81 protein-coding genes, 5 pseudogenes and 1 riboswitch are annotated in these 95,186 nt (G+C 31.9%); of the genes and pseudogenes, 43 read left to right on the top strand and 43 right to left on the bottom strand.

Features of this window, described 5'->3' with window-relative positions:
- The 5 genes from HMPREF3265_RS08485 to sbcC all read left to right on the top strand — a co-directional run.
- Nucleotides 1–416 (top strand): transketolase-like TK C-terminal-containing protein (locus tag HMPREF3265_RS08485; RefSeq protein ID WP_305367092.1); only part of this gene is annotated, 416 nt, incomplete at its 5' end.
- A gap of 220 nt (nt 417–636) precedes the next feature.
- Nucleotides 637–879 carry a YneF family protein gene (locus tag HMPREF3265_RS08480; protein ID WP_011275855.1) on the top strand — a complete coding sequence of 81 codons (243 nt, stop codon included), beginning with the start codon at nt 637–639 and terminating at the stop codon, nt 877–879.
- A 158-nt stretch (nt 880–1,037) separates the two neighbouring features.
- Nucleotides 1,038–1,505, top strand: a complete 468-nt coding sequence (locus HMPREF3265_RS08475) for a CcdC family protein (protein WP_070440147.1) — start codon at nt 1,038–1,040, stop codon at nt 1,503–1,505.
- Nucleotides 1,506–1,869: 364 nt separating this feature from the next.
- Nucleotides 1,870–2,994 (top strand): exonuclease subunit SbcD, encoded by a 1,125-nt coding sequence (gene sbcD / locus HMPREF3265_RS08470; protein WP_070440149.1) that lies wholly within the window; start codon nt 1,870–1,872, stop codon nt 2,992–2,994.
- Between the two features lie 4 nt (nt 2,995–2,998).
- Nucleotides 2,999–6,034 carry an exonuclease subunit SbcC gene (sbcC, locus tag HMPREF3265_RS08465; RefSeq protein WP_070861365.1) on the top strand — a complete coding sequence of 1,012 codons (3,036 nt, stop codon included), beginning with the start codon at nt 2,999–3,001 and terminating at the stop codon, nt 6,032–6,034.
- 55 nt (nt 6,035–6,089) lie between these two features.
- Here sbcC and mscL read toward each other — a convergent pair whose 3' ends face one another.
- Nucleotides 6,090–6,443, bottom strand: coding sequence for a large conductance mechanosensitive channel protein MscL (gene mscL / locus HMPREF3265_RS08460; protein ID WP_070440153.1), 354 nt, complete (start codon nt 6,441–6,443; stop codon nt 6,090–6,092).
- 189 nt (nt 6,444–6,632) lie between these two features.
- Between mscL and HMPREF3265_RS08455 the strand changes: the two genes are divergently transcribed.
- The 3 genes from HMPREF3265_RS08455 to menI all read left to right on the top strand — a co-directional run bounded on the left by HMPREF3265_RS08455 (nt 6,633) and on the right by menI (nt 11,836).
- On the top strand, nt 6,633–8,270 hold the full coding sequence (locus tag HMPREF3265_RS08455; RefSeq protein WP_070440155.1) for a BCCT family transporter: 1,638 nt from the start codon (nt 6,633–6,635) through the stop codon (nt 8,268–8,270).
- 295 nt (nt 8,271–8,565) lie between these two features.
- A complete protein-coding gene (gene acnA / locus HMPREF3265_RS08450) occupies nt 8,566–11,271 on the top strand; it encodes an aconitate hydratase AcnA (protein WP_070580627.1) in 2,706 nt (901 codons plus the stop codon).
- 94 nt (nt 11,272–11,365) lie between these two features.
- Nucleotides 11,366–11,836 (top strand): 1,4-dihydroxy-2-naphthoyl-CoA hydrolase MenI, encoded by a 471-nt coding sequence (gene menI / locus HMPREF3265_RS08445; RefSeq protein ID WP_070861362.1) that lies wholly within the window; start codon nt 11,366–11,368, stop codon nt 11,834–11,836.
- Between the two features lie 257 nt (nt 11,837–12,093).
- Here menI and HMPREF3265_RS08440 read toward each other — a convergent pair whose 3' ends face one another.
- Nucleotides 12,094–12,393: a HesB/YadR/YfhF family protein gene (locus HMPREF3265_RS08440; protein WP_011275847.1), complete on the bottom strand. Its 300-nt coding sequence runs from the start codon at nt 12,391–12,393 to the stop codon at nt 12,094–12,096.
- A gap of 169 nt (nt 12,394–12,562) precedes the next feature.
- Nucleotides 12,563–13,171 carry a glycerol-3-phosphate 1-O-acyltransferase PlsY gene (plsY, locus tag HMPREF3265_RS08435; protein WP_070861360.1) on the bottom strand — a complete coding sequence of 203 codons (609 nt, stop codon included), beginning with the start codon at nt 13,169–13,171 and terminating at the stop codon, nt 12,563–12,565.
- Between the two features lie 201 nt (nt 13,172–13,372).
- Between plsY and parE the strand changes: the two genes are divergently transcribed.
- From parE to mprF, 6 genes are all read left to right on the top strand, one after another.
- Nucleotides 13,373–15,373 (top strand): DNA topoisomerase IV subunit B, encoded by a 2,001-nt coding sequence (gene parE / locus HMPREF3265_RS08430; protein WP_037558066.1) that lies wholly within the window; start codon nt 13,373–13,375, stop codon nt 15,371–15,373.
- Entirely contained in the window at nt 15,370–17,769 is a 2,400-nt protein-coding gene (gene parC / locus HMPREF3265_RS08425) for a DNA topoisomerase IV subunit A (protein WP_070485387.1), read from the top strand. Before parE ends, parC begins: the two co-directional genes overlap by 4 nt.
- 216 nt (nt 17,770–17,985) lie before the next feature.
- On the top strand, nt 17,986–19,443 hold the full coding sequence (locus tag HMPREF3265_RS08420) for a glutamine transporter AlsT (protein ID WP_037558069.1): 1,458 nt from the start codon (nt 17,986–17,988) through the stop codon (nt 19,441–19,443).
- 161 nt (nt 19,444–19,604) lie between these two features.
- Nucleotides 19,605–20,459 (top strand): glucose PTS transporter transcription antiterminator GlcT, encoded by an 855-nt coding sequence (gene glcT, locus HMPREF3265_RS08415; protein ID WP_070861358.1) that lies wholly within the window; start codon nt 19,605–19,607, stop codon nt 20,457–20,459.
- A 77-nt stretch (nt 20,460–20,536) separates the two neighbouring features.
- Nucleotides 20,537–21,766 (top strand): AI-2E family transporter, encoded by a 1,230-nt coding sequence (locus tag HMPREF3265_RS08410; RefSeq protein WP_070861356.1) that lies wholly within the window; start codon nt 20,537–20,539, stop codon nt 21,764–21,766.
- Nucleotides 21,767–22,007: 241 nt separating this feature from the next.
- A complete protein-coding gene (gene mprF / locus HMPREF3265_RS08405; RefSeq protein ID WP_070440055.1) occupies nt 22,008–24,530 on the top strand; it encodes a bifunctional lysylphosphatidylglycerol flippase/synthetase MprF in 2,523 nt (840 codons plus the stop codon).
- Nucleotides 24,531–24,602: 72 nt separating this feature from the next.
- Here mprF and msrA (HMPREF3265_RS08400) read toward each other — a convergent pair whose 3' ends face one another.
- Nucleotides 24,603–25,109, bottom strand: a complete 507-nt coding sequence (gene msrA / locus HMPREF3265_RS08400; RefSeq protein WP_070440053.1) for a peptide-methionine (S)-S-oxide reductase MsrA — start codon at nt 25,107–25,109, stop codon at nt 24,603–24,605.
- A 146-nt stretch (nt 25,110–25,255) separates the two neighbouring features.
- Here msrA (HMPREF3265_RS08400) and HMPREF3265_RS08395 point away from each other — a divergent pair, with 146 nt between their 5' ends.
- Nucleotides 25,256–26,233 carry an LCP family protein gene (locus HMPREF3265_RS08395; protein ID WP_070440051.1) on the top strand — a complete coding sequence of 326 codons (978 nt, stop codon included), beginning with the start codon at nt 25,256–25,258 and terminating at the stop codon, nt 26,231–26,233.
- 88 nt (nt 26,234–26,321) lie between these two features.
- On the opposite strand, the gene HMPREF3265_RS08390 is transcribed toward HMPREF3265_RS08395, so the two are convergent.
- Nucleotides 26,322–26,510, bottom strand: coding sequence for a 2-hydroxymuconate tautomerase (locus tag HMPREF3265_RS08390; protein WP_011275837.1), 189 nt, complete (start codon nt 26,508–26,510; stop codon nt 26,322–26,324).
- 153 nt (nt 26,511–26,663) lie between these two features.
- Here HMPREF3265_RS08390 and HMPREF3265_RS08385 point away from each other — a divergent pair, with 153 nt between their 5' ends.
- Nucleotides 26,664–27,926, top strand: a complete 1,263-nt coding sequence (locus HMPREF3265_RS08385) for a Y-family DNA polymerase (RefSeq protein WP_070440049.1) — start codon at nt 26,664–26,666, stop codon at nt 27,924–27,926.
- 73 nt (nt 27,927–27,999) lie between these two features.
- Here the strand turns inward: HMPREF3265_RS08385 and HMPREF3265_RS08380 are convergent.
- Nucleotides 28,000–29,090, bottom strand: a pseudogene (locus HMPREF3265_RS08380) (prephenate dehydrogenase).
- Nucleotides 29,091–29,242: 152 nt separating this feature from the next.
- Between HMPREF3265_RS08380 and HMPREF3265_RS08375 the strand changes: the two are divergent.
- From HMPREF3265_RS08375 to HMPREF3265_RS08320, 12 genes and pseudogenes are all read left to right on the top strand, one after another.
- Nucleotides 29,243–30,280 carry a M42 family metallopeptidase gene (locus HMPREF3265_RS08375; RefSeq protein WP_070861354.1) on the top strand — a complete coding sequence of 346 codons (1,038 nt, stop codon included), beginning with the start codon at nt 29,243–29,245 and terminating at the stop codon, nt 30,278–30,280.
- A gap of 504 nt (nt 30,281–30,784) precedes the next feature.
- A complete protein-coding gene (locus tag HMPREF3265_RS08370; protein ID WP_070581395.1) occupies nt 30,785–32,194 on the top strand; it encodes an anthranilate synthase component I in 1,410 nt (469 codons plus the stop codon).
- Entirely contained in the window at nt 32,191–32,790 is a 600-nt protein-coding gene (locus HMPREF3265_RS08365) for an anthranilate synthase component II (protein ID WP_070440043.1), read from the top strand. Before HMPREF3265_RS08370 ends, HMPREF3265_RS08365 begins: the two co-directional genes overlap by 4 nt.
- Nucleotides 32,765–33,781, top strand: a complete 1,017-nt coding sequence (gene trpD, locus HMPREF3265_RS08360; protein WP_070485392.1) for an anthranilate phosphoribosyltransferase — start codon at nt 32,765–32,767, stop codon at nt 33,779–33,781. Before HMPREF3265_RS08365 ends, trpD begins: the two co-directional genes overlap by 26 nt.
- Nucleotides 33,765–34,547: an indole-3-glycerol phosphate synthase TrpC gene (gene trpC, locus HMPREF3265_RS08355; RefSeq protein WP_070440039.1), complete on the top strand. Its 783-nt coding sequence runs from the start codon at nt 33,765–33,767 to the stop codon at nt 34,545–34,547. The genes trpD and trpC overlap by 17 nt, the downstream gene beginning before the upstream one ends.
- A complete protein-coding gene (locus HMPREF3265_RS08350; RefSeq protein WP_070440037.1) occupies nt 34,544–35,170 on the top strand; it encodes a phosphoribosylanthranilate isomerase in 627 nt (208 codons plus the stop codon). The genes trpC and HMPREF3265_RS08350 overlap by 4 nt, the downstream gene beginning before the upstream one ends.
- 1 nt (nt 35,171) lies before the next feature.
- The gene (trpB, locus tag HMPREF3265_RS08345) at nt 35,172–36,383 is read left to right on the top strand and encodes a tryptophan synthase subunit beta (RefSeq protein ID WP_070861352.1); all 1,212 of its coding nucleotides are present in this window, start codon (nt 35,172–35,174) and stop codon (nt 36,381–36,383) included.
- Nucleotides 36,376–37,107 carry a tryptophan synthase subunit alpha gene (trpA, locus tag HMPREF3265_RS08340; protein WP_070861350.1) on the top strand — a complete coding sequence of 244 codons (732 nt, stop codon included), beginning with the start codon at nt 36,376–36,378 and terminating at the stop codon, nt 37,105–37,107. The genes trpB and trpA overlap by 8 nt, the downstream gene beginning before the upstream one ends.
- Before the next feature lie 272 nt (nt 37,108–37,379).
- Nucleotides 37,380–38,633: an aminoacyltransferase gene (locus HMPREF3265_RS08335; RefSeq protein ID WP_070440031.1), complete on the top strand. Its 1,254-nt coding sequence runs from the start codon at nt 37,380–37,382 to the stop codon at nt 38,631–38,633.
- Nucleotides 38,634–38,660: 27 nt separating this feature from the next.
- The gene (locus HMPREF3265_RS08330) at nt 38,661–39,920 is read left to right on the top strand and encodes an aminoacyltransferase (protein WP_070440030.1); all 1,260 of its coding nucleotides are present in this window, start codon (nt 38,661–38,663) and stop codon (nt 39,918–39,920) included.
- 952 nt (nt 39,921–40,872) lie between these two features.
- The gene (locus HMPREF3265_RS08325) at nt 40,873–41,508 is read left to right on the top strand and encodes an HAD hydrolase family protein (RefSeq protein ID WP_341353477.1); all 636 of its coding nucleotides are present in this window, start codon (nt 40,873–40,875) and stop codon (nt 41,506–41,508) included.
- 88 nt (nt 41,509–41,596) lie between these two features.
- Nucleotides 41,597–42,616: pseudogene (locus HMPREF3265_RS08320) on the top strand (siderophore ABC transporter substrate-binding protein).
- Between the two features lie 89 nt (nt 42,617–42,705).
- On the opposite strand, the gene HMPREF3265_RS08315 reads toward HMPREF3265_RS08320, so the two are convergent.
- A complete protein-coding gene (locus HMPREF3265_RS08315) occupies nt 42,706–43,047 on the bottom strand; it encodes a hypothetical protein (protein WP_070581391.1) in 342 nt (113 codons plus the stop codon).
- A 170-nt stretch (nt 43,048–43,217) separates the two neighbouring features.
- Here HMPREF3265_RS08315 and pepF point away from each other — a divergent pair, with 170 nt between their 5' ends.
- Entirely contained in the window at nt 43,218–45,032 is a 1,815-nt protein-coding gene (pepF, locus tag HMPREF3265_RS08310; RefSeq protein ID WP_070861348.1) for an oligoendopeptidase F, read from the top strand.
- A gap of 106 nt (nt 45,033–45,138) precedes the next feature.
- Here the strand turns inward: pepF and phoU are convergent, their stop codons facing one another.
- The 6 genes from phoU to cvfB form a co-directional block, all read right to left on the bottom strand.
- Nucleotides 45,139–45,780 carry a phosphate signaling complex protein PhoU gene (gene phoU, locus HMPREF3265_RS08305; RefSeq protein WP_037551427.1) on the bottom strand — a complete coding sequence of 214 codons (642 nt, stop codon included), beginning with the start codon at nt 45,778–45,780 and terminating at the stop codon, nt 45,139–45,141.
- A 12-nt stretch (nt 45,781–45,792) separates the two neighbouring features.
- Complete coding sequence (gene pstB / locus HMPREF3265_RS08300; RefSeq protein ID WP_070581389.1) at nt 45,793–46,668, bottom strand: phosphate ABC transporter ATP-binding protein PstB; 876 nt, start codon at nt 46,666–46,668, stop codon at nt 45,793–45,795.
- Nucleotides 46,669–46,778: 110 nt separating this feature from the next.
- Nucleotides 46,779–47,699, bottom strand: a complete 921-nt coding sequence (gene pstA, locus HMPREF3265_RS08295) for a phosphate ABC transporter permease PstA (protein WP_070581388.1) — start codon at nt 47,697–47,699, stop codon at nt 46,779–46,781.
- A 1-nt stretch (nt 47,700) separates the two neighbouring features.
- Complete coding sequence (gene pstC / locus HMPREF3265_RS08290; RefSeq protein WP_011275815.1) at nt 47,701–48,627, bottom strand: phosphate ABC transporter permease subunit PstC; 927 nt, start codon at nt 48,625–48,627, stop codon at nt 47,701–47,703.
- Between the two features lie 185 nt (nt 48,628–48,812).
- Nucleotides 48,813–49,763, bottom strand: coding sequence for a PstS family phosphate ABC transporter substrate-binding protein (locus tag HMPREF3265_RS08285; protein ID WP_037551398.1), 951 nt, complete (start codon nt 49,761–49,763; stop codon nt 48,813–48,815).
- Between the two features lie 368 nt (nt 49,764–50,131).
- Entirely contained in the window at nt 50,132–51,031 is a 900-nt protein-coding gene (gene cvfB, locus HMPREF3265_RS08280; RefSeq protein ID WP_070440022.1) for an RNA-binding virulence regulatory protein CvfB, read from the bottom strand.
- A 153-nt stretch (nt 51,032–51,184) separates the two neighbouring features.
- Between cvfB and HMPREF3265_RS08275 the strand changes: the two genes are divergently transcribed.
- From HMPREF3265_RS08275 to lysA, 9 genes are all read left to right on the top strand, one after another.
- Nucleotides 51,185–52,789, top strand: a complete 1,605-nt coding sequence (locus HMPREF3265_RS08275) for an ABC-F family ATP-binding cassette domain-containing protein (RefSeq protein WP_011275812.1) — start codon at nt 51,185–51,187, stop codon at nt 52,787–52,789.
- Nucleotides 52,790–52,984: 195 nt separating this feature from the next.
- Nucleotides 52,985–53,161: riboswitch (Lysine riboswitch) on the top strand.
- Between the two features lie 81 nt (nt 53,162–53,242).
- Nucleotides 53,243–54,445 (top strand): aspartate kinase, encoded by a 1,203-nt coding sequence (locus tag HMPREF3265_RS08270; protein ID WP_070861345.1) that lies wholly within the window; start codon nt 53,243–53,245, stop codon nt 54,443–54,445.
- 65 nt (nt 54,446–54,510) lie between these two features.
- Nucleotides 54,511–55,500, top strand: a complete 990-nt coding sequence (locus tag HMPREF3265_RS08265; protein ID WP_011275809.1) for an aspartate-semialdehyde dehydrogenase — start codon at nt 54,511–54,513, stop codon at nt 55,498–55,500.
- A 1-nt stretch (nt 55,501) separates the two neighbouring features.
- Nucleotides 55,502–56,386 (top strand): 4-hydroxy-tetrahydrodipicolinate synthase, encoded by an 885-nt coding sequence (dapA, locus tag HMPREF3265_RS08260; protein WP_070861342.1) that lies wholly within the window; start codon nt 55,502–55,504, stop codon nt 56,384–56,386.
- Entirely contained in the window at nt 56,386–57,111 is a 726-nt protein-coding gene (gene dapB, locus HMPREF3265_RS08255; protein ID WP_070861340.1) for a 4-hydroxy-tetrahydrodipicolinate reductase, read from the top strand. Before dapA ends, dapB begins: the two co-directional genes overlap by 1 nt.
- A 39-nt stretch (nt 57,112–57,150) precedes the next feature.
- Entirely contained in the window at nt 57,151–57,870 is a 720-nt protein-coding gene (gene dapD, locus HMPREF3265_RS08250; RefSeq protein ID WP_070861338.1) for a 2,3,4,5-tetrahydropyridine-2,6-dicarboxylate N-acetyltransferase, read from the top strand.
- A gap of 318 nt (nt 57,871–58,188) precedes the next feature.
- Nucleotides 58,189–59,340, top strand: a complete 1,152-nt coding sequence (locus tag HMPREF3265_RS08245) for an amidohydrolase (protein WP_070440010.1) — start codon at nt 58,189–58,191, stop codon at nt 59,338–59,340.
- A gap of 6 nt (nt 59,341–59,346) precedes the next feature.
- Nucleotides 59,347–60,423: an alanine racemase gene (locus HMPREF3265_RS08240; RefSeq protein WP_070581383.1), complete on the top strand. Its 1,077-nt coding sequence runs from the start codon at nt 59,347–59,349 to the stop codon at nt 60,421–60,423.
- A 2-nt stretch (nt 60,424–60,425) separates the two neighbouring features.
- Entirely contained in the window at nt 60,426–61,691 is a 1,266-nt protein-coding gene (gene lysA, locus HMPREF3265_RS08235; RefSeq protein WP_070581382.1) for a diaminopimelate decarboxylase, read from the top strand.
- A 473-nt stretch (nt 61,692–62,164) separates the two neighbouring features.
- On the opposite strand, the pseudogene HMPREF3265_RS08225 reads toward lysA, so the two are convergent.
- From HMPREF3265_RS08225 to msaA, 3 genes and pseudogenes are all read right to left on the bottom strand, one after another.
- A pseudogene (locus tag HMPREF3265_RS08225) lies at nt 62,165–62,653 on the bottom strand (IS30 family transposase); the annotation flags it as partial.
- Nucleotides 62,654–62,903: 250 nt separating this feature from the next.
- Complete coding sequence (gene cspA, locus HMPREF3265_RS08220; RefSeq protein ID WP_002433901.1) at nt 62,904–63,104, bottom strand: cold shock protein CspA; 201 nt, start codon at nt 63,102–63,104, stop codon at nt 62,904–62,906.
- Nucleotides 63,105–63,308: 204 nt separating this feature from the next.
- Nucleotides 63,309–63,617, bottom strand: a complete 309-nt coding sequence (msaA, locus tag HMPREF3265_RS08215) for a regulatory protein MsaA (RefSeq protein ID WP_037551417.1) — start codon at nt 63,615–63,617, stop codon at nt 63,309–63,311.
- A 163-nt stretch (nt 63,618–63,780) separates the two neighbouring features.
- Between msaA and HMPREF3265_RS08210 the strand changes: the two genes are divergently transcribed.
- The 3 genes from HMPREF3265_RS08210 to HMPREF3265_RS08200 are packed head-to-tail and all read left to right on the top strand — an operon-like array spanning nt 63,781 to nt 65,894.
- Nucleotides 63,781–64,050 (top strand): acylphosphatase, encoded by a 270-nt coding sequence (locus HMPREF3265_RS08210; RefSeq protein WP_037551418.1) that lies wholly within the window; start codon nt 63,781–63,783, stop codon nt 64,048–64,050.
- A 21-nt stretch (nt 64,051–64,071) separates the two neighbouring features.
- Nucleotides 64,072–64,698 (top strand): 5-bromo-4-chloroindolyl phosphate hydrolysis family protein, encoded by a 627-nt coding sequence (locus HMPREF3265_RS08205; protein WP_037551419.1) that lies wholly within the window; start codon nt 64,072–64,074, stop codon nt 64,696–64,698.
- Nucleotides 64,699–64,724: 26 nt separating this feature from the next.
- Nucleotides 64,725–65,894: a toxic anion resistance protein gene (locus tag HMPREF3265_RS08200; protein ID WP_070861333.1), complete on the top strand. Its 1,170-nt coding sequence runs from the start codon at nt 64,725–64,727 to the stop codon at nt 65,892–65,894.
- Between the two features lie 76 nt (nt 65,895–65,970).
- Here the strand turns inward: HMPREF3265_RS08200 and brnQ are convergent, their stop codons facing one another.
- The 25 genes and pseudogenes from brnQ to HMPREF3265_RS12270 all read right to left on the bottom strand — a co-directional run bounded on the left by brnQ (nt 65,971) and on the right by HMPREF3265_RS12270 (nt 89,720).
- The gene (brnQ, locus tag HMPREF3265_RS08195; protein ID WP_037551423.1) at nt 65,971–67,314 is read right to left on the bottom strand and encodes a branched-chain amino acid-like transporter carrier protein BrnQ3; all 1,344 of its coding nucleotides are present in this window, start codon (nt 67,312–67,314) and stop codon (nt 65,971–65,973) included.
- 128 nt (nt 67,315–67,442) lie between these two features.
- Nucleotides 67,443–69,332, bottom strand: coding sequence for a vWA domain-containing protein (locus HMPREF3265_RS08190; protein WP_037551424.1), 1,890 nt, complete (start codon nt 69,330–69,332; stop codon nt 67,443–67,445).
- 12 nt (nt 69,333–69,344) lie between these two features.
- On the bottom strand, nt 69,345–70,136 hold the full coding sequence (locus HMPREF3265_RS08185) for an ATP-binding protein (protein WP_037551425.1): 792 nt from the start codon (nt 70,134–70,136) through the stop codon (nt 69,345–69,347).
- A 150-nt stretch (nt 70,137–70,286) separates the two neighbouring features.
- On the bottom strand, nt 70,287–70,490 hold the full coding sequence (locus HMPREF3265_RS08180; protein WP_029376685.1) for a DUF6501 family protein: 204 nt from the start codon (nt 70,488–70,490) through the stop codon (nt 70,287–70,289).
- A gap of 35 nt (nt 70,491–70,525) precedes the next feature.
- Nucleotides 70,526–71,332 (bottom strand): VOC family protein, encoded by an 807-nt coding sequence (locus HMPREF3265_RS08175; RefSeq protein ID WP_037551426.1) that lies wholly within the window; start codon nt 71,330–71,332, stop codon nt 70,526–70,528.
- A gap of 991 nt (nt 71,333–72,323) precedes the next feature.
- A complete protein-coding gene (sucB, locus tag HMPREF3265_RS08170; protein WP_037551432.1) occupies nt 72,324–73,595 on the bottom strand; it encodes a dihydrolipoyllysine-residue succinyltransferase in 1,272 nt (423 codons plus the stop codon).
- Between the two features lie 15 nt (nt 73,596–73,610).
- Nucleotides 73,611–76,415: a 2-oxoglutarate dehydrogenase E1 component gene (locus HMPREF3265_RS08165; protein WP_070861331.1), complete on the bottom strand. Its 2,805-nt coding sequence runs from the start codon at nt 76,413–76,415 to the stop codon at nt 73,611–73,613.
- A gap of 282 nt (nt 76,416–76,697) precedes the next feature.
- Nucleotides 76,698–78,059 (bottom strand): HAMP domain-containing sensor histidine kinase, encoded by a 1,362-nt coding sequence (locus tag HMPREF3265_RS08160; RefSeq protein ID WP_070861329.1) that lies wholly within the window; start codon nt 78,057–78,059, stop codon nt 76,698–76,700.
- Nucleotides 78,056–78,715, bottom strand: coding sequence for a response regulator transcription factor (locus HMPREF3265_RS08155; RefSeq protein ID WP_070861327.1), 660 nt, complete (start codon nt 78,713–78,715; stop codon nt 78,056–78,058). The genes HMPREF3265_RS08160 and HMPREF3265_RS08155 overlap by 4 nt, the downstream gene beginning before the upstream one ends.
- Nucleotides 78,716–78,906: 191 nt before the next feature.
- Nucleotides 78,907–79,013 (bottom strand): annotated as a pseudogene (locus HMPREF3265_RS12965) (hypothetical protein); the annotation flags it as partial.
- A 244-nt stretch (nt 79,014–79,257) separates the two neighbouring features.
- The gene (locus HMPREF3265_RS08150; protein WP_070581374.1) at nt 79,258–79,881 is read right to left on the bottom strand and encodes a phosphatase PAP2 family protein; all 624 of its coding nucleotides are present in this window, start codon (nt 79,879–79,881) and stop codon (nt 79,258–79,260) included.
- Nucleotides 79,882–79,899: 18 nt separating this feature from the next.
- Entirely contained in the window at nt 79,900–80,967 is a 1,068-nt protein-coding gene (locus HMPREF3265_RS08145) for an undecaprenyldiphospho-muramoylpentapeptide beta-N-acetylglucosaminyltransferase (RefSeq protein WP_070581373.1), read from the bottom strand.
- Nucleotides 80,968–80,985: 18 nt separating this feature from the next.
- Entirely contained in the window at nt 80,986–81,489 is a 504-nt protein-coding gene (locus HMPREF3265_RS08140) for a GNAT family N-acetyltransferase (RefSeq protein WP_011275782.1), read from the bottom strand.
- Nucleotides 81,490–81,507: 18 nt separating this feature from the next.
- The gene (locus HMPREF3265_RS08135; protein ID WP_070861325.1) at nt 81,508–82,980 is read right to left on the bottom strand and encodes a S41 family peptidase; all 1,473 of its coding nucleotides are present in this window, start codon (nt 82,978–82,980) and stop codon (nt 81,508–81,510) included.
- A 276-nt stretch (nt 82,981–83,256) separates the two neighbouring features.
- A complete protein-coding gene (locus HMPREF3265_RS08130; protein WP_070439979.1) occupies nt 83,257–83,478 on the bottom strand; it encodes a YozE family protein in 222 nt (73 codons plus the stop codon).
- Complete coding sequence (locus tag HMPREF3265_RS08125; RefSeq protein WP_053017653.1) at nt 83,478–83,978, bottom strand: PTS sugar transporter subunit IIA; 501 nt, start codon at nt 83,976–83,978, stop codon at nt 83,478–83,480. The genes HMPREF3265_RS08130 and HMPREF3265_RS08125 overlap by 1 nt, the downstream gene beginning before the upstream one ends.
- 12 nt (nt 83,979–83,990) lie before the next feature.
- A complete protein-coding gene (gene msrB / locus HMPREF3265_RS08120; protein WP_037551444.1) occupies nt 83,991–84,419 on the bottom strand; it encodes a peptide-methionine (R)-S-oxide reductase MsrB in 429 nt (142 codons plus the stop codon).
- Nucleotides 84,412–84,939, bottom strand: a complete 528-nt coding sequence (gene msrA / locus HMPREF3265_RS08115; RefSeq protein WP_011275777.1) for a peptide-methionine (S)-S-oxide reductase MsrA — start codon at nt 84,937–84,939, stop codon at nt 84,412–84,414. Before msrA (HMPREF3265_RS08115) ends, msrB begins: the two co-directional genes overlap by 8 nt.
- 113 nt (nt 84,940–85,052) lie before the next feature.
- Nucleotides 85,053–85,898 carry a DegV family protein gene (locus HMPREF3265_RS08110; RefSeq protein WP_070861323.1) on the bottom strand — a complete coding sequence of 282 codons (846 nt, stop codon included), beginning with the start codon at nt 85,896–85,898 and terminating at the stop codon, nt 85,053–85,055.
- Between the two features lie 26 nt (nt 85,899–85,924).
- Entirely contained in the window at nt 85,925–86,404 is a 480-nt protein-coding gene (locus tag HMPREF3265_RS08105; protein WP_070581371.1) for a dihydrofolate reductase, read from the bottom strand.
- A 56-nt stretch (nt 86,405–86,460) separates the two neighbouring features.
- Nucleotides 86,461–87,417, bottom strand: coding sequence for a thymidylate synthase (locus HMPREF3265_RS08100; RefSeq protein WP_070581370.1), 957 nt, complete (start codon nt 87,415–87,417; stop codon nt 86,461–86,463).
- A gap of 236 nt (nt 87,418–87,653) precedes the next feature.
- Nucleotides 87,654–88,088 (bottom strand): bacilliredoxin BrxA, encoded by a 435-nt coding sequence (brxA, locus tag HMPREF3265_RS08095; RefSeq protein WP_037551453.1) that lies wholly within the window; start codon nt 88,086–88,088, stop codon nt 87,654–87,656.
- Nucleotides 88,089–88,124: 36 nt separating this feature from the next.
- Nucleotides 88,125–89,237, bottom strand: a complete 1,113-nt coding sequence (locus HMPREF3265_RS08090) for a conserved virulence factor C family protein (protein ID WP_070581368.1) — start codon at nt 89,235–89,237, stop codon at nt 88,125–88,127.
- 24 nt (nt 89,238–89,261) lie between these two features.
- Entirely contained in the window at nt 89,262–89,513 is a 252-nt protein-coding gene (locus tag HMPREF3265_RS08085) for a NifU N-terminal domain-containing protein (protein ID WP_070439964.1), read from the bottom strand.
- 12 nt (nt 89,514–89,525) lie between these two features.
- On the bottom strand, nt 89,526–89,720 hold the full coding sequence (locus HMPREF3265_RS12270; RefSeq protein ID WP_075140546.1) for a zinc-finger domain-containing protein: 195 nt from the start codon (nt 89,718–89,720) through the stop codon (nt 89,526–89,528).
- A 205-nt stretch (nt 89,721–89,925) separates the two neighbouring features.
- Between HMPREF3265_RS12270 and HMPREF3265_RS08080 the strand changes: the two genes are divergently transcribed.
- On the top strand, nt 89,926–90,630 hold the full coding sequence (locus HMPREF3265_RS08080) for a queuosine precursor transporter (RefSeq protein WP_070861320.1): 705 nt from the start codon (nt 89,926–89,928) through the stop codon (nt 90,628–90,630).
- A 118-nt stretch (nt 90,631–90,748) separates the two neighbouring features.
- Nucleotides 90,749–91,150, top strand: a complete 402-nt coding sequence (locus HMPREF3265_RS08075; RefSeq protein WP_070861315.1) for a ribonuclease HI family protein — start codon at nt 90,749–90,751, stop codon at nt 91,148–91,150.
- 81 nt (nt 91,151–91,231) lie between these two features.
- On the opposite strand, the gene HMPREF3265_RS08070 is transcribed toward HMPREF3265_RS08075, so the two are convergent.
- Both HMPREF3265_RS08070 and HMPREF3265_RS12620 read right to left on the bottom strand, forming a co-directional pair.
- Nucleotides 91,232–94,357: a YSIRK-type signal peptide-containing protein gene (locus HMPREF3265_RS08070; RefSeq protein WP_070861309.1), complete on the bottom strand. Its 3,126-nt coding sequence runs from the start codon at nt 94,355–94,357 to the stop codon at nt 91,232–91,234.
- Nucleotides 94,358–94,757: 400 nt separating this feature from the next.
- Nucleotides 94,758–95,186, bottom strand: a pseudogene (locus tag HMPREF3265_RS12620) (hypothetical protein); the annotation flags it as partial.

Here is a 95,186-nt window from a genome sequence, read left to right as displayed (position 1 = left end):
TAGATGTAGATGAAGAGAAAGTTGAACAAGGTGTTCGTAAAGGTGCTTATGTGGTCTTCGAAACTGAAACTAAACCTGAGTATCTATTACTTGCTACTGGTTCAGAAGTTAGCTTAGCAATTGAAGCAGCTAAAGATTTAGATAAACAAGGTAAAGGTGTACGAGTAGTATCAATGCCTAACTGGTTTGCTTTTGAACAACAATCAGAAGAATATAAAGAGTCTGTAATTCCTAAAGAAATTACTAAACGTGTTGCAATTGAAATGGCATCTCCATTAGGTTGGCACAAATATGTAGGCACTGAAGGTAAAGTGATAGGTATTGACCAATTTGGTGCAAGTGCCCCTGGCGACTTAGTCGTAGAAAAATATGGTTTCACTAAAGAAAATGTATTAAATCAAATTCACACATTTTAATATTAGATAAGAAATTAGAGAACTGAGAAGGCTTTCATTGGAAAGTCTTCTTTAATTTGAATGAGCAATACAAAATAATTTTTAAGTTAACTAAAAATAAGTATTACATTCGTTTAAGTATTTGTTATGATAACAAATGGATGCAGAATTACTAACTAGCTCTTGAAAATAGAATAGTAATTTAGTAAAATTCAGTAGGATATAGAAAGTGGGTGAAACAATGGCAACATGGTTAGCAATTTTATTAATCATTGTAGCGCTTATCGGTGGACTAGTTGGTGGTTTCTTTTTAGCACGTAAATATATGATGGATTATTTGAAAAAAAACCCACCTATTAATGAAGAAATGTTACGAATGATGATGATGCAAATGGGTCAAAAACCATCGCAAAAGAAAATCAATCAAATGATGACAATGATGAATAAAAACATGGATCAAAACATGAAAAGTTCAAAAAAATAATTTTTAAATGGATTGTAGTACCTTTAAGGTTTACAATCCTTTATTTTTGTAGTAAAACAACTTTAGTATTATTAAAAAAGAAAAATATTTAATAATCTAAATAACTTACAATGAGTAATAAAGAGTAAGAGTTTATGAATATATAAGAAGGTGTAACGTTGGCGTATTTAATTTTTTCTATTGTATTTGCTTTATTTATGGGTATAGTAGTAATTTTTATTCGAATGAAAGCTCAAAACTTTCCTGTTAATGAAAAGAAAATTATATTACCACCATTTTTCATGGCTACAGGCGCATTGATGTATGTGATTCCGTACTTTAGATTGACTGGTACTGAAATTTTAGAGTCGATTATTCTAGGTGTCTTATTCTCATCTGTTCTTATATGGACAAGTCACTTTGAGGTACATGGTACTGAAATTTATATGAAGCGCTCAAAAGCATTTCCAATCATTTTAATTTCCTTATTAATTATACGCACTTTAATTAAAATATTTATCAGTAGTAAAATTGATCCTGGTGAAATTGGCGGCATGTTCTTCTTACTTGCGTTTAGCATGATTGTTCCTTGGAGATTAGCAATGTTATATAAATATAAAAAGTTGAAAAGGTCAACTGTCAAATAATTGAATAATGATTTAAAAAATGATGTATTTTAAATTACTTTGAAAATTTTAGTAGAGCCTGGGACATAAATTAATATCTCAGGCTATAATTACATATTGGAAGTAGTTGAATGAATTAAAAACATACTTGTAACAAGCTTTTTTAATTCGATTCAACCTTGCCGGGCTGAGCGGGGTCCCAACAAAGAGAATTTCCAAATAAGAAATTTTACAAGTAATGCAAGTTGGGGTTATTAATAGCTGCTCAATAACATAGGTGGGACAATGAATTTAAATTAATCATTTGTTCCATCTTTTTTAGTTTGAACAATAGTGTGATTCAAGATATAATATACACGAACAAATGTTCTAAAGGGAGGTCATTATGAAGGTTATTCACACTGCTGATTGGCATTTAGGTAAGATTTTAAATGGTAAGCAATTTTTAGAAGATCAACATTACATATTGAACAAATTTATTGATAATTTGAAGGAAGAGAAACCAGATGTTCTGGTTATTTCGGGTGATATATATGATACGTCTTATCCTAGTAAGGAGACCATTAGACTTTTTGAAGAAACGATTAAAACTATAAATGTAAATATGAAAATTCCTACAATTATAACCAATGGAAATCATGATGGTAGAGAAAGATTAAATTATGGGTCAACATGGTTTGAGTTTTCACAATTATATATTAGAACGCAACTAGAATTAATGTCTACACCTATAACTATTAATAATATTAACTTTTACACACTTCCTTTTGCCACTATTAGTGAAATTAAGGCTTACTTTAATGATGATGATATCAAGACATATGAGCAAGCAACTCAAAAGTGTATTAACCACATTTCGAAGATTATAGACCCTAATCAAATTAATATTTTAATTGGCCATTTAACCATAAAAGGTGGTAAAACATCAGAATCTGAAAGGCCACTTACAATTGGAACCGTTGAAAGTGTAGAAAGCGCTAACTTCCAAATTTTTGACAAAGTACTATTAGGACATCTTCATCATCCATTTAGTATTACAGATAATATTGTTGATTACAGTGGTTCGTTATTACAATACTCATTTTCTGAAGTGAACCAGGCCAAAGGATACAAAAAATTAATGATTAGTTCAAAAAATGACATAAATATTAAGTTTGTACAATTAAAACCTTTAAGAGAGTTAGAGCAAATTGAAGGTGACTACTCGTCTGTTATACAAGGTGACGTTCCTGTGAAAAATAAGGACAATTATTTTCACTTCAAACTTAAAAATATGTCTCATGTCACGGACCCTATCATCCACCTTAAACAGATATATCCAAATACACTTTCGCTTAGTAATATCACTTTTGAAAATCATAATAAATCAACGTACGCAGATTTTAAAACTACAGATGATCCTACAATAATTAAAAATTTCTACAAAACAATTACAGATGAAGATTTAACAAATTATCAAGAGAAGAAAATACATCAATTATTAAATCAAGTTATCAATAGGGAGGATTAAATAATTGAGACCAACTAAATTAATACTTAATAATTTTGGACCTTTCATACATGAAGTTATTGATTTTGAACAAATAAATAATGAACAGTTATTTTTAATTAGTGGAAAAACTGGTTCGGGAAAAACTATGTTATTTGATGGCATTGTTTATGCTCTATTTGGTAAGGCTTCTACAGAAGGTAGAAATGAGGGAGAATTACGAAGTCATTTTGCTGATGGTAAATCTCCGATGAGTGTAGAATATGAATTTAAAATTAAAGATAAAAAATTTAAAATATCTAGACAGGCTGGATTTATTAAAGAGGGGAATATTTCTTTAACACCTGGTAAACTTGATGTTTTTGAATTTGATGAAGAAAGTCAGCTTTACGAACTACGAGAGAGTAAAATCAGCTCTGGTAATGGTTTTATCAAAGATTTGTTAGGTATCAACGCTGAACAATTCAGACAATTATTCATATTACCTCAAGGAGAATTTAAGAAATTTTTAGTATCTAATAGTTCCGATAAGCAAAGTATTTTAAGAACATTATTCAATAGTATCCGTTTTGAAGAGATGCAAAATTTATTGTTAAATCAAGTTAAAGACGAGAAGAAGCAAATAGAATCACGTTATAGTCAGATTCAAATACTTTGGGAAGATATTGAAACATTTGAGAATGATGAATTAATTCAATTTAAATCTTTGAATAGTATGCAAACCAAAGACATTATTAATGCAATACCTCAGTTCGAACAAGTAGGTCAACACTTAAATGAAAAATATGAACAATTAAAATCTGAACATCATGATGCGCTTGAAGCTATTAAAAGAAAAATTGAAGAAAACAATAAATTAATAGAATCACTTAAAGAACTTGATCGAAATAAAAATAAGAAAGTTCAACTAGAAAAAAACAAAGTTAGTATTGAAAAATTAAAAGCTGAATTACGTAAAATTATGGAAATTAAACCTTTGAGTCAATTGTATAATCAAAGAAACGCAAAAGAACAAAAATATGAAAATACTAAGGTTAAGCTAAATTCTATTATTGAAGAGTTACATGAACTTAATGATAAATTAGAGAAATTTAAGAAAGAAAAAGAAATTTTAAATGAACAATCAGAAGATATTAACATTAAGTCTGTATATATTGATAAAACTAAACAGTTTTATACAAACATAAATAAGTATCGTGAAGCTTTTAACGAAATTAAACAAAATGAAACATACTTAAAAGAGAATAATCAAAAGCAAGAAGAAAATAAGAATTTAATTGATAAATTAAATAATGATATAGCTAAAATAAATGTAAATAACGAGAATGTTGACGAAATAACCCAGGAGATATTTCAATTAAAAAACACTTTTGATAAAAAAGTGACTTTGAGAGAAAACAAGAAAAAATACCAATCTTTATGTCAAAAATACAACAAAACAGAGAAAAGTATTAAAAAGACTAAAGAACAAATTTCAGATTTAAAACTTCAATTAGAAAATATAGACAAGTCAAATATTGATTTAAATGATAAACAAACATTTATTCAAGAAATTCAAAATGCACTTCATGTTGGAGATACATGTCCTATATGTGGTAATGAAATTGAGTCTTTCAATGAACATATTAATTTTGATGAAATTGCTAAGAATCAAAATTTAATAAAAGAAGTAAATAATCAGTTAAATAAAAAAATAAATGAGTTAACTAAACTTGAAACCAGTTCTGATTATATTAGTAATCAAATGAGTGAGTTAGAAATAAATGATGATGAAATTAGTGATATCGACGAAATAGAACAACAATTAAGAACTAAAAATAAGGAAAAAGAAAAACTACAAATTCAAATTAAGCAACGTGAAAAATTTAAAAGTGCACTAGATAAGCTTAAAGATATTAATCATAGCTTACAAATTAAGCATGAAAAACTTTTATCATTGAAGCATCAATTTGAAACACTAATAAAAGAATTTAAAAGCTACACTAATTATGATGAAACTAATAAATTTGAACAGTGCTTTAAGCAATATGAACAAATAGTAACTGATTATGTATCTAAGAACGAAGTATTAGAGAAAGAAATAAATCAAACAAAACAACAAATTGAAATCGAAACAAATAATCTAAACAATAATCAATTAGTTATTAAAGAACTTGAACAAGAAATTAGTGGTCATAGCGATGAAATTAATCAAGAAATGAAGCGAATTGGACTAAATTCATACAAAGATGTTGAAATTTTATTATCTAAGTTAGACAACAAAGAGCAAATTGAAATGAAAATTCAGCAATATGAGCATGATCATCAAAAACTTACTTTAGAGATTGAACGACTATCTCAACTTACAAAAGACAATAAACCTGAATCGGTTGAAAAATTGGAAGCTACAAAAACTGAAATTGAATCCAACTATAATAAGTACGTTGAAGCGAGTGCTACAATTCAATATCAAGTACAGAAAAATAAAGACAAATTTAATAGTATAATGGATTATATAAATTATTTAGAGAAAGAATTAAAAGAACAACAAGAAATCTTTGAATTATCAGAGGTACTATCAGGAAAAAATAATAAAAAATTGACGCTTGAAAACTATGTGCTTGTTTATTACTTAGAACGAATCATCCATCAAGCAAATATTCGTTTAGAACGTATGAGTGGGGAAAGATATCAGCTAAAAAGAAGAGAATCTATATCTCATGGTTATAGTGGTTTAGAAATTGAAGTGTTTGATTTTCATTCAAATAAATCTAGACATATTAGTTCATTATCAGGTGGTGAAACGTTCCAAGCATCTCTAGCTTTAGCACTAGGATTGAGTGAAGTGGTTCAACAAGAATCTGGTGGTATTACCCTTGAGTCGATGTTTATAGATGAAGGCTTTGGTACGTTAGATCAAGAAACATTAGAAACTGCTCTAGATACTTTGGTTAAATTAAAAACTTCAGGCAGGATGGTTGGTATCATATCTCACGTTAGTGAACTTAAACAACGCATTCCATTAATACTTGAGGTAACATCGAATCAATATCAAAGTCAAACTCGATTTAAGTGGAACTAAAAAAAGACCATATGGCAAAATTAATACAATATTGCCATACGGTCTTAAATTATGATTATTTAGCTCTTAACAAATCGCGGATTTCTGTTAATAAAACAGTATTTTCTTCGATTTCTTCTTCAGGCTCATCTTTCTTCACTAAAGTATTTGCGATTTTAACAAATATAAATAGTGCGATTGCTACAATTATAAAATCAATAATTGATTGGATAAATAGGCCATATTTAATTCCCCAGAATTCCCAATCTTTAGCAAAATCGACAGAACCGAAAATTTTACCAATTAATGGCATGATAATGTATGTAACTAATGATGTAACAATTTTATTGAATGCTGCACCCATAACTACAGCGATTGCTAAATCTAGCACGTTACCTTTAAGAGCAAACTCTTTAAATTCTTTAAACATAATTCAATACCCCTCACTTAAGAATAAAATATATTATACAACATATAAATATTTTAGTAAATGTTTAATTTAAAAGAAATTTGATATTGTATAAAGGCTTTGTTATCCTTTAATATATCGTCTTAAATTACTTCAATAGTTATTTCAAACTAATTTTTAAATTTAATATGGGAAAGGAGTAAGTAAATTATGAATTCTTCTTCTGAAGAAACAAAACAAAACAAGAAGTTTTCATCGGTTTTTATTTACAGTGCTATCGTAGTAGCCATTGTTGTATTAATCGGTGCATTTTTACCTGAGCAATTTGGTAAAATTACAGGCGACATCAGTAGTTGGATTACTGAAAAGCTTGGCTGGTATTACTTGATTTTGACTACTGTAATAGTGTTCTTTTGTATCTTTTTAATTTTTAGTCCAATCGGTAAACTTAAACTAGGTAAACCTAATGATAAACCTGAATTTAATACTGTTTCATGGTTTGCGATGTTATTTAGTGCCGGTATGGGAATAGGTTTAGTGTTCTACGGTGCAGCTGAACCTATGGCACATTTTGCCTCACCACCTAATGCTGATCCTAAAACTACTGAAGCATATACAGAAGCATTACGTTCTACATTTTTCCACTGGGGATTCCATGCTTGGGCTGTATATGGTGTAGTTGCATTAGCTTTAGCTTACGCTCAATTTAGAAAAAATGAACCAGGTTTAATTTCACGTACACTACGCCCTATTTTAGGTGACAAAGTGGAAGGACCTATAGGAACAATTATTGACGTTCTTTCAGTATTTGCGACTGTTGTAGGTGTAGCCGTTTCACTTGGTATGGGTGCGTTACAAATTAATGGTGGACTTCATTACTTATTTGGTGTTCCAAATAATGTATGGGTTCAATCTATTATAATTGGCGTAGTTACAATATTATTTATTGCTAGTGCATGGTCTGGTTTAAGTAAAGGCATTCAATATTTAAGTAACTTAAATATTGGTTTAGGTACTGTTTTAATGATTATTGCTTTAATTATTGGACCTACTGTACTTATTTTAAATATGTTTACTAGTTCAACTGGTAGCTTATTAAATACATTCTTATTCAACAGTTTTGACACTGCAGCTTTAAATGGTCAAAAACGTGAATGGATGTCTTCATGGACCCTTTATTATTGGGGTTGGTGGTTAAGTTGGAGTCCATTCGTAGGTGTATTTATTGCACGTGTGTCTAAAGGACGTTCAATTCGTGAATTTATCTCAGGTGTTTTACTAGTACCAGCAATCGTAAGTTTCTTATGGTTCAGTGTATTTGGTGTGTTAGGTATCGAAACAGGTAAAAAACACCCTGAATTATTTAAAATGACACCTGAAACTCAGTTGTTCGGTGTATTCCACCACGTTCCATTAGGAATGGCATTATCACTTATAGCATTAGTACTAATTGCTTCATTCTTTATCACATCTGCCGATTCAGCTACATTTGTGTTGGGTATGCAAACAACATTTGGTTCTCTTGAACCTTCTAGAGCTGTAAAAGTAACATGGGGTGTTTCTCAATCATTAATCGCATTCATCTTATTACTAGCAGGTGGCGGAAACGGTGCTGACGCATTAAATGCTATTCAAAGTGCGGCAATTATAAGTGCGTTCCCATTCTCCTTTGTAGTTATAATGATGATGATTAGTTTCTATAAAGATGCAAACCAAGAACGTAAATTCTTGGGATTAACACTTCAACCAAACAAACATAGACTTCAAGATTATGTTAAATATCAACAACAAGATTATGAATCTGATATTTTAGAAAAGCGTGAATCAAGAAGAAACGCTGAAAAATAATATGAAGTCATCATAATAACATTATTGCCCTTAAGTGCTTTTATAAGTACTTAAGGGTTTTTTATGAATTTTAAAGAGACCATATTATATATTAATGAAAATCATTCTCAATTAATAATATTTACTTATAGTGGTAAGTGCATATGATAAGAATAACTTATATATACTGATTATAAATGCGAAAGCTAAATCACGTGAAATGTAGGTATATACAGTTGTTTTGAAAAACATATAATTATACAATTTATTTAAAGGCATATAAATATGAATTTTAATATTCAAGGGGGATATATAAATGACTTCTAACATTAAGCAACAAGCTAAAAAGACATTTGAAGCAAATGGCCAGTCATATACGTACTATGATTTAAAAAGTTTAGAAGAACAAGGTTTAACAAAAATAAGTAAATTACCTTACTCAATTCGTGTTTTATTAGAATCAGTATTAAGACAAGAAGATGAATTTGTCATTACTGATGAACATATTAAAGCGTTGGGTAACTTTGGCAATGAAGGAAATGAAGGTGAAGTACCTTTCAAACCATCTCGTGTTATTCTGCAAGACTTCACAGGTGTTCCTGCAGTTGTTGATTTAGCATCATTACGTAAAGCAATGAACGATGTTGGTGGGGATATTAATAAAATCAACCCAGAAGTGCCAGTTGACTTAGTCATTGACCACTCTGTTCAAGTTGATAGCTATGCTAATCCAGATGCATTAGAAAGAAATATGAAATTAGAATTCGAACGTAATTATGAGCGTTATCAATTTTTAAATTGGGCGACTAAAGCATTTGATAACTATAATGCTGTTCCCCCTGCAACTGGTATTGTTCACCAAGTAAACTTAGAATATCTTGCAAATGTTGTACACGTTCGCGATGTTGATGGAGAACAGACGGCATTTCCTGACACACTTGTAGGAACTGACTCTCATACTACAATGATCAATGGTATTGGTGTACTAGGTTGGGGTGTTGGTGGTATTGAAGCTGAAGCGGGTATGCTAGGACAACCTTCTTACTTCCCAATCCCTGAAGTAATTGGTGTTCGATTAACTAATTCATTACCACAAGGTTCAACAGCTACTGATTTAGCATTACGTGTGACTCAAGAACTACGTAAAAAAGGTGTAGTTGGCAAATTTGTTGAATTCTTCGGTCCTGGTGTAACTGACTTACCATTAGCAGATCGTGCAACAATCGCTAACATGGCGCCCGAATATGGTGCAACTTGTGGTTTCTTCCCAGTTGATGAAGAATCTCTTAAATATATGAGATTAACTGGACGTAAAGAAGAGCATGTTGAATTAGTTAAAGCTTATTTAGAACAAAATAATATGTTCTTCACTGTAGATAAAGAAGACCCTGAATATACGGATGTCATCGACTTAGATTTATCTACTGTTGAAGCTTCATTATCAGGTCCAAAACGTCCACAAGATTTAATTTTCTTAAGTGATATGAAGAAAGAATTTGAAAAATCTGTTACAGCACCTGCTGGTAACCAAGGACATGGACTAGATAAAAGTGAATTTGATAAAAAAGCAAATATTAATTTTGCTGATGGTTCAACTGCAACAATGAAAACAGGTGATATTGCTATCGCAGCAATCACATCATGTACAAATACATCTAACCCATATGTTATGTTAGGTGCAGGATTAGTTGCTAAAAAAGCCGTTGAAAAAGGTCTTAAAGTTCCTGAATTTGTTAAAACTTCATTAGCACCAGGTTCAAAAGTTGTAACTGGATACTTAAGAGATTCAGGTCTTCAAGAATATTTAGATGACTTAGGATTTAACTTAGTTGGTTACGGCTGTACAACATGTATTGGTAACTCTGGTCCATTATTACCTGAAATCGAAAAAGCAGTGGCTGAAAAAGATTTACTAGTTACATCAGTATTATCTGGTAACCGTAACTTTGAAGGTCGTATCCATCCATTAGTTAAAGCAAACTATTTAGCCTCTCCTCAATTAGTAGTAGCTTATGCATTAGCTGGTACAGTTGATATTGATTTACAAAATGAGCCAATTGGAAAAGGTAAAGACGGTCAAAATGTTTACTTAAACGATATCTGGCCAACAATTCAAGAGGTTGCAGATACTGTAGATAGTGTTGTAACACCTGAACTATTCCTAGAAGAATATAAAAACGTGTATAATAACAATGAAATGTGGAATGAAATAGATGTAACAGATGCACCATTATATGACTTTGATCCTAATTCAACATATATCCAAAATCCATCATTCTTCCAAGGTTTATCAAAAGAGCCTGGTACAATTGAACCACTTAAAGATTTAAGAGTTATGGGTAAATTTGGCGATTCTGTTACGACTGACCATATTTCTCCAGCCGGTGCAATCGGTAAAGACACACCAGCTGGTAAATATTTATTAGATCATGATGTATCTATTAGAAACTTTAACTCTTACGGTTCTCGACGTGGTAACCATGAAGTAATGGTAAGAGGTACATTTGCTAATATTCGTATTAAAAACCAATTAGCGCCAGGTACTGAAGGTGGATTCACTACTTACTGGCCTACAGATGAAGTAATGCCTATATATGATGCAGCGATGAAATATAAAGAAGACGGTACTGGTTTAGCTGTTTTAGCAGGAAACGACTACGGTATGGGTTCTTCTCGTGACTGGGCTGCAAAAGGTACAAACTTATTAGGTGTGAAAACTGTTATCGCTCAAAGCTATGAACGTATTCACCGTTCTAACTTAGTTATGATGGGTGTTTTACCATTACAATTTAAAGATGGTGAATCAGCAGAATCATTAGGATTAGATGGAAAAGAAGCTATCTCTGTTGATATTGACGAAACAGTAAGTCCACGTGATACTGTGAAAGTACATGCTAAAAAAGAAAATGGTGAAGTCGTTGATTTTGAAGCAATTGTACGATTTGATTCACTAGTTGAATTAGATTACTATCGTCATGGTGGTATTTTACAAATGGTTCTAAGAAATAAATTAGCGCAATAATATATGAACTTTAAAGCCATGCTGACTTTATGTTGGCATGGCTTTTTTATGTTAATATGAAATATGAATGATTTTGGAAAAGAGGTACTTAAGAATGATATACAGTATGACTGAAATTGAAGCTAGATATCAAGAAACAGATAAAATGGGTGTGATTTATCATGGTAATTATGCAACATGGTTTGAGGTTGCACGAACAGATTATATCCGAAAGTTGGGTTTTAGTTATGCAGATATGGAAAAAGAGGGCGTCATTTCTCCAGTTGTAGACCTTCAAATAAAATATAGAAAATCAATTTTTTATCCTGAAAAAGTGACAATCAAAACATGGGTTGAGCAATATTCAAGACTTAAATCAGTTTATTGTTATGAAGTATATAATGAGAATGGAGAACTTGCCACAACTGGTTCAACTCAATTAATTTGTATGAAATCAAGTAATTTTCAACCAATTAGATTAGACCGTTACTTCCCAGAATGGCATAAGGTTTATAGTCATGTAGATAAATTAAATCAAGATGGAAAAGATTTTGAAGTGACACAATCAAGCGACCTTGAAATATAGATGATATACAAGACTTAGGGAGAGGAATGTATTCACTTAACCCCAGCTTGCTTTGCTTGAAGAATTTCAGAACGAAATTCTCTATGCGGGGGCCGACTATCATTTACCTTACCTTTAAAATTTTTATTGTAATTTCATGCGTTTAGATTTATCACTAATATGTATTAAAAAAACTGAGAAATGCTACATGGGAGCGTCTTCTCAGTTATTTTATCTTAATATATTTATGTTTAGTTAAATTCAACGGTTTTTATGACTTACTTCAATTTAGAATAGGCAATTTCATCATCATGATCTACTTTTTCAACGAGGACTTCATTGTCCTCAAAATACCATAGATCTTCTTCTGAAACGACTAATATCAAATCATTATAATTTTCTTCGTAACCAATTTCTACATCTTCTCTTGGTTCAACGCGAAAGGCAGGACTGAAACCTTGTTTAAGTTGAAATTCACCACCATAGCGAACGTAAAACTGTAAAACTTTGTTATTTTCAGGTAAGTCTAGTTCATCTTTAAACCATTCTACAGCTTGATCTGTTAGTTTAATTTTCATTACATTATCCTCCTACCTTATTTATCTATTACTTGGATTTTATTTTTTAAATGGAACTCTTAGAATTATAACATATTCATATTTTGAGATAATCCATAAGGTTTCAATGAAGATATAAAAAAGCATTAAGCGAATTGATACGCTTAATGCATTATTATCGGTATTAGATTTACATCCATTTTATTTTTGGTTCTTCGCCTTTAAAAATTCTTACAATATTGGTGCGATGTCTTACTATTAAAATTATGGAAACGAGTAAGCTCATCCCAAATAATATGTAATCTTGTATGATGAGAGAGCCAATAACGCAACAAATTGCTGCAATAATACTTGAGAGTGAAACATATTTAAATATATATAATACTCCAAAGAATATAATTGCCAATATAAGTAGTAAGATAGGATTTACGCCTAAGACAACACCAGCACTTGTAGCTACAGCTTTTCCACCCTTAAATCTAAGATATATTGGATATACATGGCCAAGTATTGCGAATAAACCTACAATTAACCCATGTGTGAAGAACGTGCTAAGCGGTCCATCTGTATGCACTGGAAACCAAATAGGAAAGAACACAGTAATAAATCCTTTAAATATATCTAAAAAGGTTACAATAAATCCTGCTGGTTTACCTAGAACTCGGAAACTATTAGTTGCGCCAGTATTACCACTGCCATATTGTCTAATATCTTTTTTGAAAAACAGCTTTCCTATAACATATCCATTAGGAATAGCACCGATGAGATAGCTTAATATGAGCATGACTACTATCATCATATAACTTTACACATCCTTTAATAACGTAGCTATATTTTACCATAATCTAATAGATAACAACGACCAATTTTAAAAATTTGTTCTTAACAGGAACTTTAAATAGATTAGTTTTAACTCACGCTTGCAATTTAGACCGATTTATATAAGAATAACTATTGTATAGTTTTTAAAACGAACGTACGTTTGTAGGAGGCGAACGCATTGGCAACAAAAAATTCAAATCATTACTCAGATGATTCTATTCAAGTATTAGAGGGATTGGAAGCTGTAAGAAAGCGTCCAGGTATGTATATAGGATCTACTGATAAACGAGGACTACATCATTTAGTGTATGAAGTAGTAGATAACTCCGTAGATGAAGTTTTAAACGGATATGGTAACGAAATAAATGTAACAATAAACCAAGATAATAGTATTTCTATTGAAGATAATGGTCGTGGTATGCCTTCAGGAATGCATGCATCAGGTAAACCTACTGTTGAAGTTATTTTCACTGTATTGCACGCCGGTGGTAAATTCGGCCAAGGCGGATATAAAACATCAGGTGGATTGCATGGGGTTGGTGCATCTGTAGTTAACGCATTAAGCGAATGGTTAGAAGTAGAAATACATAGAGACGGGAATATTTACAAGCAAAGCTTTAAAAATGGTGGAGTGCCAGCATCTGGATTAGTTAAATCAGGTAAAACAAAAAAAACGGGAACTAAAGTTACATTTAAACCAGATCCCGAAATATTTAAAGCTACAACTACATTTAATTTTGAAACCTTAAGTGAGAGGTTACAAGAATCTGCCTTCCTATTAAAGAATCTTAAAATAACATTGAAAGATTTACGTAGTGGCAAAGAACGTGAAGATGTTTATCATTATGAAGAGGGGATTAAAGAGTTTGTCAGTTATGTAAATGAAGGCAAAGAGGTTCTTCACGATGTAACTATGTTTACAGGTGCTTCAAATGGTATAGAAGTAGATGTCGCTTTTCAATATAATGATCAATATTCAGAGAGTATATTAAGCTTCGTAAATAACGTGCGTACCAAAGATGGCGGAACACATGAAGTAGGATTTAAAACTGCAATGACACGTGTGTTCAACGATTACGCAAGAAGAATCAATGAATTAAAAGAAAAAGACAAGAATTTAGACGGTAATGATATTCGTGAAGGTTTAACTGCAGTTATATCAGTTCGCATACCTGAAGAATTGTTACAATTTGAAGGGCAAACTAAATCTAAATTGGGTACTTCAGAAGCTCGTAGTGCTGTTGATTCAGTAGTTTCTGATAAATTGCCATATTATTTAGAAGAAAAAGGTCAACTTTCTAAATCTCTAGTGAAGAAAGCAATTAAAGCACAACAAGCTAGGGAAGCTGCGCGTAAAGCACGTGAAGATGCACGTTCAGGTAAGAAGAATAAACGTAAAGACACTTTATTATCAGGAAAGTTAACACCTGCTCAAAGTAAAAATACTGAGAAAAATGAATTATATTTAGTCGAAGGTGACTCAGCAGGTGGTTCAGCTAAACTTGGAAGAGATAGAAAATTCCAAGCGATTTTACCTTTAAGAGGTAAAGTTATTAATACTGAAAAAGCAAGACTTGAAGATATTTTTAAAAATGAAGAAATTAATACTATCATTCATACAATTGGTGCTGGTGTTGGAAACGACTTTAAAATAGAAGACAGTAATTATAATAGAATTATTATCATGACTGATGCCGACACAGATGGTGCACATATTCAAGTATTATTATTAACCTTCTTCTTTAAGTACATGAAACCGCTTGTACAAGCTGGAAGAGTATTTATCGCATTGCCGCCACTATATAAACTGGAAAAAGGAAAAGGTAAATCTAAGCAAGTTGAATACGCATGGACTGATGATGAACTTGAAAAACTTCAGAAGAAATTAGGAAAAGGATTTATGTTGCAACGTTATAAAGGTCTAGGTGAAATGAACCCTGAACAGTTATGGGAAACAACTATGAATCCTGAAACTAGAACATTAATTCGTGTTCAAATTGAAGATGAAATGCGTTCGTCTAAACGAGTTACAACTTTAATGGGTGATAAAGTTGCGCCACGTCGTGAATGGATTGAAAGTCACGTTGAATTTGGCATGCAAGAAGATCAAAGTATATTAGATAATACTGAAGTACAAGTACTAGAAACTGAAGAATATACTGAGGAGGAAACAAATTGAGTGAGATAATTCAAGATTTATCACTTGAAGATGTGATAGGTGATCGTTTTGGAAGATATAGTAAATATATTATTCAAGAACGTGCATTACCGGATGTTCGTGATGGCTTGAAGCCAGTACAACGAAGAATTCTTTTCGCAATGCATAGTAGTGGGAATACGTATGATAAGAATTTCCGTAAGAGTGCGAAGACAGTCGGAGACGTTATTGGTCAGTATCATCCTCATGGCGACTTATCAGTATATGATGCAATGGTGCGCTTAAGTCAAGATTGGAAATTACGTCATGTTTTAATTGAAATGCATGGTAATAACGGTAGTATCGATAATGATCCTCCTGCAGCAATGCGTTATACTGAAGCGAAGTTAAGCCAATTATCGGAAGAACTTGTCAGAGATATTAATAAGGAAACTGTTGCATTTGTTCCAAACTATGATGATACAGCTTTAGAACCAATGGTTTTACCAGCAAGGTTTCCTAATTTATTAGTTAATGGTTCAACAGGGATTTCTTCAGGTTATGCGACTGACATCCCACCGCATAATTTAGCAGAGGTAATTCAATCAACATTGAAATACATCGATAATCCTGATATTACTGTTACTCAACTAATGAAATATATAAAAGGTCCAGATTTCCCTACTGGCGGTATTATTCAAGGTGTGGATGGCATTAAGAAAGCTTATGAGACTGGTAAAGGTAAAATTGTTGTACGTTCTAAAGTGGATGAAGAAACCCTTCGTAATGGTCGTCAACAACTTATCGTTACTGAGATTCCTTACGAAGTGAATAAAAGTTCACTAGTCAAAAGAATCGATGAGTTAAGAGCAGATAAAAAAGTAGATGGTATTATCGAAGTCCGTGATGAAACTGATCGCACTGGATTACGAATAGCGATCGAACTGAAAAAGGATGTAAATGCAGAAGCTATAAAAAACTATTTATTCAAAAACTCTGATTTACAAATTACTTATAACTTTAATATGGTTGCAATTAGTGACGGTCGTCCAAAACTAATGGGTATTCGCCAAATTATTGATAGTTACTTAAATCATCAAATTGAAGTTGTGGCAAATCGTACGAAATATGATTTAGATCACGCCGAAAAACGCATGCATATTGTGGAAGGTTTAATGAAAGCACTATCAATATTGGATGAGGTTATCACGTTAATTCGTAACTCTAAAAATAAAAAAGATGCTAAAGACAATTTAGTTGCTGAATTTGAATTTACGGAAGCTCAAGCAGAGGCTATTGTCATGCTTCAACTTTATCGTTTAACTAATACAGATATCGTTGCATTGGAAAATGAACATAATGAGTTAGCTAAATTGATTAAAGAATATCGTCATATACTTGATAATCATGATGCATTGTTACAAGTAATTAAAAGTGAATTGACTGATATTAGAAAACGATTTAAATCTGAGCGTTTATCATCAATTGAAGCGGAAATCGCAGAAATTAAAATTGATAAAGAAGTTATGGTTCCAAGTGAAGATGTTGTTTTAAGTATTACACGTCAAGGATATATTAAACGGACATCTACACGTAGTTTCAATGCCAGTGGTGTCACTGAAATAGGGCTTAAAGATGGAGACAGTTTACTCAAATATCAAACAGTTAACACGCAAGATACGGTACTTGTTTTTACAAACAAAGGAAGGTATATATTCATTCCGGTTCATAAATTAGCAGATATCAGATGGAAAGAACTTGGACAGCATGTATCTCAAATTGTTCCCTTAGATGATTATGAAACTGTAGTTGATGTTTACAATGAACAAAGTTTTAAAGATGACGCATTTTATGTACTAGCGACTCGAAATGGAATGATTAAAAAAAGTAACGTTAGCTTATTTAAAACGACTCGTTACAATAAACCATTAGTTGCTATGAAAGTTAAAGATAATGATGAATTAATAAACGTCATTCGATTAAATGAAGATCAACTCATCAATGTATTAACACATAAAGGTATGTCATTAACGTATTCAAGTGAAGAACTATCTGATACGGGATTACGAGCAGCTGGGGTGAAATCTATCAACTTAAAAGATGAAGATTTTGTCGTTATGACGGATGTTGTAGATAATGACAGCTCAATTATAATGGCTACTCAAAGAGGTGCTGTAAAACGAATTAGCTATAAGATTTTACAACAAGCTAAAAGAGCACAAAGAGGTATTACATTACTTAAAGAGTTGAAGAAAAATCCACATCGTGTTGTTGCAGGTTATGTTGTTAAAGATGAAAGTATGTATACTTTATATTCTGAAAGTCACTCTGAAGAAGGACAAATCACTGATATTCATTTATCTGAACAATACACAAATGGGTCATTTGTTGTTGATGTTAAAGAGTTTGGAGACGTCTTAAATATGACAATCGACTAATGGATTATAAAAATTATATTTTCAATTTTAAAAGAAAATGATAAAATTGAACTTGTTATTTTAACCAATTTTAATCTCTCAAGAGATTTATATTGATATTGTATAACACTCAAACGTAATATGTACTAGTATTATTTTATTGGGTTTATTCAATACAGTATAAATCTCTTGTAGTATATCTTTGGATATTAATTTATTGTAGATGAGAGGGATTTAATGAGTGATTTTGATAATTTAATACCTGGATGGTTTAAAACAATTGTTCAGGTAGGTAATGATTTAATTTGGTCTCAATATTTAATTGGATTGCTATTAACTGTAGGGTTCTTCTTTACTATTAGTTCTAAATTCGTGCAATTACGTATGTTGCCGGAAATGTTTAGAGCTTTAACTGAAAAACCTGAAACATTGAATAGTGGTGAAAAAGGTATATCGCCATTCCAAGCATTTGCAATTAGTGCTGGTTCACGTGTAGGTACTGGTAATATTGCAGGTGTAGCTACGGCAATTGTACTAGGTGGTCCTGGTGCAGTATTTTGGATGTGGGTAATTGCTTTTATCGGTGCTGCAAGTGCATTTATGGAGGCAACTTTAGCTCAAATTTATAAAGTTCATGACAAAGAAGGTGGATTCCGAGGGGGTCCCGCATATTACATAACTAAAGGTTTGAACCAAAAATGGTTAGGTATCTTATTCTCAATATTAATTACAATAACATTTGCGTTTGTATTTAATACTGTTCAATCTAATACGATTGCTGAATCATTAAATACTCAGTACAACGTAAGTCCAGTTGTAACAGGAATTATTTTAGCTGTTATTACTGCAGCAATTATCTTTGGTGGTGTCCGCAGTATCGCGACATTATCTTCATTGATTGTTCCAACCATGGCTATTATTTATATCGGTATGGTTTTAGTTATCTTATTATTAAATATCGATCAAATTGTTCCGATGATTGGCACAATCATTAAGAGTGCATTTGGTTTCGAGCAAGTTACAGGAGGCGCTGTAGGTGCAGCGATACTTCAAGGTATTAAACGTGGTCTATTCTCTAACGAGGCTGGTATGGGTTCTGCGCCGAACGCAGCAGCAACAGCGTCAGTGCCACATCCAGTTAAACAAGGTTTAATTCAATCACTTGGTGTATTTTTCGATACAATGTTAGTTTGTACAGCCACAGCGATTATGATTCTTTTATATTCAGGATTAAAATTTGGAGAAAATGCACCTCAAGGTGTTCAAGTTACACAATCAGCATTAAATGAACATTTAGGTTCAGCTGGAGGTATCTTCTTAACAATCGCAATTACGCTATTTGCATTTTCTTCTGTTGTTGGTAACTATTATTATGGTCAATCAAACATAGAGTTCTTATCTAAAAACAAAGTAGTTATGTTTATTTTTAGATGCTTAGTTGTCTTATTAGTATTTGTTGGATCAGTAGTAAAAACTGAAACTGTATGGAGTACTGCCGATTTATTCATGGGATTAATGGCAATTGTTAACTTGATTTCTATAATTGGTCTTTCAAATATAGCGATAGCTGTAATGAAAGATTACCAAAAACAACGTAAAGCTGGTATGAAACCTGTGTTTAAACCAGAGAATCTTGAAATTAACTTATTTGGTATTGAAACTTGGGGTAGAGAAAATCAACTACCTAAAAAATAATCACTTAAGTGATTGATTAAAATAGAATTTATTCATACTCCTTTCAATGTGTTGAAACTTTCATTCAAAACTTTGAAAGGAGTTTTTACATTAAGTTAGAAATCTTTTCATTTTTAATAAATAGATTTATAATTTATATATTACAGAGAAAGGTGATTATGATGAGTGAGTATACCATTTCTAAAGCTTTAAATAATAACGTCATCATATGCACTTATAATAATCAAGAGGTCATTCTCGTTGGAAAAGGTATTGGCTTTAATAAAAAGGCTAGAATGACCTTAGATGAAAGTGCTTCAATAGAAAAGGTTTATAAATTAGAGCAAAAACAACAGCAAGAATATTACAAATCTTTAGTTGAAATTGCCGATGAAGATGTTCTACAAGCGATTATTGAAGCAGTCAATTTTATTACAAGTACAACTCATACTACAGATGATAAAAACCTTGTTGTTGCATTGACTGATCATATTATATTTGCATATAAAAGATTAAAACAAAATCAAATTATTAGTAATCCATTTGTTATCGAAACCAAACATTTATATAGTGGTGCGTATGCTATTGCAAGTCAAGTTATTGATAAATTGAATCAACGACTAGATGTTAAGTTCCCAGCTGATGAAATTGGATTTATTGCATTACACATTGCTTCAAACACAGAGGATTTAACGATACATGAGATGTCTTTGATTAATAAATTGATTAGTAAAAGTATACTTATTATTGAAAATGATTTAAATCATGAAATCGATAATCATACGGTTCAATATCAACGTTTTATAAGACATATTCAATTTTTAATTCGACGACTTAATAAAAAAGAATACATATATGCTCAAGATTTTTTTATAGATATGGTTAAAAATCATTATCCAAATGCATATAATACTGCTTTTAAAATCTCAAAAATGATTCAAAAGCACTTGAATATTCCTATCGATGATTCCGAAATTGTGTATCTTGCATTACATATTTATCATTTTGAAACTCAAATAAGTTCATCGCATAACTAAGGAACACTTAGTTATTTTTTGTGTTATGATGTAAAATAGCTTTAGTTTTAATAGTTAGTTAAGGTATGGTGAAAAACATGGCAATTGAAAATAAGCAAGTTGAAGAAAAAAGCGCAAAAAAATTTAGTTTTACAGAAACGCGTTTTATGAAATTCTTAGGCGGTAAAGATTTATTATTTGCTTTGCTTTCATTAGTGCTCATAGGTATTGTAATATTTATATTTGATAAAGTTTCTTATGTTTTTGAACCATTTATCATCATATTTAATACAATTGTAGCACCAATTATTATATCGCTTATTTTATTCTATCTTATTAATCCAGTGATTAATTTGATGGAGAGATATAATATTCCAAGATTACTAGGAATCATTATTGTATTTTTAGCTATTGTTGGTGGAGCGACATTAATTATTAATTTATTAATTCCGCTTATTGGAGATCAAATCACACGTTTAGCTAACAACTTCCCTAAATATGTAGATAAATTTAATAACGCAATAGATCAAGTCACACATTTTTCTTTCTTATCATCATTTTATACTCAAATACAAGATTGGTTAGACTCAGTTTCCAATAAGATACCTTCTATGGTTTCAAGTTATTTTGATGGATTTGGAACTAAAATTAGAAGTTTTGCAGAAGCTATTGTTAACGTAGGTGTAGTTCTTGTCACAACACCTTTTGTATTATTCTTCATGTTAAAAGATGGTCACAAATTTAAAGAGTATTCAACGAAGATTATGCCACCTAAATTTAGAAAAGATTACCATGATTTAATGGAAAAAATGAGTGTACAAGTTGGATCATATATCCAAGGTCAAATTATTGTTTCATTTTGTATTGGTATCTTACTCTTTATAGGCTATTCAATTATTGGTCTTGATTACGGTCTTGTACTTGCTTGTATAGCTGCTGTTACAAGTGTTGTACCTTATCTAGGACCAACGATTGCTATTTCACCAGCCATCATTATAGCGATTATTACATCGCCATTCATGTTATTGAAATTAATTGTAGTATGGACGCTTGTTCAATTTATTGAAGGACATTTCATTTCACCTAATGTTATGGGAAAAACATTGAAAATTCATCCTTTAACGATTATTTTCATCTTATTGAGTGCTGGTAATTTATTAGGTATTGTTGGTGTTATTTTAGGTATTCCTGGATATGCAATACTTAAAGTATTAGTCTCACACCTATTCTTATTATTTAAACGTCGTTATAACAAGTATTATGGTGATGATTCAGGAGAATATGAAATTAAAAAAGAAGAAACTAAAGAATATACTAAAGCTGAATAAGCTCTAAACGAGTATTAAGTGTAAAAGCCAGTTTATCTAGCTTTCTCAGTTTTAGTTACCTAAGCGGGAATGAGATAATGAATTCATTTTGGATTCTGTATCATTCCCGCCTTTTTTTAGAAAGTATTTAATCTTACACACATTACAATAATGTTAGTATGAGTTATACATATTCATATGTTCATTCAAATGAAGGTATGATATATTTTTAAATAATCGTAGGTGAAGGTAGAGGTATGACATGACTGAAGAACTTAAGAATAGATTATTATCATTACTCAAATTTGTTTTTGCTGCAGTTTTATTTATAGCAGTTGTTGCAACGCTATATCATGAATTAGCACACATTAATTTTAAACAAACACTTGAAGCATTTAGCAAAATTAATCGTTGGTATCTAGTTGGCTTATTCATTTGCGGTGGTTCAGCTATGATTTTACTAAGTTTGTATGATCTTATCTTAGTAAAAGGGTTAAAACTGGATATACCACTTATTAGGGTTTTTAAAATCAGCTATATCATTAATGCACTTAATGCCATTGTTGGCTTTGGTGGATTTATAGGGGCTGGATTTAGAGCATTTATTTATAAAAATTATACAACTGATAGAAAAAAATTAGTTCATGCTATTTCAATCATACTGATTTCTATGTTAACGGGTTTGAGTCTTTTATCAATCCTTGTCGTGTTACATATCTTTGATGCTTCTCATATAATAAATAAAGTAAGTTGGGTTCGATGGATTTTATATGTTGTTGCATTATTTTTACCTTTATTTATTTCCTATACCATGATTAATCCTATTGATCGTAACAATAAATATTTAGGTGTTTATTGCACACTAGTATCAAGTTTTGAGTGGCTGGCAGCTGCCACAGTACTCTATTTATCAACAGTTATTGTAGATATTAACATAGCATTCACTACTGTTATCGGTATATTCATCATTGCTGCTCTTTCTGGATTGGTTAGTTTCATACCAGGTGGCTTCGGTGCTTTCGATTTAGTTGTATTATTAGGTCTTAAGTCTTTAGGCGTTCCTGAAGAAAAAGTACTATTAGCGTTATTATTATATCGTTTCGCTTATTACTTTGTACCAGTTGTTATTGCACTTGTTTTATCTACATTTGAGTTTGGATCATCTGCGCGAAAATACTTCGAAGAATCTAAATATTTTGTACCTGCAAGAGATGTAACATCTTTTTTATTCTCTTATCAAAAAGATATTATTGCTAAGATTCCGTCATTTGCCTTAGCTATGTTAGTACTAATAACAAGTTTTGTTTTCTTTATTAATAACATTACAATTGTTTATGATGGTTTATACGATGATCATCATTTCGCATATTATATTATGTTATCTGTGCATACAAGTGCTTGCTTATTATTACTTATCAATGTTAGAGGTGTATTTAAACAAAGCCGACGTGCTATTTTGTTTGTAATGATTTCACTTGTTTTAATATTTAGTGCAACAGTATATACTTATGCATCTTTAATTCTTTTATCATGGATTTTATTAATATTTGTATTACTTGTTCTCGCTTATCGTCGTTCTAAAGTGATGAAACGACCATTCAGATTAAAACGTTTAATTTTTACAATTATTTTAAGTATGCTGGTATTGTATGTTAATCATTTTATAATTTCAGAAACTTTATATGCACTTGATATTTACCACATTGAAATGGATACTTCTTTATTGAAATATTATTTCTGGTTAACGGTTCTTGTCGTAGTCATACTTGTAGGTATCGTCGCATGGTTATTGGAGTCTAGATACACTAGACCACACCAATTAGAAGATTTATCGAGATGTAAATCAATTATTGAAACGTATGGTGGCAATTATTTAAGTCATTTAATCTATAGTGGAGATAAAGATGTCTTTATGCATGAAGCGCAACAAGCTTTTTTAATGTATCGCTACAAAGGTAACGCTCTTGTTGTGTTAGGAGATCCAATCGGTGATACGAAGGCGTTTCAGTCTTTACTTATTGATTTTTATAACTACGGTGAAAAGTTAGGCTATGATATTATATTCTATCAAGTTTCAGATCGCTTTATGCCGCTATATCATAATTTTGGTAATCAGTTTTTCAAACTTGGTGAAGAGGCAATTATAAATTTAACTCAATTTACGACATCAGGAAAGAAACGTCGTGGTTTCCGAGCAACACTTAATAAATTCGATGATTTAAATATTCAATTTGAAATTTTAGAGCCACCTTTTTCGAAAGATCTCATTTTTCAATTAAAACAAGTTAGTGATCAGTGGCTAGATGGACGTAATGAAATGCATTTTTCAGTAGGTCAATTTACAGAAGAGTATTTACAACAAGCACCTATTGGAATAATGAAGAATGAAGAAGGTAAAGTCATTGCGTTTTGCACTTTAATGCCTACTTATTATAATGAAGCTATTTCAGTAGATTTAATTCGTTGGTTACCTGATTTAGATTTACCTTTAATGGATGGCCTATATCTACATATGTTACTTTGGGGTAAAGATAAAGGCTATAAAGCATTTAACATGGGTATGGCAACTTTATCAAATGTAGGTCAATTAAATTACTCTTACCCTCGAGAGCGTGTAGCTGGGCGTGTATTTGAACACTTCAATGGTCTATATCGCTTTCAAGGACTACGTAAGTATAAAGAAAAATATAGTCCAAATTGGGAACCAAGATTTTTGGTTTATAGAAAAGATAGTTCACTATGGTATAGCATGTTAAAAGTAATGAGAGTTATTCGTCATAAATAATTGTTAAAAAAGGCATCCAACAAGTGAATGGGTGATAATCACCTTGAAGGGTGCCTTTGATTATTTAAAACTTTAATTGGATTTATAGTTTGCTCGGTCTTGTTGTTCTTGAGCATAACGCTCAGGGTTCTTTTTGTAAAAATCTTGATGATATTCTTCTGCTTTGTAAAAAGTTGAAGCGGGTAATATTTTAGTCACTATTGCTTTTTCTGAATGAATTGTTTGCTCGAGTTGGTGAACGTATTGCTCAGCAAGTCTTTTTTGATCCTTATTCGTGTAGAATATAGCTGTTCTATATTGTGAACCTCTATCTTGAAACTGGCCACCATCATCAATGGGATCAATAACCGAGAAAAATACTTCTAATAATTTGTTATAAGAAAACAATGCAACATCATATTCAATTTTTACAGTTTCATAATGTCCTGTGGTCCCACTTTTCACATCTTCATAAGTAGGGTTGTGAGTTGAACCACCCATATAGCCAGATGTTACTGTTTCTATACCATCGAATTGATCGAAAGGTTTGGTCATACACCAGAAACACCCACCAGCAAAATATGCTGTATTAATATTCATTTATGCCATCCTTTCATTGGACCTTAGTACCATTTATTTAAAAATTACTTGATTTTTCAAAGCAACTTCTATAATTTAATTATATATAATTATAGTACATAGATATATAATTTTGAAGATTTTTACTAGACGTAAGGTAGGTAAATATGACAGAAGAGAAGGATAAGACAGTATACAGGCGACAAGCAGACGCACAGACACCTTCTAAACGACGGAATAAGAAAAAACTACGTAAATTACCTTTTATCATTTTGATTATATCGATATTGCTAATCGCAGCTATTATCTATATTGTCCATGGTTATCGTAGTGGTGTTAATTACGCTGAGAAACATGCAAAAGATATCAAAGTACATAAGTTTAATGGACCAGTAAAAAATGACGGTAAGATTTCTGTACTCGTGTTAGGTGCTGACAAAGCTAGCGGTGGTAAGTCGCGTTCAGATTCCATCATGGTAGTTCAATATGATTATATCCATAAAAAAATGAAAATGATGTCAGTGATGCGTGATATTTATGCGGAAATACCTGGATATCAGAATTATAAAATTAATGCAGCCTATTCACTTGGTGGACCTGAACTTCTTAGAAAGACTTTAAATAAGAATTTAGGTATTAATCCTGAATATTATGCAGTCATTGATTTTACGGGTTTTGAAAAAATGATTGATGAATTAGAACCTAATGGCGTTCCTATGGACGTAGAAAAAGATATGTCTGAAAATATTGGAGTATCTCTTAAAAAAGGTCATCATCGTTTAAACGGTAAAGAATTACTTGGATATGCGAGATTTAGACATGACGAGGAAGGAGATTTTGGGCGAGTTAGACGTCAACAACAAGTTATGCAGACGTTGAAAAAAGAGTTAGTTACACCTAGTTCAGTAATAAAATTGCCTAAAGTAGCTGGTATATTAAGGGGTTATATTAATACAAGTATGCCAAATTCAGCTATCTTCCAAACAGGTATTAGTTACGGTTTAAGAGGAGATAAGAACGTAGAATCTCTTACGGTTCCAATTAATAATTCGTACCAGAATATTAATACAAATAACGATGGCAGTGCCTTAGAGATTGATAAGAAGAAAAATAAAAAAGCTGTCAAAGAATTTCTAAATAACTAAAACGTAAAAGAGCGCACTCGATTGGGTGCACTCTTTTTTTACGCCTTTAATAAATACCATAATATTATTATGTAAACTAATCAAAGTTTTATTCTGCGTCTGATTTTCTAACTCCTGCAACGCCATAGTGATTTTTTTGCATTTCTTCAATAATCACATGAATTGCCTCTCTATTAGCTCCAGTAGTTTTTTCAACTGCATTTGTTACTTCTGTTACTAAATTTTTTAATTGTTCATCTGAGCGTCCTTCTAACAATTTAACATTGATGATTGGCATCTTATTTCCTCCTTGAATTAGTAATTTCATCCATAGTATAGCATGTTTTAGGGCAGTACTCCAAAAGAAAATTGAGAACATTAGTTCTTATTTTTTATTGAAATAGAACAAGTGTTCGTATATAATAAAAATGACTAAGGGAGGTATCTTGGCATGTATGATTATAATTTATTGGAAGAAAGAGACATATTATGTATCGATCAAAAGAGTTTTTTTGCTAGTGTGTCATGTATCCAAAAGGGATTGGATCCTCTAGAAACAAAGTTAGCAGTAGTTGCAGACACTAAAAGACAAGGATCGGTTGTTTTAGCAGCCACACCTAAATTAAAAGAAATCGGTATCAAAACAGGGTCAAGACTATTCGAGATTCCGCATCGTAATGATATTTATATTATCAATCCTAGCATGAGAAAATATTTAGAAGTTTCAATAGCAATTTCTAAAATTGCGCTTAAATATGTACCGGGAGAAGATTTACATCAATATAGTATAGATGAATTCTTTTTAGATGTGACTGATAGCTATCATCGATTTAACTCTACTGTACAATCATTTGCAGAAAGATTACAAAAGGAAATAGAAGATAAAACAGGGATATATTGCACTATTGGTATAGGATCAAACATGTTATTAAGTAAGGTCGCAATGGATATTGAAGCAAAACATACATCCAATGGTATTACAGAATGGAGATATCATGATGTCCCACAAAAGATGTGGAAAATTACGCCGTTACGTGATTTTTGGGGCATTAACAAGAAAACAGAAGCAAAGCTCAATAAGAAAGGGATTGTAACTGTTGGAGATTTAGCTCAATATCCATACAGATTTCTTAAAAGAGATTTTGGTGTATTAGGGATAGATATGCATTTACATGCTAATGGTATTGATCAAAGTAAATTGAGAGAAAAATATAATGTTACTAATCCATCCATATGTAAAAGCCAAATACTGATGAGAGATTATCGGTTTGAGGAGTCGAAAATTGTAATGCAAGAATTAATTGAAGACGTTGCTAGTAGAATAAGAGAACGTAAACAACTGGCAAGAACAATTCACTTTTCATTTGGTTATACAGAAGGCGGTGGTGTTCATAAGCAATATACACTAACAGATGCGACAAACTTAGAAAGAGACATCTATAAAGTAGTCAATTATTATGCGAATCAATTGTGTGATAAGAATGCACTGTATCGAACATTGAGCGTATCATTGACTCAACTTATTAATGAGGAAGACCGCCAGCTTAACTTATTTATAGACGAATATGAAAGAAGAAGAGATGAAAAGCTAGCTAAAACCATTGATTACTTACAAAACAAATATGGTAAGGGAATCGTATCTAAAGCGATATCTTACACTGATGCTGGAACAAAGCATGGTCGCTTGGGCTTAATGGCAGGGCATAAAATGTAAAATATATCCTTCTATCAATGAAATGAGCATTTAAAAGAAATCGAGCGCATTTCATTGTATTAGGAGGACATTATTATAAAATGTATGTTTCAAAATCATTGAGCGCCTTAATACCTCGTTCACGATCTTCAGGAGTTTTAAAGCTAATTTGTAAAGCACCTAAAATATCTTCACGAATTTCAAGGATTTTTAAGTTACTTATAGAAATATTATGTAAACTAAAAATAGAAGTTACTTTGCTAATCATACCTGATTTATCTGGAATATCTACATAGAGATCATACGCAATACTTAGTGCACCTTGTTGTTTAACAGGAAGTTGATCCCTAAACTTTTTAGCACCTGAAAAGAAATTATGGACTTCGTTAGTATCATTTAAACGAATATGGGATGAAATTGAATCTAACTGTTGTTGCAACATTTCTAATAGGTGTAATATATTTTCTTGATTACTAAACGTAATATCTCTCCACATATCTGCGTTACTACTAGCTATACGTGTGACATCTCTAAAGCCACCAGCTGCTAATTGTGTTACTAGAGTATGGTTCTTTGAGTTTGTTTCACTCAAATGAACTAAGCTTGAAGCGATGATATGTGGAATATGACTCACAACTCCAGTAACATAATCATGCTCTTGTGCCGATGTTGTTATAAATTTTGCCGATGTAGTTGATAACAATGTTTGTAGTTTTTTAGCCGATTCAGCATTACATGCATCATCATAAACGAGAATGTAATAAGCATTTTCGAATAAATGCTTTTTTGAATTAAGAACACCAGATTTATGACTTCCAGCCATAGGATGGCCACCTACAAGATGAATGTTGTTGTTTAAGAGAAACTTTTCATAGCTTTGAATATTAGATTTAGTGCTACCAGTATCAGTTACAATTAAATGAGATTGTGTTTGATAATTAGGTAATTCTTTTAAGTATAATTCAGTTTGTTGTACGGGGGTAGCGTAAATGATGATATCTGCATTTTTACGCCTTCACTATAGTCTTCAATTTTTTTATCAATTATTCCTATTGATAATGCTTTTTCAAGTTGATCTTTATCAGCGTCGAATGCTGATATTGTTAGATTAGGTTGATAATATTTTAAATTACTTGCTAAACTGCCACCAATCAAACCGAGTCCTATAAATAAAATATTTTTCATGATGAATCACCTTATTTCAAAATTTTCAGAATATGTACATTGTAAGGTAGAGTGTGCAGATAAACAATAGTAAAATGAATGAATTAATAGTGATAGTTCTATAAATACGATAAAATGTTATCAATAATTATTTTAAAAAAGGGGAGATAATGATGACGCAAAAAGTATTGAAAACAATAAAAGAACTTACAGAAATTAATAGCCCATCTGGTAATGCTACGGAAGCAATTAATTATGTTAAGAACAAAGTTGAAGCGTTAGGTTATGATACTAAGACAACCAATAAAGGTGCCTTAATTATCGAAGTACAAGGTGAAAATGATGAACAACAAAGATGCATTACTGCCCATGTAGATACACTAGGCGCGATGGTCAAAGAAATTAAAGAAAATGGTCGATTATCTATTAGTTTAATAGGTGGATTTACATATAACGCGATTGAAGGAGAGTATTGTGAGATACAAACTGATTCAGGACAAGTATATACAGGAACGATTTGTTTGCATGAAACAAGTGTCCATGTTTACAGAAATAATCATGAAATACCTAGAGATGGCGAACATATGGAAATTCGTATCGATGAAAAAACAACGTCTGATCAAGAGACAAGAGATTTAGGGATTGAAGTGGGAGATTTTGTAAGTTTTGATTCCAGAACTGAAATTACATCATCAGGATTTATTAAATCAAGACACTTAGATGATAAAGCAAGTGTAGCAATGATACTAGAACTGCTTGAGAAACTTAAACAAGAAGAAACGCAATTACCACATACGACTCAGTTTTATATTTCTAATAACGAAGAAATAGGATATGGTGCAAATGCATCAATATCCGATAAGATAGTAGAGTTTATTGCATTTGATATGGGAGCGCTAGGCGATGGTCAAACCTCAGATGAATATACTGTATCGATTTGTGCTAAAGATGGATCAGGTCCTTATCATAAAGAATTAAAATCACATTTAATAAATTTATGTAAAATTAATGACATACCTTATAAAGTTGATATTTATCCTTATTATAGCTCTGATGCATCAGCAGCACTAAAAGCAGGTGCAGACATTCGTCATGGTTTATTTGGTGCTGGTATAGAATCATCTCACGCGCTTGAAAGAACTCATATTGAGTCTATTGATGCAACTCAAAATCTTTTATACGCATATTGTTTATCGCCAATAAATTTATAATTGATTGTTGACAAATAAAATAGAGTTTTGTATTATACTGAATTATAAGAAATATCAAACAATTCTATGAATGAAGTAGATAATATGATTTGTAGCAAATAGAAAGCCAATGGGTGATGTAAATTGGCACAACATATTAATCGAATTGGGTCTAGAATTTTAAATTTTAATAAAGTATGAGTGAGCAAAGTATTGTTAATTGAGGTGGCACCACGGTAACGCGTCCTTATAGAGTAAAGCGCGTATGCTGTGGTGTTTTTATGTACAATTAAATAGGCATAAATGAAGTAGTGGTGAGTAAGGTAGTGACAGAAAGTTGATGGTAGATGCAAATCAACACCCCTTATCATGAATTTGGGTTTATGTTGAAAGACAAATCAATAAGACTGAGTGAACGCTTAATATTTCGATTATTCGGAATATTTCGTTAATTAAGGTGGTACCGCGCGTCAGCGTCCTTTACATAAGGAGGCTGACGTTTTTTTTAGTGAAAGGGATGAGAAAATGGAATTTTATTATGAAGTATTAAAAGCTCACATAACACCTGAAGCTTTAGGACAGTTGAATGAACATAAAATTATATTTGAAAGCGCAAGTCAACAACAATTAAAAGGCAGATACTCTATCGTAGCATTCGATTATTATGGCACCGTCAAATTAAATGATAATGAATTAATTATTAAGACTTTGAAAGAAGATAAAGTTATAACTACTGAGCCATATAATTATTTAAAAACATTCATCAATCAATTTGATTGTGTCATAAATGATGAAAAATTAAAGCAACTACCATTTATTTCTGGCTTTATGGGAACATGTGGTTTTGATTTAGTGCGACATGAATTTCCAATTTTAAAACGAGTAGCTATTAAGAGTATGAAAACAATATCAGACGTGTCTTTCTACATGATAGAGGATGTATTTGTATTTGATCATTACAAGGATGAATTATACGTGATTGCTTCTAATCAATTTTCAAAAGCAAGTAATGCAGAATTAAAATTAAGAGTGAAGCATAGAATTCAAGCATTGTCTCAAATTAAAGTTTACCAAGAGAATAATAAAATGGTGCCTAAGAGATCAGAGATAAAAGTAAATATTTCTGATAAACAATTTATCGATATTGTTACTCAAATGAAACAACGGATTACTGAGGGAGATATGTTTCAAGTTGTGCCCTCTAGAATATATAGCTACCAACATCATTTCGGAAAAAATAAAAACCAATTGAGTTATCAGCTTTATCAAAATTTAAAACGTAAGAACCCTAGTCCATATATGTATTACATGAACATGGAAAATGAGATTATAGTTGGAAGTTCACCAGAAAGCTTTGTAGCAGTGCATAACGGCGAAGTAATAACTAATCCAATTGCAGGAACGATTAGACGTGGCACTACCTCAGAGGTAGATGAACGCAATGCACACCAATTAATTACAGATGAGAAAGAAATAAGTGAACATAGTATGCTTGTGGATTTAGGTAGAAATGATATTCATAGAGTAAGTATTACGGGGACATCTGAAATATCAAAACTAATGGTGATTGAAAGATATGAACATGTCATGCATATCGTTAGTGAAGTAAAAGGAAAAATTAGAAAAGATATATCTCCAATGACTACTATAGCAAGTCTTTTACCAACTGGGACAGTATCGGGAGCACCTAAACTAAGAGCTATTCAACGCATATATGAATCCTATCAATATAAAAGAGGCGTATATAGCGGTGGCGTTGGTTATATCAATTGTAATCAAAATTTAGATTTTGCATTGGCAATACGAACCATGTTGATTGATGACGACACTGTTAATGTCGAGGCAGGCTGTGGTGTTGTGTACGATTCTATACCTGAAAAGGAACTTGAAGAAACACGACTTAAAGCAAAAAGCTTATTGGAGGTAACACCATGATATTAATTATAGATAATTACGATTCGTTTACGTATAACTTGGTTGATATAGTTAGTCAAATTGATGAAGTGATTATTAAATATCCAGATGATAAAGATGTATTGAACTATTTAGAGAAAATTGATGGGGTAATCATTTCTCCAGGTCCTGGTCATCCTTTAGATGGCGATGAATTGGTAAAAATTATCGATAAATATCATACTTTACCAATTTTAGGTATTTGTTTAGGTGCTCAAGCATTAACGTGCTACTACGGTGGCAAAGTTATTCAAGGAGAGAAAGTCATGCATGGAAAGGTAGATACACTTGAAGTTAAAAACGAGTCAGAACTCTATTTGACGATACCGCACCAATTCAAAATTATGAGATATCATTCACTTGTAAGTGAGATAAAATCTTTTCCTAAGAATTTAATCATTACGGGAAGTACATCAGATTCAATACAATCCTTCGAGGACAAACAACATCTTCATTTCGGTATACAGTATCATCCAGAATCATTTGCTACTGAGTTTGGTTCACAAATTATTAAAAACTTCATTCGTATTGTAAAAGAAAGGGTGAATTTGAGTGGGATTACTAAAACAATTGGATAATGACATAACTTTAACGCAATCAGAGACAACACAATTCATAACCTATCTAACTAATCCTGAAATTGATGTGGAAGACAAGGTCGACTTATTAACGCGATTTACGAAAAAGGAAATTAAACAACAAGAATTAACCTATGTCGTCAATAGTTTAATTCAAACCATGTATCCTAATCAACCAACATATGAAGGAAGTATGTGTGTATGCGGTACAGGAGGGGATAAGTCAAACAGTTTCAATATTTCTACAACAGTGTCTTTTGTAGTAGCAAGCGCTGGTATTCCAGTCATTAAACACGGAAATAGAAGTATAACATCCCATTCAGGAAGTACTGATTTGTTAAATCAACTGGGAATAAAGACGACAAAAGTTTCAGAAGTCCCATTACAAATTGAAGAACAGGGATTGGCATTTATTAGTGCAATTGAGTCTTATCCAATAATGAAATATATCCAACCTGTTAGAAAAATGATTTCTATACCGACTATTTTTAATATAGTTGGGCCACTTATCAATCCATTTAAATTGACCTATCAAGTGTTAGGAGTGTACGACCCAAGTCGATTGTACATGATAGCACAAACATTGAAAGATTTAGGGCGACGGAGAGCAATAGTGTTACATGGAGCAAATGGTATGGATGAAGCTACGCTTTCAGGAGACAATGAAGTTTATGAATTAAATGAAAATGGAGACATAACGCATTATTTTGTAAATGCTAAAGATTATGGTTTAAAGATTGCAAGTAATCAAGATTTAGAAGGAGGCAGTCCAAGAGAAAACAAAATGATTACATTAGATATTATAAGTGGAGATGATAAAACTTGTAGAAGGGATGTTGTTTTGTTAAATGCTGCACTTGCGTTATATGTTTCTGAAAAAGTAGATACGATAGCATCTGGAATAAGTTTAGCTACGTTCTTAATTGATAGTGGTAGAGCGATGGAACAATTTATGAGAATGAGAGGTGATATCTGTGACGATATTAAGTGAAATAGTGGATTATAAAGAGCAATTATTAAAAGACGGCTATTATCATGATAAATTACAAAATTTGAAAGAGGTTAAACATAAAAATAAATCACGATTAACGGATGCTTTAATTAATAATGACAATTTAACATTAATTGCTGAAATCAAATCGAAGAGTCCATCTGTACAAGCTTTTCAACAAACGAATATAATTAAACAAGTAATTGATTATGAACGTTATGGAGCAAATGCGATCTCCGTATTAACAGACGAACGTTATTTCGGTGGTAGCTTTGAAAGATTACAGCAAATATCCGAAACAACACAATTACCTGTTTTATGTAAAGATTTCATCATTGATTCGCTTCAAATTGATGTTGCACAAAAAGCAGGTGCTTCAATTATTTTACTCATTGTAAATATACTTACCGATGAAAAGTTACGACAACTCTATCAATATGCAAGTTCTAAGGGACTAGAAGTGTTAGTAGAGGTACATGATGGTATTGAATTACAACGTGCCTATCAATTAAATCCACAAATCATTGGGGTAAACAATCGTGATTTAAAATCATTCAACACCGATGTTAAACATACTAATCAAATACTTAAGTGTAAGAAAGAGAACTATTTATATATATCTGAAAGTGGAATTCATTCACAACAAGAGGTTAAGCAAATAGTAAAAAGTGGGATCGATGGCTTATTAGTTGGTGGAGCCTTAATGAATTGTAATGAGTTAGAACATTTTATACCCTCACTCAAATTAAAAAAGGTGAAACAATGATTTTAAAATTTTGCGGTATAAAAACTAAAGTAGAAGCATTAAGCATTCGACCACTCAATATAAACATGGTGGGATTTATACACTATCCCAAAAGTAAACGACATTTGGATATTGAGCAAATAAATAAACTATCAAGATTGTTGCCAGACGAAATAGATAGATTAGTCGTATTAGTTAATCCAACATTGCAATTAATAAAGAAAATTATTAATGCTACTAATATTAATGCTATCCAACTCCATGGTGAAGAGACGATTGATTTTATCAAACAATGTCGTTTAAATTTTAAGAATATTAAGATAATTAAAGCTTTACCAGCTACTCAAAATATAATAAATGATATCGATCAATTCAAAGAGCATGTTGACTTATTTATTATAGATACGCCATCAGAGCAATATGGTGGGACTGGACAATCTTTTGATTGGACATTGCTTAAGGGCTTAGATCAATCTATACCGTTTTTAATTGCTGGAGGTATTGACGTTGATAAGATAAAACAAATTGAAATGATGAAGTTGAATCATTTAGGTTATGACATTTCAAGCGGCATTGAAACGGATGGTATAAAAGACAAAAATAAAATGTTAACTGTGATACAACAAGTGAAGGGAGAATTATAATATGTATAATATACAAACTGAAGCAGATGAATTAGGTTTTTTCGGAGAATATGGTGGGAAATATGTTCCAGAGACATTAATGCCAGCAATTATTGAATTAAAACAAGCGTATAAGAAGGCTAAACAAGATCAATCATTTCAAGATGAATTAACTTATTATTTGAAAGAATATGTAGGTAGAGAAACCCCATTGACTTATGCAAAATCATATAGTGAAGCGTTGGGTGGAGCTCAAATATATTTAAAACGTGAGGATTTGAATCATACCGGCGCACATAAAATTAATAATGCGATAGGGCAAGCTTTATTGGCAAAACGTATGGGCAAAAATAAACTAGTTGCTGAAACGGGCGCGGGTCAGCATGGTGTAGCAAGTGCCACAGTAGCTGCGTTATTTGATATGGAATTAATCGTATTTATGGGAAGAGAAGATATCAAACGTCAACAGCTTAATGTATTTCGTATGGAATTATTAGGAGCTAAAGTTGAAGCAGTGGATGAAGGTCAAGGAACACTTTCTAATGCGGTAAACAAGGCATTACAGTATTGGGTAAGTCATGTTGCAGATACACACTATTTACTAGGTTCGGCATTAGGACCTGATCCTTTTCCAACGATGGTCAGAGATTTTCAAAGTGTTATAGGTCAAGAAATTAAAGAACAATTACTTCAAAAAACTGGTCGATTACCAGATGCAGTTGTTGCATGTATAGGCGGAGGGTCTAATGCAATAGGGACTTTTTATCCTTTTATTAAAGATAAGGTCAAATTATATGGTGTAGAGGCTGCAGGACAAGGGATTGATACTGCTAAGCACGCACTTGCAATTGGAAAAGGACGTCCGGGCGTACTTCATGGTTCAAAAATGTATTTAATTCAAGATGAATATGGACAAGTAGAATTAGCACACTCTATATCTGCAGGTTTAGATTATCCAGGTATAGGTCCTGAACATTCATATTATCACGATATTGGACGTGTGCAATATAAACGTGCCACTGATACAGAAGCAATGGAGGTGCTCATCCGCTTCAGCAAAATGGAAGGAGTCATACCTGCCATTGAAAGTGCACATGCACTTAGTTATGTTGAAAAGATAGCACCTAAAATGAATAAAGATGAAATTTTAGTAGTTACTATTTCAGGTCGCGGTGACAAGGATATGGAAACAATTAGACACTATATGCAAACAAGAGGTGAATCACATGACTAAATTATTTATTCCATACATTATGGGGAATAAGTCATTTATTAAAAATATGAAAATCTTAGATGAGAATGGTGCTGATATAATAGAAATTGGTATACCATTCTCTGACCCAGTAGCTGATGGTCCCATAATAATGGAAGCAGGCAACCGAGCTATCAAGCAAGGCGTGACCATTAATTACATTTTTAATGAATTATCCAAAAATAAAGATGAAATTAATTGCAAATATGTACTAATGACTTATTTCAATATCATTGTTTCTTATGGAGAAGAAGCTTTCTTTAAAGAATGTGAAAAAGTAGGTGTTTACGGCGTAATTATTTCGGATTTGCCTAACGAATTAACTCAAAAATTAAAGCAAAAAATATCCAAATTTGATGTTAAAGTAATATCTCTCATATCAATGACTGCAAATGATGACCGTATAAAAGAAATCGTTAAGCATGCTGAAGGGTTTATATACACTGTAACTATGAATGCAACAACAGGCAAAAATGGAACGTTTCATCCTCAATTAAAAGATAAATTAAAACATCTAAAAGCACATACGGATATACCTGTAGTTGCAGGTTTTGGCATCAGAACTAAAGAACATATAAAGGATTTAGCTACTTTTGCTGACGGTGTAGTAATTGGTAGTGAAATTGTAAAACGCTTTTGTCAAGATAATAACGAGGATACGATTCACTATTTAAAACAAGTAAGAGAAACGCTAGATACGCTTTAGGTATAAGAAGTACCTTGGTGGATATGTAATTTATAAAGGAAGTTCACTAGAGATTAAGACGATGTTTGATGTCTTAATCTCTATTTATTTATTTTGCAAAATATTTCAAACTAATAAATGGTTTGTATTTTAGTTTTGTTAATATCTATTGTATACTTAATGAAACTGGATAAATAAATTTTTGGTTGAAGATAAAGATATTATTGAAAATTATAATTTAAATTTTGAACTAAAAAGTAGATAAAGATTCTTTGAAGTAGGAGCAATAAATAATGAAGTTTACAAATTTAACAGCTGCAGAGTTTGGCAATTATACAGATAAGATGCCATATAGTCATTTCACACAAATGACTGAAAACTATGAGATGAAAGTTGCAAATAAAACAGAAACTCACTTAGTTGGTATAAAAAACAATGAAAATGAGGTCATTGCAGCCTGCATGTTGACAGCAGTACCAGTCATGAAATTTTTCAAGTACTTTTATTCTAACCGAGGACCTGTAATTGATTATGATAATAGAGAGCTTGTTCACTTTTTCTTTAATGAGTTAACAAAGTATTTAAAACAGCATAATTGTCTTTATGTTCGAGTTGACCCTTATTTACCATACCAATACTTAAATCATGATGGTGAAATTACAGGTAATGCTGGTAATGATTGGTTCTTTGATAAGATGAAGCATCTCGGATTTAAACATGAAGGCTTTAATAAAGGTTTTGATCCGATTAAACAAATCCGATATCATTCTGTTTTAGATTTAAAAAATAAAACATCTAAAGATATATTAAATGGAATGGATAGTCTACGTAAACGTAATACTAAAAAAGTTCAAAAAAATGGTGTGAAAGTTAAGTTCTTATCAGAAGAAGAACTTCCAATCTTCCGTTCATTTATGGAAGATACAACCGAAACGAAAGAATTCCAAGATAGAGATGATAGTTTCTATTATAACCGTTATAGACATTTCAAAGATCGCGTGCTTGTACCGCTAGCTTATATTAAGTTTGATGAGTACATCGAAGAATTACAAAATGAACGTGAAACTTTAAATAAAGATGTTAATAAAGCTTTAAAAGATATTAAAAAACGACCAGACAATAAAAAGGCATTTAATAAAAAAGAAAATCTTGAAAAACAATTAGATGCCAATCAACAAAAATTAGACGAGGCTAAAAAATTACAAGCCAAACATGGTAATGAATTACCAATTTCAGCAGGTTTCTTCTTTATTAATCCATTTGAAGTTGTTTATTATGCAGGTGGAACTTCTAATAAATATAGACATTTTGCAGGCAGTTATGCTGTTCAATGGACAATGATTAACTATGCAATTGATCATGGTATTGATAGATACAATTTCTATGGTATTAGCGGTGATTTCAGTGAAGACGCTGAAGATGTTGGAGTCATTAAATTTAAAAAAGGTTTCAATGCAGACGTAATTGAGTATGTTGGAGACTTTGTGAAACCTATTAACAAACCTATGTATTCAGTGTATAAGACACTCAAAAAGATTAAAAAATAGATTTAATTAAGAGGGGAATAGACGAATATGAAATTTACAGAGTTAACAGTTAAAGAATTCGAAAACTTTGTACAAAACCCATCATTAGAAAGCCATTACTTCCAAATGAAAGAGAATATTCAAACACGTGAAAATGATGGCTTTGAAGTAGTGTTACTAGGTGTAAAAGATGAAAGCAATAAAGTACTAGCTGCTAGTCTTTTCTCTAAAATTCCGACCATGGGAAGCTATGTATATTACTCAAATCGAGGCCCAGTAATGGATTATTCTGATTTAGGCTTAGTTGATTTTTATTTACGTGAATTAGAAAAGTATTTACATCAACACCAATGCTTATACGTTAAAATTGATCCATATTGGATTTATCAAATTTATGATAAAGATATTAATCCACTTGAAGATAGAGAGAAAAATGATGCTGTAGTTAATTTATTTAAATCACATGGATATGAACACCATGGATTCACTACTAAATATGACACATCAAGTCAAGCAAGATGGATGGGTGTTAGCTTTCTAAAAGGTGAAACACCTGCATCATTAAGAAAACAATTTGATAGCCAACGTAAAAGAAATATTAATAAAGCGATAAACTACGGGGTGAAAGTAAGATTCCTTGGTAGAGATGAGTTTCATATATTCTTAGATTTATACCGTGAAACAGAAGCAAGAACAGGTTTCGTATCAAAAACAGACGAATATTTCTATAACTTCTTTGATACTTATGGAGATAAAGTGCTTGTTCCACTCGCATATATTGATTTAGATGAATACATAAAATCATTGCAAGACGCTTTAAATGATAAAGAAAACCGTCGTGATCAAATGATGGCAAAAGAAAATAAAAATGATAAACAACTTAGAAAAATTGCAGAATTAGATAAGCAAATTGAACACGATAAAAAAGAACTCTTACAAGCAAGCGAATTACGTCAGACAGATGGCCAAATCTTGAATTTGGCATCAGGAATTTTCTTTGCAAATTCATATGAAGTGAATTACTTCTCTGGAGGTTCATCTGAAAAATATAATAATTATATGGGACCATATATGATGCATTGGCATATGATGAACTATTGCTTCGAACATGGATATGATCGATATAATTTTTATGGTTTATCTGGTGATTTTACAGAGAACAGTGAAGATTATGGTGTTTATCGCTTTAAAAGAGGATTTAATGTTTACATTGAAGAGCTAATCGGGGACTTCTATAAACCTATAAACAAGGTTAAATATTGGTTGTTTAATACACTTAATACAATTCGCAAAAAAGTAAAAAAATAAATTGATGTTATTAAAGGCTGTGACATGGTGGATGTCACAGCCTTTTTTTATCGTAACTCGTGATAGAGACAAGTTACAATACAGTGTAGGTAAATTCTAAGTTGATTTTCATGTTGCCCCCTACAATTTAATATTACCACACGTCTGATTTTTAGCAATAATATTACAAAACAAATTTATTTTGCTAAATTTAAAATATTTACATTATTATTCTTTAGCAAATTTAGTTAAGACTAACAATTTATATAAATAGATACCAAGATTAATACGAAAAAGTTACGATTCATTCAAATGTAATAACTAAACCTAATATCTAAAATTGAGATTATTACATTTACTTAAGTCTATATAATAAGAGTTCTCGATGACTCGCTTTATGTAGATGATATTAATAACTGTTGTAGTACTTAATTAGTTAACAATTAGCTTTGACAAAGATTAAACACATTTATATAACCATGTGTATTTTTAAGTATTAAATTAATTAGCTTAGAATGAACAAATTATTTAAGCTAAATATTGTAAGATAACAATCAATCATACGTAACAATAATAAAACATGTTCAAAAATCGTCCTGACAGCGTATTAATTTAAAGGTTTTATGTAGATAATTATTTGTGCTCCATTTTAGTTTACATAATATATATTATAGGAAGTTATAAATAGTAACTCAGGGGACCTATCTTGCTACCTACTATGTCTGATTTTATATATACATTTACTATCTATTCAGCAACAATTCATTTAAATATCTGGTTATATATAGTTATTTATGCTTAACTCTAAATATACTAATATATAAAGGAAATATATCAATATCGTGTTGGATATTGATTGAACAATTTGCTTTGATGGTCGTCAAATTGACTGTAAAATTACCGACCAACTTTTTAGTTTACATAATATAGGACATAAAATTATTTTTGCTTCAGCTAGACCAATTCGTGATTTATTACTGTACTACCTAATAAATTTCATAAATTTGCACTTATTGGTGGTAATGGTTCCATTATCTCTATTAATGGTCGTATAAATACACTTGCAACTAATCAGTTTGAAACATTTAATGTGATAAAACATGTCATTAATCAATATAACTTGAATTACATTGTTGATGATGAATGGAATTATGCAGCACGTGTTGATGCTACAAATACAATTTATCAACGCCTAGATCCTCAACTATTAGCACAAAAATTAACTATTAATGAGATTACTTCACCTATTAAGACGATTTTATTGAACATAGATGAAAAAGACTTTGACGAAGTTGTAACATATATAGCTACCAATGCACCTAGTCTTTCACTAATTAATCATTCAAATGAACTTAATATTGATATTACAGCTAAATATATTAATAAATTTACTGCTATTGAGCATATACTCGGTAAATATCCTACGTATGTTGCATTCGGTAACGATCATAATGATATTGAAATGTTGCAACATGCTAAAGTTGGTTATTTTGTAAATAATGAATCAATGGATGCATCTATTTTAAAAAATAATAAAAATATCCGTTGTATTTATGCAAATACGGAAGCGCTATGTGTATCTTTAGATGAATTAAGCAAACATTACTAAAATAGCTTCATTTATAATGAAATATAAACAACTTCTTATCGAAAATGATTATCAATTGCAAATATAATAATTTCATAGGAGGTTAATTATGAAAAATTCATTTAAATTTATAGTTATACTTTTCACAATAGTTTTATTATTATCTGCGTACGGTAAGGATTCAACTTCTAAATCGTCGTCATCTTTAAAGGATACGATTACAGTTGAGAATACATATGAGTTTAAAGATAAGAATAATACACATACTAAAGGAAAAATGAAAACTGAGAAAGTTAAGGTACCAGTAAATCCAGATAGAGTGGCTGTAATAGATTATAGTGCATTAGAAATTATGAAACAGATGGGATTGGAAGATAGGATTGTGGCAATTGCGAAAGGTAAAGGTGCTACTTTCTTACCTTCTTCCCTTTCAGAATTTTAAAATGATAAGTATACTAATTTAGGTAACCCTGGACAACCTAATTATGATAATTTAGCTAAAGCTAAACCCGAAGTTATCTTCACATCATTTAGACAAGCACATACTAAAACGCTAGATGAAATAAAAAAAGCTGACCCTAACGCTAAAATATTATTTGTAAGTCTTGATAATGATCGTTATATTGATTCCATTAAAGAAAATACGACATTGTTTGAGAAAATATTCAAACAACAAAACAAAGCTAAAATACTTAATGAGAAACTAAGTAAAAAAGTTGCTGAAACTAAAAAAGTTATTAATGACGATACGGTCTTGTTTTTAAATGTGGATGATAAAGGTGTTAAAGCATTTGGACCTACTGGTCGTTTTGGAGTGTTCTTAAATAAAGATTTAGGATTAAAACATGCTGACACAGCCATGAAAGCCAATTCTGCTGGGAATTCTATTACTTATGAGTATTTAAACAAAGTAAACCCAGATAAACTATTTGTAATTGATCGTACTCAAAAAGGAAATGATAAGTCGTTACTTTCTGCATTAAATAACGACCTTATAAAAATTTTAAAAGCTATTAAGAACAAACAAGTATATCAATTTGAATCTAACGCATGGTATTTTTCTGAGGGTGGAATTGAAACTACCATTGAGCAATTAGACAAAATTGAAAAAGCTTTTAAAAATAATTAGTGAAATGTTTTTAATCCCCTTACTTTAGAAAAAAGCGTTTGAAACATTTTAATATGCAAGTATGCATATATGTTTCAAACGCTTTTTTATTATCTTCTACGACGACGGATTGTTTCGTCATCATCTTCATATTTACGAATTTCTTTTTCTAGTTGTTTCTTTTTACGTTCACGACGCCAATTTCTAGTGAAATACCATAATAAAAAGCTGATAATTAAACTGATAATGGCTAGAAAAGCAGCATATCCTAGTAATGGTTGAAATGAGATATCATAAAAATTAGGAATAAAAAATGCTAAGATAGCTAACGCAACAAATGTAATTACTGCGGATACAAACCATTTCTTAAGTACTAAAGCACAGAAGACAGTTAAAATTATCGTTGCAACTATTGTAATCCATAAATAGTTGGGCATATCAAAAATAGTCATGTATATCTCCTATCATAATAAAAATCTTTCTTTTAAATACTATACAATAATATGAAATTAAATTATACCCCTTTGCCTATAAGCATAACTCGGTCTTGAGGCTTAATAATGAGTTTGAAAATGATATTGTGTATAATGATTGTGAAATGATTTTTAAGGGAGTGGAATTTATGACGTCAGGTTTACCATTTAGAAAAGATGTTTCAGAACTAGAAAAATGGAATTTAAATGATTTGTTTGATAGTGATGAACAATTTTATGACGCTTTAGATAATGTACTAAATCAATCGAAGTCATTTAATCAACAATATAAAGGGAAAATTTCAGATGCTAAGATGATAAAAAAAGTATTATCAGAATTTGAAAATATTCTTATTCAACTTGATCGTCTTGGTAATTATGCGGAACTAAGACTAAGCGTTGATACTGCTAATACTGATGCACAAACATTAAGCGCAAAGTTATCGACAAATTATGGTAAGATTTCAAGTCAGTTATCCTTTGTAGAATCTGAAATATTAATGTTACCTGAAGAGATTATTAAAGAAGCAATAGAAGAATCTGATGTGCCTCACTACTTAGAGAAATTAATTGAAAGTAAGCCATATCAATTGTCACCTGAAGTGGAACAAGTAATGGCGAGTTTATCGCCTACTTTTCAAAGTGCATATGAATTATACGGCACAACGAAAATGCTTGATATTGCCTTCGAATCATTTGAACATAACAATGTGACATACCCTATGGATTACGCAACATTTGAGAATGAATACGAGGATAATGCTGATCCAGAATTTAGACAAAAAAGTTTTAAAAGCTTTAGTGATGCTCTGAAAAAATATCAACATACTACTGCTGCGACTTACAATCAACATGTGCAACAAGAAAAAATTGAGGCTGACTTAAGAGGATATGATTCTGTCATAGACTATTTATTACACGATCAAGAAGTTACACGAGAAATGTATGACAGACAAATCGACGTAATTATGAGTAATTTAGCACCTGTAATGCAAAAATACGCTAAATTATTACAACGTATACACGGTTTAGATAAAATGCGCTTTGAGGATTTAAAGGTTTCTGTTGATCCAAGCTATGAACCTGAAATATCAATCGAAGATTCTAAACAATATATTCATGGTGCTTTAAATGTACTGGGCGAAGATTATATACAAATGGTTGAGCAAGCATATAGTGATCGTTGGATAGATTTTGCACAAAATAAAGGAAAAGACACAGGTGCTTACTGTGCTAGCCCTTATTATACACATTCATATGTATTTATTTCATGGACTGGAAAGATGACTGAAACGTTTGTACTAGCACACGAATTGGGACATGCAGGTCATTTTACATTGGCACAACAACATCAAAATTTATTAGATTCTGAAGCTTCAATGTACTTTGTAGAAGCACCATCTACCATGAATGAAATGTTAATGGCAAATTATCTATTCAGTAACAGTGAAGATCCTAAATTTAAACGTTGGGTAATTGGATCTATTTTATCACGCACATATTATCATAATATGGTAACACACTTGTTAGAAGCTGCTTACCAACGTGAAGTATATCGCAAAGTTGATAATGGTGAGTCACTCACAGCACCTGTGCTTAATAAGATTATGAGAGACGTTTATGAACAATTCTTTGGTGATGCTGTTGAATTAACAGATGGAACTGAATTAACTTGGATGCGTCAACCCCACTACTATATGGGATTATACTCATACACTTACTCTGCTGGATTAACAATTGGTACGGTTGTTTCACAAAAAATTAAACAAGAAGGCCAACCAGCTGTAGATGCATGGCTTGAGACATTAAAAGCGGGTGGAAGTCTATCTCCTATTGAATTAGCAAAAATTGCAGGTGTTGATATCACTACAGATGCACCACTTAAAGCTACTATTAAATATATCTCTGATTTAGTTAATGAAGCTGAACAATTAACAAATGAAATTGACAACAAGGCTAATTAAATTATATATATTTTGATTAATAGTAAAACCCTGATAATAACTGATTTAATCAGTCTTATCAGGGTTTAATTGTTTGATTTTGGGTTATTTAGGATTTGATACTATATTATTTTTCATAATGTTCACCAGTATAGAAATAATAAACGCTCTCTGCAATATTTCTAACATGGTCTCCGACTCTTTCAAGATTTCGTGCAGCTAAATGTGCTTGGCCAGCAACAAAAGGGTCATTATCTATTAAATATGTTGTGTTAACTATATTTGCATAAAGATCATCAATATCTTTATCACGCTCAATAATTTCTTTGATTAACGTTATATCCTCTTGTTTCGTAGCTGTATTAAGATCTTGCAACATTAGCATTGCTAATTTCCCCATCGTTTTTAATCGAGTCAATACATAGTGATCTGTAATCTTTACTCGAAGACGAATATGCGCTATATGTGCTGCGTTATCTCCCATGCGTTCAAAGTCTGTGGAAATTTTTAAAGCTGCCATCATCATTCTTAAATCCGTAGCAATTGGCTGTTGCTTTGTAATTAACATAATAACTTTTTCATTAATATCATAATCTAAGTTATTGATTATTTTATCATTCTCAATGACTTGTCTTGCAAAATTTTTATCCTCTTCACTTAACGACACTAATGCATGTTCGAGATTAAAATAAACACGAAGACCAAGGTGACGAATATCCTTAATTAATTCACCTAATTGACCTTCGTATTTATGTCTAATAATGGTCATCATTATAGAATATTAACCAAAACGTCCTGAGATGTAGTCTTCTGTTTGTTTATCAGAAGGATTAGAGAAGATTTTATCAGTGTCGTCGTATTCGTTAACATAACCATTAAGGAAGAATGCTGTTTTATCAGATACACGTGCAGCTTGTTGCATGTTGTGTGTAACCATAATAATAGAGTAATTTTCTTTTAATTCTTGAACAAGTTCTTCAACTCTTAATGTAGAGATTGGGTCTAAAGCTGATGTAGGCTCGTCCATTAAAATAACATCTGGTTCAATAGCTAAACATCTAGCAATACAAACACGTTGTTGTTGCCCACCAGATAAACCGTAAGCGTTTGTGTGTAATCTATCTTTTAATTCATCCCAAATTGCCGCGCCACGTAATGATTTTTCTACGATTTCATCTAATAATTTTTTATCTTTAATACCGTGAGTTTTAGGACCATAAGTGATATTATCGTAAATTGATTTTGGGAATGGGTTTGGTTGTTGGAATACCATACCTACATTTGTTCTTAATTTTTCTTTAGAATAGTTTTCATCAAAAATATTTTGGTCACGGTATAGAATTTTACCAGCAGTTTTTACTGAAGGTACTAATTCTACCATACGATTTAATGTTTTAATATAAGTTGATTTACCACAACCAGATGGTCCAATAATAGCAGTTACATTATTTTCTAAAATATCTAAATTAATGTTTTGTAGCGCATGTGTATCTCCGTACCATAAATCTAAGTTTTGTGTTGAATAAACTACTTTTTTATTGCTATCTGATTCTTTATTGTGTTTAACTTCATTAGATGAAACTACTGTTGAAATTGATTCTTGAGATTGATCAGTATGTTTTGCTAACTCTTTATCTTTAATATTTGTATTTGCCATAATTAAAACTCCTTTATATCTGTAAGATTGAAACGATAGTTATGCTCTATTAAAAACATGATATTATCGATTCAACCTTCACTCCCTAAATTATGTTGTATTTGATTGGATTAATATTTTCTAGAGAACTTGTTACGTAAGAAAATGGCTATTGCGTTCATTAGTAATAAGATTACAAGTAATATAATAATTGCTGCTGATGCAACATTTTGGAATTCAGCTTGAGGCATTTTAGCCCAAGTGTAAATTTGAGTTGGTAATGCTGTGAACATAGACATAATGCTTGTTGGTGTTGCTAATAGAATAGTTGGTATACCAATTAAGATTAATGGTGCTGTTTCTCCTAATGCGCGTGATAGTGATAAGATGAAACCAGTCAAAATACCAGGTAAAGCAGCCGGTAATACGACACGACGAATAGTTTGCCATTTATTTGCACCTAAGCCATAAGAAGCTTCGCGAACAGAATTAGGAACTGCTCTGATTGCCTCCTGACTTGATACGATAATAATCGGTAGAATTAACAATGACATTGTTAAAGCGGCAGCAATAACGCTATTTCCTAATGCTAATGCTTGAATACCGCCACCACGAACGAATAATGTTAATCCAAGTAAACCGAATACGATAGAAGGTACACCAGCTAAGTTAGAAATACTAATTTTAACGAAACTAGTAAAGAAATTGTCTTTAGCGTATTCTTCTAAATAAATCGCTGTACCTACACCAAGAACGATAGAGATTGGAATAATACTTATCATTAACCAAATTGTCCCTGCTAACGCACCTTTAATACCTGCTTGTGAAGGTGTAGAAGAAGAGAAATTTGTAAAGAAATCTGGTGTAAGATAGCCAACACCTTTAACAAATGTTTGTATCAATAATGCTGCAAGTACTAATAAAGCTATTACAATACATGTAAAGAATAACCATTTATTTAATTTATTTGTTTTATCACGACTTGAGATATTTTTTTCTACTTTGTTTTGGTCAATTAGTGTTTTAGCTTTAGGATTTGTAGTAGCTGTCATATTAATACTCCTCTCTGAAGCGTTTCGAAATCCAATAAGAAATTAAGTTCATTATCAATGTGAAAATAAATAATGTGAAACCTACTGCATAAATACTGTAGTACATATCAGAACCGAATGTAGCATCTCCAGTTGCAACTTCAACAATATAACCAGTCATAGTTTGAATTGAATTCGTTAAGTTTAATGAAGCTGTTGGTGAACTACCTGCAGCTAATGAAACAATCATAGTTTCACCGATCGCTCTTGAAATACCTAATACGATTGAAGCTACAACACCTGAAGCTGCGGCTGGTAATACTACTTTAGTAGCAACTTCAAATTTTGTTGAACCTAAACCATAAGCACCCTCACGAATTTTGTTTGGAACAGATGCCATTGCATCTTCACTCATACTTGTAATTACTGGAACAATCATGATACCTACTACAATTCCTGGACTGACAGAGTTGAAACTATCAAGTGCTGGAATTATTGTTCTTAGTACAGGTGTTACAAAAGTTAAAGCAAAGAAGCCAAATACAATTGTTGGAATACCTGCTAAAATTTCAAGAATTGGTTTAATAATACGTCTTGCTTTGTCACTTGCGTATTCACTTAAGTAAATTGCAGCACCTAATCCAATTGGAACTGCGACGATAGTTGCAATTACTGTAATTTTCAACGTACCAATAACTAAAGCCCAAATACCATATTTAGGATCAGAACCAGTTGGGTTCCAGTCTTTAGTGAATAAAAATTCAACAATAGATACGCGTGTGAAGAATGTTATTGTCTCAGTTATCAAAGTGAAAAGAATACCAATTGTAGTTAAAATTGAGATTGCAGCTATAATTCCTAAAATAATAGGTACGATTTTATCACTGAAACCGCCCTTTTTAGCGTTATTTTTAGCTATCAAGTCTCTAACATTAGTTTCCGATGCCATATATAACCCTCTCTTTTTCTCCCAATAAATTTAAAAAAGCGCTAGAAATTATCAGGTAAACAATGAGTTCAAATTAACCTAAAACATTTTAACAATCACCCATATATTCGAGAACAAGGTAGCAGAGTTGCTACCTTGTAATACCCCTTGAATAATTCCCAGCCCTTTGATATTAATAATGATTATTATTTATCTGATTTTTTATCGTATTTTTTTAATTCTTTAAGTTCATCTTTGTAAGTTTTTTCTGGAGAAGCTACATAACCAGCATCTTCAGCAGATTTACCTTTGTCTTCTAATGTGAATTTGATGAATTCTTTCATAACATCATTATCTTTTAATGATTTTTCTTTAACATATAAGAATAATGGTCTACTTAAAGCATATGAACCGTCTTTGATTGTTTTCTTAGTTGGTTCAGTTGTTTTACCTTTATCGTCTTTGATTTTAACTTCTTTTAATTTATCTTTGTTTTGTTCGTAGAAGTTATAACCGAAGTAACCGATACCCTCTTTGTTTTTCTCTACTGATTGAACAATTACGTTAGTGTCTCCGTTTTTCTCTGCTTTGATATCTTCTTTATTCATTACTTCTTCTTCAAAGAAATCATAAGTACCGTGACTTGAGTTTGGAGAGAAAGCTTTGATTTTTTTGTCAGGCCAGCTAGAGTTTACATCTTTCCAAGTTTTAGCTTCGCCGTTGTAGATTTTTTTCAATTGATCTTTAGATAATTCTTTAACAAAGTCGTTGTCTTTGTTAACTGCAACAGTTACACCATCTTGTGCAATTTTTAATTCTTTATATTTAATGTCTTTGTCTTCTAATTTTTGTTTTTCTTCATCTTTAATAGGTCTAGAAGCTTGTGAGAAATCAGTTTCGCCAGCGATGAATTTTTCAAAACCAGCACCAGTACCTGCTTGACCAGATGAAATAGTAGCGTTTGGATGATCTTTAGCCCATTTTTCGTTTAATTTCTCAACGATAGGAGCTACTGTTGATGAACCTTCACCTTTTGCTTCACCTTTAAGGTCTTTGCCATCTCCAGAACCACTTCCACTGCTATCTCCACCGCCACATGCGCCTAATAATACTGAAGCGCCTAAAACAGTTGTACCAACTAATTGCCATTTTTTCATTAAAATATCCTCCTAATAGATAACCCAAAATGTTATATGTATTTCTTACAATGCTTATGATACATGCCTTTTATTAATATAAAATAGTTTAAATGTAAAGTTTTCGTTAAGATTGCAGGAAAAACAATATTTTTCATAAAAATTATCTATAAAAAGACGGGAGTGATACAGCATTCATAATGAAATGCTGTATCACTCCCGTAAAGGTGACTGAAAGCGTAAAATATATTGTTAGTGTTGTATTTTACTTTGAATAAGTAATATGACTTTAAATTAATTTTTAACTTAATATTATTTAATTTTTAACGTTATTATTTTGTACTAATAAAACAACTATTTTAATAGAAGGAAAATGTTTATATTTATGATTATTTATCTTCTACTCGACTCCAACCCTTTTTGGTTAAAGAGATCTTGCCTGTTTCAATATTAATAATTTTATGTTTGTATAAATGACCTATTGCGCGTTTAAAAGAGCCTTTACTCATATTGAACACCTCTTTAATTGCTTCTGGGCTTGATTTATCCCAAAAAGGTAATTCACCTTCATATTCTACTAATAAATCAAATATTACTTGACCATCATCATCAAGACGTTCATGAGCTAAAGGTAAAAATGAACCATTGAGTTCCCCTTTGTCATTATGACCAATAACACGTACTTCTACTTCTTCACCTAATCGGGGTTCTTCTTTACGCTCTGATTCATGCACAAAGATTTTATGGCCTTCCTTCGATAATAAGAAACTACCAATTCTTAATAGTCGATATGGTCTAGCTTTAATCAGTTCATTCTGTTTTTCATCATCATATACAGGTGTAAACATTTTTTCTACAATTGTTTCACTAGCAAGACGAGCAAACATTTGATTTTCTCTATCTATACGTAATGTTACTAATACATAATCTCCAGTTTGTGGCCATAGTGATTTTACTTTTGGTAAATCTTCCCATGGGATTAGCACTTCTCTTGGTAAACCTACATCTACACGTGCACCATCTCGGTCTGTTTTTAACACTTTTGCAAAATCATATTTATCTTTTGTAATGTCAGGCATGTTTTGAGTAGCAAATAATTCGCCTGAGCGATTTGGATATATGAAGAAACTATATTCTTCACCTGTTTCTAATTCATCTTCATCATTGATTTCTGATTGATTTAATTTTACTTGTTCACCATTAGGACCTTTTAAAAGGTATGTAGAACCTTCTAAGCCAATGACTTCTAAAAATTCAATTGAACCAACAATATCTTTATCTAATGCCATAATATTCTCCTTCGAGGGTTTGTATTCTTCATTATTATAACATGCATACTAAAAACTATCATTCACGTGTTTAGATTTGCATTAGGTCGAAACTATATAAAGAATATGATATAATTTTTCCGTTAGATAAACGATAAATAAAGGAGTAAAAGCATGCTACAAGTAACTGATGTAAGTTTACGTTTTGGCGATCGTAAACTATTTGAAGATGTAAATATTAAGTTTACTGAAGGAAATTGTTATGGGCTTATCGGGGCTAATGGTGCTGGTAAATCAACGTTTTTAAAAATTTTATCAGGAGAAATTGATTCTCAAACAGGACATGTTTCAATGGGTAAAGATGAACGTTTAGCTGTTTTGAAACAAGATCACTTCGCCTATGAAGAAGAACGAGTATTAGATGTTGTTATCAAAGGACACGAACGCTTATATGAAGTCATGAAAGAAAAAGATGAAATTTATATGAAACCTGATTTCAGTGATGAGGATGGTATACGTGCCGCTGAACTAGAAGGTGAATTCGCCGAAATGAATGGTTGGAACGCAGAGGCTGACGCTGCTTCTTTACTCTCAGGTTTAGGCATATCTGCTGATTTACATGATAAGCAAATGTCAGAATTGGAAAATAATCAAAAAGTGAAAGTCTTATTAGCTCAAAGTTTATTTGGTGAGCCTGATGTACTTTTACTCGATGAGCCTACCAATGGTTTAGATATTCCTGCCATTAGTTGGTTAGAGGATTTCTTAATTAACTTCGATAATACTGTCATCGTGGTATCTCATGACCGTCACTTTTTAAACAACGTATGTACACATATTGCTGATTTAGATTTCGGTAAGATTAAATTATATGTAGGTAACTATGATTTCTGGTATCAATCTAGTCAATTAGCTCAAAAAATGGCTCAAGAACAAAATAAGAAAAAAGAAGAAAAAATTAAAGAGTTACAAGACTTTATTGCACGTTTCTCAGCTAATGCCTCTAAATCTAAACAGGCAACAAGTCGTAAGAAACAATTAGAAAAAATTGAATTAGATGATATACAACCATCTTCAAGACGTTATCCATATGTTAAATTCACACCAGAACGTGAAATCGGTAATGATTTATTGACTGTTCAAGGACTTTCTAAAACAATTGATGGTGAAAAAGTACTTGATAACATTTCATTCACTATGAATCCTAATGATAAAGCAATTTTGATTGGAGATAGTGAAATTGCAAAAACTACATTATTGAAAATTTTAGCTGGTGAAATGGAGCCTGATGAAGGTACATTTAAATGGGGTGTAACGACTTCATTAAGTTACTTCCCTAAAGATAACTCAGAGTTCTTTGAAGGCGTAGACATGAATTTAGTAGATTGGTTACGTCAATATGCACCTGAAGATGAACAAACAGAAACTTTCTTACGTGGTTTCTTAGGACGAATGTTATTTAGTGGTGAAGAAGTTAAAAAGAAAGCTAGTGTACTTTCTGGTGGTGAAAAAGTTCGCTGTATGTTAAGTAAAATGATGCTATCAAGTGCCAATGTTTTACTATTAGACGAACCTACTAACCATCTTGACTTAGAAAGTATTACAGCAGTAAATGATGGATTAGCTTCTTTCAAAGGATCAATCATCTTTACATCTTATGACTTTGAATTTATCAATACTATTGCAAATCGTGTGATTGATCTAAATCAATCAGGTGGTTTATCTAAAGAAGTTCCTTATGAAGAATATTTACAAGAGATTGGCGTATTACAAAAATAATCTATAAATACATACGCACTTCCCTATTACTAAATTGGGGAGTGCGTATTTTACTATCTTATTACCCATTTCATAAACCTTTACTTACATATGGTAAAAGTACTTTCTGATTTTTCAGTCTATTTTAAAAAATCACAATTATCGGTTTACAGACACAATTGCCATATGTATAATATAAAACATAGCAATTGAATAAGAAATTGATGAGGCGCATCAATCATCAGTATATATTAGATAAACTGTCTGCAACAGCTAATATAGAAAGGGTGCGATGCCGAAATGAATCATAATCGCAGCTATGATTTGTTGGACTTTGTGGTTAAGAGCTGAAAGTTTGTCATTATTATTTAATAATGGAGTGCATCACTTGTATATAAATCACGAACAAGTTCGCACTTCCGAACTTGTTCTTTTTTATAGCGTGTGCCTCCCTATATTTTAGGAGGTAAAGTTTTGAAGCGAAGTGTTTTGAAGTTCGGTGGTTCATCCGTCGCTAATTTTATAAAGATAAAAAATATTGCAGAAATGCTTAAGAACCGTGTGGATGACGGTGAACAATTAATTGTAGTTGTTAGTGCTATGGGTAAAACAACAGATCAATTAATGGATAATGTATCAAATCTTACTGCTACACCTAAAGATGAGGAACTCGCCCTACTTTTAACGACCGGTGAACAACAGACGGTATCATATTTATCCATGGTGTTAAATGATATCGGTGTTAATGCTAGAGCAATGACTGGTTATCAAGCAGGTATTAAAACGATTGGCCATCATTTAAAAAGCAGAATTGCTGAAATCAATCCAGAAACATTTGATAAAGCATTCACCGACAAAGATGTGTTAGTCGTTGCTGGTTTCCAAGGTATTAATGACGCATTTGAACTTACAACGTTAGGACGTGGAGGATCAGATACAACGGCAGTTGCAATTGCTGCAAGTAATCAAATTCCATGTGAAATATATACTGACGTTGATGGCGTTTATGCCACTGACCCTCGAATATTAAGTAAGGCAAAACGTTTAGATTATGTTTCTTATGAAGAAATGATGGAAATGAGTGCATTAGGTGCAGGCGTTCTTGAAACTCGAAGCGTAGAACTTGCTAAGAACTATGATATCCCATTGTATCTCGGTAGAACTTTATCAAATGAGAAAGGAACATGGATTATGTCAAGAACAGACTTATTAGAGAAAAAAGCTGTAACAGGTGTAGCATTAGATAAGCATATGATGCACGTTACAATTAGTTATCCCCTACCTGATAATCGTCTTTTAACGCAATTGTTCACAGCATTAGAAGAAGGTTCAGTAAATGTGGATATGATATCCCAAATAGTTAACGTTGAAGGATTGCAGCTATCATTCTCTATTAAAGATAGTGATGTACAACAAATTTCAACTATTTTGAGTAACCTTTCTTCTTCATTTAACGCATTGGATTATAAAATTAATGAAGAATACGTTAAAATTTCGCTTATTGGTTCGGGTATGAGAGATATATCGGGCGTTGCATCAAAGGCTTTCATTACTTTAATTAATGCAAATATCCCATTCTATCAAACTACAACATCTGAAATTAGTATTTCTTATGTGATAGATGCTGATAATGGGGAAAAAGCGGTTGAAGTATTATACAATGCATTTGATATTTAAACATCAACATGCTACTTATAAATAATTTTTTTAAAATTCAAACAAATGATATTGGAGTGACTTTTATGACAAGATTAGCAGTAGTCGGAGCAACAGGTTTAGTTGGAACAAAAATGTTAGAAACAATTGATCGCAAAAACATCAAGTTCGATGAGTTAGTATTATTCTCATCAGCTAGATCAGCAGGAAAAGAAGTTCAATTTCAAGGCCAAACGTATGTTGTACAAGAATTAACAGAAGAAGCAGCAAGTGAAAAATTTGACTACGTTCTAATGAGTGCCGGTGGTGGCACAAGTGCACAATTCGCCCCAATCTTTGAAAAGGCAGGTGCAATTGTCATCGATAACTCTAGTCAATGGCGCATGACTGAAGATATTGACTTAATTGTACCTGAAGTAAATCAACCTGAATTTAAGCGCGGCATTATTGCCAACCCTAACTGTTCTACAATTCAATCAGTAGTACCATTAAAAGTATTACAAGATCAATTTGGTTTAAAACGTGTTGCATATACAACTTATCAAGCTGTTTCAGGTTCAGGTATTAAAGGTAAAAGAGATTTAGCTGAAGGTGCAAATGGTAAAGAACCAGAAGCGTATCCTCACCCTATTTATAATAATGTATTACCACATATTGATGTATTCTTAGAGGATGGATATACAAAAGAAGAACAAAAAATGATTGATGAAACACGCAAGATTTTACATGAGCCTGAATTAAAAGTAACTGCAACATGTGCACGTGTTCCAGTACAAGATAGTCATAGTGTTGAAATTGACGTTACTTTAGATAAGGAAGCAACTGTACAGGAAATTAAAGATTTATTTGATAAAGACGAACGTGTTGTATTAGTTGATAATCCTGAAAAAAATGAATATCCTCAGGCACTTAACTCTACTGGTAGAGATGAAGTATTTGTAGGCCGTATCCGTAGAGATGACTCATTAGATAATACATTCCACGTTTGGTGCACATCTGACAATTTATTGAAAGGTGCAGCATTGAATGCAGTACAAGTATTAGAGCAAGTAATCAATTTAAAAGGAGCTAGATAATATGCCACATTTATTCGAAGGTGTGGGAGTAGCACTTGCTACCCCATTCACAAATAATGAAGTTGATTATAATGCATTAGAGAGACATGTAGATTTCCTATTAAACAATGATGTAAAAGCAATTATTGTTAATGGAACTACAGCTGAGAGCCCTACTTTAACTGAAGAAGAAAAAGAACAAGTATTGGAGTCAGTTATAAAGCAAGTTAATCATCGTGTGACTATTATTGCAGGTACAGGTACGAATAATACTGCCAAATCAATTCAAGCATCTCAACGCGCTAAAGCACTTGGTGCAGATGCAATTATGTTAATTACCCCCTACTACAATAAAACAAATCAACGTGGCTTAGTTAAACACTTCGAAACGATTGCGAATGAAGTTGAATTGCCAGTTGTACTATATAATGTACCTTCTCGTACAAATATGACAATTGAACCAGAGACAGTTGAAACATTAAGTCATAACCAATATATTGTTGCAATCAAAGATGCCACAAATGACTTTGAATATTATGAAGACGTTAAAAGTCGTATCAATCAAGAAGAAGTCGCTTTATATAGTGGTAATGATGATAATGTTGTCGAATTTTATCAAAGAGGTGGCAATGGTGTTATCTCAGTTATTGCAAATGCAATTCCTAAAGAATTCCAAGCTTTATATGATGCTAAACAAAGTGGACAAGATATTTCAAACGATTTCGAACCAATTAGTAAATTATTAGATGCCCTTTCTGTAGATGTTAATCCTATTCCAATTAAAGCGTTAACAAGTCATTTAGGTTTTGGTAATTATGAATTGCGTTTACCACTTCTTCCGTTAGAAGATGCAGATGCCAAAGTCTTAATCAATGCATTTGAACAGTTTAAAGCAGGTGAACTTTAATGAAAATTTTACTTATTGGTTACGGTGCAATGAATCAAAGAGTAGCTCGCTTAGCAGAGGAAAAAGGTCATGAAATTATGGGTGTTATTGAACCTCAAAAAAATGAGACAACACCATATACACACTATGATCACATTGCTGATGCACAAAATGAAGCGGATGTAGCGATTGATTTTTCAAATCCTAATCTATTGTTACCACTTCTTGAAGAAGAGTTTCAATTACCTTTAGTTATAGCTACTACAGGTGAAAAGGAAAAATTAGTTGAAAAGTTAAATGAATTAAGCCATAACATGCCCATATTCTTTAGTGCAAATATGAGTTATGGTGTACATGCTTTAACTAAAATATTAGAAGCAGCTGTACCACTTCTTCAAGATTATGATATCGAGTTGACTGAAGCACATCATAATAAAAAAGTAGATGCTCCTAGTGGTACATTAGTAAAAATATATGATGTTATTAAAGACTTACGCCAAAATATCACACCAGTTTATGATCGACATGAACATACAGAACAACGCACTAAAGATGAAGTTGGCATTCACTCTATTCGTGGTGGGACTATTGTAGGTGAACATGATGTATTATTTGCAGGAACAGATGAAACCATTACAATCTCACATAAAGCACAGTCTAAAGATATTTTTGCAAATGGAGCAATCACTGCTGCTGAAAAATTAATAAACCAATCTAGCGGTTATTACACGTTTGACAACTTATAAGATATAAAATCTAGAAAATATTAAGGAGAGACTTAAATTATGGTACAACATTTATCAGCTGAGGAAATTATTCAATATATTAGTGACGCCAAAAAATCTACACCATTAAAAGTATATGTTAATGGTAATTTTGATGGTGTTACCTTCCCTGATTCTTTTAAAGTATTTGGTTCCGACAATTCTAAAGTAATCTTTTGTGAAGCCGATGATTGGAAACCATTCTATGAATCAAATCAAAATACAATTACTGAGTTAGAAATTGAAATGGATCGTCGTAATTCTGCAATTCCACTTAAAGACGTAACAAACACAAATGCGCGTATTGAACCAGGTGCATTTATACGTGAACAAGCTATTATTGAAGACGGTGCTGTCGTTATGATGGGCGCAACAATCAACATTGGTGCTGTAGTTGGTGAAGGAACTATGATTGATATGAATGCTACATTAGGCGGTCGTGCGACAACTGGTAAGAATGTGCATGTAGGTGCTGGCGCAGTTCTAGCTGGCGTAATTGAGCCTCCTAGTGCTTCACCAGTAGTCATAGATGATAATGTATTAATTGGTGCTAATGCAGTCATTTTAGAAGGTGTTCATGTTGGCGAAGGCGCGATTGTCGCTGCAGGTGCTATTGTTACTCAAGATGTTCCAGCTGGTGCAGTCGTAGCTGGTACCCCTGCTAAAGTGATTAAACAAACTTCGGAAGTAGAAGACTCTAAACGTGAAATTGTTTCAGCATTAAGAAAATTAAATGACTAATGATATGAGTATTTGATGAGTGGTAATGACAAAAGACTATTTTATAGCTGTATTGCATAATCACAATGGCCTTATTGAACTGAGAAGGCGCTTAACTGAGCTCTTCTCAGTTTTAGTTATTCTTATGAAGAGTGGATTTGGCATAATAAAGCGTATTTATTTAGAATTTTTACCAATAGACCCAAGCAGTGGACAAATAATCCATGCGACTCTATTTCAAAATTAAGACTATTTTAAATTAATATCACCTCATACATAAAAAGATGAAATAAGTTACAATATTAATAAGACAAATTAAGTTAATAAAGGAATGATATGATGAGTGAATTAGAGTTTGTAACTAAACATAGAAGACATTTACATCAACATCCAGAATTAAGTTTACATGAATTCGAGACGACAAAATACATTACACAGTTTTTAGACGAATTAGGAGTGTCATATGAGCGCCCTCTTGAAACTGGTGCAATAGCATACTTAAACGGTAATAGTGATCATACCATTGCATTTCGTGCGGATATCGATGCGTTACCAATTTTTGAAGAAAATGATGTCGATTATCGAAGTCAAACGGATAATGTAATGCATGCATGTGGTCACGACGGACATACAACGGCATTAATGTTATTTGTTAAACGCTGCAAAGAAATGTTCGATAAAGGAACGCTTCCACACAACGTTGTATTCATCTTCCAACCTGCCGAAGAAACTGGTGGCGGAGCGAATCGTCTAATTAAAGCAGGTGCGTTTAATAACTATCCAATAGAAGCTGTTTTTGGCATCCATGTTAATCCATTTGCCGATGAAGGACAAGTTGTTATCCGTGATGAAGAAATTACAGCAAGTGCAACTGAATATCGCTTCTTCTTAAAAGGATTATCAAGTCATGTTGCAGATAAAGAGCAAGGTCATTCCTGTGGTGAAGCCCTTCTACACGTTCTAAATCAAGTAGGACAAATACAACAGTATCATCTTAATGGCTTAAAACGAAATATTGTTCATATGGGTCATTTTGAAGCTGGAGAAGCTATTAACACTGTAGCTAGCCATGGATATTTAGAAGGAACGATTCGAACTTATGATCCAAATGATTTAAATGTAGTAAAAACACAAATGCATAAAATTGCTGAGAGTGTAAGCTTATTATTTAATGTGGATTGTGAAGTGAAATTTGAAGAAGGCTACCCACCTACTATGAACAGCCCTAAATTGCGTGCGAGTGTAGAACAAGCAATTAATGCTGCAAATCTAGAAGTTATAGATAAACCCCTACCATTTTTATTTGGTGAAGACTTTAGCTTCTATGGTCAACAGTTAGCCCCTGCCTACTTTGCATTCGTTGGTACGCGTAATGAAGACAAAGGTTATGTGACTGGACTTCATACGTCTCATCTTAATTTTGATGAGAAAGTATTAATCTATGTAGCAAATTATTATGAACAATTATTAATGCATTATGGAGAGGAGTAATTCACATTGACAGCAATATGGTCCGTCGATAAAGAAGCGTTTTTACAAAATGCTATTAAAGTTAAAAATGATAATTCAATTATGGCTGTGGTGAAGAACAACGCTTATCATTATGGTTTGGAGTTTGCTGTTACTACTTTTTTAAAAGCTAGAATTAATACATTCAGCACTACCTCTTTAAAAGAAGCCATTAAAGTACGAGAAATAGCACCTGATGCCACTATATTCTTAATGAACGCTGTTTATGATTTTGAAAAAGTAAGAAAATATCAAATACAAATGACTTTACCGTCATTAGCCTATTATTACAAATATAAGAATGATTTGAATGGTATCAAAGTGCACTTAGAATTTGAAAATTTACTTCATCGTTCAGGATTTAAAACATTAGAAGAAATTAGAGAAGTACTCAATGATCATTATATTAACTCAAATGAAGACAAAATGATTATTAGTGGATTGTGGACGCACTTTGGTTATGCAGATGAATTTGATGTGCCTGAGTATAGTATAGAACGTGAAGCATGGTTAAATATAGTCGATACCTTATTAGATGAGGGTTATCAATTTGATTTAATTCATGCGCAAAATAGTGCAAGTTACTATCGTGAAGGTCAGAAACTTTTACCCTATCATACACATGCGCGTGTAGGCATTGCATTGTATGGTTCTCGACCATATAGTGATTTAGATGAGTATAGTATTAAACAATCTCTTACTGTAAAAGGTAATGTGATACAAGTGCGTGAAGTGAATGATGGAGATAATTGTGGGTATAGTTTTGCATTTGAAGCTACAAGAGATCATACGCGATTAGCAGTTGTAGATGTAGGCTATGGAGATGGTATTCTTAAATCGAGAGCTAAACATGAAGCTTTAATTAAAGGTAAACGCTACCCTATTCGCGCATTAATGATGAGTCACATGTTTGTAGAAGTTGATGATGAAGTCCATGCACAAGATGAAGTGATATTATATAATAACGATATACGCATTGATGAATATACATTCAAAGGTGTAGGCGCTAACTCAGAACAACTTAGTGCGATGAATCATGATTCTCTCATAAAGGAGTATAGATAAAAATGGCATTAAAATATAATGAATATGGTGAATTAACTATGGCAGGTACAAGTTTAAAAACACTTGCTCAAAGTTTTGGTACCCCTACTATTGTTTATGACGAAGATGAAATTCGCAATCAAATGCGTAGATACCATAAAGCTTTTCAAAAAAGCGGTTTGAAATATAATATTTCATATGCTTCGAAAGCATTTACATGTATCCAAATGGTCAAATTAGTACAAGAAGAAGACTTACAATTAGATGTAGTTTCTGAAGGTGAATTATATACTGCATTAGAAGCAAAGTTTGACCCAAGTAAGATCCACTTTCATGGAAATAACAAAACTAAACGTGAAATACAATACGCTTTAGAAAGTGGCGTTGGTTATTTTGTTATCGATTCACTTGAGGAAATTGATTTAATCGACAGATATGCGAGCGACACTGTAAATGTAGTATTACGCGTAAATCCTGGTGTTGAAGCACATACGCATGAGTTTATTCAAACTGGCCAAGAAGATAGTAAATTCGGTTTATCAATTCGCCATGGCTTAGCGATTGAAGCGGTTAATAAAGTGAGCGACTCTAAACGTTTACATCTAAAAGGTATTCACTTCCATATTGGTTCTCAAATCGAAGGAACTGAAGCGATGATTGAAACTGCTAAGATTGTGCTTAACTGGCTTTCTGAAAATGATATCAAAGTTGAATTACTTAATCTAGGTGGAGGTTTCGGTATCAAATACGTTGAAGGAGACGTAAGCTTCCCTATTGAAGAAGGTATTGCAGAAATTACAGATGCAATCAAAGCTGAAACTGAACGTCTAAATTATGAAGTACCGGAAATTGGTATTGAACCAGGCCGTTCTATTGTTGGAGAAGCTGGAATTACTTTATACGAAGTAGGTACAATTAAAGAAATTCCTGAAGTAAACAAATATGTTTCAATTGATGGTGGCATGAGCGATCACATTAGAACTGCATTATATGGTGCCAAATATCAAGCATTATTAGTAAACCGTCATGAAGAAGCTGATGAAACAGTAACAATTGCTGGTAAATTATGTGAATCAGGTGACATCATTATTCGTGATGCGAAACTCCCTTCTTCTGTTCAACGTGGTGATTACCTAGCGATTCTTTCTACAGGAGCATATCATTACTCAATGGCTTCTAATTACAACCAAATGCAGAAACCACCTGTATTTTTCATAAAAGATGGTAAAGCACGTGAAGTTATTAAACGCCAATCATTACGTCAATTGATTATTAACGACACTAAATAAAAATTAACAATAAAAAAATAATTCTTAAGAATGTTAAAAGAGAAGTTTAAACTTAAAACCTACGTAGACTTTATAAATTTTGCTACGTAGGTTTTTAATATCTTAATAATTAATTTTATTATTAAGATATATGATTACTAATATTGTAATTTTTTAAAAATAAGTTTTGATACAAGATATATAACTACTATGTATAATAAAGTAATAACACTCATTATTAATAAATTTTTTGGAAAGCTAATATTACTATCTAATTTGATAAAATTAGATAGTAAAAGCTTAATTTTATCAATACTGTCTGTAACTTTTATGAGAATATATCTTGTAATTAAAGTAATAATAGTTACTCCAGTATTGAAATGTATAGATGCAATAAGTGAAAAAAATATTAAAATAGCATCGGTAAAAAATAAGACTATCAAATTTGTCATTAAATAATGATTATATTTAGTATCTTTTAATAATTTCGTTTGTCAAAATAAACTAGACAATTTCTCATCTTCGATGAAACTCATAAATACTTCCAATGGTGTTTTATAGCCCAGCGATTTTCTGGGACGATGATTTATATTTTGAGCAACACTAATGATAAGATCATCAGTGACTGAATTAAAGTCTAATTCTTTATCTAATCCATTGCGTCTAAGTATCCCGTTAGAATGTTCATTCAATCCACATTGCGACGGAGTGTCGGGGTCAGCAAAGAATATCGAGATATCGTATCGGTTACAGATTGTTTTCCAGTTGGAGAGCTCCTTACCACAATCGAAAGTAATCGATTTAAATATATGAGGAGGTAAAGCTGAAAACATAGAGTGAAGAGCATCTTCAATATCATCTGCCTTGCGGCTTTGAGGTCGTATAGTGATAATCATCTTAGTGATTCTTTCTACTAAGGTTATGACAGCACTCCCATGATTACGGCCAATGATAGTGTCACCTTCAAGATGACCAAATTCTTGCATAATCACTTCTCCTTTCTCCTACTTATCAGTATAATAATATATATAATAAAAAATGATATTGTATTTTGTACTATTGAATTAAAAACAAACTTTCTTTATAAAAAATGAGATTAATGAAACAAATTGATAGTTTCATTAATCTCATTTTTCGTAGAACTTTTTTCTTAAGCAATTTTAACTTAAAAATAAAAAAACACCCTACATCTTGGTAAGGTGTTACTAAAGTCAATATTTTACAATCTATTTATTATAGTTTAACAACGTTTGCAGCTTGAGGACCGCGATCGCCTTCAACTACTTCAAATTCAACTGATTGACCTTCTTCTAATGATTTGTAACCATCTTGGTTAATTGCTGAAAAGTGTACGAATACGTCGTTTTCACCTTCAACTTCGATAAAACCAAAACCTTTTTCAGCGTTAAACCATTTAACTGTACCTTGTTTCATAATTCTGAAACCTCCAAGACTAAATTCTTTCAATATGCATTATTCGCATATTACAAAAAATACATGTGACAATTATGTATTAATAACAAAACGCTATATATAACTCTTACAGATATTCTTTGCAATATGGAATAAAACCATTGCTTAATAATAATTATATGTTAGTTCTTACCAAATTGCAATACAATTATAGAAAATTATCTTTTAATTAATTTTTGGTAGATTATAATATACTTCTTTATTATTTAATACAATAAAACTATAAAATATTTGTAAATCTTCTTCACAATCTTCACAAAAGTTTAAATCGCAATTGTTATAAAACGCATGAATATTGTATTTTCCAACAACATAATTATCGTAATAATCTTTACTTTTTGAAATTATGTTAATGTAGTAGTTTAGCATTTCATCATATGAAGTAAATTGATATTGCTCTATAATTTTATCTGTCCAGTCACTAAATAACCACCATCCCTCATAGTCAGCTCTAATTTTGGCAACTGTCCACATATATATTTCCCCTTTCAATTAGCCTATAATAATTATTTTAACTATTTTATATCTGAATTAAAAATATAATGTCTCATACTTTTGTCCGATAGCCTATTTATTCCATAGTAATTATTAGTTTTTTAGTATAAAACTTCGTATAATAAGTATAAGGAGTGATACTATGAAGCAAAAGCATTTACAAGTGTTTGGGACGGTTCAAGGTGTAGGCTTTCGATATTATACACAAAGATTAGCGAATAAGTATCATATTCTAGGCACTGTCCAGAATGTAGATGATTATGTTGAAATATATGCAATAGGTAATGACGATGACATCCAACAGTTTATTAATGCTGTAACTGAGGGTGCATCACCTGCTTCACATGTTACACACTATGAGCTTGAAGATACTAATGTGAGTGAAGATTTTTCTGATTTTAAATCGATTTAAATATAAAAAGGAAGATGTAATTTGAGATATAATATTTCTCGACTTTTAGGCGTAATTGTAGGAATTCCAGTAGCTATGGTATCTTGGATGGTCAGCGTATTTAGCTTTGATCTTTCATTTATTATTGACGCTTTGGTTGGTATTGGGATGTTTTTTGTGTCCTACTTCCCTACTCAACGACTCACGTCTAGGAAGTATTTAACAGAAATTGGTCTTTCACGAAGAGACTATCATTACGTAAGCAACCATTTAAAGCAAACACAAGATAAGATACGAACAATATTAAAATCATTTGTTAATGTAAGATCTATTCAAGATTTCAGACAAATCAATGATATATATAGGATTTCAAAATCAATTCATTTTGCTGTTAAACAAAGGCCAGCAATGTTTTTTAAAGTAGAGAGTTTCTTTTATTCGCATATAGATAATGCGCTAAATTTAATAGAGTCATATACTCGATTAGCAAAAATGCCGAAAAAAACTATTGAAGAAAAACAAAAATTAGAACATACTCGTATAACTTTAGATGAAGTTAAACGTACGTTGATTGCTGATCTGAAGAGAATCAATGAAGATGATTACGAGCGTCTAGATGTTGAAATGGAAATTAACAAATTAGAACAAAAACGTCATAAAGATAACTAGAATAAAGAAATGGAGCGATTTTTTAAATGCCTCGAAATGATCAATTTAACAACTCACATCCATTAGATGATTATATAGTACAACAACAACTAAAAAACCTAGATAATAATAGCAATGTCAGTCTAGCGAATCAAAATACAGTTTTAGATGATTTTCAGCAACAATTCAGTGATAAAGAAATGCAAAAAATTGAAAGTATTAGTCAACAAATTAAACCTTTAGACAATGATGGTCTATTATCATATGGCTCACATTTGCAAGAAAATATGTCTCAATTCTCACATAAAATGCTGGATGAAGTGCAGACTAAAGATATTGGACCTGTTGGAGATTCACTTAATCAATTAATGACTAAGTTAAAAGCTGTAAATCCTGATGAGTTAAATCCAGAGAAACAATCCAAACTTAAGCGCTTTTTTAAACGTACCAAAGCTTCAATTAATGAAGTGTTTTCTAGGATGCAATCAGTAAGTTCCCAAATTGATAGAATTACAATTCAGCTTGATAAACACAAAAATAATCTATCAAAAGATATCAAATTATTAGACGGATTATATCAACAAAATAAAGATTACTTTGATGATGTTAATTTATATATCGCCGCCGCTAAAAGAAAAAAACATGAAATACAAACGAACGACATTCCGAAACTACAAGAACATGCCAATCAAACTGGTAATCAAATGGATATACAAGCCGTAGCGGATATGGAGCAATTTGTTGATCGCTTAGATAAGCGTATTTATGATTTACAATTATCTCGTCAAATTGCAATACAAACTGCACCACAAATTCGCATGATTCAAAACGTTAATCAAGCATTGGCTGAGAAAATTCAAAGTTCTATTCTTACAAGTATTCCACTTTGGAAAAATCAGATGGCAATTGCCCTTACGTTAATGAGACAGCGTAATGCAGTGTCTGCCCAACGTGCCGTAACAGATACAACCAATGATTTACTTACTCAGAATGCGGCTATGTTAAAACAAAATGCCATTGAAACTGCTACGGAAAATGAGCGTGGCATTGTAGACATTGAAACACTTAAAACAACGCAAAGTGATATTATTGAAACAATTGAACAAACACTTCAAATCCAACAAAATGGTCGTCAAAAGCGTAAAGAGGCTGAGAAAGAACTTGTTGGCTTAGAAGATGAATTAAAACAACACTTACTTTCGATGAAGAAGGAATAGCTAAAATGATTAAAGCACATCACAACTCAAAATGAGTATGATGTGCTTTTTTATTATAATTAATTCGTTTAGATAGCTATTCTTTTTGATAAACAATATGGTCTTGGTTTACGAATTTAGCAACGACATATCCAATAATAGTTGCGACTACTGCTATTGGAAACCATTCTAAAGAATATTGCTTTAACGGTAAAGCATCTATAAATGACATCTTCACCCAACCATTAGTACTTATAACACTTAATATTGAAACAATACTAATAACTGCAATTGGTACTTGCTGTGCAACTGGTTTAGTTGGAATGAATCGTGCAAGTAAAATTAGTAATACAACAGTTATTGCTATAGGATAAATAACGCTCAATACTGGTACTGACATAGAAATTACAGCATTTAAACCTAAATTTGCCAGTATGAAACTAATCAAAGTAAAGAATATTGTATAAGCTTTGTATGAAACTTTAGGGAATATTCTATTAAAATATTGACTTACAGATACAATTAAGCCACAAGCAGTTGTTAAACAAGCGAGTGCAACGATAATACCCAATAAATATTTACCGAAGATACCAAAACCATTCGCCGCCATTGTTGTTAATAAATAAGCACCAACATTTTGATCTTTAGCTGTCAGATTTTTAAGTGTCGCGCTGTCAACGTTCATATGATTGCCTATAAATCCTAATGAAACATATATAAATACAAGCGCTATGGCTGCAATTAAGCCTGACATAACTGTTTGTTTAAATATTTGATTTGCATGTTTAACCCCTGTAGCTTTTATCGCGTTAACTACTATCATTGAAAAAGCAATTGCTGCGATTGCATCCATAGTTAAATACCCTTCTGTAAAGCCTTTTGAGAAACTTCCAATAGCTGAATTGTAATCAACCTTGTTTCCATGAGATGGTGCATTACCATTATAATCAACAAATCCTTTAATAATCATTGCTAAAATTGTTATTAATAATAATGGTGTTAATAAAGATCCTATACGATCTACAATTTTACCTGGATTTATACATAGGTAAAGAACGACTAGGAAATAGATAAGAGTGAATATAAATAACACTAAATTACTATTCGTATGAGCAATTGGTGTCACAGTCATCTCAAATGAAGTCGAAGCTGTACGCGGAATTGCAAACAGAGGCCCTATTGTTAAATATATAATAATTAAAAATATTACAGAAAATTTAGGTGATATTTTATTTAATGAACCAACATAGCCTTGCTTATCTAATGCGCCAACGATAACGCCTAACAATGGTAAGCCGATTCCTGTTAAACAAAATGCGATAACTGCTGGCCAAAAGAAATGACCACTATCTTGGCCTAAATTTGGTGGGAAAATAAGATTACCTGCGCCAAAAAACATAGCGAATAATGTAAATCCTACTATCCAAGTATTCTTATTCATAGAATTGCTCCTTTTTATGTGTATGTTTGCAATATTAAACATTCTAGCATAAAAAGGATTTACAAGTCTATGTGATTTCAGAAAATTTGAAAAGTTGATAAATATTTAAAATAGAAATCATATATCTATTAAAATGATTTTAGAAGTAATTTTTTTAGTAATGGCGATAAATGACTCGGCAAGTTTTCTACACCTTCTACAAATAATGCGTATTGACCATAAATGTTATGAATGGTTTGTTCAATATCTTCTGTTATAACATCTTGACTCAAAAACACATTAAATACTTCAATACCATATTTGCGGGCCATTTCTACACCTTCATAAGTGTCTAAAATACCATCTTGTGCATAATTGTAGGCTGAAGGCTCACCATCGGAAAATACTATCAAGAAACGTTGATTATGACTTCTTCTTAGCAAGCGTTCGCTAGCAATACGTATAGCTACGCCATCACGGTTATCATCTTGTGGGTGTAAAGACATGATTCGAGGGCCACTTTTTTCCATGGTTGAATAATCATAATGAACAATTTCATCAATGATGTTAGGCTGTTTACGATCATCAGAATCAAATGCATCTTCATTGAACGCAAGTATTTCATGTTTAACATTTAATGCTTTCAATGTTTCGTGGAAAAGAACAACCCCTTTGATTGTCTCTTCCATCTTATCGAACATACTTGCAGATGCATCAATTAATAAAGTAAAAGTGGCATCAAACGTTTTACTTAAATCTTGTTTTTTATAAAATAATTTATATTGATCATCGATAAACCAATTTGTTAAATCTCTTTGCAAACGACCTTTAGTAAGGTTATGTCGCTCATCAACATGTTCGCGATCAATAGTTTTCTTGATAATTTGAATTAAATCCTTAGTTTCAAATTGAACATCGTTTTTAACATTTTGATACTCTAATAAGTAATCCGGTTCGATATCGGGAACATTCCATTTAACTTCTACATTTTCATTAATCCCTTTAAGTGCGAATGATGCATTCTCTCCTATAGAGCCACCTTCATCATTATTTAATGTATTGTCAGAACCGCGACCCTTTTTGGTCATCATGTCTGTCATATCGTCTGTAGAATCACCTTCACGAGCAGTATCATTATCACTTATTACCTCACTATTCTCGCCCTCATGAAGTTCCATTTCAAGGTAAGCACCGCCTTCTGATTTACTATCTTGGGCATTCGTTTCAGCTTCAGCAGTCTCAGAGTCAGTATCCTCAGAGGTATTGTCTTTTCCATCTACATTACTCGCATCTGTACGTTTTAACTCATCAAACGTCATTTCATGGATTGCCTCATATACACGACGAGGGAGATGATAATATTCATTTAACATATCTTTGGTTAACATATCATCAATTTGGAACATGATACGTTGAGCTAAGTACATATTATCTTCTGATGTTTCATTTTGGAAAAAGTTAGGCAGATATTGAAACATAGAATTCAAAATATCGTCTAATTGTGAATGCATCATTGGAATATCAAAGAAATTCTGACTAAGAAATGCTTTTTCTAAATATAAAAATAGTAAATCAGTATACACAGTTTTAGTTTTATAGAATTTAATTTGAGATTCAGTATAAGACAATCTCGTTTGTAAACGTAAATCTATTAATTTAGAAGTACTTGGGCGTTCATTACGAATATGATTAAACACGCGCATATCTTCTAGTAATCTAAAAATTTGCTGATAAAACTTAGGGTGTTCAAACTCATTATCATGTAATACTTCATTCACAATAGATTCATCCATCATTTGATACCCATAGGCTGCGAGCATCACGTCAGTTTTAAGTCCGGCTTTCTCTATATGCTCGGGACGGTGCGACCAGAACCAACTTGTGATCAATATGTTATTAATTGGATCATAGTAAGGGAATTTTTGAATTTTAACTTGTGTTTGCTCATTTTTAAGAAGTAAGCGCGCTAAGTCCTGTAGCATCATAACTTGCTTAGCATCTAATTGCTCATCATTAAATTTGATAAAACGATCGCTCATAATAATCCCTCTCTAAAAGTTTAATTCAATCGCATTTTTTATTGCTTGTTGTTCACGCTCATCTTCTAATTTATCGATAATTGTGCGTTGAATAGCACGCTCAATTGGCATTACAGTAATTAAGTCACTTAAATCTATTAATGCTCTGATACTAGCTGCTTCTTCAGAAATTTGTCCTTGTTTAGACATTGTACGTAAATCTTCATTGAATTTGATAATTTGTTCAATAATAGCATCATCTTGAAGTTGACTTTGTTGCTTAATAACGTCTTTTAATATTTCACCGTCTATATAATCTACTTGAATAACAACAAAACGGTTTTTCAAAGCTTCGTTCATAGGAAGTGTACCTACATAGCCTTCATTAATTGCGGCAATAACGTTGAATCCTGGCGCCGCTTTTATCACTTCTCCAGTGAATGGGTTTGTAAGTTGACGACGATAATCTAGAACACCATTTAGTATTGGTAAGGTTTCAGGTTTGGCCATATTTATTTCATCAATATAAAGGATATGTCCTTCACGCATTGCTTTAATTACAGGACCATCTATAAAAACAATTTCTTGTTGACCTTGTTCGTTTGTTTTAATTGTCTTAAAACCAAGTAGACTTTCAGCGTCTAAATCTACTGAACAGTTAACTTGATGCATTGGTGTATTAACAGCTGCACTAAGTGTTTCCGCTAATTTGGTTTTACCAGAACCTGTTGGCCCTTTAAGTAATATATTTTTATTTAAATTAAATAATGCTTTAGCATCGTTAAATACGGATTCATCTGAATTAATATATTGATTCTTAATCATTTTTGTAGTTTACTCTCCTTCTTTAAAATGAAAAATAGACTAAGAAGTTGCATTGAAAAAGTAATGTTGAGTATATTTCAACGGTTACATCACTTTTTCAAAATAACCCCCAAGTCTTGATTAAATCATGAACATGCTTAATTATTGATACTAAACTTCTTTAAAGTACGTTTTATAATAACCACCGACTAAACCAGAATTATCAATAATTTGATAGTATTCCTCAGTTTCATTAATAACATCATATTGCTTTCCAACAGTTAACATATCAGAAACTGTAAATTTCTTAGCATCTGTATTAATTACTTCAACTTTTTTAATAGGTGTACGTGTTTTCCATGTTTCATGTAACATTGCCATAAATTTCATGCCTCCATATAATTATTGTTTTACTTTTCTAATGTATAAATAAATGAGATGCCACTATTCTCAGTAATACGTAGTGATTGAGCATCGCCTTGATTTAATGTCTGATAAGGAATGCCAATGTCATCTAATTCCTTTTGTGCATTGTTGAATGCTTCAACTGAATTTGCACTAAATTCAATTTGCTCAACGATGCCTTCTTCTTTTAATTCAATAGGTTCATTAGGCTGATATAAATGAAGTTCACCACCTAAACCACCTTCGCCAATTTGAAATACTTGTATCACTTGGTCAGGAAACTCTGTTGATTCGTACTCAGCATAATGAGTTAAGTTAAATACATTCTTTAGGATAGATGCTGTAACTGGCAATTCATTAACTTTAATAATGATAGGACCAAGTCCCTGAATTTGGTGTAGCGGATTTACTGTACTATCAAAAGTGGGTGTGCCTAGTCCGACGCCCGTATTATGTTCATTCGAATAAATATCAAAAATTTGATGGTTGCTATCTTCGAAATTAAAATGCTTATTACCGTTTAACTCAGTAATTTCACTTGCTTGAATTTGATTATCTTTAAAAATCGTTTGATACTCATCCAATCCTGAATCTGTCGGCGTTCTCAAACCAACACTAGCGATATGTTGATTTTCATATTCAGAATTTGGCACTTCAACAAAATGTATTCGTGTACCTGGACTTAAATCTGCATCACCAAAACGTAAAGCTTGATTTTTAGATGCTACATTTAGTCCTAAAATATCTTTAAATAGTTTATTTGTTTTAGAAAGATCACTTGTCCCTAATGTGACACTTCTAAGTCCACTCATGCATGACACCCCTAATATTTGTCTTTTCTTAATTATTATAACGCATTTTAAATATGATTTATATCATGAACTATATAATGGACCGTTAATTTAATGAGTTCAAAAAATACATACGAAGAGAAATATAAATTTGATAAAATTCGTATAATGAATATAAATACAAATTTATAATAAATATTAACAAGTCCTCCCCTACCCTTATTCTATAAGGTAGGGGGGTGATTTTAAATATGCCTTTTAACTAATGATTTAATTTTATATAATTAAAAATAGTTCGTTTTTAGTCAATTAGTAATGACTATACTTATAATATAATAGTTGGATTATTTAAGAGATGTAATAATTATTATAAGAATTATCTATTCCATAATTAGTCAATAATATAAACGCTAATTACTTAAATACTTTATTTGCTGTTCTCTAAAAATCACAATCTGAATTTTCTATACAAATGTCTTATGAACTTTTATAAATGAGTGTTATTTATTTTCGGCCAAGTAATATATCTTCTAACTCTTCATCAGAGACTTATATGGCAATTTTAGATAAATCAGCTTCTTTTGTGATTGATTTATATATTCCAAGTAACTTATCCATTTCTTGTTTCTCTTTTCCATTTTTCCTTAATTATTCGTGCACTTGGCATTTTGTGAACTATAACTCTTAATTTTATTTGTTCTTCATTATAACACCTCGATTTATTTTAAGGGCATTGAATATAGTCTTAGCACTGCTTATATAATATTAATTGAATATCATCTTTGGTTTTTTTATGTATTTAATATAACTTACACATAGGCGCATTACCTTTCTTTTTTATTTTGTTTGGTAGCTAATAATTATAGAGGTAATTGCGCCATTTTTGTATTCAAACATAAAAATTGGACTGATGATTTTTAGTCATCAGTCCAATTTATTATAGAGTCAAAAAATACAACGACGATGTGACGCCGTTGTATCAATATTAGTTTGAGGTTATATTCCTTTGAGCTTAGCTTTCTAAAAGTAAATCTTCAGGGCTTTCGATTAATTCTTTAATCGTTTTTAAGAATCCTACTGCTTCTTTACCATCAATAATTCTATGGTCATAACTTAAAGCAATATACATCATTGGTCTATTCTCAATTGTATCTTTATCAATTGCAATTGGACGAGTAATGATTGAGTGCATACCTAGAATAGCTGCTTGGTTACCATTAATAATTGGTGTACTCATCATTGAACCAAATACACCACCATTAGTAATTGTAAATGATCCATTAACCATATCATCTAAACCAAGTTTTTTATCTCTTGCTTTAACTGCTAAGTCAGCAATAGCTCTTTCAAGTTCTGCAAAGTTCTTTTTATCACAATCTCGTACGAAAGGAACTAATAAACCGTCATCAGTAGAAACAGCTACACCTATATCATAATATTGTTTAGTAATCATATCATCGCCGTCGATTTCAGCATTGACTTCAGGATATTTTTTCAATGCAGCAACTGCAGCTTTTGTAAAGAATGACATGAAACCTAGTTTAGTACCATCATGATCTTTAATAAATTGTTCTTTTTTACGTTTACGTAATTCCATTACGTTTGTCATATCTACTTCATTGAATGTAGTTAACATTGCTGTATTATTAGAAACTTCTAATAATTTTTTAGCAGCTGTTTTCTTTCTACGAGACATTTTTTCTCTAATTACAGGTTTATTAGGTGAACCTGTAGATTTTTTAGGTTCTTCTTTTTTGCTTGCTTCTTGAGAAGATTGGGATTGAGCTGCTTTTTGGCTATTTTCGACATCATCTTTACGTACAACATCGTTTCCTTTTCCAGAAACAGTGCTTAAATCTACACCGTTTTCACGTGCATGACGACGAGCTGATGGCGTTGCATTAACACGTTGATTGTTAGGGTTGGATTGTGTTTCTTCATTATTTGATTGAGATTCTTTTGGTTGAGCTGATTGTTTAGTCGCTTCATCATTGTTCGCAGATTGAGATTGGTCTGAAGATTCATCTTTGCTTGAAGAAGCATTACCACTACCTTCGCCAACAGTTGCGATAACTTGGCCGACTTCCACAGTGTCGCCTTCAGAAGCCAATTGTTCTTGAAGTACACCTTCTTCTTCAGAAACAACTTCAACGTTTACTTTATCTGTCTCTAATTCTAGGATAGCTTCGCCTTTTTCAACGCTATCTCCCACATTTTTTAACCATTCTGCAATGGTACCCTCTGTTATAGATTCTGCTAATTCTGGAACTTTTACCTCTGGCATAATATTTCCCCCTAGTTATTTTTCAATACTACTTTCAATAATTTGATTTTGAACAAGTTTATGAATTTCTCCATCACCTTCAGCTGGCGCTGCACGTTGAATTCTACCGTGATAGCTTAAATTAAATTGGTTACCTACAAGTGATTTTAAATAAGGATAAACGAATAACCAAGCGCCTTGATTTTTAGGTTCTTCTTGAACCCAAGATACTGTTTCAAGATTAGGTAATTCATTTAATACTTCTTTAATTTCCCCTTCAGGGAATGGATATAAACGTTCAACTGCAACTAATAAAATTGAATTATCAGGATTTTCAGCTAAATGTTCTTTTAAATCTATGAACATTTTACCTGATGCTAATACAAGTTTAGTCACTTTCTCTTTATTTCCATCCTCGACAATAATAGGTTTGAAACCACCTGAAGTGAATTGATCTATTGGTTTAGCAACTGTTTTATTTCTTAATAAGCTTTTTGGAGACATTACAATTAATGGTCTCATAGCTTCAGTACCTAAACTCTTAGCTTGTGCTCTTAGTAAATGGAAATAGTTACTTGAACTAGATAAGTTAACAACTGTACTATTATTTTCAGCTGCTAGTTGTAAGAATCTTTCTAAACGTGCTGAAGAGTGTTCAGGTCCTTGCCCCTCAAATGCGTGAGGTAAGAATAGCGTTAAACCACTTCTTTCTCCCCACTTAGCACGTGCTGATGACATGAAATTATCGAACATCATTTGAGCCATATTAGAAAAGTCTCCGTATTGAGCTTCCCAAATATTCATGCTATTTTTATTTTCAACATTATAGCCATATTCAAAGCCAACGACAGCTGCTTCAGATAATGGACTATTGTGAACTTCAAATGTGGCTTTTTGATTAGGAACATGATGTAATGGTGTGAATGTATCACCATTTTCTTCATCGTGTAATACAGCATGTCTATGACTGAACGTACCACGCTCACTATCTTGTCCAGTTAATCGAACAGATATGCCATCTTGAACAATCGTTGCAAATGCAAGTTGCTCAGCTTGAGCCCAGTCTACTAAACCATTCTCATTTTCGAAAGGCTCTCTACGTTTTTCAAGAACTTTGTTTAGCTTTTTAAGTACATGGAAATCTTCAGGATATGAAAGCATAGCATCATTAATTTCTTTAAGATGATCTACTGAGAAATCCTTATCATCACTTTGTAAAGGTTCTTGCAATGACTCAGGTCCTTCCATATCTGGATTATCCATTTTATCTGATTTATCAATCTTGTCTTGAGCAGCACGCATTTCTTTTTGAACTTTATCCATTACGTCTTCCATTTGTTCCTTAGAAATAACGCCGTCTTCAACTAACTTATTACCATAAATAATTTCAACTGAATCATGTTTGCGAATATTATGATATGGAAGTGGATTTGTAATCGAAGGTTCGTCCATTTCATTATGCCCGTAACGACGATAGCCAACTAAATCAATTACAAAATCTTTATGAAATTCTTTTCGGAATTCCATTGCAATATCAATAGCTTCAATTGTTGCTTCAACATCATCTGCATTTACATGTAAAATTGGTACGTCATAACCTTTCGCAATATCAGTTGAATATGTTGTTGAACGTCCATCAACTGGTTCCGTAGTGAATCCAATTCTATTATTTGTGATGATGTGTAAGGCACCACCAGTTGAATAACCATCTAGGTTACTTAAATTCATTGTTTCAAAATTAATACCTTGTCCTGGGTATGCAGCATCCCCATGAATTATAATTGGCATACCTTTATGGAAATCTGTAGATGGTTTACCTGCGTGTTTTGTGTCATCTTGTGATGCACGTGTCTTACCAATTACCACTGGCGCAACAATTTCCAAGTGACTTGGGTTATTAGCTAATGAAATTCGTTGTGCAATACCATATGAAGAAGTTGTCTTCACACCACCTAAGTGATACTTCACATCTCCTGTCCATCCAGCAGTTAGTTCAAGACTACCATCTTCTGGTAAGAATTTCATAGGATCTGTGTGCATAAACTCAGAAATCATCATTTCATATGGTTTTTCTAGCACATGAGTTAAAACATTTAAACGACCTCTGTGTGCCATACCAATTTGAATATTGTTAATTTCAACTTCAGCAGCACGTTTTAATGTATGTTGTAACATTGGAACTAATGTATCAACACCCTCAATAGAGAATCGTTTAGCACCAACAAAGTTTTTGTGTAAATACTTTTCAAAGCCTTCTACATGCGCTAAAGTATCAAATAATTTTTTTCTTTCATCATTATTGATATTAGCTCTATATGGTGTTTCAATACGTCGTTTTAACCACGTACGTTCTTTATTATTATTAATATGATTATATTCAAAGGCTATCGGCCCTTTATAACGCTTCTCCATTCTTTCAATTGCCTCGTAAGCATTATCATATATATCTTTGAAATGATCAGATACAATTTCAGCTGAGACATTTTCTAATGTTTCTTTATCTAAGTTAAACTCTTCAATTTCTAACTTAGGAAGATTAGTTCTTTTAGGAGCATTAACAGGGTAAATATCAGCTTTAAGGTGACCGTATTGTCTTATATTGTCGATTAAGCGCATAATACGCTTAATTGTACCATCGCCCGCTGATGAACCACTCCCTTCAGTGGTTGACTTAGCTGCGACATGAGCTTCGCCATTTTTAATAGTGCTGAAAAGAACTTGTAAATCATCAGGCACTGAACTAGGGTCTTGTAGATAGTCATCGTATAAATCTAACATTAAACCTAGGTTAGCACCGAAGTTTACAGGAGCTTCTGTAACATCCTTGTTATCCTTTGCCATAGTATTACCCTCCACAAAATAGTTAAACCGCTTACAAGTCAATAATAGCACTATTTGTGGCTTTGATAAAGTCCATTGACTGAATATTATGGAAAAAACAAAAATACTAAATCTAGTAATTTGAATTTATATGATTTTGTGTGAAAATTGATGGGAAATTTTTCTGAAAATGTGAAATAGAGATAGTTTGAATGAGTATTTTAATTGTAGATGATTATTTGAAAGAAAGTTATGCATTAAAAAACCGGAACAATTTAATTGTCCCAGCTTCGATTTAAACATTTATTTAAATATAATTTTAAACGTTGTATATTGGTTTACTTCGCTGTCAACAGTTATATATCCACCATATTGTTGTACTATCTTCTCAGCAATTGAAAGCCCTAAGCCATTGCCACCCTGACTTCTTGCGCGGGATTTATCAACTCTATAAAAACGATCAAAAATAAACTCCTGATCTTCTTTAGGAATACCAAGACCATGGTCTGTAATTTCAATACTAATTTGTTTGTTTCTTAATTGAGTAGCTATCTCGATTTGCTTATTATCTTTGTCATACTTCATTGCATTATCAATAAAAATAAGTAATAGCTGTTCAAATTGATGGCGATTAATCTGTAATGTTAATGGTTTCTTTGATAGATGCGTTTTAAATTGATAATCTGGATGTAATTGTTTTAAAGATTTAATACGTGAACGAATTTCTTCGTTAATATTTACTTCTTCAAATTCTAATGACTGAATATTAACTTTGTCTTTAGTCAATAATAATAATTCTTCAACCAACTTCGTTATTCGATTCATTTCCTCTAATGAAATATTAAGAGACTCTTCAAGTACAGCTGGGTCTTTTTTACCCCAACGTTGAATTAAATTTAAATGACCTTGAATGATTTGTAGCGGCGTGCGTAACTCGTGAGAAGCATCTTCAACAAATTGACGCTGTTGGTTAAATGATTCCTCAATTTGGTACATCATATCATTAAAGGTATCGATTAAATTATCTGTTTCTTCATAGTTCGTCTTGAGTTCAAGTTTATTTTGAAATCCATCTCGTCGTATTTGAATCATCTTGTTCGACATGGTTACGAGTGGCTTAGTTAATTGCGTTGAAAAAATATAACTAATACCCGCCATAATGAAAGTTGCCAACAAACCAAATGCAATGGCTACAAAATATAGAGAACGAACGACATTGTTATATCCTTCAAGGGAGTGAATTAAAACACTATAGCCTTCAAAACGTCCACTATGTATTGGTTCTGTAATAATTAAGTAAGGGATTCCATTATGCTTTGAAATTTGAATCGTTTCAGGATCAACAAAATCAATATCAGGTTTAAAATTAATCATATTTTCATTTGAGGATTGCATTAATTGTTTACCATTTCGATCGTAAATGATGGCTTCTTCAAAATTCTCCAACATAGCAGTCAAATCTAATGTAGTAATATTATTCATAGATCGTGATTCTACTAAATTAACGATATCATTTGAACTGTGTTCAGCCTCATCAATCTCACCGTCTCTTAAGGTATCTTTTAAAAAGAAGATTATAACAAGACAGAAAAGAATAATTGTGCTAAACATGATTAACATTGTAATCATCATCCACTTATATTTTAAAGTACCCTTTTTAATCATCTAATCACGTACCCAACACCACGAACGGTTTCAATCGTTTTATCTTTACCATAAGGTTTAAGTTTGTTGCGTAAATATCGAATATAAACATCTACGACATTCGTCTCAACTTCACTGTCATAGCCCCAAACATGATCTAAGATTTGTTCTCTTTGTAGTACACGGTTTCTGTTGGTTGCTAATAAATATAGTAGGTCATATTCAGTTTTAGTGAAATCTAACTGTTCTCCATTAATTGTGACATTAAAAGCATCGACGTCTATTTTAATGCCATTGATATCAATGATATCCTTTTGAGGTTGACGACGGAGTACTGCACGAATGCGTGCAAATAGTTCTTCAATTTCAAAGGGTTTTACAATATAATCGTCAGCACCGTAATCTAAACCGGTCACTTTGTCATATGTATCGCTTTTAGCCGTAATAATAATGATAGGCGTTGATTGTTCTTGTCTGACACGGCGACATATTTCTAAGCCATTTATATTTGGTAACATTAAATCTAATATAATTAAATCGTAATTATTACTTAATGCTTTATCGAGCCCTGTTTGTCCTTCATATTCTATATCTACACTATAATTATCATGAGTTAGTTCTAGTTCTAAGAAGCGGGCTAAATTTTGTTCATCTTCTACAATAAGTATATTAGTCATTATTATTTTTACCTCTTTTATTATGTATTAATCATATTTTAAATAACTAGAATGAGTTAAATCAATGATGCGTTTTCGAATGCATATTCTTATAATATAAGCTATATTTTATCACAGTAAAGACTGAAATTAGAGAATGGATTTAAATTGTAATGATATAATCAAATTTAAATGAGAATTTTTCGCAATTATAATTGACAATGATTATCAATGATGTATAATAATATTTGAAAATGATTATCAATACCGAATAAGACAATTCCCCCCACATATATTTCGTTCTTAAAGGATTGGTCATTTTCAAGTTATTCCCCTTTTATATGCCCGTAAAAGACTAACGTTAAAGTTTCAAACTTACTTTAAACGTTTTAATAAAAAGCAGTGAATCTAATGCCGAGGTTCATTGCTTTTTTTATTTAGTTTATTTAGTTATTCTGATTTGATTAAATCTTTTGAGTATCTACCAATTCAAATAGCTTATATTTAATCCTTAAAAAAATCGAGATACATTCTCGCGTTTTAAGAATGTATCTCGATATATTTTACGTAGTTGTTGGATATAAATGATTTTTAAGTATTAATGTTGATAGAACAATACAAAAAGCACCGCCAATTATACCAGCAATGACATCTGTAGGATAATGCACACCTAAATATACTCTTGAAATAGAAATCAGAAGAATAAATAATGCGCATAATCCTATAATAATTCCTTTATTATTACCTGATGCTTTTCTACTTGCTATGAACATCGCACTACCAAAGAATGATGTTGACCCCATAGCATGGCCACTAGGAAAGCTAAATCCAGATATATCAATTAACCGTAATAATGTTGGACGCTCTCGGTCAAAAATATTCTTCAGTAATGGATTTAATATACTTGAAAGAGACATAACAATCACAAAGAATAGCGCTTCGATTTTAAAGCGTTTTAACATTAAATATGCGACTAACATTAAAGATAGACAGACCATTGCCCATACTTCTCCTAGTTTAGTGGCACCCAAGAGGATAGAAGTAGTGATGAAACTTTCAGATGAATAAATAAATTCATATACTTCAGTATCAATCCATTTACCCAGTCTAGACTCATGGAAGGATGCAATGATACCAAATATTAAGGTAAAAACGATTAGCAAAGTAATACGTTTCGTACGATTCATTGTCTGCACCTCCTGAGTTTATAGAGCGTCCTTTAAAATTTTATTAAATAGATCTTCTTTTGTATAACTTTCTGTGTAAGTCTGCATTTGTTTAATGATTGACTCTCGATCATTTTCAATTTCTTTAAGTTGTTCTAATAATTTAACCTGTGTAAGTTGATCTTCAGGGATGGTTCTACCGTACCCTTTAGATTCAAAATTCTCAGCATTATCAATTTGATCACCACGTGATTGGTCAAGTCCTAAAGGTATTAATAACATAGGAATACGCAATGTTAAAAATTCATAAATAGCATTAGATCCTGCACGGCTAACTACAGTATCTGTAACAGCCAATAAATCTGTTAACTCTTCTTTAACAAATTCATACTGAACATAGCCTTTAGCATCAATACTAGAATCAACTAGTCCATGACCTGTTAAATGAATAATTTGATAGTCTTGAAGTAATGCTTCTAAATTTTCACGTATAGCTTGATTAAGCTTTTTACTACCTAAGCTACCACCCATGACGAGTAATACTTTTTTTGAGGCATCGAAACCTGTTAACTGGTAACCACGTGATTGATTACCTTCTTTTAAGTCTTGTCGAATGGTAGCGCCAACGAAGTCTGCTTTATCTTTAGGTAAATATTTTAATGTATCTTCAAAAGTTGTATAGATTTTTTTAGCAAATTTCAGTGAAATTTTATTAGCTAAGCCTGGTGTTAAATCCGATTCATGTATAATTGTTGGAATGTTTAGTGAGCGTGCAGCTATTACTACGGGAACTGAAACAAATCCTCCCTTAGAAAATAATAGATCTGGTTTCTCTCTTTTTAATACTTTGCGTGCATCAATAACACCTTTTAAAACTTTAAATACGTCTTTCGCATTATCAACTGATAGATATCGACGTAATTTACCGCTAGATATTGGATAATATTTAATGTTAGGTAATTGTGATTCAATCATTTCACGTTCTATACCTGTTTTAGAACCAATATAAAATGCGTCGTGCCCTTTATCAGTAGCTGTTGGAATTAAACTTAAATTGACCGATACATGTCCAACAGTACCGCCACCGGTAAATGCTATTTTAGACATAGTAATTAACCTCTATTCTTAAATGTTTTTATAATATGCGTAGAATGGTGCGCCTCTATCAAATGGATGATAGTCAATTTCTGCTTCACCGACTTTTATGAAACCAAATTTTTCAAAGAGTCCTTGTGCTGGCTTATTTAGAGCAAAAGTATCAGTTAAAAGAACATGGATATTATGTTCTTCAGCTAACTTAACTGCGAAATCAAATAACTCAGTAGCTGCTCCTTTATACTGTTGTGATCCAGCAAGTCTATGAATGACATAGGCACCTTCACGATCGATTGGCCATTCTAACTCATCATACCATTCTGATTGTTGTTGGTCGACCACGATAAAGCCATAAATTGTGTCATTTTCTTCCAACACATATAGTGTTTCGGTATTGATGTCTTCTTCAAAGTGTTCTGTAACTGGATATTTATCATCCCATTGATTATTATTAAATTCTTTCATTAATTTTTTGGCTTCTTCAACTAAAGTTTCTATTTGTGAAATATCTTGCATATTACCTAGTCTTATCATTGTTTTTGACACACCTCTTTATTTTAGTTTATTAATTAATTCATCTAAAACTTTATCTTCTTTATTAGCTTTTTCAACTAATAACTGTGTAAATTTCTCATTAGTTTTTTTATCGAATTTACCATTTAATGATAATTCATGTTCTGATTGGAATTTTTTAATAGCTGATTCCAAATTTGTATCAAATTGTTTAGAATCATTGTTAACGTCGTAGCCTAATGCATCTAAACCGATTTTGATAGATTTCACGTATTTTGTATTGTCACCAACAGAATAAGGTTTATCAGTTGGAATGACACTGATAGATTGATATTTAGGTGAAGCTATTTTTGTATCAGGTTGTATACCTTTCCCATGAATATAATGACCATCAGGTGTTAACCATTTCATTTGTGTATATTTCAATAATGAGCCATCTTTAAATTCACGAGTTGTCTGTACTATTCCCTTACCAAAAGTTTTTGAACCGTAAACTTTAGCTTTTTTGTGGTCTCTCATTGCACCAGTAAATACTTCTGATGCACTGGCAGAACCTTCATTTACTAAGATACTAACTTTCATGTCTTTAGCTTCTTTAGAAGCGTCATTTGACGTTTTGATTGATTCTGTGTCATCGCCTTTTTCAAGTTTTACAACTGTCTGATCTTTATCTATAAAGATATTAGCCATTTTTACGGCTTCATCAAGTAGACCACCAGGATTATTTCTTAAATCTAATACTATATTACGAACACCGTCTTTATGAGCTTTAATAATAGCAGATTTAAGTTCGCCTGCAGTATTATCTTGGAATTTGTTTATAGTAAATACTCCAATGTTGTCTTTCTTCTTATATTCCACGCTTTTTACATGGATTTTACCACGTTTAATTTTAATTTCTTTTTCTTGAGAACCACGTTTTATTGTTAGTTTGACCATTGTTCCCTCTTTACCACGTACTAATTTTACTACTTGCTCTAAAGGTTTGCCTACTACGGATTTTCCATCCACTTTAGTAACAACATCTTTTGGTTGGATACCGGCTTTTTCAGCAGGAGAATCTTTCATTGGACTTGTAATCATAATTTGTTTATCTTTTTTTTGCATTTCTGCACCAATACCTACAAAGTCGCCTGAAACATCTTCATTAAAGCTTTTCGTTTCATCTTTAGTCATATAATCTGAATAAGGATCTTTAAGTTCTTTAACCATGCCATCTATAGCAGCCTCAGATAATTTACTAGCATTTTGTTTTTTGTAGTAATCATTATTCAGTGTCTTATAAGCATATTCAATTTTTTTAATTTCTTGACGTTCATCTTTAGTTAATCCACTTATTTTGTGACTGATACCAATTGTAGCAGCAACTGTAATACCAGCTGTAATAATGATAACTCCTAATAAAAGTACTATAATTTGCCAAGTTTTAAAATTGATTCTTTTATTAGAAGATGTTTCATTTTTATGTTTGGAGTCTATACTACTTTGTTTTTCCTCAGAATGTTGACTCATAAAACCACTTCCTCATATAACATCTTATGAATTTATAATTTCATCTAAAAAGATAATATAAGTATGTCGTTATTTAGACACAAACGCAACTTTTAAGAATTAAGTTGAATAAAAAGCACAAAAGGAGTGGGACAGAATTCATAATGAATTCGTTCCACCCCCGAAAAGATGACTAGAATTGAGAAAGGCTTGATATACTTCTCATTTAGCTAGCTGTTATGAAATTTTTAATGCAATTTTAATATGATACATGTGCTAATCACATTACTGAGTAAGTCAGAATTTTAACCATTCTGTATACTCTTCATATAAATCATCAAACACTGACATGGGTACTGATATGTCGCTTTGCATTTCAATATAGTCAGACAATTGATTGAAATCTTTTTCATGTTTTGGAAAAGACAAATCATTAAATATTTCTTCAGCTAATTCTCCCTTGCTATCTTTACGCCCTCTAACCGTTAGAGCAAATTGATAGAATGAATGTTCTTTCATTAGCTCATTGTCACATCAACAATTTTAGTTTCACCTTTAATGACTGCTTTAACATCATTAACGTGAATTGATTCAGTTTGATCTGAATTTGTAATAATAATTGGTGAAATAACATCTTTCGCATTATTTCTAATATATTCTAGATCAAATTTAAGTAATGGATCACCAACTTGAACAGTGTCGCCACTACTTACTAAGATTTCGAAACCTTGACCATCTAATTGAACAGTGTCTAAACCAATATGAACTAATATTTCTAAACCATTATCTGCTTTAAGTCCTATTGCGTGTTTAGTTGGAAATACATTGTCAACTTTACCTTCAATTGGAGAAACAACTTCTCCTTCAGTTGGGTTAATACCAAAGCCTTCGCCCATCATTTTTTGTGCAAATACTGGATCTGGAATATCCTCAATATTAATATATTCGCCAGTTAGTGGTGCATAGATTTCAATTTCTTTATTAACTTCTTTACCTTTACCAAATAATTTTTTAAACATAATTAGTCACTCCTATTTTTCAAAATGCGGAATTAAATCTCCATATCCAAGTTCTTCTAACTTATCATAAGGGATAAATTGAATCGCTGCGGAATTAATACAATAACGTAGTCCACCACTTTCTTTCGGACCATCGTTGAATACATGACCTAAATGACTGTTAGCATCTTCCGATCTAACTTCTGTTCTAATCATACCAAATGTTTTGTCTACGAGTTCAATGATTTCATTATCATCAATTGATTTAGAGAAACTTGGCCAACCACAATTAGATTCAAACTTTTCCTCAGAAGTAAACAATGGTTTGCCCGAAATTTTATCTACATAAATACCCTTATCAAAATGATTCCAATATTCATTTTGAAATGGAGGTTCAGTACCATTTTCTTGAGTAACTAAATATTCCATTTCATTTAATTCATTTTTAGCTTTTTTAATCATTTTGAGACCCCCAATGTGTTTCGATAAATGATTTTCTTCCTGATCCACGTTGATATTGCTCATAATGAGCAGGGTTTTTCTTGTAATAATCTTGATGATAGTCTTCAGCAGGATAAAAGTTTTTGTATGGAAGAATTGGCGTTATAACAGGTTTTTTAAAAATACCTTCTTCATTTAATTGTTGTATTTTAAGTTCAGCTGCTTTCTTTTGCTCTTCATCATGATAAAAGATAGCCGGTTCATAGCTTTCTCCTCTATCAAAGAATTGACCACCGCCGTCTGTAGGGTCAAAAGTTTTAAAATATACATCTAAGATATTTTCAAAGGACGTAATGTCTGAGTTGAACTGAATTTGAACAGCTTCCCTATGTCCAGTTTGATTAGTACAAACTTGTTCATACGTTGGATTTTCAACATGACCTCCACTATATCCAGATACTACCTCTTCAATACCGGGATATGATGTAAAAGGCTTAACCATACACCAGAAACATCCTCCAGCTAAAGTTGCATATGCCATATTACTACCTCCTCTGTCATTATTTAAATTTACGATATAAATACTATTATTTAAAGTAATCTACTCACATTGATGAATTTTATTAAAAGAACAATAGGAAGTAAACAATGAGATTAATTTGATTCACGAACAACAACCAAGCCGATTGCTCCTTGACCAGTATGAGTTGAAATAACTGGTGTCGTTACATTAACATCATATTTCTGTTGGCCGAATACCTCATCAAATTGCAACTTGAGCTTGTTAACAAAGTCAAGAACGTTTGCGTGAGCAACACCAATCGATTTAATTTTATTTTTATCGATAAATTCTGAAATTTCTTTTTTTAGATATTGAATACTAGAATTTTGTGTACGTGCATTATGTACGATTTCTAAATATCCATCTTCTAAAGTGCCGACGGGTTTAATTTTCATTATATTACCAATAAAACCTTTTGTCTTACTTATGCGCCCACCTTTAATTAATTGATTTAATTGTCCAATTACAACAAAGAGTTTAGTGTTCTTTTGTAATTCTTTGAGTTTGTCTACGATTTGATTAGACGAAAGATTCGTATTAATTAATTCAACAAGTCGTTGGATTTGGTAGCCGAGTCCGAATGAAATAGATTTGGAATCAATTACGGTTACTTTAGTGTCAACCATATCACTGGCTTGCAAAGCAGTTTGGTATGTACCGCTTAGACCTGATGACATATGGATACTAAAGATTTCAACATCCTCTTTATCAAGTTCTTCGTATAGTTCAATAAATTTCCCGATTGGTGGTTGGCTTGTTTTTACGTCGGCATCTTCCTCAATTCGTTGAATATAAGCCTCAGATGTAATATCTATTTGATCAACAAATGATTTTCCGTCAATCGTTAAGCTTAAAGGTACTACGTGTATATTATTTTGTTTTAGATATTCATGTGATAAATCTGATGTAGAATCCGTCACGATAATTTGTTTAGTCATAAGTGCCTCCGGTATATCAATTTAATTTAATGTTTACGTACTAAATGTAAAAACGTATGTGGAATTGTATTTTTCTCATCTAACTCTCCGTCTACCGATGACTCTACTTCCCATTTTTCAAAAGTATAAGGTGGGAAAAATGTATCGCCCTGATGTTTACCATCAACAACAGTAATGTACATATCATCTACTTTATCAATCATTTCTTCAAATAATGACTGACCACCAAAGATGAAAATGTGACCTTCTAATTTGTAAATATCATCTATAGAATGAATCACATCTACACCATCAACGTTAAACGTTGTGTCACTCGTTAACACTACATTTCTTCTGTTAGGAAGCGGTTTACCAATTGACTCAAATGTTCTTCTCCCCATCACTAGTGTATTTCCAGTTGATAATTTTTTAACATGTTTCAAATCATTAGGTAAATGCCACGGTAAATCATTATTATATCCAATAACGCGTTGTTCATCATGTGCTACTAAAATTGATAAAGTCATATTTCCCCTCCGTATGAAAAAATTGTTTATATTAATAACCGCAAAATTTCAGCCTATTATACTGCAATAGGTGCCTTAATTGCAGGGTGTGAGTTATATCCAATTAATTCTAAATCTTCGTAATTGATATCGAAAATGGATGCATTTGAATTAATTTTTAAAGTTGGCGGATCAAAACTGTTTCTAGACAATTGTGTTTTTATTGCTTCAATATGATTAGAGTAAATATGTGCGTCACCAAAAGTATGCACAAATTCTCCAACTTCAAGATCACATTCTTTTGCTATTAAATGTGTTAATAATGCATAGCTAGCAATATTAAATGGTACACCTAAGAAAATATCTGCACTTCGTTGATACAATTGACAACTTAATCTGCCATCTTGAACATAAAATTGGAACATAGTATGACATGGTGGCAAAGCCATGCTATCTATTTCTGTTGGATTCCATGCTGAGACAATATGTCGGCGAGAATTTGGACTATTTTTAATTTGTTCAATAACTGTTTTAAGTTGATCAAAGTGGTTACCTTCTTTATCTACCCAATCTCTCCATTGTTTACCATATACATTACCTAAATCTCCGTATTTTTTTGCAAATGAGTTATCATTTAAAATGTGTTGTTTGAATTTAGACATTTCTTCTTTATACAGTTCATTAAAATTATCATCTTGTAGTGCTCGATGACCAAAATTGGTCATATCAGGACCATGATAATCATTAGATTGCACATATTTTTCGAAGGCCCACTCATTCCAAATATTATTATTATATTTTAGTAAGTATTGTATATTTGTATCGCCTTTAATAAACCATAATAATTCTGTAGCGATAAGTTTGAAAGATACTTTTTTTGTTGTAAGTAATGGGAAACCCTTAGATAAATCAAATCGTAACTGATGACCAAATTTAGAAATAGTACCGGTATGAGTACGATCATCCCGTTGATTACCAATTTCTAATATTTCTTCGCATAAAGCATGATAAGCTGAATCAAAGGAATTTAACATTTTGCTCATCTCCTAGAATTGTTTATATTACTGAATATTATACTAGATAATGCGTATTTATAAAATTAAAATAAAAAAATCCCAAATATAAAATTAGTTTTTAATTTTATATTTGGGATTGAAAAGTGAGTCCTTATTTATTCAATTCAAGTTTATACCCTTAATTTAGGATTACAATAGTAACTCTGAGTGTATTCTTTAATAAGGATGACTCAAATTATTTAAAATTATACTGCTTAACAGTTTTCGTCAAATGCATCTTTAATATCCATACAGATATCTTGAATGTCACGACCTTCGATATGTTCCCTAGGGATAAAATGTTTTAATTCTGTTCCTTTAAATAAAGCGTAGGACGGACTTGATGGAACTTGTTGGATGTACTCTCGCATCGCTTGAGTTGCTTCTTTATCCTGTCCAGCAAATACAGTGATTTTATTTGTTGGTTTTTTGTCATTTTGCTCTGCTACGGCAACAGCTGCAGGTCTGGCTAAGCCAGCAGCACAACCACATGTAGAGTTAATTACTACAAATGTTGTATCTTCTTCGTTAACATTTTTCATATAATTTGATACATCTTCACTTGTTTCTAAACTTTCAAAACCATTTTCAGTGAGTTCAGCTCTCATTTGTTGTGCTAATTCTTGCATATATTGTTCATAAGGATTCATAATTTTCACTCCTAATTTAATTTTACTTTAACATAATTATTTATTTCGATTAGCTATTTGTTTCCATACAGAACCTAGTGCCTCATTACCATTTTCAATTCTAGAAATTGCCATCTCAATTTGAAGTTTGACCTCATAAGCAGGATCATTAGCGTGTGACTTTAGACTAGGTAATTGTTCAGGTCCGCCTTCATCAAATAGAAACATAGCAGCTCTCCAGCGTACAATTTTTTGCGGATCATTTAAGGCTTTTTCCATTTCAGGCAGAGCCTCTTTAAAACCTAAATCACTTAAGCAATCTCCAGCAGTGCGTCTAACAGCTGGACTCTTATCATGCAAGCCTTTATATAAGTATGGAAGAATTTCTTTATCTTCAATCATGCCTATTAATACTATAGCTTGTCGTCTTAGGGGTGCTTTATCTTCTTGTAAAGCTTCATCTAATAAGTCAATATTTTGAAATGTAGGTGTTGGAAATTCTTTTAACATTCTTAATTTATCTTTCCAATCAGTAGCCTCTTTATATTCATTTAAAGTTACATGGTGATATTGTTGTTGCGGAATAACAATATCAGTTTCTAATGCAGTTTGAACTAGAGATGCTAACTTTTCAGATGGATATAAAGCAATGATTTCTTCGTACACTTCATTCATAACTTCTTCTAAATCACCGTATCTAACTCCCAAATCTTGCCATTTACGTAAAAACACAACATTGTCTCCATCTTTTTGAGCTTTTAACATACTCTCAACAAAATAGTCCGGCAACTGCTTACGATTTTCATCTGAAGTCGTAGTGAGTTTAATTTGATATGGAATACCTTTAAACATAAGTGCTTCAGCTTTAATCTCTCCGTAGTGTTCATCAAGCTTTTGTGATGAATCTATAAATGACTCACTATTTAAAGTTGAAGTGATTTGAGGTAAGACCACTTCCCAATCGGATTTAGGCTCTTTATCAATAGCTAAGAAGTCCATCACATAAAATATAGATTTGACACCGTCAATTGCTAATAAATCATTAATAAATTGTGGTTGTTGTTCTTCTATGTATGTGAATGTATTAGATTTATTATCTTCCCTTTTGTTAGATAATACGATTTTCATAGTATTAGGGCTTGGTGTCGGCTCTACTCTTAATATTTCCATAAGTGCATGTCCCCTTGTAAATATTTATTCAAAAGTATATTGAATTTGAGGAAGAATATTATTCCAATCTGCATTATCTTCTTTATCGACAGAAATAAAATCCATAACATAGAATATTGATTTTACACCCTCAATCTCGAACAGTTTATTTATGAAATCAGGTTGTCCTTCTTGTGCAGAAGTAAATGTATTAGATTTGTTATCTTCTCTTTTTTCACTTAGGTTAATTTTCATAGTGTTATGATTTGGTGTTTCTTCAATTGAAACAATTTGCATAGTCCTTACCTCCTATTGAAGTTCATTACCTAATTGTTTGATTTGTTTACCTATCGAACACTCAGATATACAAAAATGGTGTGCTTGTGTCTTACCTTCCGTCTTTCTGATATGTGTTTTTAGTAAACATTTTTCACAATAAGTATTCATTAATTCATCAATTTTATCAATTGCTTCTTGTTCGGAATGTGTAAGTATAACAGTCACTCCTTAAATACGGTATTATCTTAATATAAGCATGGAATAAGTATAACTTAATTTGTATTTATTTTGAAATAATCGATTTAATAAATAATAAGTGTTGATGAAAACGGTAAGTCTTATTGCATTTATGTAGTAATTACTATAAAATAATTAAGTTGTTTTTTGCGGTTTCTAAACACCCGCATCATCAAAATTTAGGAGGATATTTATGTATAATGAAATTTTCGGTGTAACAACATTTCTTGTTACATTTATATTAATGGTTATAATGTTTCGATGTTTTGGCAAACAAGGCTTAATTGCTTGGGTAGCAATTGGTACAATTATTGCTAATATTCAAGTAATCAAAACAGTTCATATTTTTGGCATTTCTGCTACTTTAGGTAATGTCATGTTTGCGTCTATTTATTTAGCTACAGATATACTTAATGACATTTATGGTCGCAAAGTTGCGAAAAGAGCTGTATGGTTAGGATTTTCTTCTACATTGGTTATGATTATTGTTATGCAAATGTCACTACATTTTATACCGGCACCTGAGGATATGGCTCAAAAATCTTTATCAACAATATTTGATTTAGTGCCAAGAATTGCATTAGGTTCAATTATTGCGTATATTATTGGACAACACGTTGATGTATTTATTTTCTCCGCAATTAAAAAAGTATTTAGCTCAGATAAAACATTTATCATTCGTGCTTATGGTAGTACCATGTTAAGTTCAATTATTGACACAGCACTGTTTGTCACAATTGCGTTTGCAGGAACTTTAACAAATATGGTTGTATTCGAAATATTCATTACAACTTATTTATTAAAACTTATTTCTACTATATTTAATGTACCATTCGGTTATATAGCTAAATCTATGTATCGTAAAGGTCAAATTCATAAACTAGATAAGGGATATTAAAGAATATTATGGGAATGGAAATGATTTCTTAATGAAATCTATGCCATTCCCTATTTTCTTATTTTGTAATACGATAAGAATAGTGAAATTATAAAAATTAAAAAGGTGTTAAATTTATATGGCAAAAATTTACTTTGATGCAGCTACCAGAGGTAATCCTGGGCGAAGTGCATGCGGAATAGTTATCAAAGAGAATGATGAAAAGTATGTATATACGCACGACTTAGGGGAACTAGATAATCACAGCGCGGAATGGGCTGCCCTTATTCATGCACTTGAACATGCTCGTGAACAGAATGTTGTTAATGCTTTATTATATACTGATTCAAAATTAATTGAAGATAGTGTTAATCAAGGATTTGTAAAAAACGCACGATTTAAACCATATTATGAGAATTTGGAAATACTTGAAAAAAGTTTTGAATTGGTGTTTGTAAAATGGGTACCTAGAGAACAAAATAAAGAAGCAAATCATATGGCGCAACAAGCATTGTTTAAACTAACTAAAAAGAAAAATTAACATTAGTTTAATACATTACACCCCCTCTATTTAATTTGAAATTAAATAGAGGGGGTGTTTTTTAGTTAAGTAAAAAAGCCATTACTTCTCTTCTTTTTTAAATCTTCTTAATAATAATGCGATCCCACTTAATAGTGAAGTCATTAAGAATGCAGTTGATGATTCACTATTGTTGTAACCAGTGTTAGGTAAAGAGCCTACAGTATTTTGATTTCTATCATTTTGATTATGATTGTAATTGTTGTGATAATTTTGATTATTACCATTTTGATTATAGCCATTCAAATTATCACCTTGATCACCTGTATTTCCACTATTGTGTTTTGAATCTTTTTGAATTGTATTGTGAGTACGACGACCATTTTTATCTGCTCTATCATTGTCTGCTAATGTTGCTTTAACTGGTTTAGATAAAGAACTATTTGGTTGTGCTGCATTGTCAGTTGCTTTTACATAAACATTGCCTTCAGGAATTAGCTTTGTTGGTGTAATTATCGCATTACCTTTTTCATCTGTAACGCCAGAGCCAATAACATGGAAATCTTTGTCTAATAATTCCACTTTAGTGTTAGGGTCAGTTGATACTGAAACCGGTGTATAAGTATTTGCTTTTCCGTTAAGACCTGTATTCACTTTAGGTACAGAAGGTGGCGTTGTGTCTGTAGCTTCGATTGGATCAGATGTTGAGCTATTTGGATGTTCAGTATGATCTGTAGCTTTAATCGTTACATTACCCTCAGGAATTGGTTTTGTAGGTGTAATAAAAGCATGACCATTTAGGTCCGTGTCACCTGTACCAATGAGTTGTCCATCTTTATCGAATATTTCTATATGCGTATTTAGATCTGTTACAACTTCAATAGGATCCTGTGTATTGGCTTTACCTGCTAATCCGCCAGGAACTGTTGGTTTTATTGGCGGTGTTATATCGATAACGTTAACAGGTTTAGAAACCGAACTATTTGGTTGTGCTGCATTGTCAGTCGCTTTTACGTAAATATTTCCTTCAGGGATTGGAAGATTTGGCGTTATTGTTACGTGCCCTTGACCGTCTGTAATGCCAGAACCAATGATATTACCATCCTTATCAATAATATCAACATGAGTATTGGGGTCAGTCGTAATTGAAATTGGTGTTAGAGTTCCACCTTTATCAGAAACGTCTGTATTAAATGTTGGTATATTCGGTGGCGTCGTATCAGTCGCTTTTACTGGATCCGAAATTGAACTGTTAGGTACTTCCGCATTATCTGTTGCCTTGGCAGTGACATTACCTTCAGGAATAGGTTTAGTTGGTGTAATAAACGCACGTCCAGTACTATCAGTCATGCCAGAACCAATCACATTACCATCTTTATCTAAAAGTTCAACTTTAGTATTTGGATCAGTAGTTACTTCCACAGGATCAATACTACCGGCTTTACCACCCAAGTTACCCACAACAGATGGTTTTGTAGGTGGTGTTGTATCAGTCGCTTTTACTGGTTCAGAGGTAGAACTATTAGGATGTTCTGCATGGTCAGTCGCCTTAGCAGTGATATTGCCTTCAGGAATTGCTTTATTCGGTATGATTGTCACTTGTCCAGAACCATTTGTTTCACCAGAACCTAAACTATTACCATCTTTATCAAACAATTCAACAGTTGTGTTAGGATCAGTCGTAACAGTGATTGGCGTTTGAGTACCAGCTTTGCCACCTATCTCTGTATTAAAAATTGGAATGATTGGTGGTGTTGTGTCCGTTGCTTTTTTAGGCTGAGAAGTAGAACTATTTGGATGTTCTGCGTTATCAGTTGCTTTAGCGGTTACATCACCTTCCGGAATCGGACGATTAGGTTTAATTGTTACGTGTCCAGTAGAATCAGTTGTTCCAGATCCCAGACTATTATCATCTTTATCAAACAATTCAACAACCGTGTCAGGATCTGTTGTAACTGTAATCGGTGTTTGAGTACCAGCTTTACTAGTTAGGTCAGTTTCTAGATTAGGTGAAGTTGGTGGTGTTAAATCTGTTACATTTACTGGGTCTGAATAACTGCTATTTGGTGTTTCCGCATCATCTGTTGCTTTTGCCGTTAATGGTCCTTCAACCAATGGTCTATTTGGAGTAATTGTAATATGTCCAGTATGATCAGTCATTCCACTACCTAATAAATTATTATCTTTATCAAATAATTCAACTTTAGTATCAGGGTCAGTAGTAATTTCAATTGGTGTTACTGTACATACTTTATCCACTAAATTTGTATGAATAATTGGTTTATCAGGCGGTGTAGTGTCGGTAGCTTTCTTAGGATCTGAAGTAGATGAGTTTCCACTATCGTCAGTAGCTACAGCTGTTACATTACCTTCAGGAATAGGTCTAGTTGGTACAATGTAAGCATGACCTTTATCATTTGTTCTTGAAGCCCCTAAAGGTTTATTGTATTTATCCCTTAATTCAATTCTTGTAAAAGGATCAGTTGTAACTTCGATTACAAATGGTCTATGTAGAGGGTCTATATTCAACGCTTCCACAGGATCTGATGTAACACTTTCCGTACCACGAGTGGCTCTTGCCGAAACATTACCTTTGGGAATCCACTGCTGTGGAGTAATAGTGACATGACCCGTTTCATTTGTTCTACCAGTACCCATTGTTGCACCATCTTTATCCAATAGTGCTACCTCAGTATTAGGTGAAGTCAATATTTCAATTGGTCTTTTCGTATTAGCTGCATCGCCCACACTTGTAACAAAAGTTGGTTTAATAAGCGGTGCTTGCTGATCATTTGTCGTTGGTGATGAAGGGTTTGTTGCTGGATTAGAAGAATCTTCAACTGTTCCTGTAACTACTCTAGTGAAATCAGTTTCATCTGAATTAGAAGCTCTTTTTTTTCTAATGTGAATGTTTTGTGGATGATTTGATACACTAGAATCATTATTAGTTTGTTTAATTAATTTAACTTTATTATTAGTGTTATTGACTTGATTTGAATGTACTTGACCTGTGTTATTATTGGCTAAATGTTGAATTGACGTATTTGTACTTTCGTTAATTATACTTTCTTGATTGTTATTCGTAAGTTGTTGAGTGAGATTTAAATGCTCGCTAGCTTGTGCATCGTTGTTTACCCCTAAAAATACGAATGTCGCTACTAATGTTGAAAAAGTACCGATTGCATATTTACGAATGCTAAATTTTTGTAATTGATTATGATGATTCATGGTGCGATATTCTCCTTTACTATTTTAGTGGAAATTAATAAAAGTTATTGTTTATGACATTTTAATTTAGCGCATTTCACATAACTATTAATTTAATATCATACTAGATATAGAAATCAAATTTAATTTATATAATATTATTATATCATTCGTTTTGTAATAAATGTTGTGATATTTAAAAATAGTCTTCTTATTTTAATTCGTTTCTAAACGGGGTAAAGTTTTTAATAAATGTCTCTGAAATATTTCGTCAAATTATATTGATATGATTATATTTTCAATAGATACTTTAATTTTAAATTAATATAAATATATGAATTTTTGAAAATCAAAAATCCACTGAAATCATTTAAGATCTCAGTGGATTTTCTAATTAGCATATATATTAGAAATATTAGAATTACTTATTTCTGTTATTATCTTTTCTTCTACCAATTAGTAAAACAAAGCTACCTAGTAGTGTAACTAAATAAGGTAAAGAATTATCTGTTGTTTCTTTTATACCAGTATTTGGTAAATCTTTTACTTTATTTTTAGAAATACCATCTACATTAGTTTCATTTTTCTTTACACCACGTATTGTATTTTTAGATTTATTTGAATTTTGGTTTCTATACTCTTTTGAATTATGGTTCTTAGATATTTTTGTTTTATAGTGTTTAGCTTTTTCACCTGATTTTACAGTCGGTTTAGTAGCTTTTACTGGCTTAGATACAGAACTATTCGGATGTTCTGCATTATCCGTGGCTTTTACAGTGACATTACCTTCTGGAATAGGCACCGTTGGTGTAATTGTCGCATGACCAGTACTATCTGTAGTACCTGAACC

It is taken from the genome of Staphylococcus sp. HMSC62B09, from assembly GCF_001839115.1.
Classification (GTDB): Bacteria; Bacillota; Bacilli; order Staphylococcales; family Staphylococcaceae; genus Staphylococcus; species Staphylococcus haemolyticus.
This window is presented reverse-complemented; position numbering and strand designations above follow the sequence as displayed.

Coding starts and splice junctions, on each gene's coding strand:
- HMPREF3265_RS08480 (WP_011275855.1), top strand. CDS start 637: ATGGCAACATGGTTAGCAATTTTATTAATCATTGTAGCGCTTATCGGT.
- sbcD (WP_070440149.1), top strand. CDS start 1,870: ATGAAGGTTATTCACACTGCTGATTGGCATTTAGGTAAGATTTTAAAT.
- mscL (WP_070440153.1), bottom strand. CDS start 6,443: ATGTTTAAAGAATTTAAAGAGTTTGCTCTTAAAGGTAACGTGCTAGAT.
- HMPREF3265_RS08455 (WP_070440155.1), top strand. CDS start 6,633: ATGAATTCTTCTTCTGAAGAAACAAAACAAAACAAGAAGTTTTCATCG.
- acnA (WP_070580627.1), top strand. CDS start 8,566: ATGACTTCTAACATTAAGCAACAAGCTAAAAAGACATTTGAAGCAAAT.
- menI (WP_070861362.1), top strand. CDS start 11,366: ATGATATACAGTATGACTGAAATTGAAGCTAGATATCAAGAAACAGAT.
- HMPREF3265_RS08440 (WP_011275847.1), bottom strand. CDS start 12,393: ATGAAAATTAAACTAACAGATCAAGCTGTAGAATGGTTTAAAGATGAA.
- plsY (WP_070861360.1), bottom strand. CDS start 13,171: ATGATGATAGTAGTCATGCTCATATTAAGCTATCTCATCGGTGCTATT.
- HMPREF3265_RS08420 (WP_037558069.1), top strand. CDS start 17,986: ATGAGTGATTTTGATAATTTAATACCTGGATGGTTTAAAACAATTGTT.
- glcT (WP_070861358.1), top strand. CDS start 19,605: ATGAGTGAGTATACCATTTCTAAAGCTTTAAATAATAACGTCATCATA.
- HMPREF3265_RS08410 (WP_070861356.1), top strand. CDS start 20,537: ATGGCAATTGAAAATAAGCAAGTTGAAGAAAAAAGCGCAAAAAAATTT.
- mprF (WP_070440055.1), top strand. CDS start 22,008: ATGACTGAAGAACTTAAGAATAGATTATTATCATTACTCAAATTTGTT.
- msrA (WP_070440053.1), bottom strand. CDS start 25,109: ATGAATATTAATACAGCATATTTTGCTGGTGGGTGTTTCTGGTGTATG.
- HMPREF3265_RS08395 (WP_070440051.1), top strand. CDS start 25,256: ATGACAGAAGAGAAGGATAAGACAGTATACAGGCGACAAGCAGACGCA.
- HMPREF3265_RS08390 (WP_011275837.1), bottom strand. CDS start 26,510: ATGCCAATCATCAATGTTAAATTGTTAGAAGGACGCTCAGATGAACAA.
- HMPREF3265_RS08385 (WP_070440049.1), top strand. CDS start 26,664: ATGTATGATTATAATTTATTGGAAGAAAGAGACATATTATGTATCGAT.
- HMPREF3265_RS08375 (WP_070861354.1), top strand. CDS start 29,243: ATGACGCAAAAAGTATTGAAAACAATAAAAGAACTTACAGAAATTAAT.
- HMPREF3265_RS08370 (WP_070581395.1), top strand. CDS start 30,785: ATGGAATTTTATTATGAAGTATTAAAAGCTCACATAACACCTGAAGCT.
- HMPREF3265_RS08365 (WP_070440043.1), top strand. CDS start 32,191: ATGATATTAATTATAGATAATTACGATTCGTTTACGTATAACTTGGTT.
- HMPREF3265_RS08350 (WP_070440037.1), top strand. CDS start 34,544: ATGATTTTAAAATTTTGCGGTATAAAAACTAAAGTAGAAGCATTAAGC.
- trpB (WP_070861352.1), top strand. CDS start 35,172: ATGTATAATATACAAACTGAAGCAGATGAATTAGGTTTTTTCGGAGAA.
- trpA (WP_070861350.1), top strand. CDS start 36,376: ATGACTAAATTATTTATTCCATACATTATGGGGAATAAGTCATTTATT.
- HMPREF3265_RS08335 (WP_070440031.1), top strand. CDS start 37,380: ATGAAGTTTACAAATTTAACAGCTGCAGAGTTTGGCAATTATACAGAT.
- HMPREF3265_RS08330 (WP_070440030.1), top strand. CDS start 38,661: ATGAAATTTACAGAGTTAACAGTTAAAGAATTCGAAAACTTTGTACAA.
- HMPREF3265_RS08315 (WP_070581391.1), bottom strand. CDS start 43,047: ATGACTATTTTTGATATGCCCAACTATTTATGGATTACAATAGTTGCA.
- pepF (WP_070861348.1), top strand. CDS start 43,218: ATGACGTCAGGTTTACCATTTAGAAAAGATGTTTCAGAACTAGAAAAA.
- phoU (WP_037551427.1), bottom strand. CDS start 45,780: ATGACCATTATTAGACATAAATACGAAGGTCAATTAGGTGAATTAATT.
- pstB (WP_070581389.1), bottom strand. CDS start 46,668: ATGGCAAATACAAATATTAAAGATAAAGAGTTAGCAAAACATACTGAT.
- pstA (WP_070581388.1), bottom strand. CDS start 47,699: ATGACAGCTACTACAAATCCTAAAGCTAAAACACTAATTGACCAAAAC.
- pstC (WP_011275815.1), bottom strand. CDS start 48,627: ATGGCATCGGAAACTAATGTTAGAGACTTGATAGCTAAAAATAACGCT.
- HMPREF3265_RS08285 (WP_037551398.1), bottom strand. CDS start 49,763: ATGAAAAAATGGCAATTAGTTGGTACAACTGTTTTAGGCGCTTCAGTA.
- cvfB (WP_070440022.1), bottom strand. CDS start 51,031: ATGGCATTAGATAAAGATATTGTTGGTTCAATTGAATTTTTAGAAGTC.
- HMPREF3265_RS08275 (WP_011275812.1), top strand. CDS start 51,185: ATGCTACAAGTAACTGATGTAAGTTTACGTTTTGGCGATCGTAAACTA.
- HMPREF3265_RS08265 (WP_011275809.1), top strand. CDS start 54,511: ATGACAAGATTAGCAGTAGTCGGAGCAACAGGTTTAGTTGGAACAAAA.
- dapA (WP_070861342.1), top strand. CDS start 55,502: ATGCCACATTTATTCGAAGGTGTGGGAGTAGCACTTGCTACCCCATTC.
- dapB (WP_070861340.1), top strand. CDS start 56,386: ATGAAAATTTTACTTATTGGTTACGGTGCAATGAATCAAAGAGTAGCT.
- dapD (WP_070861338.1), top strand. CDS start 57,151: ATGGTACAACATTTATCAGCTGAGGAAATTATTCAATATATTAGTGAC.
- HMPREF3265_RS08245 (WP_070440010.1), top strand. CDS start 58,189: ATGAGTGAATTAGAGTTTGTAACTAAACATAGAAGACATTTACATCAA.
- lysA (WP_070581382.1), top strand. CDS start 60,426: ATGGCATTAAAATATAATGAATATGGTGAATTAACTATGGCAGGTACA.
- cspA (WP_002433901.1), bottom strand. CDS start 63,104: ATGAAACAAGGTACAGTTAAATGGTTTAACGCTGAAAAAGGTTTTGGT.
- msaA (WP_037551417.1), bottom strand. CDS start 63,617: ATGTGGACAGTTGCCAAAATTAGAGCTGACTATGAGGGATGGTGGTTA.
- HMPREF3265_RS08210 (WP_037551418.1), top strand. CDS start 63,781: ATGAAGCAAAAGCATTTACAAGTGTTTGGGACGGTTCAAGGTGTAGGC.
- HMPREF3265_RS08200 (WP_070861333.1), top strand. CDS start 64,725: ATGCCTCGAAATGATCAATTTAACAACTCACATCCATTAGATGATTAT.
- brnQ (WP_037551423.1), bottom strand. CDS start 67,314: ATGAATAAGAATACTTGGATAGTAGGATTTACATTATTCGCTATGTTT.
- HMPREF3265_RS08190 (WP_037551424.1), bottom strand. CDS start 69,332: ATGAGCGATCGTTTTATCAAATTTAATGATGAGCAATTAGATGCTAAG.
- HMPREF3265_RS08185 (WP_037551425.1), bottom strand. CDS start 70,136: ATGATTAAGAATCAATATATTAATTCAGATGAATCCGTATTTAACGAT.
- HMPREF3265_RS08180 (WP_029376685.1), bottom strand. CDS start 70,490: ATGTTACATGAAACATGGAAAACACGTACACCTATTAAAAAAGTTGAA.
- HMPREF3265_RS08175 (WP_037551426.1), bottom strand. CDS start 71,332: ATGAGTGGACTTAGAAGTGTCACATTAGGGACAAGTGATCTTTCTAAA.
- sucB (WP_037551432.1), bottom strand. CDS start 73,595: ATGCCAGAGGTAAAAGTTCCAGAATTAGCAGAATCTATAACAGAGGGT.
- HMPREF3265_RS08165 (WP_070861331.1), bottom strand. CDS start 76,415: ATGGCAAAGGATAACAAGGATGTTACAGAAGCTCCTGTAAACTTCGGT.
- HMPREF3265_RS08160 (WP_070861329.1), bottom strand. CDS start 78,059: ATGATTAAAAAGGGTACTTTAAAATATAAGTGGATGATGATTACAATG.
- HMPREF3265_RS08155 (WP_070861327.1), bottom strand. CDS start 78,715: ATGACTAATATACTTATTGTAGAAGATGAACAAAATTTAGCCCGCTTC.
- HMPREF3265_RS08150 (WP_070581374.1), bottom strand. CDS start 79,881: ATGAATCGTACGAAACGTATTACTTTGCTAATCGTTTTTACCTTAATA.
- HMPREF3265_RS08145 (WP_070581373.1), bottom strand. CDS start 80,967: ATGTCTAAAATAGCATTTACCGGTGGCGGTACTGTTGGACATGTATCG.
- HMPREF3265_RS08140 (WP_011275782.1), bottom strand. CDS start 81,489: ATGATAAGACTAGGTAATATGCAAGATATTTCACAAATAGAAACTTTA.
- HMPREF3265_RS08135 (WP_070861325.1), bottom strand. CDS start 82,980: ATGAGTCAACATTCTGAGGAAAAACAAAGTAGTATAGACTCCAAACAT.
- HMPREF3265_RS08130 (WP_070439979.1), bottom strand. CDS start 83,478: ATGAAAGAACATTCATTCTATCAATTTGCTCTAACGGTTAGAGGGCGT.
- HMPREF3265_RS08125 (WP_053017653.1), bottom strand. CDS start 83,978: ATGTTTAAAAAATTATTTGGTAAAGGTAAAGAAGTTAATAAAGAAATT.
- msrB (WP_037551444.1), bottom strand. CDS start 84,419: ATGATTAAAAAAGCTAAAAATGAATTAAATGAAATGGAATATTTAGTT.
- msrA (WP_011275777.1), bottom strand. CDS start 84,939: ATGGCATATGCAACTTTAGCTGGAGGATGTTTCTGGTGTATGGTTAAG.
- HMPREF3265_RS08110 (WP_070861323.1), bottom strand. CDS start 85,898: ATGACTAAACAAATTATCGTGACGGATTCTACATCAGATTTATCACAT.
- HMPREF3265_RS08105 (WP_070581371.1), bottom strand. CDS start 86,404: ATGACTTTATCAATTTTAGTAGCACATGATGAACAACGCGTTATTGGA.
- HMPREF3265_RS08100 (WP_070581370.1), bottom strand. CDS start 87,417: ATGTTAAATTCCTTTGATTCAGCTTATCATGCTTTATGCGAAGAAATA.
- brxA (WP_037551453.1), bottom strand. CDS start 88,088: ATGAATCCTTATGAACAATATATGCAAGAATTAGCACAACAAATGAGA.
- HMPREF3265_RS08090 (WP_070581368.1), bottom strand. CDS start 89,237: ATGGAAATATTAAGAGTAGAGCCGACACCAAGCCCTAATACTATGAAA.
- HMPREF3265_RS08085 (WP_070439964.1), bottom strand. CDS start 89,513: ATGCAAATTGTTTCAATTGAAGAAACACCAAATCATAACACTATGAAA.
- HMPREF3265_RS08080 (WP_070861320.1), top strand. CDS start 89,926: ATGTATAATGAAATTTTCGGTGTAACAACATTTCTTGTTACATTTATA.
- HMPREF3265_RS08075 (WP_070861315.1), top strand. CDS start 90,749: ATGGCAAAAATTTACTTTGATGCAGCTACCAGAGGTAATCCTGGGCGA.
- HMPREF3265_RS08070 (WP_070861309.1), bottom strand. CDS start 94,357: ATGAATCATCATAATCAATTACAAAAATTTAGCATTCGTAAATATGCA.